Raw genomic sequence first — 115,343 nt, 5'->3', positions numbered from 1 at the left:
GCCGGTAGCTGGTTACTGTTGCTGGTTCCACCTTGGCAAAGTTGGCCGCAGCAGCCTGATAGCGACAGCCTGCGCTGGAGCGATTGCCCACAGCCGATCGCCACGCCTCATTTTATCCACCATCTGCAACAACGGTTGCTGGCAGATAGCGAAGTGTCTATCTGGCGGCAAGGTGAACCGTTGTGCCTGGCTTCCTTACCATCACGGCCAGATTGGCAAGCTCCTCAGGGTAATCCGAGTGATGAGCAGCAGGCCACTTTGGCCCGGTTATTAGCGGCCGAGTCTGGGATCTGGGTATTAACCGCGGCCCGTGGCCGGGGGAAATCGACGGTGGCAGGGATGTTGATGGCCAGCAGCCCGCTAACCTGTTGGATCACCGGCCCGAGCCGCGCCGCTACCGACGTTGCCAGCGAGTGGGCCGCCGGACGGGCCCAGTTTTGGGCACCGGATGCTTTGCTACAGCATTGTTCTGAACAGGGTGCAGAGGGTGTTGGCTGGCTGCTGGTGGATGAGGCCGCAGCAATCCCTGGTCCTTTACTGCAACAGCTAATGGACTATTTCCCACGCGTATTACTGACAACCACGGTGCAGGGTTACGAAGGAACGGGGCGCGGCTTTTTACTGAAGTTCTGCACCACCTTGCCGCAGTGGCAGCCGCTAAGCTTGCAGCAACCGATGCGTTGGGCAGCGGGCGATGCCCTGGAGCGGATTATCGATCATGCCTTGCTGTTCAACGAGGAACCGGTATGGGCAGTGGCCGGGCAGTCACCCACTTTTGGCGCTATTGAACAGGCTGAACTGTGTGCCGATCCGCAACGGTTACGGCGTTTCTATGCGTTGCTCTGTAGCGCACACTATAGAACCTCACCGTTGGATTTACGCCGTCTGATGGATGCGCCCGGGATGCACTTCAGTGCGGCATCGCAGGGGGATGAGGTGGTAGGGGCTCTGTGGCTGGTGGACGAGGGCGGGTTATCGGTTGAACTGGCCCACGAGGTTTGGGCTGGCCGCAGAAGGCCACGTGGCAATCTGGTCGCTCAATCTTTGGCGGCACATAGCGGCCAATGGTGGGCACCTACGCTGCGTTCCCGTCGCATTACCCGTATCGCTGTATTGCCGGAGTTACGTCAGCAAGGGATCGCCAGCCGGTTAGTGGAACAGCAAAATCGCGTTTCGCAGGGGTTGGATTTTCTTTCCGTCAGCTTCGGCTATACCGAGCTGCTGTGGCGGTTCTGGCAATCTTGTGGCTTCACCCTGGTGCGTATTGGCAACAAACCGGAGGCCAGCAGCGGCTGTTACACCGCCATGGCGTTGCTGGCCATTAGCGAGCAAGGGGAGGCGCTGTGCCATGCGGCGCATAAGCACCTGGCACGGGATTGGCGCTGGTTGCGGCAACGTAGCGACCTGTTGCTGGAGTTCGACGATGATACTGATCCGCTATTAAATGAGGAAGATTGGCGCGAGCTGGCCGGTTTTGCCTTTGCCCATCGGCCCTTGGAGGCTAGCCTGGGGGCGCTACAACGTCTGCTGTTGACCAGCCCATTGCCCTGTGCGGCATTGCGCGCGCATTTGCAGCAACAACAAACCATGGCCCAGTGCGCAGCCCAATATGGCCTGAGTGGCCAAAAAGCCTTGCTGCGGCTTTGGCGACAAGAGGCTGGGCAGGCGTTGCAACAACTTAATGTGCAACATTGTCGTTACTGGCAGGAGTGGGCGCAGTCGTTGCAATAAATGGAAAGAGTTGTTCAATAAAACCCGATTTTCCTGATTTCTCCGCGGCGTATAGTAAGGGGCAGTTGCCGGGTCTGTCCCGGATGTCTCTAACCTGAGGAGTCCCCTATGAAACACTCGCATTTCGTTGTCCAAAGCCCCGCAACTCCGGCAGAGCAACTGATACTGCTGTTTCATGGCGTGGGGGATAACCCGGTGGCGATGGGGGAGATCGGTAGTTACTTCGCCAAAGATTTCCCACAGGCCTTGGTGGTGAGCATTGGTGGCCCATTCGCTTTTGGTAGCGGTGAGGGGCGCCAATGGTTCTCGGTCCAGGGGATCACCGAAGACAACCGCGCGCAGCGTATTGCCGAAGTGATGCCGACCTTTGTTGAAACCGTGCGTTATTGGCAGCAACACAGCGGCGTGAGCTACGCGGGCACTGCGCTGGTTGGTTTTTCGCAGGGTTCGATTATGGCGCTGGAAGGGTTAAAAGCCGAAGCCAAACTGGCCGGGCGGGTAGTAGCCTTCAGCGGCCGTTTTGCCCAGTTACCGCAAGCCGGTTTTGGTGACAGCGTGGTACACCTGATCCATGGTGAGACGGACGGCGTGATTGCTGCGGAACATGCACAAGCGGCTGAGGCTCAGCTACAGGCTGTTGGCGCAGATGTGACGTTGGATATTGAACCAGGCGTCGGGCATGCAATCAGTTCGGGCATGATGAACGCTGCCCTGGAGCGTTTGCATTACTACGTACCGCAGCGCTATTGGGAAGAGGCGATGTTTGGTAAACGGGGCGATCTGATTGCCTTTAAATAAACAGCAGGGCGCTGATGTGCGCCCTGAAGTTATGGCTTTTTCGGCCAGTCGTCCTCGTCGTCCCACTTGGCGTTGTTATCGCGGTGGGGCGGCAATTCAGGCTTGTTAGCCAGGAATTTTCGATGGTCCAGGCGGCGTAATTCTTTGATCCCGCTAATGATAATGCCTGCCAATATCACCAGGATTATCCACCAGTAGTCAGCTAACCAATGCATGTTTACACCTTTCCTTCAGGGCGAACAAAACGCGAGAATATCGCGGGCAGATGGCTTGCGAGCCAAGATGCGCCAGCAACGTCCTTATCTCGCCAGGCCGCTAGCAGCAGCTCGGGCGTCAGTAAATGCTCGGCCTCCTGCGCCAACGGGCGATAACTTAAATGCCAGGGCTCCATCGCCACTCCACCTTGATCGGCGGTAAACGGGCGATAGAAACCAAACTCGGCCATATGCGCAGTCAGCCAAAGATTTAGCGGATGGAAATAACCACCAGCTTCATATTCCCACGGCTCCAACTGTAACTTTTGACCTTCCGGTAACAGCGACGGATCGTAAACATCCAGATCGCTGCCCCAGTGATGACGGCTGGCACCCGGCAGGGCCGACCACCGCAAAATAGCTTCGCAACGTTCGGCGGCGGACAATGGCTGGATATCCATCGGCTGGCTATTGTGATCTAATACTGGCCGCTCTCCGCAGAACTTGCCATTCCAGATCGCCAGTTGCCGGTCAAAATCGCGAAAGGTGCTGGCCGGTTGCAGATCAAAGCCTGCCGCTTTAGCCGCCTGCTGCATGGCCTGAAAGGCCATCACCGCAGCGGGTTGCAGCCGATGATTGCCGCTCAGCACGGTGAGGTGCTCCGTCGAGCGCCCGGTGAGCATTTCTGCGCTGATCATGCGACCAGTTGCTCCATGATACGCTGATACATGCGGCTCAGTAACTGCAGATCGGCCGCATGTACGCATTCATTCACTTTATGGATAGTGGCGTTGACCGGCCCCAACTCAACCACCTGTGCTCCCATCTGGGCGATAAAGCGGCCATCAGAGGTACCGCCGGTAGTCAGCAATTGCGGAGTGAGCTCGGCATAGTGTTCCACCGCATTCACCACGGCATCTACCAAGGCACCGCGTGAAGTTAGGAAAGGTTGGCCAGACAGCCACCAGTCGATGCTGTAATTCAAGTTATGGCGGTCCAACAGTTCCTGCACCCGCTGCTTGATCAGGATATCGGTCAGTTCGGTGCTGAAGCGGAAGTTGAACTGCACGAACATTTCACCGGGGATCACGTTGTTGCTGCCGGTACCGGCCTGCACGTTGGCAATTTGCATGCTGGTTGGCGGGAAGAATTCGTTGCCCTGATCCCACTCAATGGTGACCAGCTCGTTTAACGCAGACATAGCCCGGTGAACCGGGTTATCCGCCAGATGCGGATAGGCGACGTGCCCCTGAACGCCATGGATACGCAGATTGGCGGTGATCGAGCCACGGCGGCCATTTTTCACTACGTCTCCGACCCGCTCGGTGCTTGAAGGCTCGCCGACCAGGCAATAATCAAGGCGTTCGTTGCGAGCCATCAGGGCTTCCACTACCTTCACCGTGCCATGAGTGGCGCTGGCCTCTTCATCTGAGGTGATCAGAAACGCCAGGCGACCCTGATGGTTGGGGTTGGCGGCAACGAAGCGTTCTGCGGCCACCACCATGGCGGCCAGGGAGCCTTTCATATCGGCGGCTCCGCGACCAAAAAGCATGCCGTCGCGGATGACTGGCTCAAACGGCGGGTTATCCCAATTTTTCTCGTCGCCGGTTGGCACCACATCGGTGTGGCCAGCAAACGCCAGAGTACTGCCCTGACCGCGCCAGGCCCAGAAGTTTTGCGTATCGCCAAAGTTCATTGGTTCGACGGTAAAACCGATCGCTTTCAGGCGGGCGATCATCAACTCCTGACAGCCTTCGTCATGCGGGCTGAGGGAAGGGCGCTTGATAAGTTGTTGCGCCAGTTCGATAACAGGGCAGATCATGAGTTAACCTCGGTAATAAATTGCTGATAGCTTTCGCTGCTGAAGCCTAGCAGGGCATGTCCTTTACCATCATCCAGCAGGGGGCGTTTGATCATGGCCGGTTGCTCCAGCATCAGGGCGATGGCGGCATCAGCATTGTCGCAGGCATTGCGCTGGGCTTCATCCAGTTTACGCCATGTCGTGCCACGGGTATTCAACAATGGTTCCCAACCCAGACGCGCGACAAAATCACGCAACAGCTGCTCGTCAAGCCCGTCTGCGCGATAGTCATGGAATTGATAAGCCACTCCCTGTTCTTCCAGCCAGCGGCGGGCTTTTTTGATAGTGTCACAATTTTTGATGCCGAACATGGTCAGCGAGGCGTGCTGCGGTTTGTCTGTCATGGCGTAAAAGCTACCTTTTAATCGTCAAAATCTGTACTGAGCGGCATAAGAGTAGATCACTAACTTATACCGCACGGTGATAGCACAGATAATGCGGGAAAACGGGGTTTAAATCCAGACAGAGGTGTGCTCATCATTGACAGGGAGATGCCTGTAGTTTCAGGTCCGCAGATGAGTAACATATTTTGTTTTGGCATTCTGTGTAAAGCGACGAGATACAGCCCCACTCAGTACTTATTGCTACATCTTTTATATCAGAACTTCCTGAAATACAGCCGTTGGCACTTTATCATGTCGTTCCCCCATCGCTAATTCAGCAAGGTGGTGAACAGCGGTTACATGGAGGTTTGTCACTGGTTCATATTTGTTCTTATCAATGACGTTATCAAGCGTTTCAATACCCGTACAACGGCACAGTTGTATGATTCACTCTGTCAATTTAAAGTTACTTGGTTTTTTGTTAATGATTTTATTTTTTTATTCCATTATACTAACTTAAATTACAATAAGATAATGAGAGGGAACAAATGAAGGAACGCACTGTAGTCTCTAACAACGGTTTTTCTTATAAAGAATTGTTAAAATTCAAGAAAGACTATTTAGCTTATAAAAAAGAGCTGAAAAGATTAGGGGAAGAGGATAGTAGAAAAATGTCATTTGTTGATTCTATAGTAGTAGTATCGAAAGAGTCAGCTAAAACAATTTTTACTTTAGTTACTATATCCATTCTTTATGTCATTGGAACTACTTTTTTTGATACAAAAGAAACTCTCTTTGCCGTTCCATTTTTCGCTGCCTTTATTTTATGGGAAATATATAATAATGCTAAAAAGGACAACCATAGTGTAGTAACTGAGCTTAAATTAATTAAGCTCGGTTTCAAGCTAAAGATAAATCAATTTTCTTGATATTTGTAGCCTTCATCCCCATATAATAGTGAGAATTTATGTGCAGTAGAGCCAAGTTGATATATCCTCATAGCATTGCTTGCATTAATCCATTTAGGGACATAGTCTTTATTTACGTATCTAAAAAGCCTTCCCGTTCCAGGTTTTTCAAATAAAAAAGGAGTTACATACCTATTTTTATTTTGAGTTATGACAGGCATTCTATAGGCGGAATACAATGTAGCTATGAAATCAACTGTTCCATAAGCAAAATCACCATCATACTTATCCCCACCTAAATATTCAGCACCTAATCTATATAAATGTCGAACCCAACCAACTCGCTGGTTTTCAAATAGCACCGGTGATATCGATTCAAATGTATTATTTGTCCCATTTGCCATCAATATTACCCCTATAGATTTCATGTGCCTAAAATGCATTGTTTGACCAAGTTTATTAATGGTCCATCCCATATATGTCTGAATTGCTCCTGAAACAACTCCTCCACCTATTTTTGCATATTTAACTACACCTTGATCTTCAAATATTTCTGTAACAATATACTTAGTATAACTTCCTTGTCTTAGTATCTGATACTCTCGTTGAGTAATTTCACTTTCAGCACGGACCTCGATGATTAATCTCATTCGCTCATTAATATCGAAAGTACTTTTGAATCGTCTGTTAATATCGTTTATAAACTCATCAACTTCTCTGAGATACTCTCTTCTTATTTGGTAGTTTTCAATAAAATAGGCTGAGGCTAATGTAGCTACACGTTTTAGATCCACAGCATGCCTATCTAAATCATACTTTAAATGAGCTATTGCAGTAGTTCCCATGATTAATACACCCTATCATCCCAGATGCTATAAGCACTTGTTCCAGCCATAACATGTTCCCAAGTGATAGATTCATATTTGATGGAAATACTTTCATCAGATTGAACCTCATTATGCGTTAATGAGTTAGGACTAAACATTCTGATTTCAGTTAACGTCGCTCCTGTTAGTTTTATCTTAAAGAAAATTTCCAGCCCACCAGATGCATTCATTCTGTAAAACACAAACTCACAGGTTAAACGTTCATTCTGGTTCATTGCCAAGGCTAGGAGTGGAGTGGCTTTATCTATGGGTTTTCTGATTTGCAACGGATGGAGTTGCACATTACTCTCACGGGTCATAAGATTGAGCAATTCGAGGATGAAGATCTGATCTTCATGTCCTTTTTGATACTTATTGCCTATTGAATCCGGAGTTGAGCACCCCGCAGAGATCAGCCCTTGCTTGTCACCCTGGATGGTTCCGTAAATTATATTAGCCATGTAAGTCCCTTACATTAAGTACAGAAAAATTTATAATACATAGGATCTGATCTGAAATCCAGTATCTAAAGGATGCTATGTATTCGCCATATAATTAAATTGGCACAAACATATTCATGGGGTGTATTGATTGGGTGGGGGAGTTATCGTTTATAACCGTATTGCCTCAGGCTTCGGTGGTACGGTATTAGGTAAAGTTATTTAGCGTAGGATCCCAGACGCTAAATCTGTCATAGAGGCCCCGCCAGTACCGCCACACCAAAAGATTTAGCATTAGACTTCACATAAATAAGCTTATAATGTGATTTTTTTAAATTAACTAACCAAAGATGTATTAGAAATGAAATCGATTAATGGAAAAACTAAAACGACGAATAGATTGCTGCTGGAGTCAGGTTTCACTCGGCATGAAATCAGGCAGGCAAAAGCCAATGCTAAAATTTTCAACCTTGATTTTATCTATTCGGTCAGGGATGTAGGGAAAAGGACCTTCAGAACGAGCGTTACTTTAACTGTGATATTAACAATCTTCACGATTGGTACCACCATTAAAAATGGTGCCCCAGCCTTAGGGATTATCATTCTCATGTTCCTTATGTTAATCATTCCATCATATTATATAACACCAATGAGGTTCTATATTAAATCGATGTGGTTTTTTATTAAGGAGAAAATGCTAAACGTCAATGTGAGCTAGGCATTGAAACGGATATAAGCTGCAAGAAAGTAGGTTGATGGTTTTTCTCTCACATGCTATCCATACACTAGGCTTATTAGGAATCGCTATTTAGCAGTTTGGGGTTCAACGCACATACCCGCTATTTTGTAACCTTTCCAGCGCGCTCCCATCGGCATACACCATGCCGGTAGTCAGATCGTGGAAGCCATATCGCTTATAAAATGCCAATTTGTCCGGCACCGAGTAAATAAACACTTTACCTAACGGGGCCAGATCTTGCATGACGCGATCCATCAACTGCTGACCATAACCTTGCCCCTGAAAGCGCGGATGGATGGCGACATCGGCCAGATAAGCTACCGAGGTCATGTCACTGATGGCGTGAGCGGTGGCCATCAGCTCTCCCTCAATAAAGCCCCAATAGCAGAATTGGCTATTTTGGTACACCTTCTGTAAGACCTGTGGATCACGCTCGCCTAGTCCGGCAGCGGCCAGCAATTCGCCCAACTGTTGCCAGTCGATATTACATTCACGCAGATCGGTGATGATCTCCATAGTTTTCCCCTCAGCCAATACGATCCAAATCTGCAGCATATTGCTGGATAGCACGCTGGTAGCTGCTGATCTCTGTATGTGACGAGGTCTCTGCCAACAGGATCAGCAGGTCCGATACCGCCTGTTTAGTTTCCCCCAGATTGTAGAGCGTCATGGCGCGGAACAGCGTGATCTCCTTGGCCTGCGGGAACTCGTTTAACCCGTCGTCGAAAGCGGTTAGCGATTTCTGGTATTCCCCCAATGCGCGATAGGTGCTGCCCAGGCCCAGCCAGGCCTCCTGGCGTAACTGTGTAGGCAGGCCGTGCTGCAAGGCGGCGAGATAGCAGGGGATCGCCTGCTGTTCAAAACCCTGCACATCGTAAAGGCACGCCAGCTGGTAATGCAGCGAGCCATCCAACGGTGCCTGTTGCAGCATCTGTTGGGCCAGCTCGGTGGCTTCCGGATAGCGGCCTTGTTGTTTCAACTGCTCGATGGTGATACTCGAAGACATGATTTTCCCTTTCAACGGTGTTTTGCTAAATCCTGTAGCAACGTTACTCCTTCACTATTCATCCGCAAAGAAATATATGCCTGGATAGAACTCCGATGAGTTTGAAATAGTACGTTCACATCATGCTGATGTAGAATGTCCTATAGTTAATCAGGCTTTTCTTGACGGCAACACGTGATATTTTTCACAAAATGCCTGCGTGCATACCAGTGAGTAAAAAATGACACCCCAAGTTCCATCGTATGTTCGACAACTTTTCACCCTGCTGCTATGGGGGATAATCTATTACCTCGCCGGATTGATCTCATTAAAATTTGACGACCCTAACTCGCCGATCGCTATCGTGTGGTTTCCCTCAGGCGTTGCGGTTGCCGCTTTTCTTTTGTCCCGCTGGCGCAGTTATTTAACCCTGTTCGTCGTTTTGACGTTGGCGAGCTTGTTGTTGACGGAGGGCTGGCAGCATAAACCATTGATATCAATGATCGATGCCCTGCTATCCATGCCCGCCAACGTAGCGATCGCCTGGGCCGTTCGCCGCTTTGCACGGCTTAATGACGATCTCCATACTATTTTAATCTGTATCACTGCAACCTTGGTCTTCAGCGGGCTGGATGCGCTAATTATTGGTGGGGGTTATGCTCTAATCCACCAGCAGCCTTTGCTCAGCTTGTTCTGGCAGAACTTTATCGCTGATGTTACCGGCATTATCTTTGCCACAGCCGTTATTATGGGGTTTGTCAATCGGCGCTTGGAACCTGCCAGTTGCAATCTGCAAACGGGGCTTTTGGGAGGGGCACTTTGGCTGCTGCTGTGTGTTTCGATCTGGTTTATCTTTGGTTACCCCCTTCTCTGGCTGCAACACAACGCTGCTGCGCTCTACTTTGCCTTGGCATGCCTCCCCATTATTCTGGCTATTATGCTTTCTGTGGCCTGGGGAAATCGCGGGGGCTCTCTCGCGCTCATCACTCTTGGGTTGGGAGTGATTTACTATACCAATCATCAGCATGGGCCCTTTTTTCTAAAGGGCTTACATCTCAATGAGTCTCTGTTATTAGCGTTGAGCTACCTTTCCGCGACGGCGTTGTTGATCGTGTTTATCAGGGTGTTGAAGCACTCGACCAACAGTTTTAACCCAGATACCGGCCGGATAACTGGCAAGGGGGTGATTTATAGCCTCAACCCACGTACCGGGATTTTGCACTGGGAAGATGAGCTAGGTAGTTTGTTTGAGCAGAAGGTTCCCAGCAAGCTAGATACCATGGATGACGTCATGCAATGGGTTCACCCGCATGATCAAGGCAAGCTGCGTGACCATTGGCTCCTCAATGATAGCCCTCAACCCCGTCCCCCGTTGGTATTCCGTATCCAGATGCCACAGGGAGAGTGGTTGACGTTGGTGGATAACAGCTGCGTCCTGCTGGATGAGGAAGAACAGAGCATTATTGTCGGCAACTGGCAAGCAAGCCAGTATCACCAGGACAGTTAAATGAACCTATTATTTGCATATTGCGGAGAGTTGCAGCAGTGATCCAGATTGCCCTGTTATTATTCGGCGTTGATTTTGTGCGCTCCAAAGCCAAATTTTTGGGCGTAATCGGGATTATCTGGGGGCTGATGGGGATCGGTATCTTTATCGATGGCCTTGATGGCGTGCTCTATTTTCCCTTACAGGTTTTTGGTGCACTGATGCTTCTGGAGAGCCTGGTCACGTTGAGTATTGCCTCTAGCGGGGTTGGGGCGCAGAAAGCGGTGCTCTATTTCAAGGGCGGGATCTTTTGTGTTGTCGCACTGCTGATCCTGGCGAACAAACCCTACAGTAATTTGCTACTGGCAATCATATTCGGTTTCTCCTATTTCGTTATTGGCTTGTTTATGATCGCTTCTGCCTGGATCGTGCGGTTTCCGCGCTGGAAGAATGCGCTGGTCAGCGGCATTGCTCAGATACTGTTCGCCATGCTCATATTTAGCCCCTATCCGGTGCACTACAAGGCCACCATATCGTTTTTCCTGGGCACATTGATGGTTGTCAGTGGCATCAATATCCTGCAATTAGCCAGGCGGGCCAACCTTTTAAGGGATGGCACCTCGGTGTTTGAATTGTTGGTACCTACCGAGATATTTTACGTCTTTGGAAAGAAATCGGCGGCTCGGCCACCCGAGGTGGTTGCCCCCAGCACTGATTTTAAAGAGCCTTTAACCGTCCATATCTGGACCCCGGAAGGAACGGCGAGTGCGGCCCCAATCCCCCGGCCAGTCATTAATCGCTATATCGCGGCCGTGGATGCTCAAGGGGTTATCTCTACCGGGCATGCTGCATTGGAACTGGTACCGAGCATCTACATCAGCCTGTATCCAGCGGCAGATATCGATCGTTCTCCTTCGGAGTTCCTCAATGTGTTGAAGGCGACGCGAGAAAATGACGTGCCCGGCACCTTCCAGCCGGACTATGTTACCGAGGCGGCCAACTGGTGCGATTCGAATCGGCAGATCCAGTTTCACAGTTATAACAGCTCGGCACTGCTACGTTTTTGGAGCGGCTATCAGCTGACTAAAATCTACAATCTGACGTCGCGTAACTGCTCCAGTAGTGTTGCCTATGCCTTGGAAGCCTCATTGGATGGCGTGCTTGCCAAACAGAGTAAAAGTTGGCTGGGTACATTACGTATTTTGACCATGCCGGAACTGTGGATTGCCGCGCAGGTACGCAGACGGGCACTCTCAATGGCCTGGACACCAGGGCTGGTGATGGATTATGCCCGAGCGCTGCGACATATTGTTCATCCGGTACCTCAGCCATGGTATCAACGTATTCTCAAGCGCAGGCAGCCGGAAAAAGAGGGGTAGCGACACGTTATGATTATTTTAAAACAATAATCACTCACGCAATTTTTTGGTAAGGCTGAGCGTTGATCATCCGGTGTCTACAAAAAGGACACCGGATAAACTAATGGGCGTTAATTATCGCCCACAGAATGAAGCGGCGACTCTGTTAAAGTGGATTTGCGGGTTACCGAATTTATCATCGCCAGGTATATTGCACTCCTCTCTCTGCATGCAGATATAGTTGCCACTGCCATCGTCATTTCTTATCCATAAATAGCGTGTATTACCACACACCAAATTATTACCGCCAATAACAGTGGTGGCTTTTTTATCAGTTATTTTTTTCATGAGATCCTTCCTTGTTTCATATTAATGAAACGTTAGGATAGCTATCTAAGGTGCAATTTCAAGCCATACCAAAGGAATGCGTCAATAACAGGATAATACTAGTGGGTGTATTAGAATGATCTTGCTTGCGGCACATTAAAGTTGTTGTGCTGATTTTGTAGGATAAATTCAGCTTAACGCAGGTATCCGCTCCCTTGCAAACCTTCCAGAACGCTAAATAAAAAGTAACTTCAGGGTAGGTTTATGATTAATCTGAAAATATGTTCCATCTTGGGTTTTATTGGCTGGCATCGTTCCCAAAAGGCTTCACTTGGTCAAAAAACAGGCGTAGAATCCCTGCGTCCAATAACTGGAGGTTGTGAAGTATCATGGTTGATCGAGAGTTAAAAAATTGGAAAGACTTTATTGATGAGATGTTAGGTAACTAACACCATATAGGGTTTAAAGCTTGAATAAGGCTATTGGGTTTGTTTTTATTTAAAGCACCTAGGGTAACAATATTAAGTCTTTAGCAAAGCAGCCTCGGTTTCCCGAAGCTGCTTTTTTTACGCCTGCTATTGGCTATCGTGATGGTGAGGAAGCGCCTTACCAGGGAACCGGCGGCGTACCAATACGAAGAACAGCGGCACAAAGAAAATTGCCAGAACGGTGGCTGAAATCATACCGCCCATCACTCCGGTACCCACTGCATGCTGGCTGCCAGAACCTGCACCGGAACTGATAGCCATTGGCAGAACGCCGAAGATAAACGCCAGTGAGGTCATCAGGATAGGGCGCAAGCGCAGGCGCGAGGCTTCCAGCGTTGCCTCCAGCAAATCCTGGCCTTTATTGTTCAGTTCGTTGGCAAATTCCACGATCAGGATGGCGTTCTTGGCCGACAGCCCGATAATCGTCAATAGCCCCACCTGGAAGTACACATCGTTTTCTAGCCCGCGCAGCCAGGTGGCCGTGACGGCACCGATCACCCCCAGCGGCACCACCAACATGACCGAAAACGGGATCGACCAGCTTTCATACAGGGCGGCCAGACACAGGAATACCACCAACAGCGAGATGGCATACAGCGCCGGTGCCTGGGAACCGGACAGGCGTTCCTGGTAGGACATTGCGGTCCATTCCAGGCCGAAACCGGTCGGTAGCTGGCTGACGAGTTTTTCCATTTCATCCATCGCGGTACCGGTACTGACGCCCGGGGCAGCCTCGCCCACGATTTCTACCGTGGAGTTACCGTTGTAGCGTTCCAGACGCGGTGAACCATATTCCCAATGGGAGGTAGCAAAGGCGGAGAAGGGCACCATCCCACCGCTGTCGTTACGCACGTACCACTTGTTGATGTCCTCCGGCAGCATGCGGAAGGGCGCTCCGGCCTGGACGTACACTTTCTTCACTCGCCCGCGGTCTAAAAAGTCGTTGACGTAGGTGGATCCCCAGGCGGTCGACAAGGTGCTGTTGATATCGTCGATCGACACGCCCAGCGCCTGTGCCTTGCGTTGGTCGATATCGATCTGCAGCTGCGGGCTGTCATCAAGGCCATTATGGCGCACACGCGATAGCTGAGGGTTTTGCCCAGCCAACTGCAGTAATTGATTGCGAGCCTCCATCAGTTTGTCATGCCCCAGCCCTGCGTGGTCTTCCAACTGCATATCGAAGCCCGAAGAATTCCCCAGCCCGGTGATCGCTGGCGGGCTGCTGGCGATCACGCGCGCTTCGTTGATATTGCTAAAGGCCTTGGTGGCACGCTCGATGATATCGAACGAACTATTGGCACCCGAACTGCGCAGATCCCAGTCCTTCAGGCGCAAGAACAGCCGCGCGACGTTCTGGCCGTTGCCGCCTGGCCCGGCACCGATGGTGGAGAACACCGACAGCACGTCGGCTTTCTCTTCGGTCAGGAAGTAGTGCTCGACCTTTTCCACCACCTTGGTGGTTTGCTGTAGTGTAGAACCTGCAGGCAACTGCACCTGCACGGTGAACACACCACGGTCTTCCTGCGGCAGGAACGAGGTCGGCAGTTTGATAAACAGCACCGCCATACCGGCCAACAGCAACAGGTAGATCACCATGTAGCGGACACTGTGATGCAATACGCGCGCTACCCCACGTTCATAGCGTTCGGTGTTGCGGTTGAACATGCGGTTAAACCAGCCGAAGAAACCGCGCTTGCCGTGATGATGGCCTTTGGCGATCGGCTGGAGAATAGTGGCGCACAGGGCCGGGGTGAGGATCATGGCGACCAGTACCGAAAGCACCATTGCGGAAACGATAGTGATCGAGAACTGGCGATAAATGGCGCCGGTGGTGCCGCCGAAGAAGGCCATAGGAATAAATACTGCCGAAAGCACCATGGCAATCCCCACCAGCGCACCCTGGATCTGCCCCATGGATTTACGGGTGGCGTCCCTGGGTGAGAGACCTTCCTCGCTCATCACGCGCTCCACGTTTTCCACCACCACGATGGCGTCGTCCACCAGTAGGCCGATCGCCAGCACCATGGCAAACATCGTCAGGGTGTTAATGCTGTAGCCGAAGGCCGAAAGGATGGCAAAGGTGCCCAGCAGCACCACCGGAACGGCGATAGTGGGGATTAACGTGGCGCGGAAGTTCTGCAAGAACAGGTACATGACTAAAAACACCAGCAAAATAGCTTCCAGCAGGGTTTTTACCACGTCATGTATCGAAGCCTGCACGAACGGCGTCGTCTCATAGGCAATCTTGGCTTCCAGCCCGTGGGGGAAATATTGTGAAAGCTCGGCGATCTTGGCTTTCACCAACTGGTCGGTTTGCAATTCGTTGGCACCGGAGGCCAGCTTGATGTTCATCCCGGCGGCCTGTAGGCCGTTGTAACGGCTGAGGTAGTTATAGTTTTCCCCGCCCAATTCCACCGTGGCAACGTCACCCAGAGTGACCAGCGAGCCGTCCCGATTGACGCGCAGCGTGATCTGACGGAACTGCTCCGGCGTTTGCAACTGGGATTGAGCATTGATGGTAGCGTTTAGCGCCTGCTGATCCACGGAAGGGGAGCCGCCTAGCTGGCCCACCGCCACCTGAGTGTTCTGTGAACTGATGGCGTTGACTACATCCTGAGTGGTGAGCTGGTAGCTGGTGAGCTTGTTCGGATCCAGCCAGATACGCATGGCGTATTGTGAACCGTAAACGTCCATGCTGCCCACGCCGTTAATACGGCTGAGGGGGTCTTGCAGGTTGGAGACGATGTAGTCCGCGATGTCCTGCTTATCCATGCTGCCATCGTTGGAGACAAAGGCCACCATCATCAGCGTGGTATCGCCCGATTTTGACACCGTTACGCCTTGTTGCTGTACCGCCTGGGGCAACCGCTTGATGGCGGCCTGCAGCTTGTTTTGTACTTGTTGCATTGCCTCGTTGGGATCGGTGCCGGCATCAAAGGTCAGCGTAACCGAGGCCTGGCCGGTATTGGTGCTCTGGGACGACATATACATCATGTTGTCGAGGCCGGTCATGTTCTGTTCGATAATCTGGGTAACGGTATTTTCCAGCGTCTGTGCCGATGCCCCCGGATAGGAGGCGCTGATACGCACGTTTGGCGGAGCGAGGTTCGGATATTGTTCGACAGGCAGAGAAAAAATCGCCAACGTCCCCGTCAGGCAAAGAATAATTGCCAGAACCCAGGCAAAAATCGGGCGATCAATAAAAAAATTGGCCATGCGGCTATGAACCTCGTTGTGACTTATTCTATTTTTGACTGCATCAGTTATGCTTACGCCTGGCGCTGATTGGTGGCCGGGCTGTTGCAGGATTTGATTGTACCCAAAGGTGCTACTGCACTTTACTCGTCAAGCGCAGATAAAGCGTGGAGAAAAAAAGGAGATAATGTAAATAACAGTAGTAGAAATCTACAGTTACACATTGCACCACCACGAAACGCGTCATTATGGCGATTTTATGGCGTTACGGTGAAATAATCAGGACGTTTTTCCTCAGCAGGAGTTAAGCATGGAAATTAACCCGGTATTTGCTCGTCGTCTTTATCTGTGTTGGCTGATCAGCAGCAATGAACGCCCTAACGTTCCGCGCCTGATGGAACTGACCGGTTGGCCGCGCCGTACGTTGCAGGATGTACTCAAAGCTTTGCCAGGCCTGGGCCTGGAGTTGCAGTTTGTGCAGCAGGGGAAGCGTAATAACGATGGCTATTACCAGTTGGCAAACTGGGGCCCGCTGAGCCAAAGCTGGATTAATCAGCATCATGAGATGCTGCTGGCGGCCATTGGTTGAATGTTCCCCGGCGTGCCGGGGAAGCATTACTGGCTTTTCGCTTCCAGATACATCACGGTTGCCGCCACGCGCGAACGCACGTTGAGCTTGCGCAGCATATTGCGGATGTGCACTTTCACCGTCTCTTCAGAAATATGCAACTGCGCCGCGACCTGCTTGTTTGACATACCGCGCGCCACTTCCTGCAAGACATCCAGTTCACGCTCGGTCAGAGCGGCAAAGGGATCGTGTTGTTCGCTGCGTGACGAAAGGTAGTCCGCAACCGCATCGCTAATCACGTTCTGGCCCTCGGCGGCCTGGCGAATATGCTCCAGCAACTGTTCTGGCTCGCTGTCTTTCAGCAGGTAGCCATCGGCACCAGCATCGATCAGCGCATAGACGTCGCTGCGGGAGTCGGAAACGGTCAGCACGATGATGCGTGCATCCACCCCTTCATCGCGCAGTGCTTTCAGCGTATCCAACCCTGAAAGTCCCTTCATGTTCAGATCGAGCAGGATCACGTCTGGCGTGAACTGTGCAGCCAGGGCGATCGCCTCAGCACCGCCGCTGGCTTCTGCCACCACGGTGAAAGTAGGATCTAGCCCCAGTAACTGTTTGATGCCACGGCGCATCAACGGGTGATCGTCCACGATCATTACTCGGTAATTTTTCATCACAATAAAACGTGCTCCCTGTAGCGAGTAAAGCCACTGCGTACTGCCGGCAGTAAAGCTGACTCTTAAAATATAGTAGTAATTAGCATTGTCGCTCGGCTCGAATGGCCGCCGTGCAATGCTGTTAGCCCTTATGGCGGGAAGCTAAGACAGACCTCCGTGCCCCCGGCATTGCCACGCCTGATATGTAACGTACCGTTCAGACGCGATGCACGTTCGCTCATAATGGTTAGCCCGTAATGGCCTTCCGGTTCATCCAGGCTGTCGATGCCGCAGCCGTCGTCACAAATGGTGATCTCGTTGTCACCGCTGGGGGAGACTTCGCAATGGATCACAATTTCCTGCGCATCAGCGTGTTTGATGGCATTAAGCACGGCTTCACGCACGATCTGTAGCGCATGAACCTGTTGTTGGGCATTCAACGCCTGTGAGGCTAACCGACAGTGTAACTGAATCCGCGCGCTGGTCAGCAGTTTTAATGGTTCCAATACCTGCTGCAACGCGGCATTCAGATCGGCATCCTGAATACTCAACCGGAAGGTGGCCAGCAGTTCGCGCAATTGGCGGTAGGCATCCGCCAGCGCTCGATCAAAATCATCAATGATCTCATCTGCCTGCGAGGAATGGCCTGTCAGGGTACGTTTGAGCAAGGTGAGCTGGATGCGCAGGAAGGTGAGTGCCTGGGCTAACGAATCATGTAGCTCGCGGGCGATGGTGGCGCGTTCCTCCATCAGTAGGAACTGCATATGCTGCTTTTGTGCGCGGTTAAAGTAAACCCCGCGGCTGAGCATATTGGTCACGCTTTGCATCAGGTGTGGGTGGGGCGGTTGTTGCTCATGTTGCCAGCTCAGGCTACCCAAAGGTTTGTTGTCTTGCATAATCACCTGCGAATGCCAGGCCAGTTCCGCCACCGGTTCACCACTGCTGACCTGCCATTGGCTGAGACTGTCTTCCACATTGAGCCGGATACAATGTAATTGTTCGCTCAGCTTGATGATATGCAGGACCTTCTCAAACGCCCGCTGATCCAACTGCCCAACGCTCAGCGCCTGGGAACAGCTGTAAAGTACCTCCAGCGTGCGGTTGGCCTGCTGTAGCCGCTCGGTTTTTTCCTGCACCTTCTGTTCCAGTGATTGGTAGAGCTTCGCCAATTCGCCAGACATGGTGGTGAAGGTTTGCGACAGAACGCCCAGTTCGTTTGGCAATGAAACGTCGAGCGGCGGATGATTAAAATCGCGTTGTTGCATACGCAGGCTGGCGTCCACCAGGCGCTTGAGCGGGGTGACCACTTGGCGGCGCATAAAGCGGATGCAGAACAGCACCAGGGCAATGATGGCGATGTAGCCCATCACGCTGATCGTCGCTACGATGGTCAGCTTTTGTTCGGAATAGCGCTGCAAAGCCAAGACAAAATGGTCGATCTGATTGACATAGCTGGCCACGTTGGCCTGATAGTTTTCCGGGTTCCCGGCCAGGATCTGTTTTTCCAGCACCAGCCAGGCCTGGCGCAGCGTCAGGTATTTTTGCCGCACATCGTCAGGCACATAAAATCGATCGAGTTTAAGCAGGGCTGGAGCCGTTAGCGACTGTTGATACTGCACCAGGTGCTGCTGCACTTCAGCGGAACCGTTAGTGAGCTCATACGCCAACCGGTAACTCTGCATGCGCAACGATCCCGCGATATTGATCGCTTCAGCATCTTGCAGGCTGCCGGCCACGGTGGTTAGTGCCAGTCCGGTGGACAGCACGGAAAGGATCACGATAGCTATCAGCGCCTTCGCCAGGCTGCCGGTCACTGAGCGTTTTACGAGCAATTAAGCGTCCTTCTGGTTATTGGCCGGAGTGTTATGCGCCGTCAAATTATAACTTTTGCTGGCAAAAAGCATGGCGATTTTTAGCGAAAGACCAATCCATAGCCAAAATAAATCTTCGCTATATAATCAAGTAAATAGCGATTGAGTGACCTACTGTTGGCAAAATGCCCTATATCGGCTATCAGTGATTGATCTGGCGCAAGTAATACCCACTTTTACCCCTAAAGGGTGATTATCTACCCCCTCCGATAAGCCTATTTTATCCTTGCCTCTTACCCGAGGTGCGAGACAAACAATAATAAAGTCACACTATAATAATTTTTTACACGCGCGCGTGTTGCCAACTTTGAAGGATAACCCGAATGGCCGAATTGTCGCGACGCAGATTGCTCAGCGGACAATGGCGTCATCAAACTGATGCGATCCGTCCCCCGTGGTCGCGTGAAACCCCTCTCTTCCTTGCGGGTTGTACCCGGTGCCAGGCCTGCGTTAACGCCTGTGAAACCGGTGTATTGATCAGCGGCAGTGGCGGATATCCCGAAATCGATTTCCAACGCGCGGAATGTACCTTTTGCCGACAATGCGCAGATGCCTGCGAAGCCCCACTGTTTTACCCACCACAGCACCAACCCTGGCAACAAGTGGCGTCGTTTTCGGCCGTTTGCCTGGCGATGCAGGGGGTAGAATGTCGCAGTTGTCAGGACAGTTGTGAAACGCAGGCAATCCGTTTTCGGCCACGGTTAGGCGGCATAGCCCAACCGGCGCTCGAGGCGGCGGCGTGCAATGGTTGTGGTGCCTGCGTTGCCGGCTGCCCGACCTCGGCGATTGCAATAACCCGGAGTGAAAATAATGAGCAGTGAATGGCACGTAAGCGGGTTGATGGTGCAGGCCAGGCCTGACAAATTCCCGGCGCTGATCTCGGCGCTGCTGGCAATCCCTGATACGGAAATTCCGGCGCAGGATCAACAGCAGGGCAAATTGGTAGTCGTTATGCAAGCAGCGCGCTCCGATGCGTTGCTGGAAAAAATTGAGTCGGTACGCAATCTGGAAGGCGTGTTGGCAGTGTCGCTGGTCTATCACCAGCAGGATGAGCAAGGTGAGGTAATGCCATGAAACTCAGTCGTCGAGACTTCATGAAAGCGAACGCCGCAGTGGCTGCAGCCACTGCAGCCGGGCTGACGATCCCAACGGTCGCCCAAGCCGTGGTTGGCAGCGGTGACGAAATCAAATGGGACAAAGCACCTTGCCGTTTCTGCGGCACCGGGTGTGGCGTTCTGGTCGGTACCCAAAATGGCCGCATTGTGGCTTCGCAGGGCGATCCGGATGCTCCGGTTAACCGGGGCCTGAACTGTATCAAAGGCTACTTCCTGCCCAAGATCATGTACGGCAAGGATCGACTGACACAGCCAATGCTGCGCATGAAGAACGGGCAGTATGACAAAGAAGGTGAGTTTACCCCCATCACTTGGGAAAAAGCCTTCGACGTCATGGAAGAAAAATTCAAAGGGGCACTGAAAGAAAAAGGGCCAGAGGCGGTAGGTATGTTTGGCTCCGGCCAGTGGACGGTATGGGAAGGCTATGCGGCCTCCAAACTGTTCAAAGCGGGTCTGCGTTCCAATAACCTCGATCCAAACGCGCGCCACTGCATGGCTTCTGCCGTGGTCGGCTTTATGCGCACCTTTGGCATGGATGAACCGATGGGCTGCTACGATGATATCGAGCAGGCCGACGCCTTCGTGCTGTGGGGCTCCAATATGGCGGAAATGCACCCGATCCTGTGGTCGCGCATTACCAACCGCCGCCTGGGCAACGATAAGGTCAACGTCTCGGTACTTTCCACCTTTGAACACCGCAGCTTCGAGCTGGCGGATAACGGCATGGTGTTCACCCCGCAGACCGATCTGGCGATCATGAACTACATCGCCAACTACATTATTCAGAACAACGCGGTTGACCAGGATTTCCTCAAGCAGCACGTCAATATCCGCAAAGGGGTGACCGATATCGGTTACGGTCTGCGCCCAACCCACCCGTTGGAGAAAGCGGCGAAGAACCCAGGCAGCGATGCTTCTGAGCCGATGAGCTTCGAAGATTACAAGGCCTTTGTGGCGGAATACACGCTGGAAAAGACCGCCGAAATGAGCGGCGTGCCAAAAGACCAACTGGAAGCGCTGGCAAAACTGTATGCCGACCCGAATGTGAAGGTCGTGTCTTATTGGACGATGGGCTTCAACCAGCATACCCGTGGCGTCTGGGCCAATAACCTGTGCTACAACCTGCACTTGCTGACCGGTAAGATCTCTAAGCCAGGCTGTGGGCCATTCTCGCTGACTGGCCAACCTTCCGCCTGCGGTACCGCGCGTGAAGTGGGGACGTTCTCCCACCGCCTGCCAGCAGACATGGTGGTGACCAACGAGAAACACCGCCAGATTGCCGAACAGAAATGGCAACTGCCAGCGGGCACCATCCCGGAAAAAGTCGGGCTGCATGCAGTTGCGCAAGACCGTGCGTTGAAAGACGGCAAGCTGAATGCCTACTGGGTGATGTGTAACAACAACATGCAGGCCGGGCCAAATATTAATGAAGAACGCATGCCAGGCTGGCGCGATCCGCGCAACTTTATCGTGGTTTCCGATCCGTACCCAACGGTGAGCGCATTGGCCGCCGACCTGATCCTGCCTACGGCGATGTGGGTGGAGAAAGAAGGGGCTTACGGTAACGCCGAGCGTCGTACTCAGTTCTGGCATCAGCAGGTGAAAGCGCCGGGCGAGGCCAAGTCTGACCTGTGGCAGTTGGTGGAATTTGCCAAACGCTTCAAGGTGGAAGAAGTCTGGCCTGCGGAACTGGTAAACCAGAAGCCGGAATACCGTGGCAAAACCCTGTACGACGTGCTGTTCGTCAATGGTGAAGTGAACAAGTACAAGCTGGAAGAGGTCCCGGCCGACCAGTTGAACGACGAGTCGCGCGAGTTCGGTTTCTACATCCAGAAAGGGCTGTTTGAAGAGTATGCCGGGTTCGGCCGTGGTCATGGTCACGATCTGGCTGCCTTTGATATGTACCATAAGGCGCGCGGCTTACGCTGGCCAGTGGTGGATGGCAAAGAAACCCTGTGGCGCTACCGCGAAGGGACCGATCCTTATGTGAAGGCCGGTGAAAGCGTGCGCTTCTATGGCAAGCCAGACGGCAAAGCGGTGATCTTCGCACTGCCGTTCGAACCTGCGGCAGAAAGCCCGGATCAGGAATACGATCTGTGGCTGTCCACTGGCCGCGTGCTGGAACATTGGCACACTGGTTCGATGACGCGCCGGGTGCCAGAGCTGCACAGAGCCTTCCCTGAGGCGGTGCTGTTTATCCATCCGCTGGACGCCAAGAGCCGCAATCTACGCCGTGGCGACAAGGTGAAGGTACTGTCACGCCGTGGTGAAGTCGTGAGTATCGTCGAAACCCGTGGCCGTAACCGTCCGCCGAAAGGTCTGGTGTATATGCCATTCTTTGATGCCGCGCAGTTGGTCAATAACTTGACGCTGGATGCCACCGATCCGCTGTCGAAAGAGACCGACTACAAGAAGTGTGCGGTAAAACTGGAGAAGGTATAAGGCCAACGGAATGAGCCAGCAACGAGATAAAACACCGGCCCGGCGTCGCTTCCTACGGGATGCGGCTCGCAGCGTGGCCGGGTTGGCAGGGATAGGCGTACTGCTGGGGCTGCAACAGAAGCAGTCTCAGGCACGTGATGGCCTGGCCCTGCGGCCGCCGGGAGCACTGGCCGAGGCGGCGTTTGATAGCGCCTGTATTCGCTGTGGTCAGTGTGTGCAAGCCTGCCCGTATCAGACGCTGAAACTGGCGACGCTGTTGTCGCCGAGAGCCGCGGGAACGCCATACTTTGTGGCGCGGGATATCCCTTGCGAGATGTGTGAAGACATCCCGTGTGTGGTGGCCTGCCCGAGTGGTGCGCTGGATCCGAACCTGACGGATATCGATCAGGCGCGGATGGGGCTGGCGGTGTTGCTGGATCATGAAAACTGTCTGAACTGGCAGGGGCTGCGTTGCGATGTGTGTTACCGCGTTTGCCCGCAGATCGACAAGGCCATCACCTTGGATCTGCAACACAACGAGCGTACCGGCAAGCACGCCATGTTTCTGCCGACGGTTCACAGCCAGGATTGTACCGGTTGTGGCAAGTGTGAGCAGGCTTGTGTGCTTGAGCAGGCGGCGATCAAGGTGTTACCGATGGAACTGGCGCGTGGCCAATTGGGTGAACACTATCGCTGGGGCTGGCAGGAAAAGCAGCGTGCAGGGCATTCACTGGTGCCGGAAGGCCTCACATTGCCGGCACGCGGCGTAAAGGGAGGTGAATGATGGCTAATCCAGTCGCTGAAGCGGGGCGTGATGCCCGTCTGCGCCATGGCTGGTTGCGCAGCAACCGCTTCCTGATCCTGCGCCGTTGCAGCCAATTGTTGATCTTGTTGATGTTTCTCTCCGGGCCGCTGTGGGGCATCTGGATCTTGCGCGGCAACTACAGCGCCAGCCTATTGGCAGAGACGGTACCGTTAACGGATCCGTTGATGATGCTGCAAAGCCTGTTGGCTGGGCATTGGCCAGCCTGGCTGGTATGGGTAGGCGCGGTAGTGGTGCTGATCTACGGCCTGATCGGTAATCGGGTGTTTTGCGGCTGGGTTTGCCCGGTCAACCCGGTGACCGATCTGGCGGCCTGGCTGCGGCGCAAGTTAGGTTTGCGTCAATCGGCCAGCCTGCCTCGTTCCCTGCGCTACGGCATCTTGCTTGTCGTGCTGGTTGGCAGCGCCGTGAGTGGCACGCTGATCTGGGAATGGATTAATCCGGTTGCCCTGATGGGGCGCGGGCTGATCCACGGCAGCAGCGGGGAAGGGGCATTAGCCTGGCTGAAAGGGCTGGGTGCCGCATTTGGTGCTGGCATCTGGCTGATTGTGGCGCTGTTCCTGTTCGATCTGCTGGTGGTCGAACACGGCTGGTGTGGCCATCTTTGCCCAATGGGAGCGCTGTATGGCGTCATTGGTAGCCAGGGTGTGGTGCAGATCAGCGCGGAGAAGCGTGACAACTGTACTCGCTGCATGGATTGTTTTCATGTTTGCCCAGAACCGCAGATCCTGCGTGAGCCGTTATTAGTAAAAAAAGGTACACCACGGGTTGCCAGTGATGCCTGTATTGCCTGCGGACGTTGTATCGACGTCTGTGCAGAAAACGTATTCGAAATTAAGAGCAAATTTCATTATTCGGGAGCCAAAAAATGACCAGCAATGTCCTGAAAAAGCAGCTTTCCCTGTGGGGCGCGCTGTTAACACTGGTAGTTGCCAGTGCCGCGTTTGCCGCCAGTGATGTCGATCTCAAGCAATCGCCAGAGGTTTCCGGCACGGCTGAAGGGCAGATAAAAATGCCCAAGCAGCAGGAAAAGATGGCGCTAAACTATGTCAACCAGCCGCCGATGATCCCGCACAGCGTCGACGGCTACCAGATTAGCAAAAACACTAACCGCTGCTTGCAGTGCCACGGCGTGGAGCACTATCGCACCACCGGCGCACCGCGTATCAGCCCGACACACTTTATGGACAGCGATGGCAAGGTGCTGGGGGAAGTTGCTCCACGCCGTTATTTCTGTCTGCAATGCCACGTACCACAAACCGATGCGGCACCAATCATCGGCAATGATTTCAAGCCTATGCAGGGCTTTGGGCACTAAGCGGGGGAGCTATGGCCGAACGTAAGAACGAAACATCCGAGAAAAAGGCCGGACCGATCCGCCGTCTATGGCGCTGGTGGCGCAGGCCGAGCAGGCTGGCCCTGGGGACTTTGCTGCTGTTGGGCTTTGTCGCCGGGATCGTTTTCTGGGGCGGTTTCAACACCGGTATGGAAGCGGCCAACACCGAAAAATTCTGTATCAGCTGCCACGAGATGCGTGAAAACGTCTACGAAGAGTATATGGAGACGGTGCACTACAACAACCGTAGTGGCGTACGTGCCACCTGCCCGGACTGCCACGTCCCGCATGAGTGGGGGCCAAAGATGCTACGTAAGCTGAAGGCCAGTAAAGAACTTTACGCCAAGGTGTTTGGCATTATCGACACGCCGCAGAAGTTCGAAGAGCATCGTCTGACCATGGCCAGCAACGAATGGGCGCGTATGAAGGCCAATAACTCGCAGGAGTGTCGTAACTGCCACAACTTCGAGTATATGGATTTCACCGCGCAGAAAACCGTGGCGGCCAAGATGCATGATAAAGCGATAACCGAAGGCAAAACCTGTATCGATTGCCATAAAGGGATCGCACACAAACTGCCGGACATGCACGGAGTCCCTACCGGATTCTAACTCTGGTGGATACAAAACCCCGTAGTGCCGAAAGGCCTGCGGGGTTTTTTGTTGCAAATCCGCCGTGGCTGCGCTTTGCTAGTGGCCAAAGGTTGCAGTGCGTTGGCTAACGGAAGAAGGGAAAATGTCGTCAAAAATTGAAAATATCAGAAAGCAGCTGTTATCGGACAACTGGTACGTATTGAATAAATACACCTTTGAGTTAAAACGTAAAAACGGCGGAACCATCGAACAGGTGCGCGAGGTCTATGACCGGGGCAACGGGGCGACCATTTTGCTGTATAACCGCGCCAAGGGCACCGTGGTGCTGACCAACCAGTTCCGCATGCCGACCTACGTCAACGGCAATACCACAGGCATGTTGTTGGAAGCCTGCGCCGGGCTGCTGGATGACGATCAGCCCGAACAGTGCGCCCGCCGTGAAGCGGTAGAGGAAACTGGTTTTCAGGTTTCGAAGGTGCAAAAGATCTTTGAGGCCTACATGTCACCAGGCGGCGTGACGGAAATACTCCACTTCTTTATTGCCGAGTATCAGGATGACGAGCGTCAAACCAACGGCGGTGGCATTGAGGATGAAGATATTGAAGTGGTGGAATTGCCCTTTGGTGAGGCAATCGCGATGATCGCCGACGGTCGCCTCAAGGATGGTAAAACCATCATGCTGTTGCAGTATTTGCAGATCCACCGGGTGATGGAGTAGTTTCCCTCACCCCAACCCTCTCCCACAGGGAGAGGGAGCTGTTAGCCCCTACTCGTTTGAAAATAAAGAAGTCATTTTAGCTAGCTTGATCGTCCTTAGCCAAAGTGAGTCACTACCTTTAAAATACACTCGATCGGTCCCCTCTCCCACAGGGAGAGAGAGCTGTTAGCCCCTACTCGTTTGAAAATAAAGAAGTCATTTTAGCTAGCTTGATCGTCCTTAGCCAAAGTGAGTCACTACCTTTAAAACACACTCGATCGGTCCCCTCTCCCTGTGGGAGAGGGTTAGGGTGAGGGGCAATTGCTTTGCCGATCTCACTTTTCTATCATCGTCTTACAGCTGTGCGATCAGCATATCTTCCAGCTTCTGCTGGTCGACGGCGAACAAGCGAATGCCTTCGGCCAACTTCTCAACCGCCATGGCATCCTGGTTATGCAACCAGCGGAACTCGGCCTCGGCCAGTGGCGCAGGCTGATAAAATCCTTCGGTAGACGGCGTCAGTTTGCGTTCGATAGGCTGATTGCTCTGCTTCAACTCTTCCAGCAGGTTTGGCGCAATGGTCAAACGGTCACAGCCCGCCAACGCCAGGATCTGCTCAACCTTACGGAAGCTGGCGCCCATGATCACGGTCTGATAGCGGTGCTGTTTGTAGTATTCATAAATGGTGCGGACGGACTTCACGCCCGGATCCTGCTCGGCATCGTAATCGGTCATTGGCTGTCTGGCCTGATACCAATCGTAGATACGGCCAACAAACGGCGAAATCAGATAGACACCGGCTTCGGCGCAGGCACGGGCCTGAGCAAAGGAGAACAGCAGCGTCAGGTTGGTGTTGATGCCTTCTTTTTCCAGCTCTTCAGCAGCTTTAATCCCTTCCCAGGTGGCTGCCAGCTTGATCAGAATGCGGGATTTATCGATGCCCTGGTTTTGATACATGCCGATCAGCTTGCGTGCTTTGGCCACGCACATACCGCGATCGAAGGATAGACGGGCATCCACCTCGGTGGAGATACGGCCCGGCACGCTTTTTAGAATTTCTACCCCGATATTCACCGCCAGTCTGTCACTGGCATTAATCAGCTGGGTTTCTTTGCTGCCGCCTTGCTGGCGGGCGTACTCCAGCGCTTCGGTGATCAGCGACTTATACTGCGGCAGCGCCGCGGCCTTGAGGATCAACGAAGGGTTGGTAGTGGCATCCTGCGGTTCGAACTGGCGGATGGATTCGATATCACCGCTGTCGGCAACGACCACGGTCAGCTGTTTGAGTGCGTCTAACTGGTTCATTTATAAGCTCCTTGCTTACCCGTCGTCTTTCAAGCTGCAGCGTTTGCATAACTCAGCCCATCCGTGGGCCTCACCCCTTCGGGGCCGCTGCAAGCAGCGTTTAAATCTGTTCCTGACAGATTTATCACTCACCCCAGTCACTTACTAAAGTAAGCTCCTGAGGATGAGCGAACTGGCCGCCTAGCTGCAACTTGAAATCCATAGGGTAAAGATAAATAAGAACGATTTTCATTAATTGTGAAACACACTGCACCATTTAGTCAGTGAATGAAATACGCTTTTTCTGATTGTTGCGATGGATAGAAACAATGGGGGCATAAATACCACTTGGGTCCCCCAAGCCGTGACCCTCTGTCGACGTTGGTTCAGCGTTGGCCAACGACCTGTTCGTAATAGCCGATCCTTGCCACCTTGGGCGCCGATCCTCCTCCTTCAAATTCAGAGCTCAACCAGGCTTCAACGATCGATTTTGCCAGTTCCGGGCCAATGACGCGTGCGCCAAGCGTGATGATTTGTGCATCGTTGCTTTTACGTGCGCGCTGTGCCGAATAGGTGTCATGGCACTGTGCCGCACGGATCCCCGGGACCTTGTTGGCCACAATGCTCATGCCAATACCGGTGCCACACAGCAAAATGCCGCGTTGGTGTTTCCCATCCTTAATGCCCTGCGCCACCTGAAAGGCGATATCGGGATAACCGATGGGGGCCGTATCGCTTCCCGGTGAGTAGTCGGTGACCGGAATATCGCGCTGTTGCAGAAACGCAACGATCACATTCTTCAGTTCAATGGCGGCATCATCGGCGCCAATCGCAATAGGCTGCATAACACATCTCCTGCTGGTCAAGGGTAAGGCTGACGATCCCCGGTGGCGCGTCATGGCTATTACCATAACCATGATTTATCAAATGTTCAATTGATGTTCATTTGTTTTTATTTTTGTTAGGGGGGTTATGGCCACTAAAGGTGATTAACATCACGAATAAACCGGCTTAAAGGTCTTTCATATGACTTAAAGAGGGCTTTTTGAGCAGGATCACAATTTCAAAGGTTAGTGGTGGGCAAACATGTTGAGAGTATGTAGTGTTTATTTGTTCTTTGTGTGTACTTATGATCATAAAAATAAACCCTACCCGAGGATAGAACTATGTGTCAGAACTGCGTAACAGCGGCAAACATGGCCGAAGGCATTCCTGAAACCATGAAAGCGGTGGTGGCCTATGCCCCGAAGGACTACCGCTTAGAGCAAGTGGCGGTACCGAAAATTGGCCCGCAAGAGATCCTGGTGAAAGTTGAAGCCTGCGGCATCTGCGCCGGTGACGTTAAAGCGTTTGAAGGGGCCGCCAGCTTTTGGGGGGATGAAAAACAACCGGCTTACATCAAAGCGCCGATGATCCCCGGCCACGAATTTATCGGCCACGTGGTGGGCTATGGTGAAGGCGTTGAGGGATTTAAGCTGGGCGATCGGGTGATCTCTGAACAGATTGTCCCCTGCTGGCAATGCCGCTTCTGTAACCGTGGCCAGTATTGGATGTGTGAGAAGCACGACCTGTACGGCTTCCAGAAAAACGTTAATGGCGGCATGGCTGAGTACATGAAGTTCACCAAAGAGGCCATCAACTATCACGTCCCCGCGGAAATGCCGATCGAGGACGCCATTCTGATCGAACCCTATGCCTGTTCTTTCCATGCGGTACAGCGCGCCAACATCAAACTGGGTGACGTGGTGGTGCTGGCGGGGGCCGGAACGCTGGGTTTGGGGATGATCGGGGCGATTAAAAAATCCGGCCCATCGAAGCTGGTGGTGCTCGATCTGTCTGACGATCGCTTGGCGTTGGCGAAAGAATTTGGTGCTGACGTCGTGCTGAACCCACTGCGCGATGATGTGATGGCGATCGTTAAAGACATGACCGAAGGCTACGGTTGCGATATCTACATTGAAGCCACCGGCGCGCAGCAATCTGTCGAACAGGGGCTGATGCTGATCCGCAAATTGGGCACCTTTGTCGAGTTCTCGGTGTTTAAAGATCCGGTGACCGTCGATTGGAGCATTATCAGCGATCGTAAGGAGCTGGACGTGCTGGGATCGCACCTGGGTCCTTACTGTTATCCGTTGGTAATTGAAGGGATACGCAATGGCGATTTGCCCACCAAAGGTGTCGTCACCCAAACGTTGCCGCTGGAGCAGTTTGCTGAAGGCTTCGCCATGATGAAACGGGGCGTCGGCTCAATCAAAGTGGTGCTCAACCCGAATCTGTAATGCCTGCATCATTCTTCGGGTGCGGGCTAGCCTGCACCTCCACAATTCAATGTGCTGGGGTGTTTTATGCTGAATGGACTGATTCATCGCATTGGTCTGTCACCAAAATTAATGCTCGGTTATGCCGGTGTGTTGGTCTTTATGATGGGGGAAGGGCTGGAACAAGGCTGGCTTTCACCTTATCTGATCGGCAAAGGCTTAACCATTCAAGAATCTGCGCTGCTGTTTAGCGTTTACGGTTTTGCTGCGGCAATCTCCGCCTGGTTTTCCGGCGTCTTGGCGGAAATCTTTACCGCTCGCCGCGTCATGCTGGCTGGATTGTTGCTGTTCTTGCTGGGTTCGGTGTGTTTTCTGGTGTGGGGATTACCCAGTAATAATCTGTCGGTGATGATACCGACCTATGCGCTGCGCGGGCTGGGCTATCCCCTGTTTGCCTATGGTTTTCTGGTGTGGGTCGCCTATGAGGCTCCGCCGGAAAGGCTGGGTTCCGCCGTGGGGATTTTCTGGTTTGTCTACAGCGGTGGGTTGAGCGTACTGGGCGTGCTCTACTCCAGCATCATGCTGCCGTACCTGGGGGAAATTCACACCTTATGGAGCGCATTAATCTTTGTGGTACTCGGGGCGATGATAGCACTGATGCTTAACCGCACCCCTGGCCATAGTGACGTGGGGGACAGGCAAAAAGCCTCTCTCAGCTATGTGCTAAAGGGGATCACCATTGCGTTTGAGAACCCGAAAATCGGCCTGGGTGGCATTGTCCGCACCATCAATACCTCTGCGGCGTATGGCTTCGTGGTGTTTATGCCGATGTACATGATGGATATCGGGTTTAGCCGCACTGACTGGCTACAGATGTATGCGGCACTGTGGACGGTGAACATTATCTTCAACCTGATCTTTGGGGTGATCAGCGACGGCTTGGGCTGGCGTAACGTCGTTATGTGGTTCGGTTGCGTCGGCTGCGCTATCACCACGCTGATGTTCTATTACGTGCCTTACTTCCTCGGCCCCAATTATCTGCTGACCGTCGTGGCCGCCGGGCTATTCGGTGCTTGCCTGGCTGCCTTCGTGCCTCTTTCGGCCATTATGCCAACGCTGGCCCCGGAGAATAAAGGTGCCGCCATGTCGATCCTCAATCTCGGCGCGGGGTTGAGCACTTTCGTTGGCCCGGCAGTGGTAGGGTTGTTTATCGGCAGCTTGGGGAGCAGCGGGGTGATTTGGATTTTCACCGGCCTGTATTTGTTCAGCGGCGTCTTGATGAAATATGTCACCTTGCCTAAAGCCGTGCCTGCCGCCGTGGAAGAAAATCATCACAGCTTGGCGTAACTAACCGTTTGAGGGAGTTTTCTATGATTACTGGTCAAAGCAAGGGAGTCTTGCAAGGGAAAGTGGCGTTGATCACCGGTGGCGCGGCGGGAATAGGTCTGGCTATTGCCAAATGCTATCTGCAAAACGGCGCGCAGGTTGTGCTGTTGGATCGCGCTGCACAGGTGGTGCAGATTGCCCAACAGCTGGATGAGCAGCTGGCGTTGGGCATCGTGATGGACGTCACCGACAAAGCCTCGGTAGAACAGGCGGTTGCGCAGGCCAATGCCCATTTCGGGCGGCTGGATGTGCTGGTCAATAGCGCTGGGATTGTCGCGCTGTATCCGGCGGAAGAACTGCCCGAAGACGCTTGGGATAGCACCATGGCGGTGAACCTGAAAGGGGTGTTCCTTACCAGTCAGGCCGTGGGCCACTATTTTATTCGTCAGGGCAGTGGCAGCATTATCAACCTGGCCTCGCAGGCCGGTGTAGTCGCCTTGCCCAATCATCTGGCTTACTGCGCCAGCAAGGCCGGCGTGATTGGCTTGACCCAGGTTTTGGCACTGGAGTGGGGGCCGCACAACGTGCGGGTAAACGCCATTTCACCCACGGTGGTGCTGACCGAGTTGGGGCGCAAAGCATGGTCAGGCGAGGTAGCGGAACAAATGAAGCAGAAAATTCCCCTAAGGCGCTTTGCCGAACCCGAGGATATTGCCGCCAGCGCGCTGTTCCTGGCGAGCGATGCGGCCAGCATGATCACCGGCAGCAATCTGGTGGTTGACGGCGGTTACACCATTCAATAACTCGATACTCAGGCAAAAGAGAGGCCATGATGAACAGAATCATTAACGATCCCGATCACGTCGTGGAAGATGCCATTCAGGGCTATCTGAAGGCTCATCCGGAATATTTCACCGCGACCGATAATGCACGAGTCCTCAAATACCCTGCTGCACCGATCCAAGGCAAGGTGGGTATTGTTACCGGTGGGGGCTCGGGGCATGAGCCAGCGTTTCTGGGCTATGTTGGCAAGAACATGCTCGATGCTGTGGCCATCGGTGAGATTTTCTCTTCGCCAACGGCGGGGGCATTTCTGGATGCGTTCAAGGCCGCGGACAGCGGGGCGGGAGTCGCCTGCCTGTATGGCAACTATGCTGGCGATAATATGAACGTCAAAATGGCGATGAAGAAGGCCAGTGCCGCCGGTATCACGGTAAAAACTGTGGTGGCAAATGATGATGTTGCCTCTGCGCCCGCCAGTGAAATTGAAAAGCGCCGTGGCGTCGCCGGTGAAATTCTGATGTGGAAAGTCGGAGCCGCTGCTGCAGCGTTAGGTTACGATCTTGACGGAGTGATCGCTGCTGCGCAAAAGGCGATTGGCCATTGCCGCTCGATCGGCGTCGGGCTAAGCTCTTGCACCATCCCTGCGGTAGGTAAGCCCAACTTCCATATAGCCGATGGCCAAATGGAGATCGGGATTGGCCATCACGGTGAGCCTGGGATTGAGGTATCACCGATCCAGTCGGCGTCCGCGATGGCTGGCACCATGCTCGACTTTGTGCTCAATGATATGCCGTTGAACAAGGGGCAGGAAGTCGCCTTGTTGATTTCCGGGTTGGGGGCCACGCCGGTGATGGAGCTCTACATCTATTATGCCGAGATTGAAAAGCGGCTGACGGAGCGTGGCATCAAGGTTCACCGTCGCTACGTGGGTAACTATTTTACTTCACTGGAAATGATGGGGGTGACGCTAACCGTGATGAAGCTCGACGACCAATTGAAAACGTTGCTCGATATGCCCGCTCATTCATTGGGCCTAACTCAGGTGGAGTGAATCATGACCACACAAATTTCGACGCAGTATGGCAACGAGATCGTCACGGCGCTGATTGGCGTGATTGTCAGCAATCGTGAGTATCTCAGTGAAATAGATGGCGCGATTGGCGACGGCGATCACGGCATTAATATGTCAAAAGGCTTCACCTTATGTGGTGAGGCCATCAAGGGCCAAAATCTGTCGTTGGCACAGGCTTTCGAAGCGGTAGCGGACGCGCTGATGGAAGGGATTGGTGGCTCGATGGGGCCGCTGTATGGCAGCCTGTTCATGGGCATGGCCGACAGCGTGCGCGATAAAATGGCGCTGGATAAACAGGTATTTCTGGCCATGTTGTGCAATGGGCTCACTGAACTGCAGGACATCAGCAGTGCTGGCGTCGGCGACAAGTGCCTGATGGATACGTTGATCCCTGCGATAGAAGGGTATGAGCAGGCGGTTCGGCGCGGCGATAGCTTCAGTGGTGCGCTGGAGCAGTTGAAACAAGCTGCCGTGGCCGGGCGTGATTCAACCCGCGATCTGGTTGCCAAGATTGGCCGTGCGAGCCGGTTGGGGGAACGTTCGCGCGGCGTGCTGGATGCCGGTGCGGTATCCTGTTGCCTACTTTTATGCCAACTGGCCGATGCGGTAGAACAACGCTTGAATACCGTTGCCGCCTGAACAGGTTATACTAGCGAGCAATGCGATAAGCTGGGTTCGGCATGCTGAACCCATCTTCTATTGAAAAAGACCAATCTGCCGTGGGGAAACGTGTAACGGATGGAAAAAAAAACAGGATCCCAGGATAACGAACTGCTGACTGAAATTGCCGTGGCTTATTATCAGGACGAAATCACTCAGGAGGAGATTGCAAAAAAGTTCGGTATTTCGCGGATTAAGGTCGGGCGTTTACTCAAGCGGGCCAAAGAAGAAGGCATTGTTGAGATCACCGTCCGCTATCATCCGGTATTCAGTACCCGGCTGGAGCAGCAAATGCTGGAGCGTTTCTCCCTCAGCCGTGCATTAATCGCGCTGGATCATCAGGATGAGGAAGAACAGCGGCGTCAGGTAGCAGCATTGGTTTCCGGTTATCTGGCCATGACCCTGAAAGATGATATGGTGCTGGCGGTTGGCCAAGGGCGTAACGTGGCCGCGATTGCCGACCATGTGGGCAGCGTGGCACCAAAAAGCTGTAAATTTATCTGTGGCATTGGGGGAACGCATCGCCCTGGTGACGCTATAAATGCTGATCACATCAGCCGCCGTCTGGCGAAGAAGTTTGGTGGTAGCAGCGAGACGCTGTATGCCCCGGCATATGTCGAAAACCGGGCGCTGAAAGAGGCGTTTATGCAAAACGGTACCATCAAGGAAACCCTGGATCGGGCGCGCAAGGCCGATGTGGCTCTGGTGGGGATCGGTGATATGAACGAAAACAGCTACATGGTAAAGCTTGGCTGGTTTACTCCTCACGAGATCATTGATGCCAGTCTGAATCAGGGAGTGATCGGTGATATCGCCGGTTATGACTTTTTCAATGCGCAGGGGATGCATGTGGATACGGTGATGAACGATCGCGTCATTGGTCTGAGCATTGATGAGCTGCGGAAAATCCCTTGTGTGATTGCCATTGCCTCTGAGAATACCAAAGCGTTGGCTATTCTGGGCGCGCTGCGTACCGGGGCGATCGATATTATCGCGACCAGCGCCCTCAACATCCGCACCATTCTTAATATGTCACAGTAATCGCTGTGGCAAAAAAGGGTTTAACTGCGTCAGGTTAAACCCTTTGCGATTTCCCCTTCTGGTAAAGCTCACCTCCGGCCCTTGTCCGGTGAGCGCTCTAACAACGCAAAGCAAACGACAGCGCTGAGGTTGTCGGTATAATTATCCTCCTGAATTGTCCAATTATTAAAGAGCGATAGCATTTGATGTTATTCCAGTCATTCGGTTGGATAGTTCGCGTCGCCTAATTGTATTGAGCGTTTAAAAGTTAATGCGGCTAATAATAACCAGGAGGAGCCATGTCCAGCTTTGAGCCAGACGCCGTTGGCGCAATCATTCAGCGAGTCTGTGAATATCTGCAACCGGTCTTTAATGCCCTTTTAGCGGGCTCTATGGCGTTATTGAAAGGCGCCTATCTGAATATGCCATCACGCCGCCGGTTATTAAACGCCGGTATTTGTGCCCTGTTGGCATTAACCATTCGGGATCTGTTATCGCTGATGGGTCTGGAGTTGGCATGGGCTAATACCATCAGCGTATTAATTGGTTTTCTCGGCGCAGATTATCTTGGCGATTTAATTAAACGATTTATTGGCAAAAAAACAGGATTTAACAATGATAAGTGAAAACACGGAGATTAAATTCAACGCGCGCAGCGAGAAAAACCTGCTCGGGGTGCACCCCGATTTGGTGCGGGTGATGCGTTTGGCGCTGCGCTATTCGCTGGTGCCGTTCACCGTCACAGAAGGATTGCGCTCCATGGCCCGCCAACGGGATTTGCTGCGTGAGGGAAAAAGCCAAACGCTTAGAAGCCGCCATCTTACCGGGCATGCGGTTGACGTAGTAGCTATGCCTTCAGGGGCGGTGTCTTGGGAATGGGATTACTATGCCCAGATCGCATCGGCGGTGCGGCGTGCCGGGTTAGAGTGCGGTGTTGATGTCGAGTGGGGCGGGGGATGGAAAACGCTGAAAGATGGGCCACATTTCCAATTACCGTTCAAAGATTATCCGGCTTGAGCGGTCAATGGCGACTCCTGAGGTGATCAAAACTGCTGCTTTTCTGTTCGCTTAACTTCCTTTTAACTTTTATTTACAAGTTTCGCCCAAGGTTATGGCACGCTTCAAAGTTTGTGACGATTCTCTCACTATACTAGTTCAGCGATAAAGCCTTACCTCAACATAAAAGAAGAAAGCAAAGGAACCCATAATGGACGAACAGCTCAAACAGAGTGCCCTTGATTTCCATCAGTTTCCGGTCCCAGGGAAGATCCAGGTATCGCCGACTAAACCGCTAGCAACGCAGCGCGATCTGGCCTTGGCCTATTCGCCGGGCGTGGCTGCTCCCTGTCTGGAAATTGCCGCCGATCCGCTGGCTGCTTATAAATATACCGCCAAGGGTAACCTGGTGGCGGTGATCTCCAACGGCACCGCGGTGCTGGGGTTGGGGAATATCGGTGCGCTGGCCGGTAAGCCGGTCATGGAAGGTAAAGGGGTTCTGTTTAAGAAGTTTTCCGGTATTGACGTGTTCGATATCGAAGTCGATGAACTCGATCCTGACAAGCTGATTGACGTGATCGCCGCGCTGGAACCGACCTTCGGCGGCATTAACCTGGAAGATATCAAAGCGCCCGAGTGCTTCTATATTGAGAAGAAACTGCGTGAGCGCATGAAGATCCCGGTGTTCCATGACGATCAGCACGGCACGGCGATTATTACCACCGCTGCGGTGCTCAATGGCCTGCGGGTGGTGAAGAAAAACATCTCCGACGTACGTCTGGTGGTATCGGGGGCCGGTGCGGCCTCCATTGCCTGTTTGAACCTGCTGGTCGCGTTGGGTCTGAGCAAGCAGAACATCACCGTTTGCGACTCCAAAGGCGTGATCTATCAGGGCCGTGACGCCAAGATGGAAGAAACCAAGGCGGCGTATGCCATTGCGGATAACGGCCAGCGTACGCTAGGAGATGCCATTCCCAATGCCGATATTTTCCTGGGTTGCTCCGGCCCTGGCGTGCTGACGCAGGAGATGGTGAAAACCATGGCCAGAGATCCGTTGATCATGGCGCTGGCTAACCCGGAACCGGAAATTCTGCCGCCGTTGGCGAAAGCGGTGCGCCCAGATGCGATCATCTGTACCGGCCGTTCTGATTATCCCAACCAGGTAAACAACGTACTGTGCTTCCCGTTCATCTTCCGTGGCGCGCTGGATGTGGGGGCCACCACCATCAACGAAGAGATGAAGCTGGCCTGCGTGCACGCCATTGCCGATCTGGCGCTGGCAGAGCAGAGCGACGTGGTGGCTTCGGCGTATGGCGATCAGGACCTCTCCTTTGGTCCGGAATACATCATTCCCAAACCGTTCGACCCGCGCCTGATTGTCAAAATCGCCCCGGCGGTAGCCAAGGCAGCCATGGATTCCGGCGTGGCGATGCGCCCGATCGAAGACTTTGATGCCTACGTGGAGAAGCTGACCGAGTTCGTCTACAAAACCAACCTGTTTATGAAGCCGATCTTCTCCCAGGCGAAGAAAGAAGTGAAACGCGTGGTAATGGCCGAGGGTGAAGAAGAGCGCGTACTGCATGCCACCCAAGAGCTGGTATCGCAGGGGCTGGCTTACCCAATCCTGGTGGGCCGCCCAAGCGTGATTGAAATGCGCCTGAAGAAACTCGGCCTGCAGCTGACGCCGGGCAAAGACTTTGAAGTGGTGAATAACGAGTCCGATCCGCGTTTCAATGAATACTGGGGTGAGTATTACCAGATCATGAAGCGCCGTGGCGTCTCCCAGGAGCAGGCTCGCCGTGCGGTGATCGGTAACCCAACGCTGATTGCTGCCATCATGTTGCACCGTGGGGAAGCCGACGCCATGATCTGTGGCACCATCGGCAGCTACCACGAGCATTATGACGTGGTGGAAAAGGTATTCGGGTTCCGTGAAGGGGTACATGTGGCAGGGGCAATGAACGCCTTACTGCTGCCGAGCGGTAACACCTTTATCGCCGATACCTACGTCAACGATGACCCAACGCCGGAACAGCTGGCGGAAATCACCCTGATGGCGGCAGACACGGTACGGCGCTTCGGGATTGAGCCGAAGGTAGCACTGTTGTCCCACTCCAGCTTTGGTTCTTCCAACTGCCCGTCGGCGAGCAAAATGCGTAAAACGCTGGAGCTGGTCAATCAGATGGCACCAGGATTGGAGATCGACGGTGAGATGCACGGTGACGCCGCGCTGGTGGAAAGTATCCGCCACGATTTGATGCCGGACAGCCCGCTGAAAGGCTCCGCCAACATCCTGATCATGCCAAGTATGGAAGCGGCGCGGATCAGCTACAACCTGCTGCGTGTCTCCTCTTCCGAAGGGGTGACGGTAGGGCCGGTATTGATGGGCGTGTCCAAGCCGGTACATATCCTGACGCCGATCGCCTCGGTGCGCCGTATCGTCAACATGGTGGCATTGGCAGTCGTAGAAGCACAAACCCAACCGCTGTAATAGCGTGAAATTGACCCCCTGCGGCTTCGGCTACAGGGGGTTTTTTTATGCGTGGCAGCGTTCGGCAATCGCCTGAATATCGGCAGGCGTGGTTCGGCAACAGCCGCCAATCAAGCGGGCACCGGCATGCTGCCAATCGGCTAACTGATTGATCAGATGCTGCTGGTGGTTACCACAGCTGTGCCAGGTTTTACTCACCGCGTCGTAATGTTCGCCAGAGTTAGGGTAAACCAGTAACGGTTTATCGCTCAGCGAGGCAAGCTGCTGCAACGCCGGAGTGACGTTTTCCAACGCGATACAATTGACGCCAACTGCCAGCACCTGCGGGTTATCGTTAAGCTCAGCCATCACGACGGCCAGCGGCGTGCCATCGCTGAGATGCTGGCTATCGCGCAGAGTGAAAGAGAACCACCCACCCAGCGCTGGGAACTCCTCCAGCAGCGCCAGCAGAGCCTGTAGTTCGGCGAAAGAAGGCAGCGTTTCACATGCCAGCAGATCCACTCCGGCGTTGGCCAGAGCAGTGATACGCGGACGATGGAACGCGATCATCTCTGCTTGCGGTAGATGGTAGTCGCCACGGTATTCAGAGCCGTCCGCCAGGTAGGCACCATAAGGGCCGACTGAACCCGCGACCAGCAAAGGTAATCGCTGTGGGCGCTGGGCCAGATAATCGGCGCGCGCCTGCTGTGCCAGGTGGACGCTCTGGGCGATCAGTGCCAACGATTGCGGCTCATCCAGGCCCCGGCGTAAAAAACCTTGGGGCGTGGCCTGATAGCTGGCGGTAATGGCGCACTGTGCTCCTGCCTTGAAGTAGTCCAGATGCACCTGATAAATCAGCTCCGGGTTTTCAATCAGCACTTTTGCCGACCACAGCGGATCGGTGAGATCGCAACCTCGGGCCTCCAGTTCGGTGGCCATTGCCCCGTCCAAAATCAACGTGCGGTTATCGGCCAGCAAGGCGGCCAGAGGGTTGTTAACCGACATGTTCTTCTCCGGTGTTCAGTAGGTTTTTCTGCCCGGAACGCCGGGTCAGGTAATAGGCCAGATAGCAGATCGCCACAAACGGCAGGCCGCAATACAGCGCCACGCGTTGCTCTGGGTCGAATGCCAGGCCGATACAGGCCAATAAACACAGCGCAAAGCCGACAATAGGCGTCAGCGGATAGCCTGGTGCACGGTATTTCAGCCCTTCAATCGGTTGACCGCTGCGCAGATAACGGCGGCGAAAAACGTAGTGGGAGGCACAGATGCTCAGCCAGACGGCAACGACCGCAAAGCCGGAAATGGCAGACAGTGCGACAAACACCGTATCGGGAGCGATCACGCTGGTCAACAGGGCCAGCACGCCGCCGAGCATGCTGAACGTTAACGCATTCATCGGGATCCCGCGCGCATTCACCCGTGAAAAATAGGCAGGCAGGGTGCGCTGATTAGCCAGCGACCACAGCATGCGCCCTGAAGCATACAGCCCGGAGTTGGCGGCCGAGAGAATGGCGGTCAGGATCACGAAGTTAAAAATATCGGCGGCATAAGGCACCCCAATGCGCTCAAAGACCAGGACAAACGGGCTTTTCACGATCCCCGCCTGCTCCATAGGGATCAGCGCTGCTAGAATAAATACCGTACCGATAAAGAACACCATCAGGCGGACCACCGTGGTGCGGATGGCCCAGGGCACCACTTTTTCCGGATTTTCGGTTTCGCCCGCCGCAATGCCGATCAGCTCAGTGCCGGAGAAGGCGAAATTGACCGCTACCATGGTCATCAGGATCGGTAATGTACCATTGGGCAGCCAACCCGATGAGGTCAGGTTACTCAGGAAGGGCGCTGGCGTGCCGTCTTTCATCGGGATCAGGCCAAACATGGCTGCACCACCCAGCACGATAAACGCCAGAATGGTGATCACCTTGATCAGCGAGAACCAGAATTCACTTTCGGCGAAGAAGCGGGTGGTAATGACATTGAGCAGAAAAATGGCCAGACAGAAAATCAGACACCACAACCAGACCGGTGATTGTGGAAACCAGTATTGCATACAGAAACCAGCGGCGGTCAGGCTCGAACCCAACGCGACGGTCCAGGTCAGCCAGTACAGCCAGGCAACGGTATAGCCGGTAGCCGGGCCAAGATAGCGTGCTGCATAGACGTGAAATGCGCCGGTTTCCGGCATGGCGACGGCAAGTTCCCCCAGACACAGCATGACCAGATAGACCACGACAGCGCCAATCAAATAGGCCAGCAGGGTGCCTAGAGCACCGGTCGTGGAGATGATATAGCCGGTGTTGAAAAACAGACCGGTACCGATCACGCCGCCCAGCGACAGCATCACCAAATGCCGGGCTTTCATGGTGCGTTTGAATTGCCCTTCAGCGGCAGGTTGCATAACACTCTATCCGTATAGACGTCTAAATGGCTATCAGTTATACCCGTTCCATTTCGCGAAATCAACGTAACTCAAAACACGGTAACGAAAAAACGGCTGTCAGCTACCAGGTGCTGCCAATTCCTATATGCAAATGATAATTATTATCTATAATGTCGCCACTTTTGTGTAAGGAAAGACGTCATGAAATTTTTGATAGTGTTTGCAACGCTGGTGCTTACAGCCTGTAGCCAAGGGCCTGTGTCCTCACCGAAAAGCGACATCACCACGCTAGGCAAGATTGTTGATTTGCGCAGTGGCGAGACATTGACGCCGCAGCAGTTACTGACGCGCCTGGCAGATCAGCCACGGGTGATCGTGGGTGAAAAGCACGACAATCCTTATCACCACCAGATCGAACTGTGGCTGGTAGAGCAATTACCCAAGCTAAGACCGCAGGGCAGCGTGCTGATGGAGATGATCACACCCAGCCAGCAAGGCAAAGTGGATGAAGTAAAGCAGTGGCTGCAAACCGAACCGACGGTACGAGATAGCCGCGTAGCTGAACTGACCGCCTGGCAAGCCAGTTGGAAGTGGTCACTGTATGGCGACGTGGTAATGGCGGCGATGCGTGCACCTTATCCTCTGTTATCCGCCAACCTCGATCGCAGCGAAATCATGGCGTTTTATCAGCGGCCCGAATTCCCCAAAGGCCAGCTCTCCGTGCGGCCAGAAGTCCAGCAGGCGCTCGCCGCCACCATCCGTGATTCCCATGACGGCAAAATTGATGCGGTGCAGCTGCATGCCATGCTCGCCATTCAGCAGCAGCGCGATCGCCGTATGGCCGAAAGTTTACTGGCTGCACCCACCCCGGCACTGCTGATGGTGGGCGGTTATCACGCCTCCAGAACGGTCGGTGTGCCACTGCACATCCAGGATCTGCAGCCCGAAGCCAAATTTACGGTGTTGATGCTGGCAGAGCAGGGCGTGGCCATCGATCGGCCTATGGCGGATTACCTGTGGGTCACGCCAACCGCAAAATGATTACGTCAGGATAGCGAAAAGATCTGTCATTAACATTTACAAATGATTATCATTAGCAAATGTGATCTGCAATCATTCGTAATTAGGTAATCTACTATCCCTATGTTTAGTCAGCCTTATGGCCCTCAGGCGGCAACTCTGCCGCAGCCGCGCTGGGGGCGTGGTTTACTGTATGCGCTAGGCATCCATCTGGCGCTGGTATTGCTGTTTTACTGGCCACAAACCTCGCTGCCGCCGGTGCTGATGCCACCACCGGCGATCATGCTCAGTTGGGCGGCGCAGATCGAAGCGCCAAGCCAGCCCAAGCCGTTGCCGCTGGGATTGCAGCAACAGGCGGACAGTTCGGCGGCACAGCCTGCGCAACAGCAGCGGGAGCCGGAGATGCCTGAACTGGCACGTGCCGAAGCGGCAAAAATTGTGGTGGCCGAGCGCAGTAAAAATGCGCATAAGCAGCAGCGCAAAGCGCCGCCAAAGCCGCCAACTCCGATGGAGAAAGAGCAAGACGTCACGCATTCTGCAGCAGCCAGCACGGCGGCACCCAAGGCGCAAAACCTGGCACAGCGCGTGGCGGCACCGTTAAACAGCGATTCTACCGCGCAGGCACAGGCCAAGCTTTCCTGGGAGAGTCAGGTCAAAGGGATGCTCAACCGGGTGAAGCGCTATCCGGCAGATGCCAAACGGCGTCAGCGTTCGGGGGCACCGGTGGTGAGTTTTGTGGTGGATGCTCAGGGGCGAGTGGCCGATGTCGTACTGAAAACGCCCTCCGCTACCGCGTCGTTAGATCGTGAAGCGCTGGCGGTGATATTGCGTGCGCAGCCGTTACCTTCGCCACCGGCGGAGATGCTGCGCCAAGGCAAGATTGCCGTGACCATGGCAGTGGATTTTAACCTGGCGCTGTTGTAAGCCAGCCATAAAGTATTTACCCATCAGGCTTTATCTCTTGTTGTGCGCAACAGGAGAGGGGCAAGCTATGCTCAAATTATCGTGAGGGGTTATGACATTACCTGTTCAATCGGCTCGCTGCCGCAGGCCTTTGGTGACTTATCTACTGATTTCCATGGGGTTATTAAGCTTTATCACCAAGGCGGCGGTGCCGCCGCCCCAGGCTCAAATTATTCCACATAAATTAACCGCCCAGGGCGAAACACGAATCGATAATTATTATTGGCTGCGCGATGATGGCCGCCAGAATAAACAGGTGTTGGCTTATCTGACGGCTGAAAACCGTTATACCGAACAGGTGATGCAGCCACACCAGACGCTGCGCGATCGGTTGTATCACGAGATGCTGGGCCGCATGAGCCCGGAAGATCGCTCGGTTCCCTACCAGCTCAATGGCTACCGCTATCAGGAAAGCATTGATGCGGGTAAGGAGTTTGCCGTCTACCAGCGGCAGCCAGTGGCGGGTGACTCCGCCTGGCAGACGTTGCTGGATGCCAATCAGCGCGCCCAGGGCCAAGATTATTACCGCGTAGGGGGAATGGCGGTCAGTGAAGATAACCGCCGCCTGGCCGTGGCGGAGGATACTCAAGGGCGCAGGCAGTACCGTATTTCCCTGCGCGATCTGGCTAGCGGCGCTTGGGCCAAAGAGGTGATTGAAAACACCTCGGGCAATATGGTGTGGGCCAACGACGGCAACAGCCTGTTCTATGTGCGCAATCATCCCCAAACGCTGTCACCCTATCAGGTTTACCGCCATCAATTTGGTACGCCGGTGGCTGCCGATAAGCTGGTGTATCAGGAAAACGATGGGGCATTTTACCTGAGCCTGGGTCGCTCCTCTTCGCGGGATTATGTGATTGTCACCATCAGCGGGAATACCACTTCCGAAGTGCGTCTGATCGACGCCAACCGGCCGCAAACTCCGGTACAACTTTTTGCCCCGCGTCAGGCCGGGCGCGAATATTACCTCGACCATTATCGGGGTGAGTTTTATCTACGTTCCAATCATCAAAGCCCGCATTTCGGTTTGTACCAGACCGCATCCGCGAGCCAGCCATGGCGGCCCCTGATCGCTCCACAGGCAAACAGTGAGTTGGAAAGCTTTGCCCTGTTTCGTGACTGGCTGGTGGTGAAAGAGCGCAGCGAAGGCCTGGTGCATCTGCGGCAGATTGCCTGGCAAGGGGGCGAGCAACGCAGCATTCCGTTTGATGATGCCAGCTATATGGCCTGGCTGGGCTACAACCCGGACCCGGAAAGTGACCGCCTGCGCTATGGCTATTCGGCCATGACCACGCCAACCAGCACCTATGAATGGGATCTCAACAGCGGCAAACGCGAGTTACTGAAACGGCAGGAGGTGAAGGGCGTAGAACCAGGTCTGTATCACAGTGAGCGTTTGTGGATCACCGCCCGCGACGGAGTAAAGGTGCCGGTCTCGCTGGTATACAACAGCGCCAAATTCAAACCTGGCAAAAGTCCGTTGGTGGTATACGGCTACGGCGCCTATGGCATGAGCATGGATCCTGCATTCAGCGCCAACCGCATTAGCCTGTTGGATCGTGGTTTCGTCTATGCGCTGATCCACGTACGCGGCGGCGGTGAGCTTGGGCAAGACTGGTATCAGCAGGGCAAACTGGCGAACAAGCCAAACACCTTCAACGACTTTATCGATGCCACTCAGGCACTGATCGATAAGGGGGACGGGCAGCCGGGGCGCGTTTACGCGATGGGAGGCAGTGCCGGAGGCTTGCTGGTAGGAGCGGTGATCAATCAGGCTCCCCAACTGTATAACGCGGTGGTGGCGCAAGTGCCTTTTGTCGATGTGCTGACGACGATGTTGGATGACAGCATTCCATTGACCGTTGGCGAATACGAGGAGTGGGGCAACCCCAATCAGCCGCAGCCCTATGCGCTGATCAAGTCCTACAGTCCGTACGATAATGTGCGCGCGCAGCACTACCCGAACCTGTTGGTCACCAGCGGACTTTATGATTCACAGGTACAGTATTGGGAACCCGCCAAATGGGTGGCCAAACTGCGCCAATTCCAGCAGGGGGATGCGGTGTTATTGCTGTCCACGGATATGTCGGCGGGCCACGGGGGGAAATCGGGCCGCTTGAGTCGGTTGGAAAATAGCGCGCTGGAATACAGCTTTATTTTAGCAATGGACGAAAAAACACAAAAATAAGGATCTTGGCCGCGCAGCTTAATGGCTGCGCGGCAGATAATAACCATAATTAATTTCCGCCTACCTGGCGGTATTTTCTGCTGAGCATTGATCACTCACTGATTTTGATAGCAATACTTTAGGGGATATATGAAATTTAAACTGCTTATTGGTGCGGTCGGCACCGGTATGGTTTTGGCTGGCCCGCTGTTGGCCGTAGAAAATAAAGGCCAGGCGGTATTCAGCCCGCTGAACGTTTCGGCGGCGGCTAATAACAGCGAACAGGAGGCATTGGAAAAGCCAGGGGCATTCAGTTCGCGCGACGAAAATAAAAATCTACAGTCGATAGATAATATCCTGCGCAGCATGCCCGGCACCTTTACTCAAATCGATCCCAGCCAGGGGGCGGTCAGCGTCAATATCCGTGGGATGAGCGGTTTTGGCCGGGTAAATACCATGGTTGATGGCATTACCCAGAGCTATTTTGGCACCTCGACCTCTGGCGTGATGTCCCATGGTTCCACCAACAATCAATCCGGCGTGCTGATCGACCCGAATTTTATTGTTGGGGTCGATGTGGCGCGTGGTGAGAACAGCGGTGCATCTGGGGTGAACGCATTGGCGGGCAGCGCCAACTTCCGCACTATCGGCGTGGATGATGTGGTGTTTGCCGATAATCCGTTTGGCGTGCGTACCAAGTTCTCCGTGGGCAATAACGGTATTGGCCGCAGCGGTATGATCGCCGTTGGGGCCAAAGGGGCGGCGTTCACCGATACCGGCAGTTTGGGCGTGATGGCGGCCATTAGCGGCAGCTCCATCTATTCCAACTTCAACAACGGCGACGGCGTGAGCAGTGAAGATTTTGGTTACGACGAGTTTATGAAGCAAAACCCCAAGTCGCAGCTGTTCAAGGTGGATATCAAGCCCAACGAATATCACAGCATTGAATTATCTGCCCGTACTTACCAGAATAAATTCTCGCGCCGCGATATCGACAGCAACGATTTTTATCTCAAATATCACTACGCGCCATTTTCTGAGCTGGTGGATCTGAATATGACCGCCAGCCACAGCAAGGGTAATCAGAAGTATGACAGCGATTCACTGTTCACTTTCTTTAATACCAATGCGGAAAACCGCTCCGACGCGCTGGATATCAATAATACCAGCCGCTTTAGCCTGTGGCAGACCGACGTAGCATTCACCTACGGCGGTAAACTGATGCGCAATCAGTACGACAAGCACGTTGAATCGCAGATTGAGGATCCGCAGACGGCGCATGAGGCGATCGAGAACAACACCTTTGCTCCGTCGGGCGACCAGCGTATCGCCAGCCTGTACACCGGCTTGCAGCTCAACCGTGATATCTACCAGCTCGATCTCAATCTCAATTATGCCAACAACAAGCTCACCGGCTTTAAACCGGCCTGTGATTTGCGGGTGGAGTGTTTTCCGCAGGGCAGTGCCAATATCGATCTGAAGGAGCACGGATTTAACCCGTCGGTGATGCTGTCTGCACAGGTCACGCCTTGGCTGCAACCTTTTGCCAGCTACAGTAAATCGATGCGCGCTCCTAATATTCAGGAAGTGTTCTTCTCTAATTCCGGCGGCGCTTCGATGAACCCGTTCCTGAAAGGCGAACGTTCAGAAACCTGGCAAGCGGGCTTCAACCTCAGCGGCAACGATCTGCTGTTCAAGCAGGACACCCTGCGCTTTAAGGCGGTGGTTTACACCAGTAAAATCAAAAACTATATCTTCAGCGAGTCTTACATGGTGTGCCGCAATGGCCGCAAGTGTAGTTTGGGTGAGAACTTGCAGAATGACTGGAGCGATGCCAGCGAAGAGTTCTCGGATAATATGTATATCTACGTCAACTCCCTGACGCCGGTACGTACCCACGGGGTGGAGCTGGAAGCTAACTATGATGCTGGCCGCGGTTTTGCCCGTGCCTCATTTAGCAAACAGCATACTGACCAACCTACCTCTATCGCCAGTAGCTACTTTGGCGCGGGGGATATCAATGAACTGCCGGACATGTACTTCACGCTGGATAGCGGGTTACGTTTCTTTGACGAAGCGCTGACCGTGGGTAGCATCATCAAATATACCGGCAAGGCTCGCCGCCTTTCTCCTGACTTTGAAATGAGTGAGGAAAACGGGATGTTGATGAAACAGGAGATGCCAAATATTCCCACCGTTATCGATCTGTACAGCACCTATCAGATCAACCGTAATGTTTTGCTGAAATTCAGCGTGCAGAACGTGATGGACAAAAGCTATTCCGACGCGCTTAACAAGCTGAATATGCTGCCGATACAGGGGGATGAGGCAACCGCGGCCAACACCGCCCGCGCGCGGACTTATCTGTTTGGTGGCGAGGTGCGCTTCTAAGCTGATGGAGGGGGCCTCCGGTGCTAATTGGCCCGTTTCGCCTGCTGCAGCCACTTGTCCAACTCATTGGCAAACTGCTGGCGATCGCGCTGGTTGAGAGTGTTCGGCCCCCCGGTCTGGATCCCGCTGGAGCGCAGGGTATCCATAAAATCACGCATGTTCAGGCGTTCACGAATGGTGTCTGGCGTATAACGCTCACCGCGAGGATTCAGGGCGATAGCGCCTTTTTCTATCACTTCGGCGGCCAGCGGGATATCCGCGGTGATCACCAGATCGCCTTTTTCACAGCGGCGCACGATTTCGTTATCCGCCACGTCAAATCCTGCAGCAACCTGCAAGGTGCGGATAAATTTCGAAGGGGGCGTGCGCAAAGGCTGATTAGCCACCAGGGTGACAGGCATTGCCGCACGGTCTGCGGCACGGAACAGCACTTCTTTGATCACGTTTGGACAGGCGTCAGCATCGACCCAAATCTGCATTATTATTGCTCCTGTAGCCAGTCGCGTACTGGCAGAAAGTCACGGTATAGCGCGGCTTCCGGGCTGTCGGTTGCGGGCTGGAAGTTATATTCCCAACGCACCAAAGGCGGCATCGACATCAGGATCGATTCGGTGCGGCCCCCGGTTTGCAGGCCGAACAGCGTACCGCGATCCCACACCAGATTAAACTCGACATAGCGGCCACGGCGATACAGCTGAAACTGGCGTTGGTGGTCGCCCCAAGGCAGTGCTTTACGTCTTTCCACGATCGGCAGATAGGCCTCCAGGAAGCCTTCACCTACCGCCTGGGTAAACGCGAAGCAGCTTTCGAAATCCGGGGCATTCAGATCGTCAAAGAACAGGCCGCCGATACCGCGGGCTTCGTTACGGTGTTTGATAAAGAAATAGTCATCGCACCACTTTTTGTATTTCGGGTACACGTCGTCGCCGAAGGGGGCGCAGAGTTGAAGCGCTGTGCGGTGCCAGTGAACGGCGTCCTCGGTAAAGCCATAGAAGGGCGTTAGGTCAAAGCCGCCGCCAAACCACCAAACCGGCTCTTCGCCCGGTTTTTCCGCGATAAAGAAACGCACGTTGGCATGGCTGGTCGGTATATAGGGGCTGAGCGGATGGATCACCAGCGAAACGCCCATCGCCTGAAAGCTACGCCCGGCCAGCTCAGGGCGATGCGCAGTAGCAGAGGCGGGCAGCGTGGCACCGGAAACGTGGGAAAAGTTTACTCCGGCCTGTTCGAATACCGCACCGTTAGTCAGCACCCGGCTACGGCCACCGCCGCCTTCTTCACGCGTCCAGCGATCTTCCTTAAAATCGGCGCCGCCATCGGCCTGGACCAACTGCTCACAAATCTTGTCTTGCAACGCCAGCAGGAAGGATTTTACTGCGGCAATGGTGGGTAAACTCATACGGGTTTTCGCAATGGGTAACTGAACAGGGCGGCAAGTATACCTTCTCGCCCCGTATTTTGCAGGTCTAGCGCGGCTTACGTTGGTGAACGTCGTAATAGTGGAAGAAATTGATCACACCGTCTGCGATGGCGCGGGCAATTTTTTCGCGAAAGGCAGTGGTACCTAACAGGCGCTCCTCACCGGGGTTGGTGATAAACGAGGTTTCTACCAGCACCGAAGGAATAGAAGGGGACTTTAATACGGCAAATGCCGCCTGTTCGGTGCTTTCGCTATGCAGGTGGTGAACCGGGCGGATCTGGCCCAGCACGTGGCGGCCCAGGGTCAGGCTGTTGTTGATGGTGTCGGTTTGCACCAGATCGAATAACACCTGCTGTAGATAGTTGTCCTGTTCTTTGTATTTGCCCCCCGCGACGTCATCGGCGGCGTTTTCCTTATTGGAGAGATAACGTGCCATCGCGCTACTGGCTCCGCGGTTGGAAAGGGCAAACACTGAGGCACCGGATGCATCCGGGCTGGTAAATCCATCGGCATGGATCGAGATAAACAGATCGGCCTGGTGCTGGTGGGCGATCTCCACGCGCTGGAACAGCGGGATAAACTCATCCTCCTCCCGGGTCAGGCGGGCTTCAACGTGCTCGTGCTCATGCAAAAAACGCCGCACATGGTTGGCAATTTCCAGCACCACGTGTTTTTCCTGTGAACCTTCATGGCCCACGGCACCAGAGTCGATACCGCCGTGGCCGGGATCGATCATCACCACTCTTTTGCTGCCCGTGTCCTTAGGCAGCGGTTTGCTGTGCGGTTTTGGTTGCAGCATATTGGCCTGGGTGGCTGAGGTTTTGCCCCCGAGCAGGGCCAGAGCCAGGCCGGAGAGCAGCAGTTGGCGGCGGGTCGATGAAGCGGTGAGAGGGCTGAAATTGAGGTAGGTTTTGCTCTGTTTTTTCATCACGCGCGGCTCCAACTCGATCAATCTATTTCGCGACGTTATAGCGTATTGATCCCCATTAATCGACTTGATAACTATTGCCATTTATTACCTGGCAAAACGCTGCAGCTTGAAAGACTGTGGGTATCAGTTAATAATTACGCAATAATCAGAAAAAAGTTCAATTAACAGTAGCGAGCAACGATGGAAATTCGCGTATTTCGGCAAGACGACTTTGAAGAAGTCATCACCCTGTGGGAGCGTTGCGACCTGTTACGGCCATGGAACGATCCCGAGATGGATATTGAACGCAAACTGAACCACGATCCGGATCTGTTTTTGGTAGCGGAAGTGGGCGGTGAGGTGGTTGGCTCGGTGATGGGCGGTTACGACGGCCACCGTGGCTCGGCGTATTACCTGGGCGTTCACCCAGACTATCGCGGGCGCGGCATTGCCAATGCGTTGATTAATCGGCTGGAGAAAAAGCTGATTGCGCGCGGCTGTCCGAAAATTCAGCTGATGGTGCGTGAAGACAACGACACCGTGATCGAAATGTATGAAAAGCTCGGCTACGAAATTCAGGCGATCACCAGCCTGGGTAAACGCCTGATCGAAGATCAAGAGTATTGATCGTCAGGGCGGTGGTTGCCACCGCCCCAAGCCCTGGTTTAAGGCAGTTTTTTGATGTTTTTCACATCGACTTCTACATTGTTCCAGTCCTTATCCACTTTCCCTTCCAACTGAACCTTGTCTTTTGGAGTGATGGTCTGGCCGTTCCAGCGCTTTCTGTCGATCTCTACCGTCAGCGTGCCGGTGGCGTCGCGGAAGGTGTAGGTGTCATCACCCACGCGCTGTTCGATATTGCCCTGCAACATCACCCAGGTATCATCGCTCAACGATTTGACCTTATCTACCGTGGTCAGCGTGGCGCTAGGGCCGGAGAAGCCACCTTGCGGGCTGGTTTGCGTTTGAGCCGGTGTCGCGTTGGGGTCGAGGAACCCGCCCTGTTGAGCTAGAACCGGTGCGCTGCATAATGCGATGAGTGTAATTAAAGCGATCTTTTTCATCTGGATCTTCCTTATCAGTGGTCTGAATGATTTCCCGTTAGCGGGACATAACCTGATTAAACCATAAGGATCTTAAGAGCTTCTTAAGCTGGAGATTGAAAATGGTGGTCACCGTCGCCATTTGCAAGGGTAATCATAACATCGGTAAGGAAAAGTTTTTGAAGGCGTCAACACACCGGTTTTCACCGGACGATTACGATCAGCACGGTATGTTACGGTTGCCGCTGTGGTTTTGGGGCGTACTGATCTTACAGGCTCGTACCTGGCTACTGTTTGTGATGGCGGGTACCTCACGCGATCAGGGTGCTGGCTTGTTACAGCTGTTCTATCCAGATACTCAGCGCTTTTGGTACGGTATTGCGCTTGGGCTGCCTGCGGCGCTGGCCTTTTTGATTGCTGGCCGCCGCCAGCATTGGCCACGTCTGTGGCGTAGTTGGCGTTGGGTACTGATAGTTTCGCTGGCGGCAGCGCTGCTCGGCTCGCTTTACAGCCTTTGGCAGCAAGACAGCAATGAACCTCCGCTGGATCTCCTGCTAGCGCTGCTGGATGTGCTGGCGATGGGATATCTTTTAATGAATAGGCGCTTGAAAGCCTGTTTTATCCCGCAGGATGAGGCGGGTTAATTGTTAAAAATTGCGGCACTTTTCCCAATTTACGCACTCCAACCTGGCAATTGATGGCGCAGCCACAGTGGTTATGAGAGGCTGCGTATCGCCGATGTCTTTGATGTTAAGGAGCTATGAATGAATATTCGCCCACTGTTGTTAGGGCTACCGCTGTTGTTGACCGGCTGTTCGACCATGTCAAACTTCTCCTGGTCCAGCCTGTCGCCGTTCAACTGGTTTGGCGGCAGCGTGGAGGTTAGCGCTAAAGGCGTCGGTGATGTGGGGGCCGGTACCCCCATGACGGAGGCGGCGATTGGCAAGGGGCTGAATAACAACTACCGCATGCGTGGCGGGATGGCGACCAACCAAGGGCAGATTGTTTCCTACTTCCAGGCATTGGACGGCGATGACGTGAAGCTGGTGATCACCGGGGAACCTAAAGGCCACGTGCAGCGCGTTGACGTGATGGACGCCAAGATTGCCACCGAATGGGGCAGCAAGCTGGGTACGCCGTTTAGCGAACTGTTCAGCAAGGCCTATGGTGCTTGTAAACCGGCCGAAGGTGAGGATGTTGGCAAGGTCGAGTGCGTGGCGCAGCAAAGCCGCAATGTCAGCTATATCTTCAGTGGCAAATGGGCTGGTCCACAGGATCTGATCCCACCGGACGATACTCTGCAGAGCTGGACGGTGAGCAAGATCGTCTGGCATGCCAAAGCACAATAATTCTCATTACGGGCGCACCTTGCGGTGTGCCTGCCTCGTTTGGCGTTAAATCCCTATTTTCTTTGCGTTCGGGCAAGGCAATCAGCCTGCTGTGCGTTATGATATTGCGCGTTTATAACAGGGTAACCTGTTACCCGATTCAGGTCTTGAGGAAATCAACATGACACAGGTTCAGAGCGGCATCCTGCTGGAACACTGCCGTTTTGGCATTTTTATGGAAGCGATGGTGCAGGGCGAATTCGTCGATCTGCGCCAAGGCTGCAAACAGTTTTGCCAGGTGCTCGGCGAGTTGCAGCAACAGTTTCCAGATGCCCATTTAGGTGCGGTTATCGCTTTTGGCTCCGACGTTTGGCATGACCTTTCCAATGGCCAGGGAGCCAAAGAGCTGAAGCCTTTCGCACCACTGGGCAAGGGGCTGGCACCGGCCACCCAACGCGATATGCTGATCCATATTCAATCTCTGCGTCATGACGTGAACTTCACCCTGGCGCAGGCCGCCCTGGCCGCGTTTGGTAACACCATTCGTATTGAAGAAGAAACGCACGGTTTCCGCTGGGTAGAGGAGCGCGATCTGAGCGGCTTTATCGACGGTACTGAAAACCCGCAGGGCGAACAACGCCCAGAGGTAGCGGTGATTGGCGCTGGTGAAGAAGACGAAGGTGGCAGCTACGTGCTGGTACAGCGTTATGAGCACAACCTGCGCCAGTGGCAGCGTTTCACCACCGAACAGCAGGAACAGATCATTGGCCGTACCAAACAAGACAGTGAAGAACTGCCGCCGGATCAACGGCCAGATACCTCGCACGTCAGCCGTGTCGATCTGAAAGAAGACGGCAAAGGGCTGAAAATTTTGCGCCAGAGCCTGCCTTATGGCACCGCCAGCGGCAAACATGGCCTGTATTTCATCGCCTATTGCGCGCGCCTGCACAACATCGAACAGCAGCTGTTAAGCATGTTCGGCGAGCTGGACGGCAAACACGACGCGATGCTGCGTTTCAGCCGCGCGGTGACCGGCAGCTACTACTTCGCACCTTCGCTGACGCGTCTGATGTCGCTTTGATGTAATTGGCTTTTATGTAGGGGTATAGCACGCTGTTAAACGGGTGCAGCATGCGGCGCCTCTACAATAAATTCATCAACATTGTCATTCTCTGGGCCAGTTCCTCTGGCTCCGGGCTTTCCCTCCCTCTGCGGTGAACCGCTCCCCTCCTGCCTTATAGCGTTTGATGCTTGAAAATCACTAAACGGTATATAAAAGCGTTACAGGTCTGCATCAAGTTATAAATACACTGGTCAATATCAGGGCATCAGCCCGGCGGTAAGACTCAGTGATAAGGTGCAGAATGAAACATTCCCGGGTTAAAAATACGCTGTTGAAAGGTTGGCTGGTGGCGGCATTGTTAGCCAGCGGTACGGCTTCGGCGGCAGAATTGCTCAACAGCTCTTATGACGTCTCCCGCGAACTGTTTGCCGCGCTGAACCCTGGCTTTGAAAAGCAGTGGGATCAGCAGCATCCGAACGACAAACTGACCATCAAACAGTCCCACGCCGGTTCTTCTAAACAGGCGTTGGCAATCCTGCAGGGTCTGCGTGCCGATGTGGTCACCTATAACCAGGTCAGTGACGTGCAAATCCTGCACGATCGCGGCCAACTGATCCCGGCAGATTGGCAGCAACGCCTGCCGAACAACAGTTCTCCATTCTATTCCACCATGGCATTCCTGGTGCGCAAGGACAACCCGAAAGGCATCCACACCTGGAGCGATCTGGTGCGTGATGACGTGAAGCTGGTATTCCCGAACCCGAAAACCTCCGGTAATGGTCGCTACACCTATCTGGCCGCCTGGGGCGCTGCCAGCCAGGCTGATGGCAACGATCAGGCCAAGACCCGTGAGTTCATGACCCGTTTGCTGAAAAACGTGGTGGTGTTTGATACCGGTGGCCGTGGTGCAACGACGACCTTTGTCGAACGTGGCCTGGGCGACGTGCTGATCAGCTTTGAATCCGAAGTGAACAATATCCGCAAGCAGTACGGCGCAGACAAGTATGAAGTGATCGTGCCGCCGGTCGATATTCTGGCGGAGTTCCCGGTGGCCTGGGTGGACAAAAACGTCGAGAAAAACGGCACCGAGCAGGTGGCCAAAGAGTACCTGAACTATCTCTATAGTCCGGCGGCCCAGAAACTGATCACCAGCTTCTATTATCGCGTTAATGACCCAGAGGTGATGGCGGCGGCCAAGAGCCAATTCCCTGAGACCAAGCTGTTCAGCGTGGAAGATCAGTTCGGCGGCTGGCCGCAGGTGATGAGTGCCCACTTTGCGACGGGCGGCGAATTGGACCAACTGTTAGCGGCAGGGCATAAGTAATGTTTTCAATGGCCAGCAAGCGGGTACTGCCTGGGTTTACTCTCAGTCTGGGAAGCAGCCTGCTTTTCACCTGCCTGATTTTGCTGTTGCCGCTCAGCGCGCTGGTGATGCAGTTGGCGCAAATGAGTCTGGCACAGTATTGGGAAGTGATCACCAATCCGCAGGTCGTGGCGGCCTATAAGGTGACGCTGCTGGCGGCCGGAGTCGCCAGCGTTTTCAATGCGGTGTTTGGCATGCTGATGGCCTGGATCCTCACTCGTTACCAGTTCCCTGGCCGTTCCTTGCTGGATGGCCTGATGGATTTACCGTTTGCATTGCCTACGGCGGTGGCCGGCCTGACCTTGGCGGGATTGTTTTCTACCACCGGTTGGTACGGACAATGGCTGGCTCATTTTGATATCAAGGTTTCCTTCACCTGGTTGGGGATTGCGGTGGCGATGGCCTTTACCAGCATTCCTTTCGTGGTACGCACGGTGCAACCGGTACTGGAAGAGTTGGGACCAGAATATGAAGAGGCCGCCGAAACGCTCGGGGCTACCCGTTGGCAGAGCTTCCGCCGCGTGGTCTTGCCAGAAGTTGCGCCAGCGCTGCTCGCCGGTACGGCGTTGTCGTTTACCCGCAGCCTGGGGGAATTTGGCGCGGTGATATTTATCGCTGGCAACATTGCCTGGAAAACCGAAGTGACCTCATTGATGATTTTTGTGCGCTTACAGGAGTTCGATTACCCGGCAGCCAGTGCGATTGCCTCGGTGATCCTGGCGGCATCACTGCTGCTGCTGTTTGCCATTAACACCTTGCAGAGCCGCTTTGGCCGCCGTATTGGAGGGCACTGATGGCTGATGTTACCGCCCTGAACGGCGCAGAGCGCCCACGCGTGAATTGGGGAAAATGGACGCTGATTACCATTGGCGCGCTGTTCTCCATCCTGCTGCTGGTCGTGCCGATGGTGATGATCTTTATCGAGGCATTTTCCTCTGGCGTGGGTGCCGTGTGGCATAACCTGTCGGACCCGGACATGCTGCATGCCATTTGGTTGACGGTGCTGGTGGCGTTGATCACCGTGCCGGTCAACCTGGTGTTTGGTACTTTGCTGGCCTGGCTGGTGACGCGCTTTACCTTCCCAGGCCGCCAACTGCTGCTGACGCTGTTCGACATGCCTTTTGCGGTGTCGCCGGTGGTGGCGGGGCTGCTGTATCTGCTGTTTTACGGCACCAACGGCCCTATCGGTGGCTGGCTGGATGCCCATGACATTCAACTGATGTTCGCCTGGCCGGGCATGGTGCTGGTGACGATATTCGTGACCTGCCCATTTGTGGTCCGTGAACTGGTGCCGCTGATGATGAGCCAGGGCAGCCAGGAAGACGAGGCCGCGGTGCTGTTGGGCGCTTCCGGTTGGCAGATGTTCCGCCGCGTTACCTTACCGAACATCCGCTGGGCATTGCTGTATGGCGTGGTACTGACCAACGCCCGCGCGATTGGCGAGTTTGGTGCGGTATCGGTGGTGTCCGGCTCTATTCGTGGCGAAACCTATACCTTGCCACTGCAAGTGGAATTACTGCATCAGGATTACAACACCGCCGGGGCGTTTACCGCTGCGGCACTGTTGACCCTGATGGCGATAGTCACCCTATTTCTGAAAAGCGGACTGCAATGGCGCCTGGCGCGTCAGGATGCGCGTCTCGAGCGGGAGGAAAATCATGAGCATTGAGATTAACGGTATCAACAAGTCTTTTGGCCGTACCAAGGTATTGAACGATATCTCGCTCGATATTCCTTCCGGTGAGATGGTGGCGCTGTTAGGCCCATCCGGTTCGGGCAAGACCACCTTGCTGCGGATTATCGCCGGGTTGGAAAGCCAGAGCAGCGGTAAGCTGGGTTTCCACGGCACCGACGTCAGCCGCGTGCATGCTCGCGATCGCCGCGTCGGCTTCGTGTTCCAACACTATGCGCTGTTCCGTCATATGACGGTTTTCGACAATATCGCCTTTGGCCTGAGCGTGCTGCCACGTCGCGAACGTCCGAATGCGGCGGCGATCAAACAAAAAGTGGAGCAGTTGCTGGAGATGGTGCAGTTGGGTCATCTGGCTAACCGCTACCCTTCACAGCTTTCCGGCGGCCAGAAGCAACGTGTCGCCTTGGCGCGCGCGCTGGCGGTGGAGCCCCAGATCCTGCTGCTGGACGAGCCGTTTGGTGCGCTGGATGCTCAGGTGCGTAAAGAGCTGCGCCGCTGGCTGCGTCAACTGCATGAGGAACTGAAGTTCACCAGCGTGTTCGTCACTCACGATCAGGAAGAAGCGATGGAAGTCGCCGATCGCATCGTGGTGATGAGCCAGGGGAATATCGAGCAGGTAGGTTCACCGACCGAGATCATGCGTGAACCCGCCACCCGCTTCGTGCTGGAGTTTATGGGCGAAGTTAACCGCCTGAACGGTGAAATCCGCGGTTCACAGCTGTTTGTGGGCGCTCACCAATGGCCGCTGTCGTTCCAGCCAATGCATCAAGGCAGCGTCGATCTGTTCCTGCGCCCGTGGGAAATGGAGATCGGCACCGATTGCAGCGCCCGATGCCCATTACCGGTGCAGGTGTTGGAAGTCAGCCCGCGTGGCCACTTCTGGCAGTTGACCGTGCAGCCGATTGGCTGGCATCAGGAGCCTATCAGCGTGATTATGTCGGAAGGCCATGCCGCACCGGCGCGCGGGGACCGTTACTACGTTGGCAGCCTGAATGCTCGCCTTTACGCCGGTGAACAACTGTTACAACCGGTTGCGTTAGCTAAAAGCGCCTGATAATTTCTAACCATTCCCATTTAAGGCAACCCAGGGTTGCCTTTTTACATTATACGTAGGCAATGATTGTGACCACGCTGGAACAATGCATCGGTAATACACCGTTAGTAAAACTACAACGACTGGCCGAAGGGCTGGACAGTGAAATCTGGCTCAAGCTGGAGGGCAACAATCCGGCGGGGTCGGTCAAGGATCGGGCCGCGTTGGGGATGATCCAGCAGGCGGAACTGCGTGGTGAAATTCAGCCGGGCGATACGCTGATCGAGGCCACCAGTGGCAATACCGGCATCGCGCTGGCGATGATTTGTGCAATGAAAGGCTACACGCTGAAGCTGCTGATGCCGGAAAACATGAGTATGGAACGCCAGGCAGCGATGCGAGCTTATGGTGCCGAACTGATCCTGGTCAGCCGTGAGCAGGGGATGGAAGGGGCGCGTGACCTGGCGCTGGAGATGCAGCAGCAGGGGCAGGGCAAGGTGTTGGATCAGTTCAACAATCTGGATAATCCCTACGCGCACTTCACCACCACCGGCCCGGAAATCTGGCAGCAGACCGCTGGCCGTATCACCCATTTCGTCTCCAGCATGGGCACTACCGGCACCATTACCGGTGTTGGTGGCTATCTGAAAAGCCAAAATCCGCAGGTGAATATCATCGGCTTACAGCCCGCTGAAGGCAGCAGCATTCCAGGAATCCGCCGTTGGGCACCGGCTTATCTGCCGGGTATTTTCCGCCCGGAGCTGGTGGATCAGGTGTTGGATATGGCACAAAGCGAAGCCGAACAGACCATGCGCCAACTGGCGCAGCGGGAAGGTATTTTCTGTGGTGTCAGCTCTGGTGGTGCCGTAGCCGGTGCATTGCGCGTCGCTGCAGCTAACCCTGGCAGCGTCATCGTCGCCATTGTCTGTGACCGCGGTGACCGCTACCTGTCCACAGGCGTATTTTCGTAGCCGAGCGTTCATCGGTGGTGGGATGCAAACCCCGCCACCGGTTTTCTAATCGTGGCCTCGTTAGCCACCCGACCTTTATTGTTGTTACGACTCTCTCCTCCCATTCCCCCATGCCAACAACTCGATATTCCGCCAGCGTTCGCATATTGTGTAAGGATTAGGTAAAACCGGCTGCGTAGGGCGTCAATAGACGCGAAAATGGCGGCAAATCAGCGAAGGAGTGGGCATGAAAATTTTATTGGTCGATGACGATCTGGAACTTGGCACCATGCTGAGCGAATACCTGACGGCTGAAGGATTCAACGCGTCCCTGGTGCTGACCGGCAAGGCCGGAGTAGACGGTGCGCTTTCTGGCGAGTATGTTGCGATGATCCTAGACATCATGCTGCCGGACATGAGCGGTATCGACGTGCTGCGCGAGGTACGTAAAAAGAGCCGCTTGCCGATCATCATGTTGACGGCCAAGGGTGACAATATTGACCGGGTGATCGGGCTGGAGATGGGCGCCGACGACTATGTGCCCAAACCTTGTTACCCACGCGAACTGGTGGCACGCCTGCGTGCGGTGCTGCGCCGGTTTGAAGAACAGCCGGAAGCGGTGGATAAAGTTTCTGTCCTGAGCTTTAACGAATTGACCCTCAACCCGTCCACCCGTAGCAGTGCGTGGCAGGGCAAAACATTCGACCTCACCGCCTCAGAGTTCAACTTGCTGGAGTTACTGCTGCGTTCGCCTGAACGAGTGGTGTCGAAGGATGAACTGTCAGAGAAAGGTCTGGGGCGGCCACGTGAGGCTTACGATCGCAGCGTGGACGTGCATATCAGCAATATCCGCCAGAAGCTGGGTGCGCTAACCGATAACCGACTGAGCATTGAAACCGTGCGCAGTATCGGTTACCGCATTAGGTAATGCCGATGCGCGGAAGACTGTTCTGGAAAATACTGCTCGGTTTCTGGCTGACGTTTATCATCATGACCCAGGCGCTGTGGGTGACGTTTACCTTTTATGGTAATCGCCATGAAGTCCCGGAAAACAGCATGACCTGGCGTATCGCTAATCTGCAACTGACCTCTGCGGCCTCGGTGTTGCGCAGCAGTGGGATGCCCGCGCTGAACGCAATGGTTGCCAAGTGGCCTGAAACCGAACGCCGCTTCTTAAGCGTGACACCAGCCTTTAAGCCATCGGCTGATGAGTCTGTCTCCGACCGACCCGCGAAAATGATGGTGGAATGGGTAACAGGTGCAGATAACCAGAGTTACCTGTTGAGCTACGATCTGGAAGGACTGCGTGCCGAATATCGGCCACCCAAGCGCTGGCGCCTGCTGAACATTCCGGAGCCAATGGTGTGGGTCGGTGGGCTGGGGGGCTTGCTGTTCAGCGCCATGTTGGCCTGGAACCTGACGCGCCCGATGCGCCAGCTGCGTGCTGGTTTTGAGCGGGTAGCGCAGGGTGATCTGGCGGTGAGGCTGTTCCCGGCGATGCGGCGGCGGCATGACGAGCTTTCTGAGGTGGCGCGTGACTTTGACAGCATGGCGGAGCGGCTGGAGGTGCTGGTCAGCGCCCGTGAGCAATTGCTGCATGATGTCTCCCATGAGTTGCGTTCGCCATTGGCCCGCTTGCAGCTAGCGATCGGCCTGGGGCGGCAAAATCCGGAGAACGTGGAGAACTCGTTGCAGCGTATCGAGCACGAAGCCGGGCGGCTGGACAAGATGATTGGCGAATTGCTGGCGCTGTCGCGTACCGAGAACAACGGCCTGTCGGATGATGAAGAGTATTTCGATCTCTATGGGCTGGTGGAGGCGGTGGTTAACGATGCGCGCTACGAGGCGCAAATCCCCGGCGTAGAGATCGTGTTGCAGGCCAGTTCCGACGAGGAATACACCGTAAAAGGTAATGCCGAATTGATGCGCCGGGCGGTTGAGAACATTGTGCGCAATGCCTTGCGCTTTTCCAGCCATGGCCAGCGGGTGACCGTGGTATTGACGCGTATCGACCAGTTATTCCAGATCCAGGTCAGCGATCAGGGGCCGGGCGTGGAGGAGTCGAAGCTGTCCAGCATCTTTGATCCTTTCGTCCGGGTAAAATCGGCGATGTCTGGCAAGGGCTATGGCCTGGGTTTGGCTATCACGCGCAAAGTGGTGCTGGCCCACGGTGGGCAGGTTGAAGCACACAATGGAGAACAGGGCGGCCTGGTGATCACGCTGCGGGTACCACGCTGGAGCTAAAGGTTACAGATAAAATAACGACTGCTGAAAACCTCTCTCTGGACTCACAACGGGGCGCTGTACTGGTTGGTTTTCGCATCGTAGATGTGAGACTACTGACAAATTTGCTCCAAGCTCACTTGTAGGGGCGCAGCACATGCAGCGCCCCTACGGAGTGAGCTAGGTGTTGATTTGACAGCAACCTGAGGCGGTTTGATTTTAACGATAATGCTGCTTATCCAGATCGTACTTTTTCATCCGCAGGTAGAGCTTCTTACGCGGGATCTGTAAATACTCGGACACCTCGTTAATCCGCCCCTGATGCAGGTTCAATGCCTCGGTAATGATCTGGCGCTCATAGTCTTCGATACGCTGATCCAGCGGCGCGGGATCGGATCCGTGCAACAGCGGGTTGGCGGTCTCTGCCAGTGGCATCACCCCGACGGCAAACAGCTCTGCGGCATTGGCCAGTTCGCGCACGTTATTTGGCCATACCCTTTTTACCAAACGTTTGATCAGCTCGGCTGGCAGATCCGGCAATGGATGGTTAAGGCGCAGGCATGCTTGCTCCAGGTAGTGGTGGAATAACGGCTCTATATCGTCGGGGCGCAGAGAAAGCGGCAGGCAGGCGATTTGGGTCATGGCAAAGCAGTAATAGAAATCGGGCAGGAGGGTATGCCCGGCGGCCAGTTCCACCAACGGTGAAGTCCCAATGCCGATCAGCCGGAAGGGCAGCGGGTCTTGCCCCTGGAGCTGGATCAGCCGCGCCTGCTGGGTGATAGACAAGTGTTCGAGGTGGCGTAAAATCAGTGTCCCGCCGCTTACCTGCTCAATCCATTGTTCTAACGGTGCTTCGCCGCCCGGGGTTAATTCACCCACGATCAACGGCTGTTCGCTGCGATGGCTCATGCGGTGTAAATAGCGGGCTGCCAAAGTCCTGCCGACCCCTAACTCCCCTTGCAGGTAAACTGCCAAATCGGTTTCGGCTACCTGCTGCAAACGCACCCGTAGCTGCTTTACCCACTCACTACGGCCAATCAGATTGCTCTGCAGTTGTTCTTGCTGCCAACGACGACGGGCAATGTAAGAACGTCTCTGGGCCAGCGCGGTAGCGACCTGTTCGAGTAGCTGGGCCGGGTTGACCGGTTTTTGCAGGAAGTCCCAGGCCCCTTTTTTCACTGCTTCAACCGCCATCGGCACATCGCCGTGGCCAGTGATCAACAACACCGGCAAACAGGCATCGTGAGCGAGCAGTAGCGCCATCAGCTCAATCCCGGAACAGCCAGGCATACAGACATCGCTGATAACGATCCCTGGCCACTCCTCACCGAGCATTTCCTGTGCCTTAAGCGGGTTATTACAGGCCTGGACCTGATAGCCTGCCTGGTTAAGCAGCATGGTATAGGCATCAAGGACGTCGGCATCGTCGTCGATTAACAGAATTTGCGCTTGTTGGCTTAGCATGGTTGATCCACCGGTTGAAACTGTAAAACGACGCAGGCGTTTTGCGTCAGCGTAGAGGCCAGATGCAGGCTACCGCCCATTTGCTGCATCAGCGAAAGCGAGATGGACAGGCCAATCCCCAAGCCTACCGATTTGCTGGTGGTGAAAGGTTTGAGTAACGATTCAGCGCGCGCCAGCGGCCAGCCAGGGCCATTATCCCACAGCATGATCTGCCAACCTGACGCTTGGCGTTGCCAGCTTATCTGCAATAGCGGCCGCTCCTGGCAAGCATCCAGCGCGTTGCTCATCAGATTGACCAACACCTGCTGAATGCGCACCTCGTCACCTAACACGTTTGGCGCACCTTCCGGTAGCCGCAGTTCCCCCTGCAACGGTTGGTGGCGAAGAGCCAGCAACTCCCAGGCGGCAAGTAATGACTGGCGCAAATCAACGGGCTGAGAGGGGCTATCCTGTTCCGTTCGCCGGGTAAATTGCCGCAGCATACGGATGATGGCATCCATGCGGCCAATCAGACCATCGGCCTTGGTCAGGGCCAGCGTGGCCGCCTCGGGCTGTTGTTTCTCCACCGCATGGCGAGCGGTAAACAGGTACATCGACAGGGCGTTGAGCGGTTGGTTGATTTCATGGGCCAGGGTGGTCATGGTCTGCCCAACCACGGCCAGTTTGGCGGCCTGCACCAGCTCATCCTGTGTAGCACGCAAATGCAGCTCAATGCCCTTACGCTCGGTGATCTCCTGCTCCAGCCGGGATTTTTGCTGGTTCAACTGGCCTAGGGTCCGCCGCAACAGGCGGGCGATGCGGCCCAGTTCATCGCCACCGTAAACCGGGATCGCTGCGTTGGTTTCCCCAAGGCCGATGCGTACCACCACCTGGTTGAGCTGGGTAAAACGCTTGACCAGGCGGGAACGGATAAAGTAGTGATTGAGCAAATACACCAATAACATCGCCAGCAGGGTGGCGATCACAATTAGCCTGCCGCTGACGCGGATGATCTGCTCCAGGCGATGGTTAAAGGTCTGCATCTGCTGGTGGCTGTTACTCAGTTGCGATTCCAGCTGTGTGCGAAAGCGGGCAAGCGTCGCCTCCTTGGCTTGGGTAGCCAACGTAAGTGCCCGTTGCGCCTGATGATAGTTTTTCATCGCTGCGGGCATACTGTTATCGGCGATGCCGGTCTCCAGCAGTTCGTCTATGGTTTGACGTAGCGTGATGGTGCTGGGATGAGCCTGCAACCCCTGCATACTTTCGTTGGCCGTTTTTTGCAGATAGGCGAGGTAACGTACATGCTCGGCAACCGAAGTAGGTTCTTCACTGCCAGATTGCAGCTCGTTGAGGCGATCGCGTAAAGCATCGGCGATCTGGTTCTCAATGCGTGCCAGGGCATAGACTTGCTGCTGCTCACTTTGCACCTCGCGCAGACTGGCTTGCAAGCGGGGGAGTACCTGGCCAGAGCCTGTCTCCATCTGATCGAGCAATGCCCCCTGTTGCCAACTGAAATCCTGCACCAGCGAATTCAGCTCGGTGGTGAAGTCATCATGTAACCAACTGATGCGCGCGGCGATCTCATTGACCTTTTCCCTGGCGATAAACATGTTGTACAGCGCGTTGTCCAATCGGCCCAACAGTTGGCGGCTTTCTGCCAGCGTCGCCTGAATTTGCTGACGTTCAGGGTTATCCAACTGCATGCTGGCCTGCTCGATTTGCTCCAAATGACCGACGATCTGATTTCTTAACTGCAGGCGGGCATTGGTATTGGCGGCCTGCAAAAACTCATTGAGCTGATCGACCAGCGTGTTCAGATTGCTTTCGATCACGAACGAAGATTGGATACGCGGAAAGTAATCATCCAACGCATAGCGGACCTGCGAGCTTTGCTCATGCCAGGAGTACAGGCTGACCCCGCTGACGGTAAGCGTCAGCAGCGCGCCGGTAAGAAACGCTCCCCGCAGACAGGCGCTGATGGTCAGGCGTTTGAAGAAGCGCGGCAATAAACGGCTCATTTTAACTCTTCCAGCGCCTTGATGGCCTTTCTTTGCTGCTGCTGAAAGAACAGTTGCCATTCCATGACCTGCTGCTCGCTCTCGCTACGTGCCGCAAACTGTTTAAGGTACTGCGGATCTTCGCTTTGGGCCTGGGTGACAGGAATGGCGGTCAACAACGCGCGGATCTCCGGCAAGGGCCGTTTGAGGCGGCTTTCAGCGCCATGCAACGCTTTCCAGGCGTCCTTGAGCTGAGACAGGCGGAAGCTGATGGCCGTATCAAACAGCTTTTGTACCAGGCGCTGACGTTGCAGGATCAGCGAGTCATTCAGCGGCGGCCGCTGTAACAGCTTTTGCTGCTGCGCGAAACGTGGGCTGTCTGCCGGCAGCGGAACCACCGGGTATTTTCCCGTGCTGGTATCGGCCAGGACCCGCTGCCCCTGCGGGCTGAGTAGGAACTGAATAAAGCGCCGGGCCTCGGCGGGATAATGGCTATTGCTCGTCACGGCAATATAGGTGGGGGAGGCCGCGGCCTGAGGGAAATAATGGAAGGCCAGATGCGGATCGTCGAGCAGCAGATTGGCGTAGTTATCGATAATCGGCCCGACGGACCCCAGGCCGCTTTTGACTTTATCCGCCACGCCAAAGCTGCGCGAAGAGATGGTGATCAGGTTACCGGCTGCCGATAACATCGTTTGCCAGCCAGATTGCCACCCCCGCTGTTGCAACAGCGACTCCACCATCAGGTGGCTGGTATCCGAGCGGGAAGGGCTGCTCATCAGCAGGGCCCCCTGGTAGCGGGCATCGGTCAGATCGTCCCAATCGTCTGGCAGCGGCAGCCGTTTCTCTGCCAGATTGGTGCGGTTGATCAGCAGGCCAAAACCCGAAATGGCCACCGCCACGGCGGTATTGCGGATAGGCTCAGGCACTAGCCGCTGTGATTGTTCCGGAGCACCCTCATAGTTTGCCAGGCGCTGATGCTGTTGCAGGTGCTGGAGCAGCATGGGGGAGGAGGTCAGCACCAGATCGACGTTGTCACTGCCGGTGCTATCGAGCAGTTGTTCCAGGGAGGCGCTGGTGCGGTTCAGCGTGCGGATGACCACCGACTGGGGCTGGCCTTGCCAACGGCTGATGAGATAGGCGGTTGCCTCTGGTGAAAAGGTGGTGGCCATCACCAGTTCATTTCTTTTAGCCCCGGCGACACTGGATAACAGCCAGCAGGCCATTGCCGTAAAAATGAGCGTTGCACGCATAATAAAACTCTCCCTCGACCTCATCGTTTGTGATCTTATTCATAAAATCGCAATAACGATAAAAATAACCCGCAAAACATTTGGGACAAAAATATTTTTCGTCAACCAATAGGATTTAGCCGGGGTTATAACGTTGATGAAGTCAGAATATTACCATTGATAGACTATCAATACTGTTAACACCTTCAAAAACATCACCACTTGTGGGCTGGCTTTGTGTGCAACCGCAGTGCTGTGGCACTCTAGCGCGTGGAGGTGAGCGAACTGGTTTTTGGTTAATAACGGTAATGTTAATTGATGGGTCAAAATTGGGCTTATTTGTTCTGGGTTTGAGTCAATTTTGACACATATTACGGGGCTTGTCTTATTAATGAATTAATTACACCATCCGCTGCGAGCGTTATTAATAAATAGCAGGCGCATCGAGCCAGTACAGATAAACCTCACAGGGGAATAACATGTTTTCATTATTAAAACCTAGCGCGGCGGCGAAGCGTGTTCCGCCAGAACAGGTGCAGGCAACCTACCAGCGTTATCGCATGCAAGCGTTACTGAGCGTCTTTTTGGGCTACCTGGCCTATTACATCGTGCGTAACAACTTCACCCTTTCGACGCCCTACCTGAAAGAGCATCTGGATCTGAGTGCGACGCAGATCGGCATGTTGAGCAGTTGCATGCTGATTGCCTACGGCATCAGCAAAGGGGTGATGAGCAGCCTGGCCGATAAGGCCAATCCCAAAGTGTTTATGGCCTGTGGCCTGGTGCTGTGTGCCATCGTCAACGTCGGTTTGGGGTTCAGCACCGCCTTCTGGATCTTTGCCGCATTGGTGGTGTTTAACGGCCTGTTCCAGGGGATGGGCGTAGGCCCTTCGTTCATTACCATCGCCAACTGGTTCCCACGTCGTGAGCGCGGCTGCGTTGGCGCATTTTGGAATATATCCCACAATATCGGCGGCGGGGTGGTGGCCCCCATCGTCGGCGTGGCCTTTGCGGTGTTGGGCAGTGAACACTGGCAGAGCGCCAGCTATATCGTCCCTGCGGGCGTGGCGGTGCTGTTTGCGCTGGTGGTCCTGTGGCTGGGTAAAGGCTCGCCGCGCAGTGAAGGTCTGCCTGCCTTGGAACAAATGATGCCGGAAGAAACCGTCAGGATGACAACCGGTGTGCAGGAGCAGGCACCGGAAAATATGAGCGCCTTTCAGATCTTCTGTACCTATGTCCTGCGTAATAAAAATGCCTGGTACGTGTCGCTGGTAGACGTATTTGTCTACATGGTGCGCTTTGGCATGATCAGTTGGCTGCCTATCTACCTGCTGACCGAAAAGCATTTCTCCAAAGAGCAGATGAGCATCGCGTTTCTGTTCTTCGAATGGGCGGCGATCCCGTCAACACTGTTGGCTGGGTGGCTGTCGGATAAGCTGTTCAAGGGACGCCGTATGCCGCTGGCGATGATCTGCATGGTGATGATTTTCATCTGTCTGATTGGTTACTGGAAGAGTGACTCGCTGTTAATGGTCACCATCTTTGCCGCGATCGTCGGTTGCCTGATCTATGTGCCACAGTTCCTGGCTTCGGTACAGACGATGGAGATCGTTCCCAGCTTTGCTGTCGGCTCTGCCGTTGGCCTGCGTGGCTTTATGAGCTATATCTTTGGGGCCACGCTGGGCACCAGCCTGTTTGGCGTGATGGTCGATAACATGGGATGGCATGGCGGCTTTTATCTGCTGATGGGCGGCGTGGTGTGCTGCATCTTGTTCTGCTATCTGTCACATCGTGGCGTATTGGCCTTGGAGCGTGAAAGACAGCAACAGGAGCTACAAGCGGAGCCGCTGGTAGCACAGTAGGGCTTAGAAGTCCTGGATAAAAAAATGGCGCCGATAAAGGCGCCATTTTTACGATCGAACCGCGATTACTTCTTGATGCGGATGATCGGGGTCTCGCCAACGGTGACGCTGCCGGACAGTTTGATCAGCTCTTTGATCTCGTCCATGTTGGAGATAACCACCGGAGTCAGGGTAGACTTGGCTTTCTCTTCCAGCAGGGCCAGATTGAACTCGATAATCACATCGCCTTTCTTGACGCGCTGACCTTCTTCCGCGATGCGTTTGAAGCCTTCGCCTTTCAGTTCAACGGTGTCGATACCAAAGTGCACGAACAGCTCAATGCCGCTATCAGATTCGATAGAGAACGCATGGTTGGTTTCGAAAATTTTACCGATAGTGCCGTCAACCGGAGCAACCATTTTGTTGCCTGCAGGTTTGATAGCAATGCCGTCGCCAACGATCTTCTCGGCGAATACGACGTCCGGTACATCTTCGATATTGACGATTTCGCCAGAAAGTGGAGCGACGATCTCGATAGTGCCCATGTCTTTCTTGTCATCAGAAACCAGAGACTTCAGTTTATCGAACAAACCCATGATCTTCTCCTAAGCATTAAATTGGGCGGCGTTCCAGTGTCGTGGAATTTTAGCAGAGCGTTTTTTCTTCGATGAACTTATTGACGCAGTTCATCAAATCCTGTGCCGTTGGTTGTTCCAAGGCCTGCGCTGCCAATGCCTTCACATCTTCGAAATTGGTATTACGAATAATTTTCTTGATGCGCGGGATTGCAATCGCACTCATGCTGAACTCATCCAGCCCCATGCCCAAAAGCAACAGTGTAGCACGCTCATCGCCAGCCAGCTCGCCGCACATACCGGTCCACTTGCCTTCTGCGTGAGATGCATCAATAACCTGTTTGATCAGGCCAAGCACTGATGGGGACATCGGGTTATAGAGATGAGAAATCAGCTCGTTGCCGCGATCTACTGCCAGAGTATACTGGGTTAAATCGTTTGTCCCAATACTAAAGAAGTCGACTTCTTTCGCCAGGTGGCGAGCAATCACTGCCGCGGCCGGTGTTTCCACCATTACGCCCACTTCAATGCTCTCGTCAAAGGCTTTGCCTTCTTCACGCAGCTGCGCTTTCAGCGTTTCCAGCTCGCCCTTCAGATCGCGCACTTCTTCCACCGAGATGATCATCGGGAACATGATGCGCAGTTTACCGAAAGCAGAAGCACGCAGGATGGCGCGCAGCTGAGCGTGCAGGATTTCCCGGCGGTCCATCGCGATACGGATCGCGCGCCAGCCCAGGAACGGGTTCTCTTCTTTTGGCAGGTTCATGTACGGCAGGTCTTTATCGCCGCCGATGTCCATGGTACGGACGATGACTGCCTGTGAGCCCATGGCTTCCGCAACGGCCTTGTAAGCTGAGAACTGCTCGTCTTCGGTTGGCAGTGAGTCGCGGTCCATGAACAGGAATTCGGTACGATACAGGCCGACACCTTCGGCGCCATTGCGCTCTGCACCGGCGACGTCGCGCACGGTACCGATGTTGGCACAGACTTCAACCTGATGCCCGTCCAGCGTGATCGCCGGCAGGTCTTTCAGCTTGGCCAGATCGTTTTTCTCGGTGACGTATTGGGTATGAACCGCTTTCAGCTGTTCAATCACCTCGGTCGTCGGGTTGACGTAAATCTTGTTGTTAACCGCATCCAGGATCAGGTAATCGCCGTTTTTTACCTGGGTGGTCACGTCGCTGGTGCCAACGATAGCAGGCAGTTCCAGGGAGCGAGCCATGATCGAGGTGTGGGAAGTACGGCCACCCAGATCGGTGATGAAGCCCAGCACTTTGTCCAGGTTCAACTGTGCGGTTTCTGACGGTGTCAGGTCCTTCGCGACCAGTATCACCTCATCCTGAATGGCGGTCAGATCGACAATCGCCAGGCCCAGGATGTTTTGCAGCAGACGCTTACCGATATCACGCACGTCCGCCGCGCGCTCTTTCAGGTATTCGTCGTCTAATTCTTCCAGCGCTTTCGCCTGGCCTTCGATCACGGTGTAGGCTGCCGCATCGGCAGACGCCAGATCGTCTTTGATGAGGGCTATGATTTCCTGCTCAAGCTCTTCGTCTTCCAACAGCATGATGTGGCCTTCGAAGATCGCTTCTTTTTCTTCGCCGAAGGTCTCGCCTGCCTTGGTTTTGATTACTTCCAGCTGTTCAGACGCTTTGGCGCGGCCTGCCAGAAAACGTGAGATTTCCTGCTCTACATGGTCTGCAGAGATTTTTTTCCGGTTGATGACAATTTCATCTTCCTTCAGCAAGAGAGCCTTACCAAAAGCGATACCCGGTGATACTAAAATGCCTGAAATCATAACCCTACCTTACTCTTGACTGGTGTTAACTAAAAAGACGGGCCGATTACTCAAGCTCTGCCATCAGTTTTACCAAGTGCTCAACGGCTTTCTGCTCGTCTTCACCAACGGCTTCGATGGTGACTACTGTTCCTTGGGTCAGGCCCAGAGTTTGCAGCTTAAACAGGCTTTTGGCGCTAGCGCTCTTGCCGTTGGAAGTCACGGTGATGTCAGACGTGAAGCCTTTGGCTTCTTTTACGAACTGAGCGGCAGGGCGAGTGTGCAGACCATTCGGAGCGGTGATAGTCACTTCTTGCTGGAACATTGATGTTTCCCCAACTTATCGGATTTAAGGTTGTGGAGCTAAAGTTTAGCCTAACGGCGTGATTTTAGCTTGTCTGGTTAGCGCCTGACTATGGTACAGGGGCGAGCGTTGATGCAACATAAAACGACGCTTTAAGCATTTCAGATCAAAAAATCCGAGCATCTGGCGTTGTTTCAATCAGCTCCCCATTATGCCGTGTTTTTCGCTGGAGCAACAAATGAGTAAATCGATTCAGCTCAAACAATGGCAGGAAGGTGATTAATTTTGCGCATCGAAATAATTGACCGGTTAAATACTAAAGCCAGCGGCGAAAATCAATCGTTGAGTGGTGTAAACTTTGATCCAGTCCACAAAAAAAGCACCTGAATAGGTGCTTTTTTAGCTATTTGTGCACTGTTTGCGCTATTGCTGCAGTTCCTGTTCGGTGAACAGATCGGCAAACAAAGCGGTGCTCAAGTAGCGCTCACCTGAAGAAGGCAGAATAACCACAATTGTCTTGTCGGTAAAGTCGGCTTCTTCGGAAAGTTTGACGGCGGCCGCCACGGCGGCACCGGAAGAAATCCCGGCCAGGATGCCTTCTTCTTCCATCAGGCGGCGTGCCATGCTGATGGCTTCGTCGTTGGTGATCTGCTCGACGCGGTCAACCAGGTTCAGATCCAGGTTGCCAGGAATGAAACCTGCACCGATGCCCTGGATTTTATGCGGGCCGGGTTTGATTTCCTGGCCTGCCAACGCCTGGCTGATGACCGGTGAGTCGGTTGGTTCAACCGCCACTGTGGTGATAGCCTTGCCCTTGGTGTTCTTGATAAAGCGGCTGACGCCGGTCAGTGTACCGCCAGTGCCGACGCCCGCGATAAAGACATCGACTTCGCCATCGGTATCTTCCCAGATTTCCGGGCCGGTGGTTTGTTCGTGGATTTCCGGGTTGGCCGGGTTGCTGAACTGTTGCAGCAGGATGTAGCGGTTCGGATCGGTGGCCACAATCTCTTCGGCCTTGGCGATCGCCCCTTTCATGCCTTTTGCACCTTCGGTCAGCACCAGATTGGCACCCAGCGCCTTGAGCAGTTTACGACGTTCGATGCTCATGGTTTCCGGCATGGTCAGCGTGAGCTTGTAACCTCGCGCCGCGGCGACAAACGCCAGGGCGATACCGGTGTTGCCGCTGGTTGGCTCCACCAGCTCTTTGCCTGCGCTCAGAATGCCACGTTTTTCGGCATCCCAAATCATATTGGCACCGATGCGGCATTTGACGCTGAAGCTCGGGTTGCGAGATTCAACCTTGGCGAGAATGCGTCCGTTGCCGATACGGTTCAGACGAACCAGCGGCGTATGGCCGATTGTTAATGAGTTGTCTTGGTAAATCTTGCTCATGGCCCGTCCTTATAACTCTATGAAATGTAGGGAACATCGAAAGCATACGCTAACGGTCTCGGCAGGGAAGTAAAGAATTGGTATATAGATATGTTATTAGAGAATAAGTTTTATACCCGTCGTCTTTCAAGCTGTAGCGTTGTTACCTGCACAGTTACTCGGCCCATCCTTGGACCTCACCCCTACGGGGCCGCCGTGTACAGCGTTCAAATCTGTTCCCGACAGATTTGTCCCACCCCAGTCACTTATTGAACATAAGCTCCTGGGGATGAGATAGCTTGGCGCCTAGCTACAGCTTGAAATCCATAGGGTAATCTCATCATCAGGATGGGCGCACGAAGCGCCCTCAAATAAAACCGTTAGTGACGAACAAACTGTGCACGATAACGGTCGACCCACATCGCCGTGGCACCGCAGACTGCCACCGGCAGGATCACCAGATTGAGGATGGGGATCATGGTGAACAGGCTCACCAACGCGCCAAACTGCAGATTATCGGTTTTGTGCTGGCGCAACGCCTGGCGCATCTCGGCGAAGCTGACCTTGTGGTTATCAAACGGATAATCGCAGTATTGAATGGCCAACATCCAGGCGCTGAACAGGAACCACAACACTGGTGCCAACGTTTGGCCAATGCCCGGTATAAAGTAGAGCAACAGCAGGCCCAGCGCGCGTGGCAGGTAATACATCAGCTTGCGCCATTCACGGGACATGATGCGCGGCAGATCTTTGACCACGCCGAGCATACCGGTATCCGGCAGCGGTTTGCCGGTCAGGCTGCCTTCGAGCTGTTCCGCCAGCAGCCCGCAAAACGGGGCGGCGATCAGGTTGGTGATGGTGCTGAACAGGTAACTGAACACCAACAGCACGGAAATGACCGCCATCGGCCAGAGTAAATAACTTAGCCACTGTAGCCAGCTTGGCACATGGCTCATCATGCTCGGGATCCAGTCGCCCAGTTGGCTGAACAGCCACCAGAAGGCAGAGCCCATCAGCAGCACGTTCACCAGTAACGGCAGGACGACGTAGCGTTTAATACCCGGGCGCGAAATCAGGCGCCATCCTTGGGCAAAATAATGGAAGCCGTTGGTGGACCCAACAGGGGGAGGCACATAGGACATATCTTAAGATTTTCTCTTTGGCTAAACAGGCTAAGCTATCATATAGGGTTGATTTTCCACTGGCTAGAGCCACATTGGCTGAAAAAACAGCAAAAAAATGCCGAATAATCATCTTTATTGGCATAAAGTTCAGCACGGACTTGCACTTGTGCCTGTGGGCAAATAGAGTTAAAGAGTGAATGTTTGCCGCGGTGGCAATGTCTTGGAACAACAGAGATAGCAATGATGCAGGATTTGCGTCTGATATTAATCGTTGTTGGCGCGATCGCCATAATAGCGTTGTTATTACATGGTCTTTGGACCAGCCGTAAGGAACGCTCGTCCCTTTTTCGCGATCGCCCAGCCAAACGCTCGAAAAATGAGCGTGAACCTACTCCACTTGATGATCCTGCTGAAAGCGTGGGAGAGGTACGTATCCGTGCCACTCGCGCAGAAGTTGAGGATGAGCCATCAATGGGCCATATCGATGTCGCACGCGAAGAGCCGGTGATTGCACCAAGGCCAGCTCCAGCAGCTCAACCTGCGCCTCGGCCAGCCCAGCCCGCGCCGCTCTCCCAGCGTCCGGATTACGATGACATCCTGCTGGATAACTATGCCCAGGACGAGGACGAAGAGCCGCAGCAACCTGTTGTGCGTCGTGAGCCGCGCGTTGACGATATGCCTCCGGCTACCGCTCCTGCGCCAGAGTCTGCCTTCCATCATGCAGAGCCTATGCGTGAACCGCAGCCAGCGCCGGAACCGTTGAAACCGGCAAAACTGCAGGAAACCGTATTGGTGCTGCACGTGGCAGCCCATCAAGGCGGTGTGATCGGGGGTGAAGTGTTGCTGCAGAGCGTACTGCAGGCGGGCTTCCAATTTGGTGAAATGGGTATCTTCCATCGCCATATCAGCCCGGCAGGCAGTGGCCCCGTGCTGTTCAGCCTGGCCAATATGGTCAAGCCTGGGTCATTCGATCCGGAAATGATGTCCGATTTCTCCACGCCGGGCGTATCGATGTTTATGATGGTGCCGTCTTACGGCGACGCCAATCAGAACTTCAAACTGATGCTGCAATCGGCACAACGTATTGCCGACGATGTGGGTGGCGTGGTGCTTGACGATGAGCGCCGCATGATGACCCCGCAAAAGCTGGAAACCTACAAAGCACGCATCCGCGAAGTGTTGGAAAACAACGCCTGACCGGTTGCCAGTGCACTGCATAATCCGTAATCCAGAACCCCCGCCAGCCGGGGGTTTTTTATCTTTGATGGTGAGCCATGGCTTCGATTAACGAAACAATCAATCAACTACGCACCTCATTGCGCCATCACGAATATCAGTATCACGTACTCGATGCGCCGGAGATCCCGGATGCGGAATACGATCGCCTGATGCGTGAGCTGCGTGAGCTGGAAGAGGCCCATCCTGAACTGATCACCGCCGATTCACCGACGCAGCGCGTCGGGGCCGCTCCCTTGGCGGCGTTTGATCAGGTGCGCCATGAAGTGCCGATGCTGTCGTTGGACAACGTCTTTGATGAAGAGAGCTATCTGGCGTTTTACAAGCGCGTGCTGGATCGCCTGAAAAGCAGCGAGCCGCTGACCTTCTGCTGTGAGCTGAAGCTGGACGGGCTGGCCGTCAGCCTGCTGTATGAAGATGGCGAGCTGGTGCGAGCCTCCACGCGTGGTGATGGCACCACCGGGGAAAATATCACCTCTAATGTGCGCACTATCCGTGCCATCCCGCTGCGCCTGACCGGTGACAATATTCCACGCCGGGTGGAAGTGCGTGGCGAAGTCTTTATGCCGCATGCCGGCTTTGAGCAGATGAACGAAGAGGCGCGCCGCAAAGACGGCAAAATCTTCGCCAACCCGCGTAACGCGGCGGCGGGCTCGCTGCGTCAGCTTGATCCGCGTATCACGGCCAAGCGCCCGTTGACCTTCTTCTGCTACGGTGTTGGCCTGCTGGAAGGAGGCGAATTGCCACGCAGCCATTGGCAACGCCTGATGCAGTTCAAAGCCTGGGGCTTGCCGGTGAGCGATCGCGTTAAGCTCTGCACCGGTAGCGATGAGGTGCTGGCGTTTTACCGCCAGGTAGAGCAGGACCGCATCAATCTTGGTTTTGATATCGACGGCGTGGTGGTGAAGATCGACGATATCGATCTGCAAGAATCTCTGGGCTTTGTTGCTCGTGCGCCGCGCTGGGCTACGGCGTTCAAATTCCCGGCGCAAGAGCAGCTCACCGTGGTGCGTGAAGTGGAGTTCCAGGTCGGGCGTACCGGTGCGATTACGCCGGTCGCACGCCTTGAGCCAGTATTGGTGGCCGGGGTGATCGTCAGTAATGCCACGCTGCATAATGCCGATGAAATCGAACGCCTTGGCCTGCGCATAGGCGACACGGTGATCGTGCGCCGTGCCGGGGATGTGATCCCCAAAGTGGTCGGGGTGATTGAAGATCGACGCCCGCAGGACGCGCGTGAAGTGGTATTCCCACTGCATTGCCCGGTGTGTGGTTCCGATGTGGAGCGGGTGGAAGGCGAAGCCATTGCGCGCTGTACCGGCGGGCTGATCTGCGGTGCCCAGCGTAAAGAGGCGCTGAAGCACTTTGTTTCCCGCCGGGCGATGGACGTTGACGGCATGGGCGATAAAATCATCGAACAACTGGTCGATAAAGAATATGTCAAAACGCCAGCCGACCTGTTCCGTCTATCCGCCGGTATTCTCACCGGGCTGGATCGCATGGGGCCAAAATCGGCACAGAATCTGGTCAATGCCTTGACCACCGCCAAACAGACCACCTTTGCGCGCTTCCTGTATGCGTTGGGTATTCGTGAGGTAGGAGAGGCCACGGCAGCCGGACTGGCGGCGCATTTTGGCTCGTTGGAGAAGCTGCGAGAGGCCGATCTGGACGCGTTGAAACAGGTGCCGGACGTGGGCGAAGTGGTAGCCAGCCACGTGGTGAACTTCTTTGCTGAAGCACATAACCAACAGGTGATCGCCGAGCTGATCAGCCCGGAAATCGGCATTAACTGGCCTGCTCCGATCGTCGTGGTCGCCGAAGAGATCGACAGCCCGTTTGCCGGTAAAACCGTGGTACTGACCGGTTCTCTTAGCCAACTTTCCCGCGATGAAGCCAAAGATCGGCTGACCGCGCTGGGGGCCAAGGTCAGCGGCAGCGTATCCAAGAAAACCGATCTGGTGATCGCCGGTGAGGCCGCTGGCTCCAAGCTGGTCAGGGCACAGGAACTGGGGATCGAGGTGATCGACGAGGCGGAGATGATCCGCCTGCTGGGGGCCTGATGGAAAAAGAGAACCTGATCGAAATCGCCAACACCGTGATGCCCTTTGGCAAATACCAGGGCAGGGTGCTGATCGACCTGCCGGAAGAGTATCTGCTGTGGTTCGCCCGTAAGGGCGAATTCCCCAACGGCAGGCTGGGAATGCTGATGGAAATGACGTTGGCGATTAAAATTGAAGGGCTGGATCACCTGATCAAACCCCTGAAGAAAAGCTGAGTCGATGGGCGTAACGCCATGTTGCGCCCTTCATCGTCTAGATATAAACGTCCACGGCGTTGGCGGCGGTCGGGCGGTTGACGCCATCACCGCTCATGGCCTTGGCCATCTGCTCTTCCTGCTGCTTTTCCATTTCTTGTTTCTGAATGCGCGCGATCTCAGCCTGGAGCATTTGGATCTGGCTCATGATCAGCTGTTTTTGCTGCTCGATCTGTTTGGCATCGCCATCCGAGTTTTGCAGCTCAACGAGTTTTTGCTGCAGATTCTGGATCTGCTTAAATAGCGCTGAAATACGCGAGGCCGCGCTGCTATCTTTTGGCGCCACGGGTGTATCAGTCTCGGTTTTCTTGGCCTTCCCCCCTTCAGGGGCATTGTTAACCGGTGCCGACATCAGTGCAGCCCCGCCTTTACCGGTGGCGGTGAACACCTCACGGACTCCGGCAATCGGGTTCTTGATGGGCACAATCATGGTAATGTTGGTCGACATGCGATCCTCCCAGGTAGCTTGTCAGAGGTATCGGCAAATCGCGGCAAAACTTTACCTTGGCGTCAGCTTTAGCTGTGGCCAGAGTTCGAGCCACTGTTTCTCCACCACGCGCTGTTCGAAAGCGGCCAGGTTGTTGCTCTTAGGGTTGAAGGTGATGCTGTGGTTGAACAGCGCCTGTAGGCCAAAAGGGGCGACGAGCTGGATGCTGCCATCGGCTTGCAATCTGGCACCCACGGCGGTTTCGATCTCCGTCCAATAGCTGATGGCGTCTTCGCTGTCGCGATAGGGCGCGCGGTGACTACGCAGGTGCATACGCGCCTGATTCTTTACCGACCAGGGTTGTGTCGACCACTCCAACAGGCGCGACTCCAGCATCTGGTCGCGCTCGGCATCGCTATGGCGCGAGTCGAAATGGATCACATCGATATCGTTGAGCGGTGTGCTGGCCGTAAAACCATGCAGCCGGTCCCACACCAGATTACGCACGAAGCCCGCACCCAGGCACCAATCGTTCAGCCCGAGCCGCCGGGCGGTGCATAAGGCCTGCATACGTTCGCTATCTTGGCGTAACCAATCAATAATTTGTTGCTGAGGTGTCATCAATAGTGCCATCAATGCTCATTTGTTTCCGCTACTGTAACCCGAAACGGGCGGCGGCGTGATGGCGAAAATGGCAAAAAAAAGCGCGGCATAAGCGCCGCGCTGAGATTGATGACAAACTGGCTCTGTGGCTGAATTGTAGGGGCGCTGCATGCCGCGCCCGAGATCAAGCCGGTTGAGGTCAGGTCAAAGCCATGATCAGAACTGGGTGTTCAGGCTCATAAAGTAAGTCCGGCCCGGTTCGTTATAGGTTGCTGCCCCGGCACCATAGATATTGACTGCCCCGGTGACTGGGTTACCCACGTTTTGCGAGTTACCAGAACGGAACTGGCGTTTGTCGAACAGGTTCTCGATCCCCGTCGTCACGCTGACATTTTTAGTCAACGCGTAGGTGCCGCTCAGGCCAAAGATCGCGTAAGGGCTGACCTCACGAGTTTCCGGCCCAGTGGTTGGCTCCCCACGGTAGTTGTATTTCTTCGGCTTTTGACGGCCGTACCAGGTCGCGGTGGTTTGCAAAGAAAGATCCTGTGTGGCCTGCCAGCTCAAGGTTGAGTTGATGGTGAACTTGGGAATAATCGACAGGTAATCACCGGTGGTTTTATTCTCGTTCTCAATCATGTAGGTGGCGTTGTTGTTCCAGGCTACCGTTTCGCTCACCGGCACGTTCAACGTGCCTTCCAGACCCTGGATCACCGCTTTAGGCACGTTCTCCCAGCGATAGATATCGGTTTTACTGGAGTTAGAGGCCATTGGCGAATAGCCCGCTTCGATCTTGTTGCGGTAATCGTTACGGAAGTAGGTGATGCCTGCCAGCCAGCCTTCATGGTGGAATTCCAGCCCGATCTCTTTGTTGATGCTGTTCTCGGCCTTAAGATCGTCATTACCCATCAGATAGCAGCCGGCCCCCGTCGCGCTGGCGGCACAGCCCTGGCCTTTGCTGTAGAGAATATAATCGCCGTTGCTCTGGAACAGGTTGGGTGCTTTGTAGGCGCGAGCAATACCCATTTTCAGGGTAAACAGATCGCCCAATTCCTGTGACAGGTTGAGTGACGGGCTCCAGTTGTTGCCGGCCGTGGAGTGATGATCGTAACGCAGGCCTGGAGTCAGCATTGTGGTATCAGTCAGCTCGATATTATCTTCGGCAAACAGCGAGAAGATATCCGCGGAGGAGTACGGGCTGCGGTTGCTACTATCGGTACCAGGGATCGCTCCCCCGGTATTCGTACCGGTCAGCGACTGGGTGGTCGAAGAAGGATCTTTCATCTTCTGCTGGTTCCACTCGGTACCCAGCGTGGCGGTTTGCGGCACCCACATATCGAACGGAATGCTGACTTCACTGTGGGCCAGGAAATCGTCCAGACGGGTGGTGTTGTAACTGTCGCTGGCGAAGATCCCTTCCAGGCCCCGGCCAACCCTTCGGCTAAACGGGTATTGCGCGTGCGTTCAAACTGGACGTAGTTGTTGGTGCTAACGCCGCTATCCCATGCGCCACGATAATTGACCGCATAGGTTTCACGATACATACGGTTGGTTTCTTTACCGTAGTTGCTCTGCACCAGCGCATTGGTGTTGGTGTTCTGGGTATCCCCGGCGTACAGGTTACCCTGGCGGCCATAGGCATATTGGAAATCCAAGGTCTGCAGGTGGGCGAATTCCCAGCTCAGCAAGGCATCGATATTTTTGTCGACCACCCCTTCACGACCGGCAGGCAGAGTATTGGCATAGGTCCCGGTACGTTCGGACTGATGCCCCTGGTTGATATCCCAGGCGTCGGCCTGCGTTTTGCTGTAGCCACCGAACAGACGGAAGCTCAACTGATCGCTTAACGGGCCGGAAAGGCTGAAATCGGTACGCTTGGTTGCGCCTTCATCCTTATGCTGCGGTACGTTGAAATAACCGTTCAGTGTACCGTGCAGGTCCTGGCCAGCTTTTTTGGTGATGATGTTGACCACGCCACCTGCCGCGCCGTTACCGTAGCGGGCAGCCGCTGGGCCACGCAGCACTTCGATACGCTCGATCATCTCCGGCGGCACCCAGGCAGTATCGCCACGGGTATCACGCTCACCGCGCCAGCCTTGGCGCACCGAGTTTCGGCTGCTGGCCGGCTTACCGTCGATCAGGATCAGGGTATTTTCTGGCCCCATACCACGAATATCGAGTTGGCGGTTGTTGCCCCGCTGGCCGCTGGTGGAGTTACCGGTCAGGTTGACCCCCGGCATGGTACGGATCAGTTCATTGATATCACGAGCGGGAGGGCGTCTTTTGATTTCTTCGGCAGTGATGGTGGAAACGCCGGGAGCTTGAAGGTTTTGTTTGGCGGCGGTGACGACGATGACATCTTCAGAGGCGGATTCTTTTTTGCTTTTCTCAGCCAGCGCGGCGCTGTCTGAGGGGGTGGCCGTTTGCTCGGCATTGACCGTAACGGAAAATGCAGACGTGCCCAATCCTAACCCGATGAGTGTGGCTAAAGAATAACGAGATAACTTCCGATTCATTTTGAGGTTCCTACCTAACAACCCTTCCTGATGCGGCGCTGTGTGACAACCGGTAACGGAACGGTTTGTTGTAGTTTTATTGTGTAGTCGAAAATAGTAACGAAACCCAGAGGCCAGGCTGACTGGCAGCAAGATCCCGCTCAATAATTCGGCATCCATCCCTGTTGAAGAATGCCCGCTCTATTTCGAGCCTCTATACACTATTGCAAATGCAAATAATTATCAATAGTATTCCTTATGCCGTTTGGCATTTGGGAACCGGTGAGTCGCACGGCGTGCCTTGCCAACAACACAATGAGTGGGCGTTTTGAAAACTGAACAACAACCAGCAAGCAGTACGTTATTGACGAGCAAGCATGCAGGGAGCCACGGTTGGTGGCTGGATATCGCCCGGCGTGGCACCCCTTTAGTGGAACCGCAGGATAATGGGCGATGGAAGGTGACGTTCTTGTGGCGCGACCCTCAGGGAAGTGAGCTGACCTCGGCTTATCAACGAGTCTGGATCCATATCAACTGCCTTACCGATCATCATCAAGCATCTCCCCCGCAGAGCCTGCAACGGCTTGTAGGCTCGGACGTCTGGTATTGGCAAACCGAGTTGCAAGGCGACTGGCGCGGCAGCTACTGTTTTATCCCCTGCATGGAGGATCGTCCCTTCGAACCGCAGGGGGACAATTCCCACGCCAACATGCTTTCTATTCGCCACTGGTGGCATCAGGTGTTTGCCTGCGCAACTCACGATCTGCTTAATCCTTACCGCGCCTGGCCTGGAGTCGGGGGGCACACGCTTTCCGGCCTGCATATGCCACAGGCTCCCCAACAACCAGCCTGGCGGGACTTTGACAACTATGCCGTGACCAGCGGGCGCTGTACGCCTGCACCTCCTGCCAAACTGCAACGGCATACCTGGCATAGCCAACGACTGGGAACCTCCCGCCACGTCTGGATCTACTCCACCGGTGAAAGTAACCCGGCGGCGCGGCCATTGGCTATTTTGCTGGACGGCCAATTCTGGGCCAATCAGATGCCGGTCTGGGATCCGCTGATGCAACTGACGCGTACTGGCCAACTACCGGAGGCGGTCTACCTGCTGATCGACGTGATCGACCAGCAACACCGCGCACGGGAACTGACCTGCAACGATGAGTTTTGGTTGGCCCTACAGGAAGAGTTATTACCGCAATTGGCCGACTGGGCACCGCACAGCCGTGAGGCTGCCAACACCGTGGTAGCTGGGCAAAGCTTTGGTGGCTTGGGGTCGCTCTATGCTGGCCTGCGCTGGCCGGAATATTTTGGTGCCACCATCAGCCAGTCCGGCTCGTTCTGGTGGCCCCGCCGCGATATGTTGCAATTGCCCACCGTGCCCGAGGATGCCTGCTGGTTGATCCGCCAGGTAGAAGACGGGCAGTTGGGCGCGTGCGGTAAGCTGAAGGTGTTTTTAGAGGCCGGGGCGCATGAAAAGCTGGTCCACCGGGTGAATGACCGTATGGCGGCCCTGTTAAGTGAAACCGGGCATCAGGTGCAATATCGGCTGGTGGAGGGCGGGCACGATGCGTTGTGCTGGCGTGGTGGTTTACTCGATGGTCTGCAGGCGCATTGGTCGGAGCTGGCCAACCGCCGTGCCGAATTGAAGCCGTCCGCCAACCCTTTTCATGCGTAAGGAGCAAGTAATGGAAACCTTAAACCCGTTCGATGACGAGCAGCAAATTTGCTACGTCCTGCGTAATGAAGAACTGCTTTACTGCCTGTGGCCGGATTTCAGCGCCATCCCGGCCGGTTGGGTCAGCGTTTTTGGCCCGGCTTCCCGGGAGCACTGTGTGCACTGGCTAGAACAAAATTGGCAGGATATGCGGCCCGCATCACTGCGTAAGGCGTGATGGAGACGCAGCAGCAAGAACCGACAACAGGAGCGAACGTCGTGTCAGAAACCTCTATTTTACCCACCGGGCAACAGGTTACCGTTGAATTGCCATTGGTGGCCGCGCAGCCCGGTATTTGGGTTGCCGATCAAATTTCACCTTACGGCAATGCCTATGCGGTCGCCCATTATATCGAACTGAACGGCCCGCTGGATAAAGACCAACTGCTACAGGCGATTTCACTAGGCCTGGCTGAAGTGGATACCTTAAGGCTGCGTTTCGTTGAGCGTGACGGTGTGCCGATGCAGTATTACGACGCCACGATGCCGTTGGCTGCGCCGGAATGGATTGATTTAAGCGACTCGGCGGATGCAGAGGCGGCGGCCCACGCGCTGATGCAGATCGACCTTGGTGCCGAATTGCGAGTGAGCAGCGGTAAACCGCTGTATCGCCATATCCTGATGCGTTTGCCCGACGATCGCTGGTTCTGGTATCAGCGTTACCACCATCTGGTGGTCGATGGTTTCAGCTTTACCGCCATCGCTCGCCGTATCGCCAATATTTATACCCGCCTATATCAGCACGAGCAGCCGGAACCGACGCCGTTCACGCCTTTTAGCGATGTGGTGGCGGAATATCAGCAATACCAGCAATCTCCAGGTTATCAGCGTGATGCCGATTTTTGGTTGAACAAGGCACGGCAGTTGCCCACGCCAGCCACCCTCTGCCCACAACCGTTGGCCGGGCAAGCACCCTCGACGCGTATTCACCGCTTGGCACAGTTATGTGCCGCGCAGGATCTTGCGCCACTGGTCAGCCTGGGCCAGCAACAGCAGCTCAGCGCAGCCGATATGGCGATGGCGCTGGTGGCCGTGTGGGTGGCTCGTCTGACAGGGCAAACCCACTACAGCGCCGGGTTTATTTTTATGCGCCGCATGGGTTCGGCTGCGCTTTGTGCCACCGGGCCGGTGATTAACGTGCTGCCGGTGGAAATGCACGTCGCGCCGCAGGCAACGCTAGCCGATATCGCCGCGCAAATCAGTCGTGAACTGAAGTTTGCCCGCCGCCATCAGCGCTATGATGCCGAACAGGTACAGCGCGATTTGGGGCGTATTGGCGACAGCCAGCCGCTGTATGGCACCGTCTTCAACTTCAAGATGTTCGACTACCAGCTCGATTTTGCCGGTATCAAAGGGATCACCCACGATCTGGCTTCTGGCCCGGTGCGTGATTTGGAAATCGCCTTGTTTATCGACGAGGCTGGCACGCTGAAGATTGAGCTATTGGCCAATGCCGAGCGTTATCAGTTGGCCGAACTGACGGAGCACTTACAGCGCTTGCCACTGTTGCTGCGGCAGTTTGCGAGCCAACCGACATTGCCGGTAAGCGAAGCCGATTTGCTGAGTGAAAAAGATCACGCCTTGCTGGCCAAAGTGAACGACACCGCTTACCCGGTAGCAGCACAGACCCTTAGTGGTCTGCTGGCTGAGCAGGCGAATAAAACCCCGAATGCCCCGGCGCTGGCCGATGAACACTACCGGTTCAACTACCGCGAAACTCGCGAACAGGTGATCGCCCTTGCCCAACATTTGGTGGCTCAGGGGGTGCAACCGGGCGACATCGTGGCGGTGGCATTGCCGCGCTCGGTCTTCCTATCGCTGGCGTTAATGGCAATAGTGGAAGCGGGAGCGGCCTATTTGCCACTGGATACCGGCTATCCAGATGAGCGCCTCAGCATGATGCTGGAAGACGCGGCCCCACGCCTGATTATCACCGATGCCTCCCAGCAGGCGCGTTTTGTGGGGCAGGGGGAAGTGCTGTTATACGATGCGCCACTGGTAGCCTCCGCTGCTGCACCGAGCGCGATCCAAGGCCCGACGCCGCATCATCCGGCCTATATCATCTTCACATCCGGCTCAACCGGGCGGCCGAAGGGCGTGCTGGTTGGGCATCAGGCCATCGTTAACCGTTTACTGTGGATGCAGCATCAGTATCCGCTGGCGGCAGACGATGTGGTGCTGCAAAAAACGCCGTGCAGCTTTGACGTCTCGGTGTGGGAATTCTTCTGGCCACTGATGGTGGGTGCGCAGTTAGTGATGGCACCGCCGGAGGCTCACCGCGATCCTCAGCAACTGCAAATGCTAATCGATCGGCATAACGTCACTACCATGCACTTTGTTCCTTCGATGCTAGCGGCCTTTGTCGGTGCTTTGGACAGCACAACCGCCATCGCCCATTGCCAGCCACTGCGTCAGGTGTTCTGTAGCGGTGAAGCATTACCGGCAGAGCTGTGCCGCCTGTGGCAGAGCCGCACTCAGGTGCCGTTGCATAACCTCTACGGCCCTACCGAGGCGGCGGTGGATGTGACCTGGCATCCGGCCTTTGGTGACGCCCTTGCGGCGGTTACCGGAGCTAACGTCCCCATCGGATTGCCGGTGTGGAATACCGGTTTACGTATTCTCGACGCGCGCTTACGCCCAGTGCCACCGGGTGTAGCAGGCGATCTATATCTGACCGGCGTGCAACTGGCTCATGGTTATCTGGCCAGGCCGGATCTGACCGCCAGCCGCTTCGTCGCCGATCCGCAGGGCAACGGTGGCCGGATGTATCGCACCGGTGACGTCGCCCGCTGGCTGCCAGACGGCGCGGTAGAATATCTGGGGCGCAGCGACGATCAGCTGAAAATTCGCGGTCAGCGGATTGAACTCAGTGAGATCGACCACGCCCTGCTGTCATTGCCGGGCGTGAGTCAGGCGGTGGCTCATGCCTTGGTATTGGAGGGCACTGTCGTTGATGCAATGGGCGGCGATGCCCGGCAACTGGTGGGCTATCTAGTTCCACAGCCCGGCGTACATCTGGATAGCGAAGCCCTACGTGCTGCGCTAGCCGATCGCTTGCCGCCGCATATGGTGCCGATCGCCCTGGTTGAAATGGCCGAGTTGCCTCTCAGCGCCAACGGCAAGCTCGATCGCAAAGCCTTACCACAGCCGCAAACCGGTGCTGGAAAGGCCGGACGCGAGCCGGAACCCGGGTTGGAAAGCGAGATTGCCGCAGTCTTTGCCCGTTTGCTCCAGCGCGAGCAGGTATTTGCCGATGATGATTTCTTTGCCCTGGGCGGGCATTCATTGCTGGCGATGCGCCTGGCCGCCGAGTTGCGGCGCGATCTGGGTAAAGCGGTATCGGTCGGTCAGGTGATGGTCGCTTCGAAAGTAGAGCAACTGGCACAACTATTGGCGGAAGAACGCACGCAGGAAGAGGCCGACCAATGCGGTTTCGACAGCGTGTTGCCGCTGCGCGTTACCGAAGGCCCAACGCTGTTCTGCCTGCACCCGGCTTCCGGTTTCTCCTGGCAATTCAGCGTGCTGCCGCGTTATATCGATCAGCATTGGTCGCTGGTGGGCATTCAGTCTCCACGCCCGGATGGCCCATTGGCGTTGGGTGAGGATATGGATCAGGTCTGCGATGCGCATCTGGCCACGGTATTACAGGTACAGCCACACGGCCCGTATCACTTTATCGGTTATTCCCTGGGGGGAACGTTGGCGCAAGGTATCGCAGCGCGTTTGCAGGCGCGTGGGGAGGAGGTGGCTTTTCTTGGCTTGCTGGATACCTATCCGCCGGAAACCCAGAACTGGGACGTGATGCTGGACGACAACGTGCTCAAAGAGGTGCAGCGCGAGCGTGAGCAGTTCCTGGCGGTATCAGAAGATACGCTCGATCCGGCGCTGGGCGAGGCGCGTGTCGCGATGTTTGACAATATCGAAGCCAACTACGCGGATTCGGTCAGGCTGTTGTCACACACCCATACGGCGCATTTCCAGGGGCAAGCGACGCTATTTGTGGCCAAGCGCACCTTGCAAGCAGGCATGGATGTGCAGCAGATCTGGGCAGAATATGTCGATGCGTTGCAGGTGTTTGAGCTGGATTGTGCACATGTGGATATCGTTTCACCGGCTTCGTTCAAGGTGTTGGGACCCTTGTTAAACCGGGTGTTGCGGGCACTGTAGCCGTCATGCCATGTGCAAACTGCAGGTTAAAAACGACCGTGAGCCGTTCTCGCTGAAAAAACATTTCCTGGCGGAGTGTCTGCGATAGGTGGCAGGAGATCTAACGCGGCACTTGCCCTGTTGCTGTTGCCACCAAGTATGACCTGTCTTATCATCCCAACCGGGCAATAGCAATATTGCCCGCCAATGGAGGCGATCCGCGTGCGCACGGGCAGCGGTGACGGACATTATCCAGTCAGGAAGGAATAAAATTTGGAACAGCTACAGAAAACCCGTGGATACCGGCAGTCACTGCTTGCCTGTCTGATCATCAGCAATGTCCTGCTGATGGCTGGCTGCGCGAATGAACGCCCGGTCACCTCGTCTGTCACACCAACTGCGGAGCCTACGCCTGTTGTCGTTGAGACTCCGCCATCCCCGCAAGAACCGACGCCTATAAGCAGGTGTCAGAGCGATCTTGCCGCGTTGCAAACCGTTAGTCCTCGGACCTATGCAGTCAGGAAGGCCAATTTTGACAGTCTGCTGGCCAACGCCTCGTTTTACAGCGGGGTACGCGGTGATGTGAACGCATTGACCAAAAATACGGTAGACGCACTGTATAAATATAAAACCAATCAGTTGTGTACACAGATCGGGCAAGACTTGCTTAACGGACTGATCCGCAAAATGGAGAGCGTGAAATGAAGTTGGGGTTAAAGTATGGTTTGGCCTTGAGCCTGACGTTGCCGGTGGGCGGCGCATTGGGTGCAGAGCAACTCAAGGATAACAGGGCCAGTACCATCCAGGCCTTGGAAGCGATCACCAGCCAAGAGAGTGAGGCTCCGGCGTTGTTGCTGTTGAGCCCTTCACAACTGAATGAGATCAGCCCTCCTGTAGAAAGGAAAGTGAGTAAACCTTCCACCAATACCAAGACCCGCGAGTCATCTCCCCTGCAAGCGCAAATCAAACAGTTGAATGCTGCCCTTGCCCAACGGGACCAAGAGTTGCAGCAACTGCGTCAGGCAGCACAGCAGGATGCGGATGCTCGCGCCGAGGTTAGCCAGTTGAAAAAGACCCTGCAGGAGAATTTGCAGGCGACGGATCAGATGCAGCAGGATATGGTGGCTGCGGCGACGGCTAAAGGTGAGAACTCCAACGAAAACGGTAGGCTACAGCAGGCGCTGGACCAAAGCCGCCAACAGAGCTCGGCGTTGCAGAAGCAGTTGGCTGCCCTGGCCAAAGCACACACCGATAATAGCGAGGAAAACAAGGCGTTGCAGGCAGAGTTGAACGACAGCCGTCAACAGGCCGAGCAAGCGAAAAAGGCGTTGGCCGAGTTATCTGCGAAAGCTGAAGCTAAACCCATCTTGCAGCTTGCGCTGGATGAAAGCCTGCACAACCAACTGACGATGCTGAAAGTAGCCAACGAACAGCAACAGGCGGAAAACAGCCGGCTGCAGCAACAGTTGGCTACGCAGCCTCGAGAAATCATAGAGCCGAAGTCAGAGCTTGAGATCCGTGATTATGCCATCGGCAGTTCACTGGCAGAAGACATGTTGGCCTTGCTCAAACAGCGGGCGGCTCAGGGGGTTGAAGTGGACAGCCGTCTGGCGCTGGCGGGGGTGCAAGATACCTTCGCGGGTAAGCTCAAGCTGCAACCGGAGCAGATCGACAAGGCGTTGGATGCCAGCGAAAAGTTGGTGCAACGTAATGCACAGCAGCAAAAGTTGGACACCGAAAAGGCAGGCGCAAGTTACATCGAGCAGTTTGCCAAGCAAAAACAGGTGAAAAAAGAGGCTTTAGGCTACTTTTACCGGATCGATAAGACCGGAAAGGGGGCTCTTGGCGCAAACAACATGGTCAGCGTGGCGGTAAAAGAGAGCCTGATCAACGGTAAAGTCATCAAGGATATGCAGGCGGCAGGCACCTCGGTCACCCAGTTACTGAGCAGCTATCCACCGATATTCAGAACGGCGATCTCGAAGCTGCAAAATCACGGCAGTATCACGATGGTCGTACCGCCAAGCTTGGCTTACGGCGATAAAGGTCTGCCCCCTGATATCCTGCCGGGATCGACCATGGTCTATAACGTAACGGTATTGGATGTCGCGCCTGCCAAGTAAATAGAGTTCGACGGTGGCCGCCTGCGTAAAGGTTTTTCAACCTTGCACGGCCATAGTTAGTTAGACGGCTGGCGCGCTCTCGGTGATGAAGTCTCAGTAGAGCCATCGGCTATCAGCCGGTGGCCTGATTTTTCATTGTGAGTTTGCTGGCTGCTATTTCCCCAATGGCACCACTAGCGGCGTATGCGAGACCGGATCGTCGATGATCACGCACTTCAACCCGTAAACTTCCTCGATCAATTCCGGCGTAACAATGTCTTTTGGCGCACCCTCTGCCACCACTTTGCCGTCGCGCATGGCGATCAGATGGGTGGCATAGCGGCAGGCATGGTTGAGATCGTGCAGCACCACTACCAGCGTGTAATGATTCACCCGGTTCAACTGGCGCAGCAGCTCCAGCAGATCGATTTGGTGAGTGATGTCCAGCCAAGTGGTCGGTTCATCCAGCAGCAGCAGCGGCGTTTGCTGGGCCAACACCATGGCGATCCACACCCGCTGGCGTTGGCCACCGGAAAGGGTATCGACGGGTTGATCGGCCAACTGCGCCACGCCGGTTGAGCGCATGGCCTGTTCCACTGCCTGCTGATCTTCGTCGCGCCAGCGGCTGAACAGGCTCTGATGAGGGTAGCGGCCACGGGCAACCAGATCGAACACCGTGATATCACCTGGGGCAATCGAACTTTGCGGTAACAGGCCCAGTTGGCGTGCGACTTCCTTGGTGGGATATTCGCGGATTTGTCGGCCGTTCAGCCACACTGAACCCGCCTGCGGTTGCATCAGGCGGCTGAGGGTGCGCAGCAGCGTGGACTTACCACAGGCGTTTGGCCCGATAATGACCGTCAGTTCGCCGTGAGGAATAGACACTGAAAGATCGCGTGCGACGATTTTCTTGTCGTAGCTCAGCGTCAGGTTTTCGGCACGCAATGGTGCGGTTAACGGAGTTTCAGCATTCATTTTTTTCGTGACTCACGGATAAGTAACCAAATCAGATAGATGCCACCGATGCTGACGGTCAACACGCCGACCGGCAACTGATAAGGCATAAACAGGCGCTGCGCTGCCACATCGGCCGCCAGCAATAATAGGGCACCGGTCAGCGCGGTGAGCAGCAAGACATGCTGGTTGGCGCACAGGCGGCGGGCAATTTGCGGGGCGACCAGGGCAATAAAGGAAATCGGCCCGGCTACGGCGGTGGCGGCAGCGGTTAGTATCACGCCGACCAACAACAACAACAGCCGGGAGCGTTCAACCCCAACGCCGAGTGCGCAGGCGGTGTCATCCCCCATTTCCAGCAACCGCATGCGCCTTGTCAACGTCAGCAATACCAGTAACGCCAGCAGCAGCACCGCCAGCACCGGCAGGCTTTTCGCCCAGGTGATGCCGTTGAGAGAACCGGCGTTCCACAGCCCAGCGGTCATGGACGCTTCCAATGAGGCGCTGACGATCATCCAGGTATTGGCGGCCAGCAGCAGGGCACGAACGGCAATCCCGACAATAATCAGGCGGAAGGTTTCTACCCCGTTGCTCCAGGCCAACAGATAAACCACCCCGGCGGTAAGCAGGCCACCGGCCAACGCCCCAGAGGTAATGCCGATAACGCTGCTGTTAAACAGCACGATGGCGACCAGCACGCCGCTATAGGCTCCCGTATTGAAACCAATCACGTCAGGGCTGCCGAGCGGGTTACGCAATAGTGACTGGAAAATCGCACCGCTGAGGCCGAGCGCTGCCCCCAACAGTAAAGCCATGGCCACACGTGGCAAACGCCACTGGGTGACGATCACCGCAAGATTGGCCGGGCCTTCGCCGCGTAACGCGTCGATCACCTGCGCAGCGCTGAGCTGCAAGGTACCAGAACCGAGGGCATAAACCGCCAGCGCAAGGCAGGCGAATAACAACAGCAGGGCAGTTGCCAAAGGACGCGCCAGCCGAAACGGCTTTTTGGCGAGGATCTGGCGGGAAACCAACAGGCTCATCTTATCCTCCCCGCCGGAACATACGGCGCTGGCGCACCAACATAATCAACATCGGCGCGCCGATCAGGGAAAGTACGATGGAGACCCGCAGTTCCCCCGCGACCAGAAAGCGCCCCAGTAAATCAGCGCTCAGTAGCAGGATTGGCGTTAAAACCAGCGTCCAGGGCAGCATCCAGTTGAGTTCTGACCCCGCCAGCCGCCGGGCAATGTGGGGCATCATCAGCCCGACAAAGGCAATAGGACCAACGGCGGCGGTAGCTCCACCACACAGCAGCGTAATAGCTAACAGGCCAAGCAACTGGGTGCGAATAATTCCGGTGCCGAGTGCCGCTGCAAGCTCACTCCCCATGCTCAAGCTGTTCAACGCCTTGCTAAGCCACAGGGTGATCAACGTGCCCAGCAGGATTGGCAATGCGACGCTGCGCACTACCGCCATATTCTGAATGTCCAGTGTGCCAGCCTGCCAAAAACGCAGTTGATCGAACACCAAAGGATTGAGCAGAGCGATGCCGGTGGTCATCCCTTCCAGCACAGCGGCCAGCGCCACCCCGGCCAGCGTCAGGCGCACAGGATTAACGCGGCTGCCGCCCATTGCGCCTACCAGCGCCACCAACAGCGAGGCAAACAGCGCACCGGCAAAGGCGAACCACAGATATTGGCTGACGTTGGTCGCATCAAAGAAGGTAATGCCCAACACCACGGCGAAACCTGCCCCGGAGTTAACCCCCAAGATACCAGGGTCTGCCAGCGGGTTGCGGGTGAGGGTTTGCATCAGCGCGCCAGCCAGCCCGAGCGCGATGCCAGCCAATACGCCGATCAGCGTGCGTGGCAGACGTGCTTCGGTAATGATGACGCAGTCTGCGCCGCTGCATTGGCCGCTCAGCGCGGCGACGACGTTACTGAAAGGAATGGATTTAGCCCCCAGCGATAGGCTGAGCATCATCACCAGCAGCAGCACGGCAAAGGCGCACAGCAGGCCAAACAGGCGTTGCCAGAAGGAGCGGGATAACCCCAGAAACAGAATGCCCCTGCGGTCAGGAAGCGGAGGAGAGCAATTAGGTGTAAGCCGGAACATGACAGCCCATTGTTAACTGAATATCAATGATATCTATTATCATTATTGATTGTATTTATCTATGGTAGCATGGCAGCCTAACCAGCACTAGCGCTGAGCCTCTCGAATATCGTGTCGTTGTTTGTGGAAGATCAAGGATATAAGTTGTGGTGATAACAAAATGAATAAACCCTCTATTTTGCTCGATTTTAGCCTGCTTAGGACCAACCCCGCTTTTCGTGCCGTATTCTGCGCCCGTTTTATTTCGATCCTGGCATTGGGCCTGATGGCGATCGCCATTCCGGTGCAGATCCAGGCGTTAACCGGCTCAACCCTGTTGGTCGGGTTGTCGGTGACCCTGGCGGGCAGCGGAATGTTTGCCGGTTTGCTGATGGGCGGGGTGCTGGCCGATCGCTATGAGCGCCGTCGCCTGATCCTGTTTGCGCGCTCAACCTGCGGAGTGGGTTTTCTGGGGCTGTGCCTCAATGCTGCGCTGCCTGCACCTTCATTGACGGCTATTTATCTTCTCGCGGTGTGGGACGGATTTTTTGGTGCGGTAGGCGTGACGGCGTTGCTGGCGGCGACACCGGCCATCGTTGGCCGTGAGAATATCGTGCAGGCCGGGGCCATCAGCATGCTGACCGTGCGCTTTGGGTCGATCCTGTCTCCCGCTATCGGTGGGCTAGTGATCGCCGGGGCCGGTATCAGTTGGAACTATGCGCTGGCGGCCTTGGGGACGTTGATCACTTTGATCCCACTATTAAAATTGCCTCAGTTACCACCTCCGCCGCAGCCCCGTGAACACCCGCTGCGGGCATTGATCGGTGGCTTTACCTTCCTGTTCCAGAACAAGGTGATTGGCATGGTAGCGCTGATTGGCGCGTTGATGACCATGGCCAGCGCGGTGCGCGTGTTATATCCGGCTATCTCGGGCATGTGGCAGGTCACCACTCAGAGTTTGGGGATCATGTATGCGGCGGTGCCATTAGGGGCGGCGATTGGTGCATTTACCAGTGGCCGGGTAGCTCAGGTGGCACGGCCTGGCTGGATGATGTTGATCACGGCGATAGCGGCTTTCGTGGCCGTGGGGTTGTTTGGCCTGATGCCTTGGTACGGCATGGCGCTGTTATGCCTGGTGGTGTTTGGCTACCTCAGCGCGCTGAACTCGTTGCTGCAATATGGCCTGATACAGAACCTGACGCCGGACGCGTTTCTGGGCCGGATTAACGGCCTGTGGACCGCTCAAAACGTAGTGGGGGATGCGCTTGGTGCCTTGCTGCTCGGCGCGATGGGGGCATTTATGCTGCCAGCGATGAGTTCGACCAGCTTCGGTTTCGGTGCGGCGCTGCTGGCTGTGGTGCTGGCGTTTGCCATGCGTGGCCTACGCAACGTGAGCATGGGCGGGCAGAGTGAGAAACTCCAACCCGCCACCGCGACTACTGAGAAATAAACAGCTTTTCCAGACGCGTCAGCAAGTTGCTGGCGCTGTAATAATCCAGCCGGAAGGTGTCGTTCCCCAGGGCATAAACCCGCTTATTCTCCACTGCTGGCAGATGGGCCAGGAAACTGTTGCTCATCAGCCGCTGCACGTCGCTTTCGTCATTGGCGAACAACAGCAGCGTTTGGCCATTCAAGCCTTCTGCCAGGTTTTCACCGCCGAGTTGGACGATGTCTTTACGCGCCCCTTGGCTGGTGCTGGCGTTGAGTTTGGGCGGCAAAGTGGCCAGGGTAAAGCCTAGCTGTTGCAGCAGTTGCCCTTGGGATGAGTCGGCGGTCCACAGGTTGGCATTCTTGCCATCGCTGCGAAACACCAGTGCCGTTATGGGTTGGGGTGGCAATGTCATCTGCTGTTTCAGCGTTTTCTCACGGCGATCAAACTCACTGACGATCTTCTCCGCCTGTGCTTCATGGCCGGTCGCTACGCCGAGGATGTTGGCCAGTTCCTGCCAGCTTTTATCGTCGTAGTTCACTACCAGCACCGGAGCGATGGCAGACAATTGATCGTACAGGCGCACCGCAGAATCGGCCCCGGTAGCGGACATCACAATCAGGTCTGGTGCCTCACCGGCGATTGCCTCGGCGTTGGGTTCACCAATATATAACCGCTTCACTCCGCGTTTGGCCGCAATCTCTCCCCACTGGTGGAAAAAGCCCTGCCGATCCGACAGCCTATTGTTTGGGCTGGTGGCTCCGCTGGCAATCACTGGGGCGTCGATCGCCAGCAGTGTCCCGGTAACCGTCACGCTGGTGGAAACGATGCGCTGTGGGGGTTGGTTAAGGGTGATAACGCCGTGCGAGGTTTCGATACTGCGCGGCCAGGCTTGAGTCTCGGCTTGGGCCACGCTCAACGCCAGCAGGCCAAACAGCGCCAGGCTGAGCCGCAGGGGAATTGACATCGGTGAGATCCTTTTAATCCGAATGATTATCATTCATTGGTCAGAAACCACCAAGTTTAACCGTTAATGTGGGTTAGCAGAAGAGGTTACGTTTATTGACATGGTCAGTTCTGGAAGGTACTTTATCGCGGATGCAATACAAATGATAATCATTATTATATTGGTTATTGTTAATGAAACAAGAGGAAGTACCTATGGACGTAGCCGTTAAGGGCGCTGCGCAAAAGGACCTGCAACAGGGTGTAGATCTGGCACAGGTCGCCACAATATCCCCGACTTCAGGTTTCTTTTTTACCTCGCCTTTTCGCAGTCTGAGCACCCAGGGATGCTTTGCCCGCATCACCTTGCCAGCGGTTGATGGCGATGACCTGCATGGCCAATTCCAGCAGGCGATACAGCAGGCATTTGCGCAGGCCCGCAAGGCAGGCATCAAGGATCCGCTGCTGTGCGGCGCAATCCCTTTCGATACTCGTCAACCCTCGTCACTGTTTATCCCGCAACAGACGCAATGGTTCGATCGTGAAACCCTGCTGACCAGCTTAGCGCCTGCTGCTGGACCGATCCCTGAGATTGTCCGCCAAACCGAGTTGCCAGCGCAGCCGCAGTTTATGCAGATGGTTAGCGATGCCGTACAGGCAACTAGCGGAGATCGATTGGATAAGGTAGTGCTCGCCCGCCTGTTGGACATTGAAACCAGCAAGCCGGTAGACCACGCAGCGCTGATGGCGCGCATCATTGCCCAGAATCCGCACGGCTTCCATTTCCACGTGCCGCTGGCAGAGGGGGCATTGGTGGGAGCCAGCCCGGAGCTGCTGCTGCGTAAATTTGGCGACCAGTTCCATTCCAACCCGCTGGCGGGTTCGGCTCGGCGCGAAAGCGATCCGCAGCGGGATCGGGCCGTCAGCGAACAGCTATTGGTTTCAGGCAAAGACCGTTATGAGCACCAGATCGTGACCGAAGGCATGCGCCAGGTCCTGGTTGGGCGTTGCAGTCATTTGCATATTCCCGCAACCCCCGAACTGCTCAGTACCACCACGCTGTGGCATCTTTCGACGCCCATCGACGGTGAAGTGGCCGATCGGGCAGAGAATGCCCTGTCACTAGCCTGTCTGCTACACCCGACGCCGGCATTATGCGGTACCCCAACGCTGGCAGCGCGCGATCTTATCGAACAGCTTGAGCCGTTTGACCGGCAGCTGTTTGGTGGCATCGTCGGCTGGTGTGACGCCGAGGGCAACGGAGAATGGGTCGTTACCATCCGTTGCGGCACCGTCAAGGGTAATCAGGTACGCCTGTTTGCCGGTGCGGGCATCGTGCAGGACTCTTCTCCGCAGTCCGAATGGCACGAAACCGGTACCAAACTCAGCACCATTCTGCGTGCGTTTGGCCTTAATCAAGGATAGAGAGTCCCCCCATGACTATTGCTTTTACCCCCTGGCCTGAAGAGTTCGCGCGCCGTTACCGCGAACGCGGCTATTGGATCGATCGGCCTTTGACCGATATCTTATCCCGTCAGGCAGATAACGATGCTATTGCCATGATCGACCCGCAACGCAGCTTAAGCTATCGCCAACTGGAACAGCTTTCCGACCGTCTAGGTGCCGCCTTGTTACGGCGCGGACTGCAATCGGGCGATACCGCGTTGGTTCAACTTGGCAACGTGGTTGAATTCTATGTGGTGTTCTTTGCCCTGTTGAAAATCGGCGTGGTGCCGGTGAATGCCCTGTTCAGCCATCAACGTAGCGAACTGAACGCCTATGCCAATCAAATCAAGCCTGCGCTGCTGATTGCCGATCGCGAACATGCCCTGTTCGCGCAAGATCAGTTCCTGGATACGTTCAGAGAACAGCATCCTTCGCTACGGGTGGTTGGGCTGCGTAATCAGGCCGAAGGTGAACAGGCGTTGGCCGCTTGGCTGGAAGAGGAACTCGGTGCTTTTGAACCGAGGCCAACGGCTGCCGATCGGGTGGCGTTTTTCCAGCTTTCCGGTGGCAGCACCGGTACGCCGAAGCTGATCCCGCGCACTCATAACGATTATTACTACAGCATCCGCCGCAGCGTGGAGATTTGCCGTTTTGACAGTGCTACCCGCTATCTGTGTGCGTTGCCGGTGGCCCACAACTATCCAATGAGTTCTCCGGGCGTGTTGGGGGTGTTTTACGGTGCCGGGCTGGTGGTATTTGCCAGCGATCCTGCGGCTGCCCAATGTTTCAAACTGATCGAACAGCATCAGATCACGGTCACCGCGTTGGTGCCGCCTGCGGTTACCCTGTGGTTGCAGGCGATCGAAGAGTGGGGCAGCAATCAGCCGTTAGCCAGCCTGGCGCTGCTGCAGGTCGGCGGAGCTAAATTGGGGGAAACCCTGGCGGCCCGCATACGCAATGAGATCGGCTGCCAGTTGCAGCAGGTGTTTGGCATGGCCGAAGGGCTGGTGAACTACACATTGCTGGATGACGACGACCAACACATTCTCACCACCCAAGGTACCCCTATGTGCCCGGACGATGAGCTGTGGGTGGCAGATGAACAAGGTAATCCACTGCCGGTAGGGGAAACGGGCCGTCTGATGACCCGTGGGCCATACACCTTCCGCGGCTATTACCAAAGCCCTGAGCATAATGCCGAAGCCTTTGACGAGAACGGTTTCTACTGTTCCGGCGATCTGATCAGCCTGACGGCGGACGGTTATGTGCAGGTGCAAGGGCGGCAGAAAGACCAAATCAACCGCGGTGGCGAAAAGATTGCCGCAGAAGAAATTGAAAACCTGCTGCTGCGCCACCCTGCGGTGATTAACGCCGCGCTGGTGTCGATGCCGGACGATCTGATGGGGGAAAAAAGCTGCGCCTTTATCATCGCGCACGAGGCCATCAAACCCGTGGTGCTGCGCCGCCATCTGCGTGAGCAGGGCGTGGCCGAATTTAAATTGCCCGACCGCTTTATTCAGGTGGAGTCACTACCGTTAACCCCGGTCGGTAAAGTCGATAAAAAACTGCTGCGTGAACGCCTGGAAGCGCAACAACTGGCTCAGGCCAAAGGAGAATAAGTCATGGCGATCCCTAAACTTAACGATTATGCGTTGCCAACGCCGAGCGAACTGCCGGTTAACAAGGTTAACTGGGCCTTCGAGCCACAGCGCGCAGCACTGCTGATCCACGACATGCAGCAATATTTTCTCAATTTCTGGGGTGAAGATAGCCCGCTGATCAAACAGGTGGTCGAGAACATCGCCGCTCTGCGCCGTTACTGCAAGCAGCAGGGCATCCCGGTGTTTTATACCGCGCAGCCTAACCAGCAAAGTGATGAAGACCGTGCCTTGTTGAATGATATGTGGGGGCCGGGGCTTAACAAGCACCCAGAGCAGCAGGCGGTGGTCAGCGAATTGGCACCGGATGCTGACGATACGGTGTTGGTGAAGTGGCGCTACAGCGCGTTCCACCGTTCGCCGCTGCAAGAGATCCTGCAAGAAAGTGGGCGCGATCAGCTGATTATCTGCGGCGTCTACGCGCATATTGGTTGCATGACCACGGCTATCGACGCCTTTATGCGTAACATCAAGCCGTTTATGGTGGCCGACGGCCTGGCGGACTTCTCCCGTGAGGAACACCTGATGGCCCTGCGTTACACCGCCGGGCGCTGTGGTCGGGTGGTGACTACCGCCGATCTGCTCCCTGGTATTGCCAGCATCGATGCGTTGCGCCAGCAAATTATCCCGTTGCTTGATGAAGATAGCGAAGACATCGGCAATGATGAAAACCTGATCGATTACGGCCTGGACTCGGTGCGTATCATGGAGTTGGCAACCCGCTGGCGTAAAATTCGTGAAGATATCGATTTTATTGCGCTGGCCAAATCACCGACGATCGATAGCTGGTGGGCGTTGCTTTCCGAGAGGAAATCCTGATGGGTAGAGAACAGGAATTTAGCGGTAAACGTGTTTGGGTGACCGGTGCCGGGGCGGGGATTGGTTATCAAACCGCATTGGCATTTGCACAGAGTGGGGCCGAGGTTATCGGCTTCGATCTGCATTTTGGCGATCTGGACTATCCGTTCCGCACCGAGGTGCTGGATATCACTGATGCCGATGCGGTAGATAGCGTTTGTCAGCGTTTATTGGCGGAACATGAGCGGTTGGACGTGTTGGTCAATGGGGCTGGCGTTCTGCGCATGGGGCTGACCGATGAAACCAGCAATGCGGACTGGCTGGCCTGCATGGCGGTGAACGCCGGTGGTGCCTTTAACCTGTTCCGTCATACCTTGCCGGTGTTCCGCCGTCAGAAGCAGGGTGCCATCGTGAGCATTGCCTCTAACGCGGCCCATGTGCCACGTGTTGGCATGGCGGCCTACTGCGCCTCCAAGGCCGCTATGCGCAGCCTGTGCCAAACTGTGGGGCTGGAAATGGCGCCTTATGGTGTGCGCAGTAACCTGGTTTCCCCCGGTTCGACCAATACCCCGATGCTGCGCGGGATGTGGCAGGACGAACACGGCGAAAGCAATATGATTAAGGGTTTCCCCGACCAGTTTAAGTTGGGTATCCCGTTGGGTAAGATTGCCCAGCCGCAGGAAATTGCCGATGCGATTCTGTTCCTGGCGTCTGACCGGGCTAGCCATATCACGATGCAGGATATTGTGATTGATGGTGGGGCGACGTTGGCGGCTTGAGTTTGGTGTGAGCGGTTGATTTGAAGAGGGGGCTGATTATTCGGCTCCCTTTTTTGTTTTTGGAGGAAGTTGGTTTTGCAGGATGATTGGCTGTTTGCGTTCGCCGATAGTTAGGTTGAAGGTGATATTGCTGGTGGCACAGACTGTTCCCTCTCCTTGGGGAGAGGGCTAGGGTGAGGGAGATATCACCGTGGGCTGAGGGGGCGGTTGCCGGGTAGGTAAAAAGAGTAGGGAGTGTGCATTAGGCACCGGTACGGTGGGTCTGGCAGGATGACCGGCCGCCGCCGTTGTCTCGCAAGCGAGACTCGAACCTGAACGCAGGTTCTCACCCACACGACCCTTCTTTGCGTATGTGGTGAGGGAGACGGCACTGTTGTGGGGAGCACATATGCGAAAAAGGCGCCTAAAGGCGCCTTTTTCTAAATGGTGGTGGGTCGTGCAGGATTCGAACCTGCGACCAATTGATTAAAAGTCAACTGCTCTACCAACTGAGCTAACGACCCACGAATGTGGTGTACTGCTTTTTGAAGCTGAAATGGTGGGTGATGACGGGCTCGAACCGCCGACCCCCTCCGTGTAAAGGAGATGCTCTACCAACTGAGCTAATCACCCACTTCAGGACTTCCAGATACTACCAAATGAGAGAATGATGGTGGGTGATGACGGGCTCGAACCGCCGACCCCCTCCGTGTAAAGGAGATGCTCTACCAACTGAGCTAATCACCCTCATTGTTCTCATTTCTTACTGCGTTAACAAGATGGTGGGTGATGACGGGCTCGAACCGCCGACCCCCTCCGTGTAAAGGAGATGCTCTACCAACTGAGCTAATCACCCCGTCTTGTTGGAGTCGCATTATAGGGATAGTTGAAAGTGAGTCAACGGTTTTTAAAATGATTTCAATCGTTCGCCGCAAATTTAGACAGGATGCGATATTTATCGCCGACCAGGACGATTCTTTGCACAGTATCATGCGTAGCGGGCCGCAAAGCGTAGTGGCCGATAGCGCGTCGGCGTTGAGGAATTAGCATGGAGTGGTAGAATGTCGTCCACTATTTTACATTCCGAGCAATCGTCGGCACTCCGCTGACACGCGTTGCGTAATAAGGCAGTGAACCCAATGAAAATCAAAACCCGTTTCGCCCCAAGCCCGACCGGCTATCTGCACGTCGGCGGCGCCCGTACTGCGCTCTATTCCTGGTTGTTCAGCCGCCATTTCGGCGGTGAGTTTGTATTGCGTATCGAAGATACCGATCTCGAACGTTCAACCCAGGAAGCTATCGACGCAATTATGGATGGCATGAACTGGTTAAATCTGGATTGGGATGAAGGCCCGTACTTCCAGACCAAGCGTTTCGATCGCTACAACGCGGTCATTGATGAAATGCTGCAACAGGGAACGGCCTATAAGTGCTATTGCTCGAAAGAACGCCTGGAAGCGCTGCGTGAAAAGCAAATGGAAAACGGCGAGAAACCACGCTATGACGGTCATTGCCGCGATAGCCAGTGCAGCCATACTGCCGATGAGCCACACGTTGTGCGTTTCCGTAACCCACAGGAAGGCTCGGTCATCTTCGACGATAAAATCCGTGGCCCGATCGAATTCAGCAACCAGGAGCTGGACGATCTGATCATTCGCCGTACCGACGGTGCGCCAACTTATAACTTCTGCGTAGTGATCGATGACTGGGATATGGAAATCACCCACGTGATCCGTGGTGAAGACCATATCAACAACACGCCGCGCCAAATCAACATCCTGAAAGCGCTGGGGGCACCGGTGCCGGAATATGCTCACGTGTCGATGATCCTGGGTGATGACGGTAAAAAGCTGTCTAAACGCCACGGTGCCGTTGGCGTGATGCAATACCGCGATGATGGCTACCTGCCGCAGGCGTTGTTGAACTATCTGGTGCGTCTGGGCTGGTCCCATGGCGATCAGGAAATCTTCTCTATTGATGAGATGAAAGAGTTCTTCACTCTGGATGCGATCAACAAATCCGCCAGCGCCTTCAACACCGAGAAGCTGCAGTGGTTGAACCATCACTACATCAACCATATGCCAGCGGAAGAAGTAGCGGTGTATCTGGCATGGCATGTTGAGCAGCAGGGGATTGAAACCCGCAACGGTCCAGAACTGAAAGATCTGGTCAAACTGCTGGGCGAGCGTTGTAAAACCCTCAAGGAGATGGCGGAGTCTTGCCATTACTTCTACCAGGACTTCAGCGAGTTTGACGCCGATGCGGCGAAGAAACACCTGCGTCCGGTCGCACGCCAGCCGCTGGAAGCTGTACGCGCCAAATTGGCCGCTATTACCAACTGGACGCCAGAGAACGTGCACGATGCCATTCAGGGCACCGCAGACGAACTGGGCGTGGGTATGGGCAAAGTAGGGATGCCATTGCGCGTCGCGGTGACTGGCGCTGGCCAGTCACCGGGCATGGACGTTACCGTACATGCTATTGGCCAGGCTCGCTCCCTCAAGCGTATTGATCAGGCGTTGGCTTATATTGCCGAGCGTGAAGCGCAAGCCTGACCGTTAGTTGCCAGCTAAACCACAAAGCCCTGCGAAGCGATTCGTGGGGCTTTTTTCTTGCTGGTTTATTTTGTGCCCAAAGCGGCGGTTTTTTAGCATTAAACGCGCTGATTTGGCGGCTTTTTCAGCGCTTGATCGAGGAATTCAATTTAGCCGTTGACAGGGTTTCTGGGGTTTCATATCATGCGCCCCGTTCACAGGATTTCGTGATTGTGGATTGGGGCTATAGCTCAGCTGGGAGAGCGCTTGCATGGCATGCAAGAGGTCGACGGTTCGATCCCGTCTAGCTCCACCAACCTTTTATCTCAGGAAGGTTGGGGAATACCGTAACGCACGGTTAACGCGTACCACTTTTGTGGGGCTATAGCTCAGCTGGGAGAGCGCTTGCATGGCATGCAAGAGGTCGACGGTTCGATCCCGTCTAGCTCCACCACCATTTGAAAAGCCGACCCAAGGGTCGGCTTTTTGCATTCTAAGGCTTTACCTCTGGACTGAATTGTTGTTATCAGTTTTTATATAGACTATATTTGGTCTTTTACTGGTAATAATTTACTGCTGGAGACATTATGAAAACAGAAACTATCAGCTATCTGAAACAAAATGCCGCCAAGCTCGATCTGTCGGAACCTTTGATTGTGACGCAAAACGGTCTTCCTGCTTATGTTATCGAGTCCTACGGAGATCGTATGCGCAGGGATGAAAGTATTGCTTTGCTCAAGCTTATGACGCTGTCTGAGAAAGATATTGAGCTAGGGCGAACCTTCTCCCGTGAACAAATCTTGGATTCACTCTGATGACTGCGAAAGCGGTAACTTTCATTTATTCAGGGACCGCGAAAATGACGATGCAAACCATCGCGTATTTTTTGCGCTCTCACCAGATTGACCCGAAACCGGTTATAAAAAGAGCATTGGTTGAGTTTGAAGAGAAAACCGGTGTTTTTCCTGAAGGATGTCCTGTCTGTGATGAATTGCTAGCTCTTGGGTGCGCTAAATACCGGGAATGTAATACAGCTGACGGATACCGAGTGCTCTATAGCACCACGTTTGGCAAAGAGGATACGCGGATTTACGTCCACGCGATGTTGTCCCAAAAGCAAGACATTGCAAGCTTACTTTTCAACCGCATACTTGAATGGCAGTAAGATTTTCTGAGCGTCATGCCAGCAATAACTATGTCCTCCTCAAAAAATAGAATCGCATGCTTTATCGGCATCAAATAAAAAACGCCCGATAAACTTCATCGGGCGTCTTAAGACTAGAGCTTGTCGATTCTAAAGCTGTTAGCCCAGAACCAGGCCTGTGATGGCCGCTGACAGCAGGCTAACCAAGGTAGAGCCGTAAACCAGCTTCAGGCCGAAGCGTGAAACCACGTTGCCCTGATGCTCGTTCAACCCTTTAATCGCACCGGCTACGATACCGATAGAAGAGAAGTTGGCGAAGGACACCAGGAACACGGACAGAATACCCATGCTGCGTGGGGACAGCTCAGCACCGATTTTCTGCAGTTCCATCATGGCAACGAATTCGTTGGAAACCAGCTTGGTCGCCATGATGCTGCCAACCTGCAGCGCTTCGTGCTTAGGCACGCCAAGGATCCAGGCAAATGGATAGAAGAAGTAGCCGAGGATTTCCTGGAAGCTCAGGCCGAAGATGGCGCTGAACAGGCCGTTAAGCGCGGCAATCAGAGCGATAAAGCCAATCAGCATCGCGGCAACGATAATCGCCACCTTGAAGCCTGCCAGAATGTATTCACCCAGCATTTCAAAGAAGCTTTGGCCTTCGTGCAGATTGCCGAGGTGCAGCTCTTCTTCTTTACTGGTGTCATAAGGGTTGACCAGTGAGAGGACGATAAAGGTGCTGAACATGTTCAGTACCAGCGCCGCCACGACATACTTGGCATCCAGCATGGTCATGTATGCGCCAACGATGGACATGGAAACTGTCGACATCGCGGTAGCGGCCATGGTGTACATGCGTTTTTCTGACATCTTGCCCAGCACATCTTTGTAGGCAATGAAGTTCTCAGACTGGCCCAGGATCAACGAACTGACGGCGTTGAAGGATTCCAGTTTGCCCATACCGTTCACTTTAGACAGCACGGTCCCGATGATGCGGATGATAAACGGCAGCACTTTGATGTATTGCAGAATACCGATCAGGGCAGAGATGAACACGATTGGGCACAGCACCTTCAGGAAGAAGAAGGCCAGGCCTTTGTCACCCATCCCGCCGAACACAAAATCAGTCCCTTGCCCCGCAAACCCGAGCAACTTGTCGAACATTGCTGCAAAGCCTTTTACAAAGCCTAAACCTGCTTCCGAGTTCAGGAAGAAATAGGCCAGTAACACTTCAATAACCAACAACTGAATAACATAGCGGATGCGGATGTTTTTACGATCGCGGCACACTAACAGAGCCAGGATTGCAACCACCACTAACGCTAACGCAAAGTGCGCAATATGGGACATGTTTGCTCCAAATTTGAGGCAGGCTGAATTTCGGTTGTCATTTTATGTAACGCCAAGTTTAAAAACGAGACATTCATAGCAAATATGGAAAATCATAGTGGAGATAGTCCTAATCTATGACGGCAAAGCACCAAAGATCAAGATGTTAATAAATATGCGTGTTCGTGGCATTTTTGTGCTACTTTTATTATCAAGCGTGATCCGCTCTGAACCTTGTGATCTAGAGTAGATGGAAACGCGAGGATTTCATGCGATCTGTTCGATAAAACCTTCGTTTTTGGCTATCGCAGAGATAACCATTATCGCTGCAAACGCACTTGATAATCATTATCACTTAGGTAAAGATGAAGGTGAGCTAAATTAGTAAGGGTTTTCGCTATGCTGAACAGTCGCGCGGTTAACAATTCCTCCAGCCGCCCGTCCAGAAAGATCAAACTTTCTCTGATGGGGCCTGCCTTTATCGCCGCCATCGGCTATATCGACCCCGGTAATTTTGCCACTAATATTCAAGCCGGCGCTTCTTTTGGCTACACGCTGCTGTGGGTGGTGGTATGGGCCAACGTCATGGCGATGCTGATCCAACTGCTGTCTGCCAAACTCGGTATTGCTACCGGTAAAAACCTTGCTGAACATATCCGCGATCGCTTCCCGCGCCCGGCCGTATGGGCCTATTGGGTGCAGGCGGAGATTATCGCGATGGCCACTGACTTGGCCGAGTTTATCGGTGCCGCGATCGGTTTCAAACTGCTGCTGGGAGTAACGCTGTTGCAGGGGGCAGTCCTCACCGGCATTGCCACCTTCCTGATCCTGATGCTACAAAAACGCGGGCAAAAGCCACTGGAACTGGTGATTGGCGGCCTGCTGCTGTTTGTGGCAATGGCCTATATCGTCGAGCTGGTATTTTCTCAGCCGCAGCTAAGCGGGTTGCTTAGAGGGATGGCGATCCCGGATTTGCCGAATGGTGACGCGGTGTTTCTTGCTGCGGGGGTGTTAGGGGCAACCATCATGCCGCATGTGATTTATTTGCACTCCTCGCTGACGCAGACTGCCGGTAAAGACTCTAAAGCCGAACGTTATTCGGCCACCAAGCTGGACGTGGCGATCGCCATGACCATTGCTGGTTTTGTTAACCTGGCGATGATGGCCACCGCCGCTGCCGCATTCCATTTCAACGGCCACAGCGGTATTACCGATCTCGACCAAGCCTACCTGACGTTGCAGCCGCTGCTCGGCAATGCGGCGGCCACCATTTTTGGCCTGAGCCTGGTTGCAGCAGGTCTCTCTTCTACCGTGGTAGGCACCTTGGCGGGGCAGGTGGTGATGCAGGGCTTTGTCCGCTTCTATATCCCAATCTGGGTACGGCGGGTGGTCACCATGATGCCATCGTTTATTGTCATCATGATGGGGATGGATGCGACGCGTATTCTGGTTTTGAGCCAGGTACTGCTGAGCTTTGGTATCGCCCTGGCCTTGGTGCCGCTGCTGGCGTTTACCGGCAACCGTGAACTGATGGGGGATATGGTCAACGGCCGCCTGATCCAGAATCTCGGTAAACTGATTGTGTTGGTGGTGGTTGGGCTCAACGGTTATCTGCTGATCAGCAACCTGCTTTAAGATAGTTCCTCTCACCCTAACCCTAACTCATGCTACAGACTGACTTCTGCACCTGATTACGATGCCGATCAGCTCCCTCTCCCTGTGGGAGAGGGTTGGGGTGAGGGGTCAATCATCATGATCGTGATGGTGGTTTTTGTGATGATGCTTGTTCTTATGGTGCTGCTTTTTATACTGCTTGTAATAGTATTTATCGGCCTTGCGGTAGCGGCCATCATGGTAGTAATAATTTTTGTGCCAGTAATCGCGGTCCCGCCAGCGATAGCCATCCCAATAGTAGCCACGGCGGCTGCGCTCCCCTAAATCACGCCCCTGATGGCCATGCCACCAATCGCGATCGCGCCAGTCGTAACCGTCCCAGTAATTGCCCCGTTTGTCCTGGTCACCAATCTGCAGTGAGACCCCCGGCAGCAAATCAATATTGACGCTGCTGGCATGGGCGATGGGTGCGATGGGCATGAAAAGCGCCGCCAGAATGGCAGCGGTAAACAGAGGTTTAAACATTTAGGCTCCCTTGGCCGAACACCGATAATGAAGCACGTTCATCGGTATAGGTTTTGGCCATGCAAACGGTTGTTATCCCTCGTTCTTAAACGCTATGCGTAAAATCCATGAGGTATTTATCTGAGGGATGTTAACGCCGTGGAGCGGCCGCGCCTTTGGGCAAATTCTGAAAGCCATGGAGAACACCGGGGATTGGGAGTTATCTGAGGGGAAAGGGGAGAAAACCGCCGATACCCACCGGCGGTTTGTAAGCGATTACATCAGGATCTGCTCAATCTTGGCGATCTCTTCTGCGCTGAACTTACGGTTGGCCAACATACCGACCGCATCTTCAATCTGGCTGACTTTGCTAGCACCGATCAATACGGAAGTGACGCGATCGTTACGCAATACCCAGGCCAGCGCCATTTGCGACAGCTTTTGACCACGCTGTTCTGCCAGCACATTCAGCAGGCGAACCTTTTGCAGTTTCGTTTCGGTAATCTGCTCGGGAGTGAGCGAGCGGCTGCCGCTGGCTGCGCGGGAATCAGGCGGGATGCCTTGCAGATAGCGATCGGTCAGCATGCCTCCAGCCAGCGGTGAGAAGGCGATAGACCCCACGCCATGCTCTTCCAGCGTATCCAGCAATTCGGGTTCGACCCAGCGTTCAAACATCGAGTACTTCGGCTGGTGGATCACGCAAGGGGTGCCAAGCTGCTGCAGTATGGCAAATGCTTGCCGCGCCCGTTCGGCCGGGTAATTCGATAACCCGACATACAGCGCTTTCCCTTGGCGGACTATCAAATCCAGCGCCGCCATGGTTTCTTCCAACGGCGTATCTGGATCAGGGCGGTGATGGTAGAAGATATCCACATAGTCGAGCCGCATGCGTTGCAGGCTCTGATTCAGGCTGGCGACCAGGTATTTCTTCGATCCCCAGTCACCGTAGGGGCCAGGCCACATGGTGTAGCCCGCCTTGGAAGAGATAATCAGCTCATCGCGATAAGGCTGGAGATCCTGATGCAGAATACGGCCGAAATTCTCCTCGGCAGAACCCGGCGGTGGCCCGTAGTTATTGGCCAGATCGAAGTGGGTAATGCCAAGATCGAAGGCACGATGCACCAGGCTGCGCGCATTGTCATACAGTGTGCTATCACCAAAGTTGTGCCACATACCGAGTGAAACGGCTGGCAGTTGCAGCCCGCTGCGGCCACAGCGGCGATATTCCATATTCTGGTAGCGGGCAGGCTCAGCTTGATAAACCATAAAATCCTCATCGACGGCGGGAAATGATATTCAGTGTATGCGCTTCCACTTGGGCTGTCAGAGTGCCAGATCACGCTAATTATCTGTCATTTATTCAAATTGCTTATGGATGATCCCTACTGCATGCCGTTGGTGCGCAGATGTAAAGCGGGGTTTCCAGTGCCTTTTGCCGATAAAGCTCGAAAATTCGGCAGTATCTTTAATACTTAATACTAACCATTCTCCCATTACCTAGGTGATGATCATGAACAAGAGCTATACGGTGGCAGATTACCTTCTCGATCGGTTAGCCCAGATTGGCATTCGCCACTTTTTCGGTGTACCGGGAGATTACAACCTGCAGTTTCTCGATCATGTTATCGATCATCAGCAGATAACCTGGGTAGGCTGCGCCAACGAGCTGAACGCCGCCTATGCCGCCGATGGTTATGCCCGCTGCAAACCGGCCGCGGCACTGTTGACCACCTTTGGCGTGGGTGAATTAAGTGCGATTAACGGCATTGCCGGCAGTTATGCCGAATACCTGCCAGTGATCCACATTGTTGGCACACCGGCTTTGCGAGCCCAGCGAGCCGGGGATTTACTGCACCATTCTTTAGGGGATGGGGACTTCGGCCATTTTGCCCGTATGGCGAAAGAGGTCACCATCGCTCAGGCCAGCCTGACGGCCAGCAATGCTGAAGCAGAAATCGATCGCTTATTGACGACCGCGCTGTACGAGCGCCGCCCGGTGTATCTGCTGTTGCCAAGTGATGTCGCCGAAGCCCCGTTGGTCTCGCGCCCGTCGCCTTTGGTGTTGCGCCAGCCTAACCTCTCCGAGGTCTCCCTACAGGCATTTATCGCTGCCGCGCGGGAAAAACTGCAGGACGCACAGCGGGTTTCCCTGCTGGCGGATTTCCTGGTCGAACGCTTCGGGGCCGAACCCGTGCTGGAACAATGGATGAATGAGGTCAATATTCCTCACTCGACGCTGCTGTTAGGCAAAAGCGTGTTGGATGAAACCCATGCCTGCTTTACTGGAACCTATGCCGCAGCCGCCAGCGATCCGCAGGTTAAGCAGCAGATTGAGGGTGCCGATGTGGTGATTAACGTCGGGGTGCGTTTCACCGATACCATCACCGCCGGTTTTAGTCACAATCTGCCCGTGGATAAATGCATCGATATCCAACCGTTCGAGGCGCGGGTTGGCCAGCAGGTTTTCAGCCAGATCCCTATGCGCGAAGCAGTGAAGGCTCTACATCAACTGACGTTATCGTTAGCCAGCAAGTGGTCGTTGCCGTCCATTAAACGGCCAGCGCTACCGGAGCCGAGTTCCAGCGGTCTTGATCAACATGGTTTTTGGCAGCAGATCCAAGACTTCTTGCAGCCGGGGGATATCCTGATTGCGGAGCAGGGCACCGCCTGTTTTGGCGCGGCGTCGTTGACGCTGCCGCGGGGTTGCCGGTTTATCGTACAGTCCTTATGGGGATCAATCGGCTATACCTTACCGGCGGCATTTGGCGCGCAGACTGCTGATCCTCAGCGTCGGGTGGTATTACTGATTGGCGATGGTGCCGCTCAGCTTACCATGCAGGAATTGGGCAGCATGTTGCGCGATGGGCAAAAGCCGGTGATCTTGCTGCTGAATAATGACGGTTACACTATTGAGCGAGCCATCCACGGGCCGGAACAGCGCTATAACGATATCGCGCAATGGAACTGGACGCGTCTACCGCAGGCATTATCGCTCGATCATCAGATGAAGTGCCTGCGCGTCACCGCGCCTGAGCAGTTGCGTGCAGCGCTTGAAGAGGTCGGCGGTAGCGAGCAACTGGCGTTTATCGAGGTGGTGTTGCCGAAAATGGATTTTCCCGAACTGCTCGATAACGTGTCACGTGCTATTCAATCGCGTAATGCGGCGGCTTGATCGGTGGCATTTTCCAGCAGGCGATCCAATAACCACAGCCCCGCCGGCCCCGGCGGGGTAAGCTTGGACCATACGGCGTCGACCGAGATGGTTTGCGGCCAGCCACGCATTTTCAGCTCTGTCAGACGTTGCCGCCCGTACTGTTTGACCAGCCAGTGCGGCAGTATTGCCCAACCCGCCCCCTGTTCCGCCATCTCTAGCAACATCAGATAGCTGGGCGCCGACCAGGCCCTGCCGCGCGGTTTTGGCGCGCTGTTGCTGGTATAAGTGTTGAGGTAAAGTTGGCGGCTGCTGGCAAGGTGTGCCTGTGTCAGGGCCGGAGTAAGGGTCAGCGGATGATCATGAGCGACAAACAGCCCCATTTCAGTTTGCTCTGGCAGCCTGGCGACGGCGATCTCGGGAGGGTAGGTGGGTTGTACCGCCAGCATCCCCAGGTGGGCGCGGCCAGTCTGTAGCAGATCCAGCACATCCTCCCCTTCGGCGATCATACATTCCAGCTCGATATCCTGATAACGCCGCTCGAAATGTTTCAGCAGGTTGTCGTGATGGTTGGGCTGATAGGTATCGGAAAAAACGATGGTCAGCCGTGGTTCGATATTGTCCCCCAAGCGGATGCTCAAGGCATCGAGTCGTTCGCTGGCAGCGAGAATTTCCTGCACGTGGCCCAGCACCTTGCGGCCAGCCTCGGTCAATACAGGTTGGCGTGCCTGCCGATCGAACAGCGTCAGCCCGAGATCGGCCTCCAGATTGGCAATGGCGGTGCTGATGGTGGATTGGCTTTTGCGCAGCCTGCGTGCGGCGGCAGAAAACGAGCCTAACGCGGCGGCCTCAACAAAGGCCAGTAGGGCTTCTGGGGAATAGCGCATGATGTATCTACTTTATCGATGGGATCTATCTTTAATCTACGCAAAAAACCGATGATAATCACCTGACTTTTTCAATAATGATCACAAAGCAGGTGAAGTATGCAGTTGCAAAACAAGTCGTTGGTTGAACGTATCGTTCACGCCGTGGGGTTCGAAGCTATCGCCGTGATGATCTGTGCCCCTTTGGGTTCATGGTTGCTTAACCGCTCGATGGCGCAGGTTGGGGCGCTGGCGATCATGTTATCTACCGTCGCCATGCTGTGGAACATTGTCTATAACTCGATCTTTGATCGGCTGTGGCCAGTGAGCCGAGTGGTCAGAACGCTGAAAGTGCGTATTGGCCACGCCTTTGGCTTTGAAGCCGGGTTTGTACTGATTGGTCTGCCGATAGCCGCCTTTATGCTCAATATTTCGTTGTGGCAGGCCTTTGTGTTGGAGCTCGGTTTCTTCCTGTTCTTCCTGCCCTATACCATGGCGTATAACTGGTTCTACGATACCCTGCGCCAGCGTTGGTTCGAGCCGCGCCAGGCTCAGGTAAGCAGCTCACGTAGCAAATAATTGCTTCGTCAGTCAGGTCGTTCTCGGGTAATGTCTGGTTAATAGTGAGCCAAAGCCAGGAGAATCGAATGAAAGTATTGGGATTATTGGGGGGGATGAGTTGGGAATCCACCATCCCCTATTACCGAATGATCAACGAGCAGGTGAAACAGCGGCTTGGTGGTCTGCATTCAGCCAAAATCGTGCTCTACAGCGTGGATTTTCATGAAGTGGAACGCTTGCAGCACCAAGGTGATTGGGAGGGGGCTGGCCGTTTGCTGGCAGGGGCCGCCGCTTCGTTGCGTGCTGCCGGTGCCGAAGCCATCGTGATTTGTACCAACACTATGCATAAGGTGGCGGACGCGGTGGAACAGGCCAGCGGCCTGCCGCTGATCCATATTGCCGATGCCACGGCATTGCAAGTACGCCAGCAAAATATTCGCCGTATCGGCTTACTTGGCACGCGTTTTACCATGGAGCAGGATTTTTACCGTGGGCGTTTGCAGGATAAATTTGCTATCGAAGTGGTTACGCCGGATGCCGCCGATCGCGATATCGTACACCGCATCATTTATGAAGAGCTGTGCCTGGGCAAGATCGTTGATACCTCACGCGATGAATATCGCCGGATTATTGCCAAGCTGGAACAGCAGGGCGCCGAGGGGATCATCTTTGGCTGCACCGAGATCGGCCTGTTGGTTAGCGCACAAGATGCCGCGGTGCCGGTATTCGACACCACGGCCATTCATGCGCACGCCGCTGCCGAGTATGCTCTGGCTTAGTCTTCATGCGGAGGCTGGTTTTTTACTACCAGCATCAAAGGTTTGCCCGCCAGCACCAGCCAGGCGGGCAACATCACAATACAGAGTATCGGTAACAGATGCAGCTCTGGCACCACCGCCACGGCCATAAACAGGCTCAGCCAGCCGTCGCGAGTCACCACCAGCACCAACCCCATAATGGCACAGGAAACGGTGATCGCTGCCGGAACCGCCGGAACATGTTGATGCAACATCAACCCTAGTGCGACACCGATAAATACCGCCGGGAAAATACGCCCGCCGCGGAAGCCACTGGCAGCAGCTACCACCAGGGCGGCCAGCTTGGTCAGGGTGATCACCAACAATTGGCTGGTGGTGAAACTACCGTCGACCACCAACAGTTTCATCTCATCCAACCCTTTGAATAGAGTGACATCTCCGCCAATGACCCCAAGGATCCCCAGTAACAGACCACCTAGCCCGAGCATCAATACCGGATTTTTCAGCGAATGGAACATATGGTGCATGCGCGGGAAGCACCAAATCGCCACCATCCCTAGGGCAATAGCGATCAGCGCGACCACCGAGCCGCTGAAGATATCGCGTAGCCGGGTCACATCGTAAGCATCAAGCTGTAAGGTAAAGTTAGGGGTAAAGAACATCTGGGTAGTGACGGCCCCGGCGGCAGCGGCCATCAGCGGGGCAAACAGCCGATCCCACAGGGGGACTTCGTTATTTCCCCCTAGCGTTTGCGAGAAAATCAGGGCGGCGGCAACAGGGGTACCAAACATTGCGCCAATCGTGCCAGCGGCGGCGAGGATGATCCAATCCATCCTGGGCACTTTGGGTAATAGCCTGGCCCCGAGTGCGACCACCAGGGCAATATTGATGGCGGTGATCGGGTTTTCCGGCCCCAAACTGACGCCACCTGCCAGGCCGATCATCAAAGCTAAAGCCAGCCCCGGTACGGCGGCCACTGGCAAAGGCATGCCGATCAGCGATTCGGTAGCCGGATCTGGCCCGGCATGGCCCGGCACGAAACGTATGATCAGCCCAACGGCTATACCGGTCAGCGTGAGAATACCGATGGTCCACCAAGGGGAATGGCTATCTATATCGAGCATTTCCGGAAGGAAAGTCCACAGCAAGTTCTGCAGCACGCTGGCACTTTCCATCAGCAAGATGAGGATCAGGCTGGAGGTGGAACCGATAACGATCGCGGGCAGAGCGAAGGCCAACATAGCATTGGCGCGCGGATGCAGCATGCAGGATCCCTTGTTGTTACGTCCCTGATTGGCAGGGAAAACAGAGAGTAAAGCCAGCAGAATCGCCAGGCTCCAGAGAAATGGTTTGCATAGTATATAGCTCCAACGGAGCGATTTCGCTAATGGTAGCCGCACGCGATCGCATTCCTCTCACGTTTTTTGCGCCAATCTGTAACCGCCGGTATAAATCGGTGAAAACTGTGCTGGCTGAAACGATTTTTGTGATCGAGATCGCTATTGCGCAGCGGGCCGCAGAATGCCGATTGTTGTTTGGGCGGCGTGATTTTACAGTGTACCCAATTTTGCATTATTCATTTTAGGGAGAAACACCGATGACCTATGCCCTCGTAGGTGATGTTGGCGGTACCAATGCCCGCCTGGCGCTGTGCACTGTCGAGACGGGCGAGATCGCCCAGGCGAAAACCTATTCTGGTCTGGAGTTCGATAGCCTGGAAGCGGTGATCCGCCAATACCTGACCGAGCTGCAACTGGAGGTTCAGGATGCCTGTATCGCCATCGCCTGCCCGGTAACGGAGGATTGGGTCGCCATGACCAATCACACCTGGGCCTTCTCCATCAAAGCGATGAAAGAGAGCCTGGGCTTAAAGCATCTGGAAGTGATTAACGATTTTACCGCGGTTTCGATGGCTATTCCGATGCTGTCCGAAGATGACGTGTTGCAGTTTGGCGGTGGCAAAGCGCAAAAGGATAAACCGATTGCCGTTTACGGTGCGGGTACTGGCCTGGGGGTGGCGCATCTGGTGCACGTTAACCGCCGCTGGGTGAGCCTGCCGGGTGAGGGTGGCCACGTAGATTTTGCGCCGAACAGTGAAGAAGAGGACATCATCCTGGAGGTGCTGCGTGGTGAAGTTGGTCACGTCTCTGCGGAGCGCGTGTTGTCTGGCCCTGGGCTGGTGAATCTGTACCGTGCCATCGTCAAGGCAGACAAGCGCCTGCCGGAGAAGCTGGAACCCAAAGACATCACCGAGCGTGCGCTGGCGGACAGTTGCATCGATTGCCGTCGTGCATTGTCCCTGTTCTGCGTGATCATGGGGCGGTTTGGCGGCAACCTGGCGTTGAACTTGGGGACGTTTGGTGGAGTGTATATCGCCGGGGGCATCGTGCCGCGCTTTATGGAGTTCTTCAAGGCTTCCGGGTTCCGCGCCGCCTTTGAAGACAAGGGACGCTTCAAAGACTACGTACGTGAAATTCCGGTGTTTATGATCACCCATTCCCAACCGGGGCTGCTGGGGGCCGGTGCTCATCTGCGGCAGACGCTGGGCATGCATCTGTAATCAACACAATAAAAAAAGGCGCTACCGGTTTGGCAGCGCCCTTTTTTTACCTGCCTCTTAGACGTTGGCTTTGGCCAGTACTGGCTCTGCGTGAGACTCTTCTTCCTGCTCAACCGCTTTCGGCGCTTTGATAAACAGGGTGATCAGCAGTGAAATCACCGACAGCACGCCCATCACCATAAAGGTCGCGTGGAAGCCGCCGAAGTGGTTGGCAACAAACGACCCTGCCAGCGCGCCCAGACCAAAGCCCTGATAAATGATGCCGTAGTTCTTGCTGTGGTTTTTCAGGCCGAAGAAGTCACCGACAATCGCCGGGAAGACGGTAATGTTGCCACCAAAGCAGAAAGCGACCGCGCCGACGCAGATAAAGAACAGCGTATGGCTCAGCGTCACGAAGCTCAGTGCGGCAATCGCCAGAATAGTGACCAGCATGGTGAAGCTGATGACGCGCATACGGCCTACTTTATCGGACAGGGTGCCCAGAATGATGCGGCCTGCGGTATTGAAGATTGCCACGGCAGAAACGGTGTTGGCGGCAGTGGCCAAATCCATTCCAGCCAGCTGTACGCCCATGTCTTTAACGATACCGATCAGATACAGGCCACTCATACAGGCTGCGAAGAAAATCACGAACAGCATGTAGGCCTCTTTGCTGGCCAGCATCTGGCGCACGGTGTAATCGTTGCCCAGCGTGCCGTGGTTAGCTTGTTGGTTAACCTGCACCGGTTCTTTGAGCAGCATGGAGCCCAGCACAATCAGCGCCATCACGATCACGCCCCAGTAGAAGAACGCAGCAGAGACACCGGCACCGCTAATCAGGGCGGCGTTAACGTATTTGAACAGCAGGCTGCCGCTACCGAACGCCCCGACGGAGATGCCGGAAATCAGCCCCTTGTTATCCGGGAACCATTTGATCAGGTTGGACAGCGTAGAGATGTAAGCGATACCCACCGCAAAACCGACCACCACGCCCGCTAACAGATAAATCATATCCAGCGATTGCACGTGGGCGCTGGCAATCAACCCCAGGCCGACCAGCACGCCGGAGACCAGCGTCAGATTACGAATACCGAAACGCTCTTGTAGCTTACCGGCGAACAGCGTGGCGAAGGCCAGGAAGAAGCTGGTGATCGAGAAGGTGGTAGCGACATCGCCAAGGCCCCAATGGAACTTGTCTACCAGCGGCTGGTTGAACAGGCTCCAGGTATAGATAGTGCCGAGGCCCATCTGGCAGATGATGGTGCCGAGAACGATTAAGCTGCGATTTGCCGGTTTGCTGTTCATGGCCGGTCTCCTTCCTGTATTGGCGTTGCCCATTGGCAAAATTAGCAAGGCAACCAGAGCCCTGCGGTATGGGCCTATTATAAAGGGGGGGATCGTTGCCAATGGCGGATCGGGAATGAACTGCCGCTGCCGAGGAATGAAATGCCGTTATCGCTGCATGAGTTGCCGAATAAGGGCTAAAAAGCCGTTGGAATGCGGCCTGCGGGGCGTGATCTACATCAAAGATATGTCAGAAAGATGGCTAAAGCGCCGGGGAAACTGTGTGGTAATTGTGAAGGATATGCCTGAAAGGCGTAATTGGGCTTTCCTCCTATAGAGAACGTACCGGCGCGGAACTACTGTGATCGGTAAATGGACCCGTTCCATGCTCTGGGAGAGACCTGATGAAAAAAGTGCTGTTGTTATTGGCTGCGTTGTTGCCGCTTTCACTGCCTGCGGTGAGCCATGCGGATATTTCTGTCGGCATCAACGTGCCTGGAATGTCGCTGCATATTGGCGATCGTGATGACCGCGGCCATTACTGGGATGGTGGTCGCTGGCGTGAACCGCGCTGGTGGCACGAGCATTATGGCCCACGCGGATATTACGGCCCACCGCCAAGGGCGGTTTATTACGGCCCCCCACGTCGTGAATGGCGTGATGGCCCACGTTATCACCGCATGCCACCACCACCGCCACGCTATTACCAACGGGATCACGGCCCGCGAGGCCCACGCTGGTAACTATAACCGCATCAGTTGGCGAAACGCCTTGACCTTGCTGCGGCTGACCGGGACTTCAAAATCCAGATCGCTCAGCCGCAGAATATAGGTGTTGTTGAACCACGGAACGATTTCCCGGATCTTGGACAGATTGACGCAATACGACCGGTGGCAGCGGAAGAAAAACTCTTCTGGCAGCCGTTGGTTAAACTCGGTGATATTCATCGGCATCACAAACTCTTCGCGCCGGGTATATACCCGTGTAACTTTCTCATCGGCGGCGGCGTAGTAAATGTCGTTGATGTCCGTGACGATGATGCGCTCGTCTTTGATCAGGTTAATGCTGTGGCTGGTGCGATTCGCCGGTGCGCTAGGTTCCGGCGTCTGCGCCGGGCGGTTATGCAATGCCTCCAGCTTTTGCAGCATGGTGATGATACGCGCTTCATGATACGGCTTGAGGATGTAGTCGAACGCCTCGATCTCAAACGCCTCCACCGCATGCTCTTTATAGGCGGTGATAAACACGATCGACGGACGATGCGCAAACTTGCTGATGTTCTGTGCCAGCAATACGCCGTCTAACGACGGAATATTGATATCGAGGAAAATGGCATCGACCTGATGTGTTTGCAGGTATTTCAGCACGTCCAGGCCATCTTCAAAGGTGGCTTCGATGGTGATATTACTGTGTTTATTAATCAGATAAGTCAGCTCTTGCTGGGCGAGAAACTCATCTTCCACAATGATGGCTTTCATAGTTGTTCCCCGGCAGGTTGTGGGCTGTTTTCGCTATGCAGCTTATTCCCGTTTTTGGTGACGTAGAAGGCGATTTCCGTTCCCGGCTCCAGCCGACGTATGCGCAATCCTTCGCCGTACAGCAGGGAAACCCGGTGGTGTACGTTAAGCAGACCGATATTGTGGCCAGGCATTTCATTGCGCGCCACGCGCTCGATCACCAGTGGATCGATGCCATTGCCAGTATCTTTCACCGAAATCTTGACGCGATCGCCCCGATCTTTCACCGCGATCACCACCACGCCTTTCCCTTTACAGGGTTGAATACCGTGCACGATGGCATTTTCCACCAGTGGCTGGATCAGCAGGCTGGGGATGCGCACGGCAATATCGTCGTCGATGTCATAAATCACCGTCAGCTTATTGCCGAAGCGCGCCTGCTCGATGGCGATATAGTCCTGGATCTGATGCAGTTCCTTACGGATATCGATCAGTTCGTCGTTCAGTTCCAGGTTATAGCGCAGGTAACGCGACAGGTTGATGATTAACTGGCGGGCGGTATCTTGATTTAGCCGGATTGACGACGAGATAGCGTTCAGCGCATTAAACAGGAAATGTGGGTTGATTTTGCTTTGTAGCGCGCGCATTTCGGCCTTGTCCGCCATTTGGCGCAGATGCTCGATGCGCGAGACTTCCATCTGGGTGGAGATAATCTGCGACAGGCCAACTGCCATCACCTTCAGCGTATTGGTGATCTGATGGGCATGGCAGTAGTAAATCTTCAGCGCCCCGGTCACCTCGCCCTTTTCCCATAGAGGGATGACCAGTTGGGAATGGATCTGCGGTGCTGTCTGATTCTCGAGGTTGTTTTTGATGATGATTTTGCCCTGCTGGATGCTTTCCAGCGTGACTCGGCTGAGCCCTGCGCGCCCGAGTGGGTAATGCTCTGCTCCCACGCCAACGTAAGCCAGCACATGTTGGGTATCGGTGATGGCGACCGCATCGGCATTGATATCGTGGCGGATAATTTCGCAAATGGTGGTCAGTGATTCGCTATTGATATTACGGAAATAGGGCAGCGTTTTGCGGGCGATATCCAGCGCTAGCTTGGCCTGCCGCGCCGCAATCACTTCTTTTTCGTCTTCGACGCTTTGCACCAGCAGCACGATCAGGCCGATACACACCGTGCCGAGGATCATCGGCAGGGCAATTTTA

The 115,343-nt window shown here is 54.7% G+C and carries 104 protein-coding genes, 6 tRNA genes and 2 pseudogenes (2 of these 112 only partly in view); 64 read left to right on the top strand and 48 right to left on the bottom strand.

What is annotated here, in order from left to right; translation table 11 throughout:
• Together D9980_RS12965 and ypfH are read left to right on the top strand one after the other, a co-directional pair.
• A protein-coding gene (locus tag D9980_RS12965) for a tRNA(Met) cytidine acetyltransferase TmcA (protein ID WP_121607506.1) crosses the window boundary here: on the top strand, positions 1–1,731 show its 3' portion. 279 nt of this gene lie to the left of the window's left edge; the window shows 1,731 of its 2,010 coding nt (coding positions 280–2,010); its start codon lies beyond the left edge, outside the window; it ends in the stop codon at positions 1,729–1,731.
• Positions 1,732–1,839: 108 nt separating this feature from the next.
• Positions 1,840–2,529 carry an esterase gene (gene ypfH / locus D9980_RS12960; protein ID WP_121607505.1) on the top strand — a complete coding sequence of 230 codons (690 nt, stop codon included), beginning with the start codon at positions 1,840–1,842 and terminating at the stop codon, positions 2,527–2,529.
• Positions 2,530–2,558: 29 nt separating this feature from the next.
• Here the strand turns inward: ypfH and D9980_RS12955 are convergent, their stop codons facing one another.
• The 5 genes from D9980_RS12955 to D9980_RS27285 form a co-directional block, all read right to left on the bottom strand.
• The gene (locus D9980_RS12955; RefSeq protein ID WP_021178743.1) at positions 2,559–2,744 is read right to left on the bottom strand and encodes a YpfN family protein; all 186 of its coding nucleotides are present in this window, start codon (positions 2,742–2,744) and stop codon (positions 2,559–2,561) included.
• 2 nt (positions 2,745–2,746) lie between these two features.
• Complete coding sequence (locus D9980_RS12950) at positions 2,747–3,421, bottom strand: M15 family metallopeptidase (RefSeq protein WP_121607504.1); 675 nt, start codon at positions 3,419–3,421, stop codon at positions 2,747–2,749.
• Positions 3,418–4,545, bottom strand: a complete 1,128-nt coding sequence (gene dapE, locus D9980_RS12945) for a succinyl-diaminopimelate desuccinylase (RefSeq protein WP_121607503.1) — start codon at positions 4,543–4,545, stop codon at positions 3,418–3,420. The genes D9980_RS12950 and dapE overlap by 4 nt, the downstream gene beginning before the upstream one ends.
• Positions 4,542–4,928, bottom strand: a complete 387-nt coding sequence (locus D9980_RS12940) for an ArsC family reductase (protein ID WP_121607502.1) — start codon at positions 4,926–4,928, stop codon at positions 4,542–4,544. Before D9980_RS12940 ends, dapE begins: the two co-directional genes overlap by 4 nt.
• Positions 4,929–5,177: 249 nt before the next feature.
• The gene (locus tag D9980_RS27285; RefSeq protein ID WP_370454341.1) at positions 5,178–5,306 is read right to left on the bottom strand and encodes an Hha/YmoA family nucleoid-associated regulatory protein; all 129 of its coding nucleotides are present in this window, start codon (positions 5,304–5,306) and stop codon (positions 5,178–5,180) included.
• 149 nt (positions 5,307–5,455) lie between these two features.
• Here D9980_RS27285 and D9980_RS12930 point away from each other — a divergent pair, with 149 nt between their 5' ends.
• Positions 5,456–5,836, top strand: coding sequence for a hypothetical protein (locus D9980_RS12930; RefSeq protein WP_121607500.1), 381 nt, complete (start codon positions 5,456–5,458; stop codon positions 5,834–5,836).
• Here the strand turns inward: D9980_RS12930 and D9980_RS12925 are convergent.
• The 4 genes from D9980_RS12925 to D9980_RS12905 all read right to left on the bottom strand — a co-directional run bounded on the left by D9980_RS12925 (position 5,824) and on the right by D9980_RS12905 (position 8,866).
• Positions 5,824–6,660, bottom strand: a complete 837-nt coding sequence (locus D9980_RS12925; protein ID WP_121607499.1) for a DUF4225 domain-containing protein — start codon at positions 6,658–6,660, stop codon at positions 5,824–5,826. The two genes, D9980_RS12930 and D9980_RS12925, sit on opposite strands and share 13 nt — an antisense overlap.
• A gap of 2 nt (positions 6,661–6,662) precedes the next feature.
• Positions 6,663–7,142 (bottom strand): Hcp family type VI secretion system effector, encoded by a 480-nt coding sequence (locus D9980_RS12920; RefSeq protein ID WP_024484521.1) that lies wholly within the window; start codon positions 7,140–7,142, stop codon positions 6,663–6,665.
• A gap of 802 nt (positions 7,143–7,944) precedes the next feature.
• Positions 7,945–8,376, bottom strand: coding sequence for a GNAT family N-acetyltransferase (locus tag D9980_RS12910; protein ID WP_121607497.1), 432 nt, complete (start codon positions 8,374–8,376; stop codon positions 7,945–7,947).
• Between the two features lie 10 nt (positions 8,377–8,386).
• Positions 8,387–8,866: a tetratricopeptide repeat protein gene (locus tag D9980_RS12905; RefSeq protein ID WP_121607496.1), complete on the bottom strand. Its 480-nt coding sequence runs from the start codon at positions 8,864–8,866 to the stop codon at positions 8,387–8,389.
• 220 nt (positions 8,867–9,086) lie between these two features.
• On the opposite strand from D9980_RS12905, the gene D9980_RS12900 reads away from it, so the two are divergent.
• Together D9980_RS12900 and D9980_RS12895 are read left to right on the top strand one after the other, a co-directional pair.
• A complete protein-coding gene (locus D9980_RS12900) occupies positions 9,087–10,352 on the top strand; it encodes an MASE1 domain-containing protein (RefSeq protein WP_121607495.1) in 1,266 nt (421 codons plus the stop codon).
• A gap of 38 nt (positions 10,353–10,390) precedes the next feature.
• Positions 10,391–11,710, top strand: a complete 1,320-nt coding sequence (locus D9980_RS12895; protein ID WP_121607494.1) for an HdeD family acid-resistance protein — start codon at positions 10,391–10,393, stop codon at positions 11,708–11,710.
• Positions 11,711–11,824: 114 nt separating this feature from the next.
• Here D9980_RS12895 and D9980_RS12890 read toward each other — a convergent pair whose 3' ends face one another.
• Positions 11,825–12,037 carry a DUF4762 family protein gene (locus D9980_RS12890; protein WP_121607493.1) on the bottom strand — a complete coding sequence of 71 codons (213 nt, stop codon included), beginning with the start codon at positions 12,035–12,037 and terminating at the stop codon, positions 11,825–11,827.
• Between the two features lie 368 nt (positions 12,038–12,405).
• On the opposite strand from D9980_RS12890, the gene ypfM reads away from it, so the two are divergent.
• The gene (ypfM, locus tag D9980_RS27280) at positions 12,406–12,465 is read left to right on the top strand and encodes a protein YpfM (protein ID WP_137751254.1); all 60 of its coding nucleotides are present in this window, start codon (positions 12,406–12,408) and stop codon (positions 12,463–12,465) included.
• Positions 12,466–12,591: 126 nt separating this feature from the next.
• On the opposite strand, the gene acrD is transcribed toward ypfM, so the two are convergent.
• On the bottom strand, positions 12,592–15,720 hold the full coding sequence (gene acrD / locus D9980_RS12885) for a multidrug efflux RND transporter permease AcrD (RefSeq protein WP_121607492.1): 3,129 nt from the start codon (positions 15,718–15,720) through the stop codon (positions 12,592–12,594).
• A gap of 289 nt (positions 15,721–16,009) precedes the next feature.
• Between acrD and D9980_RS12880 the strand changes: the two genes are divergently transcribed.
• A complete protein-coding gene (locus D9980_RS12880; protein ID WP_024484514.1) occupies positions 16,010–16,288 on the top strand; it encodes a helix-turn-helix domain-containing protein in 279 nt (92 codons plus the stop codon).
• A 26-nt stretch (positions 16,289–16,314) separates the two neighbouring features.
• On the opposite strand, the gene narP is transcribed toward D9980_RS12880, so the two are convergent.
• Positions 16,315–16,947: a nitrate/nitrite response regulator protein NarP gene (gene narP / locus D9980_RS12875; RefSeq protein ID WP_024484513.1), complete on the bottom strand. Its 633-nt coding sequence runs from the start codon at positions 16,945–16,947 to the stop codon at positions 16,315–16,317.
• 125 nt (positions 16,948–17,072) lie between these two features.
• Positions 17,073–18,755, bottom strand: a complete 1,683-nt coding sequence (gene narQ, locus D9980_RS12870; RefSeq protein ID WP_024484512.1) for a nitrate/nitrite two-component system sensor histidine kinase NarQ — start codon at positions 18,753–18,755, stop codon at positions 17,073–17,075.
• Positions 18,756–19,117: 362 nt separating this feature from the next.
• On the opposite strand from narQ, the gene napF reads away from it, so the two are divergent.
• The 8 genes from napF (at position 19,118) to nudK (ending at position 25,800) form a co-directional block, all read left to right on the top strand.
• Positions 19,118–19,615, top strand: a complete 498-nt coding sequence (gene napF / locus D9980_RS12865) for a ferredoxin-type protein NapF (protein ID WP_121607491.1) — start codon at positions 19,118–19,120, stop codon at positions 19,613–19,615.
• A complete protein-coding gene (gene napD / locus D9980_RS12860) occupies positions 19,602–19,868 on the top strand; it encodes a chaperone NapD (RefSeq protein ID WP_024484511.1) in 267 nt (88 codons plus the stop codon). Before napF ends, napD begins: the two co-directional genes overlap by 14 nt.
• Complete coding sequence (napA, locus tag D9980_RS12855; RefSeq protein WP_121607490.1) at positions 19,865–22,351, top strand: nitrate reductase catalytic subunit NapA; 2,487 nt, start codon at positions 19,865–19,867, stop codon at positions 22,349–22,351. Before napD ends, napA begins: the two co-directional genes overlap by 4 nt.
• A 10-nt stretch (positions 22,352–22,361) precedes the next feature.
• On the top strand, positions 22,362–23,114 hold the full coding sequence (gene napG / locus D9980_RS12850; protein ID WP_024484509.1) for a ferredoxin-type protein NapG: 753 nt from the start codon (positions 22,362–22,364) through the stop codon (positions 23,112–23,114).
• A complete protein-coding gene (napH, locus tag D9980_RS12845; RefSeq protein ID WP_024484508.1) occupies positions 23,114–24,025 on the top strand; it encodes a quinol dehydrogenase ferredoxin subunit NapH in 912 nt (303 codons plus the stop codon). Before napG ends, napH begins: the two co-directional genes overlap by 1 nt.
• The gene (gene napB, locus D9980_RS12840) at positions 24,022–24,471 is read left to right on the top strand and encodes a nitrate reductase cytochrome c-type subunit (RefSeq protein ID WP_021178725.1); all 450 of its coding nucleotides are present in this window, start codon (positions 24,022–24,024) and stop codon (positions 24,469–24,471) included. The genes napH and napB overlap by 4 nt, the downstream gene beginning before the upstream one ends.
• An 11-nt stretch (positions 24,472–24,482) precedes the next feature.
• Positions 24,483–25,100: a cytochrome c-type protein NapC gene (gene napC, locus D9980_RS12835; protein ID WP_024484507.1), complete on the top strand. Its 618-nt coding sequence runs from the start codon at positions 24,483–24,485 to the stop codon at positions 25,098–25,100.
• Between the two features lie 124 nt (positions 25,101–25,224).
• Entirely contained in the window at positions 25,225–25,800 is a 576-nt protein-coding gene (gene nudK, locus D9980_RS12830; RefSeq protein WP_121607489.1) for a GDP-mannose pyrophosphatase NudK, read from the top strand.
• A gap of 333 nt (positions 25,801–26,133) precedes the next feature.
• Here nudK and tal read toward each other — a convergent pair whose 3' ends face one another.
• On the bottom strand, positions 26,134–27,084 hold the full coding sequence (tal, locus tag D9980_RS12825) for a transaldolase (RefSeq protein WP_024484505.1): 951 nt from the start codon (positions 27,082–27,084) through the stop codon (positions 26,134–26,136).
• Between the two features lie 365 nt (positions 27,085–27,449).
• Entirely contained in the window at positions 27,450–27,908 is a 459-nt protein-coding gene (gene rpiB / locus D9980_RS12820) for a ribose 5-phosphate isomerase B (protein ID WP_024484504.1), read from the bottom strand.
• Positions 27,909–28,229: 321 nt separating this feature from the next.
• Here rpiB and D9980_RS12815 point away from each other — a divergent pair, with 321 nt between their 5' ends.
• The 9 genes from D9980_RS12815 (at position 28,230) to maeB (ending at position 37,669) form a co-directional block, all read left to right on the top strand.
• Entirely contained in the window at positions 28,230–29,342 is a 1,113-nt protein-coding gene (locus tag D9980_RS12815) for an alcohol dehydrogenase catalytic domain-containing protein (RefSeq protein ID WP_121607488.1), read from the top strand.
• 66 nt (positions 29,343–29,408) lie between these two features.
• A complete protein-coding gene (locus D9980_RS12810; protein WP_024484502.1) occupies positions 29,409–30,668 on the top strand; it encodes an MFS transporter in 1,260 nt (419 codons plus the stop codon).
• A gap of 23 nt (positions 30,669–30,691) precedes the next feature.
• On the top strand, positions 30,692–31,450 hold the full coding sequence (locus tag D9980_RS12805) for an SDR family oxidoreductase (RefSeq protein WP_121607487.1): 759 nt from the start codon (positions 30,692–30,694) through the stop codon (positions 31,448–31,450).
• A 29-nt stretch (positions 31,451–31,479) separates the two neighbouring features.
• Positions 31,480–32,481, top strand: a complete 1,002-nt coding sequence (locus D9980_RS12800; RefSeq protein WP_121609017.1) for a dihydroxyacetone kinase subunit DhaK — start codon at positions 31,480–31,482, stop codon at positions 32,479–32,481.
• A gap of 3 nt (positions 32,482–32,484) precedes the next feature.
• Positions 32,485–33,141, top strand: a complete 657-nt coding sequence (gene dhaL / locus D9980_RS12795) for a dihydroxyacetone kinase subunit DhaL (protein ID WP_121607486.1) — start codon at positions 32,485–32,487, stop codon at positions 33,139–33,141.
• 99 nt (positions 33,142–33,240) lie between these two features.
• The gene (locus D9980_RS12790; RefSeq protein ID WP_046807976.1) at positions 33,241–34,203 is read left to right on the top strand and encodes a sugar-binding transcriptional regulator; all 963 of its coding nucleotides are present in this window, start codon (positions 33,241–33,243) and stop codon (positions 34,201–34,203) included.
• A 278-nt stretch (positions 34,204–34,481) separates the two neighbouring features.
• A complete protein-coding gene (locus tag D9980_RS12785; protein ID WP_121607485.1) occupies positions 34,482–34,808 on the top strand; it encodes a phage holin, lambda family in 327 nt (108 codons plus the stop codon).
• On the top strand, positions 34,798–35,199 hold the full coding sequence (locus tag D9980_RS12780) for a M15 family metallopeptidase (protein WP_121607484.1): 402 nt from the start codon (positions 34,798–34,800) through the stop codon (positions 35,197–35,199). Before D9980_RS12785 ends, D9980_RS12780 begins: the two co-directional genes overlap by 11 nt.
• Before the next feature lie 190 nt (positions 35,200–35,389).
• On the top strand, positions 35,390–37,669 hold the full coding sequence (gene maeB, locus D9980_RS12775; RefSeq protein ID WP_121607483.1) for an NADP-dependent oxaloacetate-decarboxylating malate dehydrogenase: 2,280 nt from the start codon (positions 35,390–35,392) through the stop codon (positions 37,667–37,669).
• A gap of 45 nt (positions 37,670–37,714) precedes the next feature.
• Here maeB and mmuM read toward each other — a convergent pair whose 3' ends face one another.
• The gene (mmuM, locus tag D9980_RS12770; RefSeq protein ID WP_121607482.1) at positions 37,715–38,653 is read right to left on the bottom strand and encodes a homocysteine S-methyltransferase; all 939 of its coding nucleotides are present in this window, start codon (positions 38,651–38,653) and stop codon (positions 37,715–37,717) included.
• Positions 38,643–40,052: an S-methylmethionine permease gene (gene mmuP, locus D9980_RS12765; RefSeq protein ID WP_121607481.1), complete on the bottom strand. Its 1,410-nt coding sequence runs from the start codon at positions 40,050–40,052 to the stop codon at positions 38,643–38,645. The genes mmuM and mmuP overlap by 11 nt, the downstream gene beginning before the upstream one ends.
• A gap of 183 nt (positions 40,053–40,235) precedes the next feature.
• Between mmuP and D9980_RS12760 the strand changes: the two genes are divergently transcribed.
• From D9980_RS12760 to D9980_RS12745, 4 genes are all read left to right on the top strand, one after another.
• On the top strand, positions 40,236–41,075 hold the full coding sequence (locus tag D9980_RS12760) for a ChaN family lipoprotein (protein WP_121607480.1): 840 nt from the start codon (positions 40,236–40,238) through the stop codon (positions 41,073–41,075).
• Positions 41,076–41,177: 102 nt separating this feature from the next.
• Positions 41,178–41,978: an energy transducer TonB gene (locus tag D9980_RS12755; protein ID WP_121607479.1), complete on the top strand. Its 801-nt coding sequence runs from the start codon at positions 41,178–41,180 to the stop codon at positions 41,976–41,978.
• 154 nt (positions 41,979–42,132) lie between these two features.
• Complete coding sequence (locus tag D9980_RS12750) at positions 42,133–44,205, top strand: S9 family peptidase (protein ID WP_162304344.1); 2,073 nt, start codon at positions 42,133–42,135, stop codon at positions 44,203–44,205.
• A 129-nt stretch (positions 44,206–44,334) separates the two neighbouring features.
• The gene (locus D9980_RS12745) at positions 44,335–46,575 is read left to right on the top strand and encodes a TonB-dependent receptor domain-containing protein (protein ID WP_121607477.1); all 2,241 of its coding nucleotides are present in this window, start codon (positions 44,335–44,337) and stop codon (positions 46,573–46,575) included.
• Positions 46,576–46,598: 23 nt separating this feature from the next.
• On the opposite strand, the gene D9980_RS12740 is transcribed toward D9980_RS12745, so the two are convergent.
• The 3 genes from D9980_RS12740 to amiA all read right to left on the bottom strand — a co-directional run bounded on the left by D9980_RS12740 (position 46,599) and on the right by amiA (position 48,923).
• Positions 46,599–47,054, bottom strand: a complete 456-nt coding sequence (locus D9980_RS12740; RefSeq protein WP_024527105.1) for a YaiI/YqxD family protein — start codon at positions 47,052–47,054, stop codon at positions 46,599–46,601.
• A 2-nt stretch (positions 47,055–47,056) separates the two neighbouring features.
• Positions 47,057–47,974, bottom strand: a complete 918-nt coding sequence (gene hemF / locus D9980_RS12735; RefSeq protein WP_121607476.1) for an oxygen-dependent coproporphyrinogen oxidase — start codon at positions 47,972–47,974, stop codon at positions 47,057–47,059.
• Between the two features lie 67 nt (positions 47,975–48,041).
• Positions 48,042–48,923, bottom strand: coding sequence for an N-acetylmuramoyl-L-alanine amidase AmiA (amiA, locus tag D9980_RS12730; RefSeq protein ID WP_121607475.1), 882 nt, complete (start codon positions 48,921–48,923; stop codon positions 48,042–48,044).
• Between the two features lie 183 nt (positions 48,924–49,106).
• On the opposite strand from amiA, the gene D9980_RS12725 reads away from it, so the two are divergent.
• Positions 49,107–49,532 (top strand): GNAT family acetyltransferase, encoded by a 426-nt coding sequence (locus tag D9980_RS12725; protein ID WP_024527108.1) that lies wholly within the window; start codon positions 49,107–49,109, stop codon positions 49,530–49,532.
• Positions 49,533–49,570: 38 nt separating this feature from the next.
• Here the strand turns inward: D9980_RS12725 and D9980_RS12720 are convergent, their stop codons facing one another.
• The gene (locus D9980_RS12720) at positions 49,571–49,969 is read right to left on the bottom strand and encodes a YgiW/YdeI family stress tolerance OB fold protein (protein WP_121607474.1); all 399 of its coding nucleotides are present in this window, start codon (positions 49,967–49,969) and stop codon (positions 49,571–49,573) included.
• A gap of 158 nt (positions 49,970–50,127) precedes the next feature.
• Here D9980_RS12720 and D9980_RS12715 point away from each other — a divergent pair, with 158 nt between their 5' ends.
• The 10 genes from D9980_RS12715 to D9980_RS12670 all read left to right on the top strand — a co-directional run bounded on the left by D9980_RS12715 (position 50,128) and on the right by D9980_RS12670 (position 59,622).
• A complete protein-coding gene (locus D9980_RS12715) occupies positions 50,128–50,592 on the top strand; it encodes a DUF2919 domain-containing protein (protein WP_024484488.1) in 465 nt (154 codons plus the stop codon).
• A 120-nt stretch (positions 50,593–50,712) separates the two neighbouring features.
• Positions 50,713–51,297, top strand: a complete 585-nt coding sequence (locus D9980_RS12710; protein ID WP_121607473.1) for an RpoE-regulated lipoprotein — start codon at positions 50,713–50,715, stop codon at positions 51,295–51,297.
• Positions 51,298–51,457: 160 nt separating this feature from the next.
• On the top strand, positions 51,458–52,357 hold the full coding sequence (locus D9980_RS12705; RefSeq protein WP_024484486.1) for a Dyp-type peroxidase: 900 nt from the start codon (positions 51,458–51,460) through the stop codon (positions 52,355–52,357).
• Positions 52,358–52,640: 283 nt separating this feature from the next.
• Positions 52,641–53,663, top strand: coding sequence for a sulfate ABC transporter substrate-binding protein (locus D9980_RS12700; protein ID WP_121607472.1), 1,023 nt, complete (start codon positions 52,641–52,643; stop codon positions 53,661–53,663).
• Positions 53,663–54,496 (top strand): sulfate/thiosulfate ABC transporter permease CysT, encoded by an 834-nt coding sequence (gene cysT / locus D9980_RS12695; protein ID WP_021178700.1) that lies wholly within the window; start codon positions 53,663–53,665, stop codon positions 54,494–54,496. The genes D9980_RS12700 and cysT overlap by 1 nt, the downstream gene beginning before the upstream one ends.
• Positions 54,496–55,371: a sulfate/thiosulfate ABC transporter permease CysW gene (gene cysW / locus D9980_RS12690; RefSeq protein ID WP_121607471.1), complete on the top strand. Its 876-nt coding sequence runs from the start codon at positions 54,496–54,498 to the stop codon at positions 55,369–55,371. The genes cysT and cysW overlap by 1 nt, the downstream gene beginning before the upstream one ends.
• Positions 55,361–56,449: a sulfate/thiosulfate ABC transporter ATP-binding protein CysA gene (cysA, locus tag D9980_RS12685; RefSeq protein ID WP_021178698.1), complete on the top strand. Its 1,089-nt coding sequence runs from the start codon at positions 55,361–55,363 to the stop codon at positions 56,447–56,449. Before cysW ends, cysA begins: the two co-directional genes overlap by 11 nt.
• A 68-nt stretch (positions 56,450–56,517) precedes the next feature.
• On the top strand, positions 56,518–57,399 hold the full coding sequence (gene cysM, locus D9980_RS12680; protein WP_098931856.1) for a cysteine synthase CysM: 882 nt from the start codon (positions 56,518–56,520) through the stop codon (positions 57,397–57,399).
• Positions 57,400–57,625: 226 nt separating this feature from the next.
• Positions 57,626–58,306 carry a response regulator transcription factor gene (locus tag D9980_RS12675; protein ID WP_121607470.1) on the top strand — a complete coding sequence of 227 codons (681 nt, stop codon included), beginning with the start codon at positions 57,626–57,628 and terminating at the stop codon, positions 58,304–58,306.
• Between the two features lie 5 nt (positions 58,307–58,311).
• Positions 58,312–59,622, top strand: a complete 1,311-nt coding sequence (locus D9980_RS12670; RefSeq protein ID WP_024484483.1) for an ATP-binding protein — start codon at positions 58,312–58,314, stop codon at positions 59,620–59,622.
• A gap of 198 nt (positions 59,623–59,820) precedes the next feature.
• On the opposite strand, the gene D9980_RS12665 is transcribed toward D9980_RS12670, so the two are convergent.
• The 3 genes from D9980_RS12665 to D9980_RS12655 are packed head-to-tail and all read right to left on the bottom strand — an operon-like array spanning position 59,821 to position 64,294.
• The gene (locus D9980_RS12665) at positions 59,821–61,065 is read right to left on the bottom strand and encodes a sigma-54 dependent transcriptional regulator (RefSeq protein WP_121607469.1); all 1,245 of its coding nucleotides are present in this window, start codon (positions 61,063–61,065) and stop codon (positions 59,821–59,823) included.
• A complete protein-coding gene (locus D9980_RS12660) occupies positions 61,059–63,062 on the bottom strand; it encodes an ATP-binding protein (protein WP_121607468.1) in 2,004 nt (667 codons plus the stop codon). Before D9980_RS12660 ends, D9980_RS12665 begins: the two co-directional genes overlap by 7 nt.
• The gene (locus tag D9980_RS12655; RefSeq protein ID WP_273543329.1) at positions 63,059–64,294 is read right to left on the bottom strand and encodes an ABC transporter substrate-binding protein; all 1,236 of its coding nucleotides are present in this window, start codon (positions 64,292–64,294) and stop codon (positions 63,059–63,061) included. The genes D9980_RS12660 and D9980_RS12655 overlap by 4 nt, the downstream gene beginning before the upstream one ends.
• 458 nt (positions 64,295–64,752) lie before the next feature.
• On the opposite strand from D9980_RS12655, the gene pgtP reads away from it, so the two are divergent.
• Positions 64,753–66,135 (top strand): phosphoglycerate transporter PgtP, encoded by a 1,383-nt coding sequence (gene pgtP, locus D9980_RS12650; protein ID WP_121607467.1) that lies wholly within the window; start codon positions 64,753–64,755, stop codon positions 66,133–66,135.
• Between the two features lie 65 nt (positions 66,136–66,200).
• On the opposite strand, the gene crr is transcribed toward pgtP, so the two are convergent.
• The 5 genes from crr to cysZ all read right to left on the bottom strand — a co-directional run bounded on the left by crr (position 66,201) and on the right by cysZ (position 71,283).
• A complete protein-coding gene (gene crr, locus D9980_RS12645) occupies positions 66,201–66,710 on the bottom strand; it encodes a PTS glucose transporter subunit IIA (protein ID WP_021807057.1) in 510 nt (169 codons plus the stop codon).
• A 49-nt stretch (positions 66,711–66,759) separates the two neighbouring features.
• Positions 66,760–68,487, bottom strand: coding sequence for a phosphoenolpyruvate-protein phosphotransferase PtsI (gene ptsI / locus D9980_RS12640; RefSeq protein WP_024484478.1), 1,728 nt, complete (start codon positions 68,485–68,487; stop codon positions 66,760–66,762).
• Positions 68,488–68,533: 46 nt separating this feature from the next.
• The gene (gene ptsH / locus D9980_RS12635) at positions 68,534–68,791 is read right to left on the bottom strand and encodes a phosphocarrier protein Hpr (RefSeq protein ID WP_024484477.1); all 258 of its coding nucleotides are present in this window, start codon (positions 68,789–68,791) and stop codon (positions 68,534–68,536) included.
• 402 nt (positions 68,792–69,193) lie between these two features.
• A complete protein-coding gene (cysK, locus tag D9980_RS12630) occupies positions 69,194–70,162 on the bottom strand; it encodes a cysteine synthase A (protein ID WP_046808395.1) in 969 nt (322 codons plus the stop codon).
• Between the two features lie 359 nt (positions 70,163–70,521).
• Complete coding sequence (cysZ, locus tag D9980_RS12625) at positions 70,522–71,283, bottom strand: sulfate transporter CysZ (RefSeq protein ID WP_021178686.1); 762 nt, start codon at positions 71,281–71,283, stop codon at positions 70,522–70,524.
• Between the two features lie 222 nt (positions 71,284–71,505).
• On the opposite strand from cysZ, the gene zipA reads away from it, so the two are divergent.
• From zipA to D9980_RS12610, 3 genes are all read left to right on the top strand, one after another.
• Positions 71,506–72,462: a cell division protein ZipA gene (zipA, locus tag D9980_RS12620; protein WP_121607466.1), complete on the top strand. Its 957-nt coding sequence runs from the start codon at positions 71,506–71,508 to the stop codon at positions 72,460–72,462.
• 77 nt (positions 72,463–72,539) lie between these two features.
• A complete protein-coding gene (gene ligA, locus D9980_RS12615; protein ID WP_121607465.1) occupies positions 72,540–74,561 on the top strand; it encodes an NAD-dependent DNA ligase LigA in 2,022 nt (673 codons plus the stop codon).
• Positions 74,561–74,776, top strand: a complete 216-nt coding sequence (locus D9980_RS12610) for a DUF3820 family protein (RefSeq protein WP_021178683.1) — start codon at positions 74,561–74,563, stop codon at positions 74,774–74,776. The genes ligA and D9980_RS12610 overlap by 1 nt, the downstream gene beginning before the upstream one ends.
• 37 nt (positions 74,777–74,813) lie before the next feature.
• On the opposite strand, the gene D9980_RS12605 is transcribed toward D9980_RS12610, so the two are convergent.
• The 3 genes and pseudogenes from D9980_RS12605 to D9980_RS12595 form a co-directional block, all read right to left on the bottom strand.
• Positions 74,814–75,263, bottom strand: coding sequence for a FlxA-like family protein (locus D9980_RS12605; RefSeq protein WP_024485232.1), 450 nt, complete (start codon positions 75,261–75,263; stop codon positions 74,814–74,816).
• A gap of 51 nt (positions 75,264–75,314) precedes the next feature.
• Entirely contained in the window at positions 75,315–75,863 is a 549-nt protein-coding gene (locus D9980_RS12600) for a nucleotidyltransferase family protein (protein ID WP_121609015.1), read from the bottom strand.
• A 198-nt stretch (positions 75,864–76,061) separates the two neighbouring features.
• Positions 76,062–78,358: pseudogene (locus D9980_RS12595) on the bottom strand (TonB-dependent siderophore receptor).
• 307 nt (positions 78,359–78,665) lie between these two features.
• On the opposite strand from D9980_RS12595, the gene fes reads away from it, so the two are divergent.
• From fes to D9980_RS12570, 5 genes are all read left to right on the top strand, one after another.
• Entirely contained in the window at positions 78,666–80,018 is a 1,353-nt protein-coding gene (fes, locus tag D9980_RS12590) for an enterochelin esterase (RefSeq protein ID WP_121607464.1), read from the top strand.
• A 10-nt stretch (positions 80,019–80,028) separates the two neighbouring features.
• Positions 80,029–80,235 carry an MbtH family NRPS accessory protein gene (locus D9980_RS12585; RefSeq protein ID WP_121607463.1) on the top strand — a complete coding sequence of 69 codons (207 nt, stop codon included), beginning with the start codon at positions 80,029–80,031 and terminating at the stop codon, positions 80,233–80,235.
• A 41-nt stretch (positions 80,236–80,276) separates the two neighbouring features.
• Positions 80,277–84,224: an enterobactin synthase subunit F gene (locus D9980_RS12580; protein ID WP_238393713.1), complete on the top strand. Its 3,948-nt coding sequence runs from the start codon at positions 80,277–80,279 to the stop codon at positions 84,222–84,224.
• A 252-nt stretch (positions 84,225–84,476) separates the two neighbouring features.
• Positions 84,477–84,908, top strand: a complete 432-nt coding sequence (locus D9980_RS12575) for a hypothetical protein (RefSeq protein WP_121607461.1) — start codon at positions 84,477–84,479, stop codon at positions 84,906–84,908.
• Positions 84,905–86,326 carry an FKBP-type peptidyl-prolyl cis-trans isomerase N-terminal domain-containing protein gene (locus D9980_RS12570; RefSeq protein ID WP_121607460.1) on the top strand — a complete coding sequence of 474 codons (1,422 nt, stop codon included), beginning with the start codon at positions 84,905–84,907 and terminating at the stop codon, positions 86,324–86,326. The genes D9980_RS12575 and D9980_RS12570 overlap by 4 nt, the downstream gene beginning before the upstream one ends.
• Before the next feature lie 153 nt (positions 86,327–86,479).
• Here the strand turns inward: D9980_RS12570 and D9980_RS12565 are convergent, their stop codons facing one another.
• From D9980_RS12565 to fepD, 3 genes are read right to left on the bottom strand one after another with little or no spacing between them, the layout of a single operon-like run.
• Positions 86,480–87,280, bottom strand: a complete 801-nt coding sequence (locus tag D9980_RS12565; RefSeq protein ID WP_021807045.1) for an ATP-binding cassette domain-containing protein — start codon at positions 87,278–87,280, stop codon at positions 86,480–86,482.
• Positions 87,277–88,302, bottom strand: a complete 1,026-nt coding sequence (fepG, locus tag D9980_RS12560; protein WP_121607459.1) for an iron-enterobactin ABC transporter permease — start codon at positions 88,300–88,302, stop codon at positions 87,277–87,279. The genes D9980_RS12565 and fepG overlap by 4 nt, the downstream gene beginning before the upstream one ends.
• 1 nt (position 88,303) lies before the next feature.
• Positions 88,304–89,377, bottom strand: coding sequence for a Fe(3+)-siderophore ABC transporter permease (gene fepD, locus D9980_RS12555; RefSeq protein WP_121607458.1), 1,074 nt, complete (start codon positions 89,375–89,377; stop codon positions 88,304–88,306).
• A 160-nt stretch (positions 89,378–89,537) separates the two neighbouring features.
• Here fepD and entS point away from each other — a divergent pair, with 160 nt between their 5' ends.
• Positions 89,538–90,806, top strand: a complete 1,269-nt coding sequence (gene entS / locus D9980_RS12550; RefSeq protein WP_121607457.1) for an enterobactin transporter EntS — start codon at positions 89,538–89,540, stop codon at positions 90,804–90,806.
• Here entS and fepB read toward each other — a convergent pair.
• Entirely contained in the window at positions 90,793–91,752 is a 960-nt protein-coding gene (gene fepB, locus D9980_RS12545; protein WP_121607456.1) for a Fe2+-enterobactin ABC transporter substrate-binding protein, read from the bottom strand. The genes entS and fepB overlap by 14 nt on opposite strands.
• Before the next feature lie 194 nt (positions 91,753–91,946).
• Between fepB and D9980_RS12540 the strand changes: the two genes are divergently transcribed.
• From D9980_RS12540 to dhbA, 4 genes are read left to right on the top strand one after another with little or no spacing between them, the layout of a single operon-like run.
• A complete protein-coding gene (locus D9980_RS12540) occupies positions 91,947–93,155 on the top strand; it encodes an isochorismate synthase (RefSeq protein WP_121607455.1) in 1,209 nt (402 codons plus the stop codon).
• 11 nt (positions 93,156–93,166) lie between these two features.
• Entirely contained in the window at positions 93,167–94,795 is a 1,629-nt protein-coding gene (locus D9980_RS12535) for a (2,3-dihydroxybenzoyl)adenylate synthase (RefSeq protein WP_121607454.1), read from the top strand.
• Positions 94,796–94,798: 3 nt separating this feature from the next.
• Positions 94,799–95,653: an isochorismatase gene (locus tag D9980_RS12530; RefSeq protein ID WP_021807039.1), complete on the top strand. Its 855-nt coding sequence runs from the start codon at positions 94,799–94,801 to the stop codon at positions 95,651–95,653.
• Entirely contained in the window at positions 95,653–96,411 is a 759-nt protein-coding gene (gene dhbA, locus D9980_RS12525; RefSeq protein ID WP_121607453.1) for a 2,3-dihydro-2,3-dihydroxybenzoate dehydrogenase, read from the top strand. The genes D9980_RS12530 and dhbA overlap by 1 nt, the downstream gene beginning before the upstream one ends.
• Positions 96,412–96,838: 427 nt before the next feature.
• Here the strand turns inward: dhbA and D9980_RS12520 are convergent.
• From D9980_RS12520 to D9980_RS12505, 4 genes are all read right to left on the bottom strand, one after another.
• Positions 96,839–96,914 (bottom strand) — tRNA-Lys (locus tag D9980_RS12520).
• Positions 96,915–96,947: 33 nt separating this feature from the next.
• Positions 96,948–97,023: transfer RNA gene (locus D9980_RS12515), tRNA-Val, on the bottom strand.
• Positions 97,024–97,061: 38 nt separating this feature from the next.
• Positions 97,062–97,137 (bottom strand) — tRNA-Val (locus tag D9980_RS12510).
• 33 nt (positions 97,138–97,170) lie between these two features.
• Positions 97,171–97,246 (bottom strand) — tRNA-Val (locus D9980_RS12505).
• 283 nt (positions 97,247–97,529) lie between these two features.
• On the opposite strand from D9980_RS12505, the gene gltX reads away from it, so the two are divergent.
• From gltX to D9980_RS12480, 5 genes are all read left to right on the top strand, one after another.
• On the top strand, positions 97,530–98,945 hold the full coding sequence (gene gltX / locus D9980_RS12500; protein WP_024485217.1) for a glutamate--tRNA ligase: 1,416 nt from the start codon (positions 97,530–97,532) through the stop codon (positions 98,943–98,945).
• A gap of 219 nt (positions 98,946–99,164) precedes the next feature.
• A tRNA-Ala gene (locus D9980_RS12495) sits at positions 99,165–99,240 on the top strand.
• Positions 99,241–99,302: 62 nt separating this feature from the next.
• Positions 99,303–99,378 (top strand) — tRNA-Ala (locus D9980_RS12490).
• Between the two features lie 133 nt (positions 99,379–99,511).
• Positions 99,512–99,739: a type II toxin-antitoxin system Phd/YefM family antitoxin gene (locus tag D9980_RS12485; protein ID WP_021178663.1), complete on the top strand. Its 228-nt coding sequence runs from the start codon at positions 99,512–99,514 to the stop codon at positions 99,737–99,739.
• A gap of 44 nt (positions 99,740–99,783) precedes the next feature.
• Positions 99,784–100,089: a type II toxin-antitoxin system RelE/ParE family toxin gene (locus D9980_RS12480; RefSeq protein WP_238393712.1), complete on the top strand. Its 306-nt coding sequence runs from the start codon at positions 99,784–99,786 to the stop codon at positions 100,087–100,089.
• A 138-nt stretch (positions 100,090–100,227) separates the two neighbouring features.
• Here D9980_RS12480 and D9980_RS12475 read toward each other — a convergent pair whose 3' ends face one another.
• Positions 100,228–101,415 carry a NupC/NupG family nucleoside CNT transporter gene (locus tag D9980_RS12475; protein WP_024485216.1) on the bottom strand — a complete coding sequence of 396 codons (1,188 nt, stop codon included), beginning with the start codon at positions 101,413–101,415 and terminating at the stop codon, positions 100,228–100,230.
• A 378-nt stretch (positions 101,416–101,793) separates the two neighbouring features.
• Here D9980_RS12475 and D9980_RS12470 point away from each other — a divergent pair, with 378 nt between their 5' ends.
• On the top strand, positions 101,794–103,029 hold the full coding sequence (locus D9980_RS12470) for an Nramp family divalent metal transporter (RefSeq protein WP_024485215.1): 1,236 nt from the start codon (positions 101,794–101,796) through the stop codon (positions 103,027–103,029).
• A 108-nt stretch (positions 103,030–103,137) separates the two neighbouring features.
• Here D9980_RS12470 and D9980_RS12465 read toward each other — a convergent pair whose 3' ends face one another.
• Both D9980_RS12465 and mgrA read right to left on the bottom strand, forming a co-directional pair.
• Entirely contained in the window at positions 103,138–103,533 is a 396-nt protein-coding gene (locus D9980_RS12465) for a DUF2502 domain-containing protein (RefSeq protein ID WP_024485214.1), read from the bottom strand.
• 255 nt (positions 103,534–103,788) lie between these two features.
• Entirely contained in the window at positions 103,789–104,778 is a 990-nt protein-coding gene (gene mgrA, locus D9980_RS12460; RefSeq protein ID WP_121607451.1) for an L-glyceraldehyde 3-phosphate reductase, read from the bottom strand.
• A 244-nt stretch (positions 104,779–105,022) separates the two neighbouring features.
• On the opposite strand from mgrA, the gene D9980_RS12455 reads away from it, so the two are divergent.
• On the top strand, positions 105,023–106,684 hold the full coding sequence (locus tag D9980_RS12455) for an alpha-keto acid decarboxylase family protein (RefSeq protein ID WP_121607450.1): 1,662 nt from the start codon (positions 105,023–105,025) through the stop codon (positions 106,682–106,684).
• Here D9980_RS12455 and D9980_RS12450 read toward each other — a convergent pair.
• Complete coding sequence (locus D9980_RS12450; protein WP_121607449.1) at positions 106,660–107,550, bottom strand: LysR family transcriptional regulator; 891 nt, start codon at positions 107,548–107,550, stop codon at positions 106,660–106,662. The two genes, D9980_RS12455 and D9980_RS12450, sit on opposite strands and share 25 nt — an antisense overlap.
• Positions 107,551–107,649: 99 nt before the next feature.
• On the opposite strand from D9980_RS12450, the gene D9980_RS12445 reads away from it, so the two are divergent.
• Entirely contained in the window at positions 107,650–108,108 is a 459-nt protein-coding gene (locus D9980_RS12445; protein WP_121607448.1) for a multidrug/biocide efflux PACE transporter, read from the top strand.
• A 68-nt stretch (positions 108,109–108,176) separates the two neighbouring features.
• On the top strand, positions 108,177–108,869 hold the full coding sequence (locus tag D9980_RS12440; RefSeq protein WP_024486101.1) for an aspartate/glutamate racemase family protein: 693 nt from the start codon (positions 108,177–108,179) through the stop codon (positions 108,867–108,869).
• On the opposite strand, the gene D9980_RS12435 is transcribed toward D9980_RS12440, so the two are convergent.
• Positions 108,866–110,113, bottom strand: a complete 1,248-nt coding sequence (locus D9980_RS12435) for an ion channel protein (RefSeq protein WP_121607447.1) — start codon at positions 110,111–110,113, stop codon at positions 108,866–108,868. The genes D9980_RS12440 and D9980_RS12435 overlap by 4 nt on opposite strands.
• Positions 110,114–110,445: 332 nt before the next feature.
• On the opposite strand from D9980_RS12435, the gene glk reads away from it, so the two are divergent.
• Positions 110,446–111,408: a glucokinase gene (gene glk / locus D9980_RS12425; protein ID WP_121607446.1), complete on the top strand. Its 963-nt coding sequence runs from the start codon at positions 110,446–110,448 to the stop codon at positions 111,406–111,408.
• Between the two features lie 57 nt (positions 111,409–111,465).
• Here the strand turns inward: glk and D9980_RS12420 are convergent, their stop codons facing one another.
• Positions 111,466–112,692 carry an OFA family MFS transporter gene (locus tag D9980_RS12420; RefSeq protein WP_121607445.1) on the bottom strand — a complete coding sequence of 409 codons (1,227 nt, stop codon included), beginning with the start codon at positions 112,690–112,692 and terminating at the stop codon, positions 111,466–111,468.
• Between the two features lie 383 nt (positions 112,693–113,075).
• On the opposite strand from D9980_RS12420, the gene D9980_RS12415 reads away from it, so the two are divergent.
• Positions 113,076–113,414 (top strand): DUF2502 domain-containing protein, encoded by a 339-nt coding sequence (locus D9980_RS12415; protein WP_071684111.1) that lies wholly within the window; start codon positions 113,076–113,078, stop codon positions 113,412–113,414.
• Here the strand turns inward: D9980_RS12415 and D9980_RS12410 are convergent, their stop codons facing one another.
• Together D9980_RS12410 and D9980_RS12405 are read right to left on the bottom strand one after the other, a co-directional pair.
• Complete coding sequence (locus D9980_RS12410; protein ID WP_121607444.1) at positions 113,415–114,149, bottom strand: LytTR family DNA-binding domain-containing protein; 735 nt, start codon at positions 114,147–114,149, stop codon at positions 113,415–113,417.
• A pseudogene (locus tag D9980_RS12405) lies at positions 114,146–115,343 on the bottom strand (LytS/YhcK type 5TM receptor domain-containing protein) (it continues 511 nt past the right edge of the window). The gene D9980_RS12410 and the pseudogene D9980_RS12405 overlap by 4 nt, the downstream one beginning before the upstream one ends.

Source organism: Serratia sp. 3ACOL1 (assembly GCF_003668775.1).
GTDB lineage: Bacteria > Pseudomonadota > Gammaproteobacteria > Enterobacterales > Enterobacteriaceae > Chania > Chania fonticola.
The sequence above is the reverse complement of the archived record's forward strand: the minus strand, read 5'-3'. Positions and strand labels throughout refer to the sequence as shown.

Excerpts from the sequence above, each read along its gene's own strand:
- cysA (WP_021178698.1), top strand. The coding sequence starts at position 55,361 with ATGAGCATTGAGATTAACGGTATCAACAAGTCTTTTGGCCGTACCAAG.
- D9980_RS12705 (WP_024484486.1), top strand. The coding sequence starts at position 51,458 with ATGACACAGGTTCAGAGCGGCATCCTGCTGGAACACTGCCGTTTTGGC.
- D9980_RS12800 (WP_121609017.1), top strand. The coding sequence starts at position 31,480 with ATGAACAGAATCATTAACGATCCCGATCACGTCGTGGAAGATGCCATT.
- napB (WP_021178725.1), top strand. The coding sequence starts at position 24,022 with ATGACCAGCAATGTCCTGAAAAAGCAGCTTTCCCTGTGGGGCGCGCTG.
- ligA (WP_121607465.1), top strand. The coding sequence starts at position 72,540 with ATGGCTTCGATTAACGAAACAATCAATCAACTACGCACCTCATTGCGC.
- mgrA (WP_121607451.1), bottom strand. The coding sequence starts at position 104,778 with ATGGTTTATCAAGCTGAGCCTGCCCGCTACCAGAATATGGAATATCGC.
- D9980_RS12745 (WP_121607477.1), top strand. The coding sequence starts at position 44,335 with ATGAAATTTAAACTGCTTATTGGTGCGGTCGGCACCGGTATGGTTTTG.
- D9980_RS12435 (WP_121607447.1), bottom strand. The coding sequence starts at position 110,113 with ATGCTGCATCCGCGCGCCAATGCTATGTTGGCCTTCGCTCTGCCCGCG.
- tal (WP_024484505.1), bottom strand. The coding sequence starts at position 27,084 with ATGAACCAGTTAGACGCACTCAAACAGCTGACCGTGGTCGTTGCCGAC.
- D9980_RS12925 (WP_121607499.1), bottom strand. The coding sequence starts at position 6,660 with ATGGGAACTACTGCAATAGCTCATTTAAAGTATGATTTAGATAGGCAT.
- D9980_RS12815 (WP_121607488.1), top strand. The coding sequence starts at position 28,230 with ATGTGTCAGAACTGCGTAACAGCGGCAAACATGGCCGAAGGCATTCCT.
- D9980_RS12900 (WP_121607495.1), top strand. The coding sequence starts at position 9,087 with ATGACACCCCAAGTTCCATCGTATGTTCGACAACTTTTCACCCTGCTG.
- napH (WP_024484508.1), top strand. The coding sequence starts at position 23,114 with ATGGCTAATCCAGTCGCTGAAGCGGGGCGTGATGCCCGTCTGCGCCAT.
- D9980_RS12470 (WP_024485215.1), top strand. The coding sequence starts at position 101,794 with ATGCTGAACAGTCGCGCGGTTAACAATTCCTCCAGCCGCCCGTCCAGA.
- D9980_RS12785 (WP_121607485.1), top strand. The coding sequence starts at position 34,482 with ATGTCCAGCTTTGAGCCAGACGCCGTTGGCGCAATCATTCAGCGAGTC.
- D9980_RS12420 (WP_121607445.1), bottom strand. The coding sequence starts at position 112,692 with ATGAACAGCAAACCGGCAAATCGCAGCTTAATCGTTCTCGGCACCATC.
- napA (WP_121607490.1), top strand. The coding sequence starts at position 19,865 with ATGAAACTCAGTCGTCGAGACTTCATGAAAGCGAACGCCGCAGTGGCT.
- dhbA (WP_121607453.1), top strand. The coding sequence starts at position 95,653 with ATGGGTAGAGAACAGGAATTTAGCGGTAAACGTGTTTGGGTGACCGGT.
- fepB (WP_121607456.1), bottom strand. The coding sequence starts at position 91,752 with ATGTCAATTCCCCTGCGGCTCAGCCTGGCGCTGTTTGGCCTGCTGGCG.
- D9980_RS12450 (WP_121607449.1), bottom strand. The coding sequence starts at position 107,550 with ATGCGCTATTCCCCAGAAGCCCTACTGGCCTTTGTTGAGGCCGCCGCG.
- D9980_RS12530 (WP_021807039.1), top strand. The coding sequence starts at position 94,799 with ATGGCGATCCCTAAACTTAACGATTATGCGTTGCCAACGCCGAGCGAA.
- hemF (WP_121607476.1), bottom strand. The coding sequence starts at position 47,974 with ATGAGTTTACCCACCATTGCCGCAGTAAAATCCTTCCTGCTGGCGTTG.
- ptsH (WP_024484477.1), bottom strand. The coding sequence starts at position 68,791 with ATGTTCCAGCAAGAAGTGACTATCACCGCTCCGAATGGTCTGCACACT.
- D9980_RS12655 (WP_273543329.1), bottom strand. The coding sequence starts at position 64,294 with ATGCGTGCAACGCTCATTTTTACGGCAATGGCCTGCTGGCTGTTATCC.
- D9980_RS12660 (WP_121607468.1), bottom strand. The coding sequence starts at position 63,062 with ATGAGCCGTTTATTGCCGCGCTTCTTCAAACGCCTGACCATCAGCGCC.
- D9980_RS12725 (WP_024527108.1), top strand. The coding sequence starts at position 49,107 with ATGGAAATTCGCGTATTTCGGCAAGACGACTTTGAAGAAGTCATCACC.
- D9980_RS12750 (WP_162304344.1), top strand. The coding sequence starts at position 42,133 with ATGGGGTTATTAAGCTTTATCACCAAGGCGGCGGTGCCGCCGCCCCAG.
- D9980_RS12805 (WP_121607487.1), top strand. The coding sequence starts at position 30,692 with ATGATTACTGGTCAAAGCAAGGGAGTCTTGCAAGGGAAAGTGGCGTTG.
- D9980_RS12950 (WP_121607504.1), bottom strand. The coding sequence starts at position 3,421 with ATGATCAGCGCAGAAATGCTCACCGGGCGCTCGACGGAGCACCTCACC.
- D9980_RS12465 (WP_024485214.1), bottom strand. The coding sequence starts at position 103,533 with ATGTTTAAACCTCTGTTTACCGCTGCCATTCTGGCGGCGCTTTTCATG.
- amiA (WP_121607475.1), bottom strand. The coding sequence starts at position 48,923 with ATGAAAAAACAGAGCAAAACCTACCTCAATTTCAGCCCTCTCACCGCT.
- D9980_RS12955 (WP_021178743.1), bottom strand. The coding sequence starts at position 2,744 with ATGCATTGGTTAGCTGACTACTGGTGGATAATCCTGGTGATATTGGCA.
- D9980_RS12710 (WP_121607473.1), top strand. The coding sequence starts at position 50,713 with ATGAATATTCGCCCACTGTTGTTAGGGCTACCGCTGTTGTTGACCGGC.
- D9980_RS12665 (WP_121607469.1), bottom strand. The coding sequence starts at position 61,065 with ATGCTAAGCCAACAAGCGCAAATTCTGTTAATCGACGACGATGCCGAC.
- D9980_RS12415 (WP_071684111.1), top strand. The coding sequence starts at position 113,076 with ATGAAAAAAGTGCTGTTGTTATTGGCTGCGTTGTTGCCGCTTTCACTG.
- zipA (WP_121607466.1), top strand. The coding sequence starts at position 71,506 with ATGATGCAGGATTTGCGTCTGATATTAATCGTTGTTGGCGCGATCGCC.
- entS (WP_121607457.1), top strand. The coding sequence starts at position 89,538 with ATGAATAAACCCTCTATTTTGCTCGATTTTAGCCTGCTTAGGACCAAC.
- D9980_RS12570 (WP_121607460.1), top strand. The coding sequence starts at position 84,905 with ATGAAGTTGGGGTTAAAGTATGGTTTGGCCTTGAGCCTGACGTTGCCG.
- ypfH (WP_121607505.1), top strand. The coding sequence starts at position 1,840 with ATGAAACACTCGCATTTCGTTGTCCAAAGCCCCGCAACTCCGGCAGAG.
- D9980_RS12930 (WP_121607500.1), top strand. The coding sequence starts at position 5,456 with ATGAAGGAACGCACTGTAGTCTCTAACAACGGTTTTTCTTATAAAGAA.
- D9980_RS12720 (WP_121607474.1), bottom strand. The coding sequence starts at position 49,969 with ATGAAAAAGATCGCTTTAATTACACTCATCGCATTATGCAGCGCACCG.
- cysW (WP_121607471.1), top strand. The coding sequence starts at position 54,496 with ATGGCTGATGTTACCGCCCTGAACGGCGCAGAGCGCCCACGCGTGAAT.
- ptsI (WP_024484478.1), bottom strand. The coding sequence starts at position 68,487 with ATGATTTCAGGCATTTTAGTATCACCGGGTATCGCTTTTGGTAAGGCT.
- D9980_RS12475 (WP_024485216.1), bottom strand. The coding sequence starts at position 101,415 with ATGTCCCATATTGCGCACTTTGCGTTAGCGTTAGTGGTGGTTGCAATC.
- D9980_RS12920 (WP_024484521.1), bottom strand. The coding sequence starts at position 7,142 with ATGGCTAATATAATTTACGGAACCATCCAGGGTGACAAGCAAGGGCTG.
- pgtP (WP_121607467.1), top strand. The coding sequence starts at position 64,753 with ATGTTTTCATTATTAAAACCTAGCGCGGCGGCGAAGCGTGTTCCGCCA.
- D9980_RS12410 (WP_121607444.1), bottom strand. The coding sequence starts at position 114,149 with ATGAAAGCCATCATTGTGGAAGATGAGTTTCTCGCCCAGCAAGAGCTG.
- D9980_RS12675 (WP_121607470.1), top strand. The coding sequence starts at position 57,626 with ATGAAAATTTTATTGGTCGATGACGATCTGGAACTTGGCACCATGCTG.
- D9980_RS12780 (WP_121607484.1), top strand. The coding sequence starts at position 34,798 with ATGATAAGTGAAAACACGGAGATTAAATTCAACGCGCGCAGCGAGAAA.
- D9980_RS12605 (WP_024485232.1), bottom strand. The coding sequence starts at position 75,263 with ATGTCGACCAACATTACCATGATTGTGCCCATCAAGAACCCGATTGCC.
- D9980_RS12940 (WP_121607502.1), bottom strand. The coding sequence starts at position 4,928 with ATGACAGACAAACCGCAGCACGCCTCGCTGACCATGTTCGGCATCAAA.
- D9980_RS12440 (WP_024486101.1), top strand. The coding sequence starts at position 108,177 with ATGAAAGTATTGGGATTATTGGGGGGGATGAGTTGGGAATCCACCATC.
- nudK (WP_121607489.1), top strand. The coding sequence starts at position 25,225 with ATGTCGTCAAAAATTGAAAATATCAGAAAGCAGCTGTTATCGGACAAC.
- fepD (WP_121607458.1), bottom strand. The coding sequence starts at position 89,377 with ATGTTCCGGCTTACACCTAATTGCTCTCCTCCGCTTCCTGACCGCAGG.
- glk (WP_121607446.1), top strand. The coding sequence starts at position 110,446 with ATGACCTATGCCCTCGTAGGTGATGTTGGCGGTACCAATGCCCGCCTG.
- D9980_RS12910 (WP_121607497.1), bottom strand. The coding sequence starts at position 8,376 with ATGGAGATCATCACCGATCTGCGTGAATGTAATATCGACTGGCAACAG.
- dhaL (WP_121607486.1), top strand. The coding sequence starts at position 32,485 with ATGACCACACAAATTTCGACGCAGTATGGCAACGAGATCGTCACGGCG.
- napC (WP_024484507.1), top strand. The coding sequence starts at position 24,483 with ATGGCCGAACGTAAGAACGAAACATCCGAGAAAAAGGCCGGACCGATC.
- cysT (WP_021178700.1), top strand. The coding sequence starts at position 53,663 with ATGTTTTCAATGGCCAGCAAGCGGGTACTGCCTGGGTTTACTCTCAGT.
- D9980_RS12540 (WP_121607455.1), top strand. The coding sequence starts at position 91,947 with ATGGACGTAGCCGTTAAGGGCGCTGCGCAAAAGGACCTGCAACAGGGT.
- dapE (WP_121607503.1), bottom strand. The coding sequence starts at position 4,545 with ATGATCTGCCCTGTTATCGAACTGGCGCAACAACTTATCAAGCGCCCT.
- D9980_RS12890 (WP_121607493.1), bottom strand. The coding sequence starts at position 12,037 with ATGAAAAAAATAACTGATAAAAAAGCCACCACTGTTATTGGCGGTAAT.
- mmuP (WP_121607481.1), bottom strand. The coding sequence starts at position 40,052 with ATGCAACCTGCCGCTGAAGGGCAATTCAAACGCACCATGAAAGCCCGG.
- D9980_RS12480 (WP_238393712.1), top strand. The coding sequence starts at position 99,784 with ATGACGATGCAAACCATCGCGTATTTTTTGCGCTCTCACCAGATTGAC.
- D9980_RS12790 (WP_046807976.1), top strand. The coding sequence starts at position 33,241 with ATGGAAAAAAAAACAGGATCCCAGGATAACGAACTGCTGACTGAAATT.
- D9980_RS12670 (WP_024484483.1), top strand. The coding sequence starts at position 58,312 with ATGCGCGGAAGACTGTTCTGGAAAATACTGCTCGGTTTCTGGCTGACG.
- D9980_RS12445 (WP_121607448.1), top strand. The coding sequence starts at position 107,650 with ATGCAGTTGCAAAACAAGTCGTTGGTTGAACGTATCGTTCACGCCGTG.
- D9980_RS12535 (WP_121607454.1), top strand. The coding sequence starts at position 93,167 with ATGACTATTGCTTTTACCCCCTGGCCTGAAGAGTTCGCGCGCCGTTAC.
- crr (WP_021807057.1), bottom strand. The coding sequence starts at position 66,710 with ATGGGTTTGTTCGATAAACTGAAGTCTCTGGTTTCTGATGACAAGAAA.
- fepG (WP_121607459.1), bottom strand. The coding sequence starts at position 88,302 with ATGAGCCTGTTGGTTTCCCGCCAGATCCTCGCCAAAAAGCCGTTTCGG.
- D9980_RS12600 (WP_121609015.1), bottom strand. The coding sequence starts at position 75,863 with ATGACACCTCAGCAACAAATTATTGATTGGTTACGCCAAGATAGCGAA.
- D9980_RS12485 (WP_021178663.1), top strand. The coding sequence starts at position 99,512 with ATGAAAACAGAAACTATCAGCTATCTGAAACAAAATGCCGCCAAGCTC.
- D9980_RS12455 (WP_121607450.1), top strand. The coding sequence starts at position 105,023 with ATGAACAAGAGCTATACGGTGGCAGATTACCTTCTCGATCGGTTAGCC.
- napG (WP_024484509.1), top strand. The coding sequence starts at position 22,362 with ATGAGCCAGCAACGAGATAAAACACCGGCCCGGCGTCGCTTCCTACGG.
- maeB (WP_121607483.1), top strand. The coding sequence starts at position 35,390 with ATGGACGAACAGCTCAAACAGAGTGCCCTTGATTTCCATCAGTTTCCG.
- D9980_RS12810 (WP_024484502.1), top strand. The coding sequence starts at position 29,409 with ATGCTGAATGGACTGATTCATCGCATTGGTCTGTCACCAAAATTAATG.
- acrD (WP_121607492.1), bottom strand. The coding sequence starts at position 15,720 with ATGGCCAATTTTTTTATTGATCGCCCGATTTTTGCCTGGGTTCTGGCA.
- mmuM (WP_121607482.1), bottom strand. The coding sequence starts at position 38,653 with ATGTCGGTTAACAACCCTCTGGCCGCCTTGCTGGCCGATAACCGCACG.
- cysK (WP_046808395.1), bottom strand. The coding sequence starts at position 70,162 with ATGAGCAAGATTTACCAAGACAACTCATTAACAATCGGCCATACGCCG.
- D9980_RS12880 (WP_024484514.1), top strand. The coding sequence starts at position 16,010 with ATGGAAATTAACCCGGTATTTGCTCGTCGTCTTTATCTGTGTTGGCTG.
- D9980_RS12610 (WP_021178683.1), top strand. The coding sequence starts at position 74,561 with ATGGAAAAAGAGAACCTGATCGAAATCGCCAACACCGTGATGCCCTTT.
- D9980_RS12755 (WP_121607479.1), top strand. The coding sequence starts at position 41,178 with ATGTTTAGTCAGCCTTATGGCCCTCAGGCGGCAACTCTGCCGCAGCCG.
- D9980_RS12700 (WP_121607472.1), top strand. The coding sequence starts at position 52,641 with ATGAAACATTCCCGGGTTAAAAATACGCTGTTGAAAGGTTGGCTGGTG.
- D9980_RS12905 (WP_121607496.1), bottom strand. The coding sequence starts at position 8,866 with ATGTCTTCGAGTATCACCATCGAGCAGTTGAAACAACAAGGCCGCTAT.
- rpiB (WP_024484504.1), bottom strand. The coding sequence starts at position 27,908 with ATGCAGCCTATTGCGATTGGCGCCGATGATGCCGCCATTGAACTGAAG.
- cysZ (WP_021178686.1), bottom strand. The coding sequence starts at position 71,283 with ATGTCCTATGTGCCTCCCCCTGTTGGGTCCACCAACGGCTTCCATTAT.
- D9980_RS12565 (WP_021807045.1), bottom strand. The coding sequence starts at position 87,280 with ATGAATGCTGAAACTCCGTTAACCGCACCATTGCGTGCCGAAAACCTG.
- D9980_RS12585 (WP_121607463.1), top strand. The coding sequence starts at position 80,029 with ATGGAAACCTTAAACCCGTTCGATGACGAGCAGCAAATTTGCTACGTC.
- D9980_RS12760 (WP_121607480.1), top strand. The coding sequence starts at position 40,236 with ATGAAATTTTTGATAGTGTTTGCAACGCTGGTGCTTACAGCCTGTAGC.
- napF (WP_121607491.1), top strand. The coding sequence starts at position 19,118 with ATGGCCGAATTGTCGCGACGCAGATTGCTCAGCGGACAATGGCGTCAT.
- gltX (WP_024485217.1), top strand. The coding sequence starts at position 97,530 with ATGAAAATCAAAACCCGTTTCGCCCCAAGCCCGACCGGCTATCTGCAC.
- D9980_RS12740 (WP_024527105.1), bottom strand. The coding sequence starts at position 47,054 with ATGCAGATTTGGGTCGATGCTGACGCCTGTCCAAACGTGATCAAAGAA.